At 64.3% G+C, this 107,957-nt stretch carries 122 protein-coding genes, 2 tRNA genes and 1 pseudogene (1 of these 125 running past the window's edge); 56 read left to right on the top strand and 69 right to left on the bottom strand.

Annotated elements, in window-relative coordinates:
• The 3 genes from fumC to AC0IXR_RS17940 form a co-directional block, all read left to right on the top strand.
• Window positions 1-180, top strand: the 3' portion of a protein-coding gene (gene fumC, locus AC0IXR_RS17950) for a class II fumarate hydratase (protein ID WP_461234149.1). It extends 1,245 nt beyond the left edge of the window; the window shows 180 of its 1,425 coding nt (coding positions 1,246-1,425); its start codon lies off the left edge, out of view; the stop codon is at window positions 178-180.
• 11 nt (window positions 181-191) lie between these two features.
• Window positions 192-383, top strand: coding sequence for a DUF4169 family protein (locus AC0IXR_RS17945; protein ID WP_207413679.1), 192 nt, complete (start codon window positions 192-194; stop codon window positions 381-383).
• Window positions 384-540: 157 nt separating this feature from the next.
• Window positions 541-759, top strand: a complete 219-nt coding sequence (locus AC0IXR_RS17940) for a ribbon-helix-helix domain-containing protein (RefSeq protein WP_056424607.1) — start codon at window positions 541-543, stop codon at window positions 757-759.
• A 12-nt stretch (window positions 760-771) separates the two neighbouring features.
• On the opposite strand, the gene AC0IXR_RS17935 is transcribed toward AC0IXR_RS17940, so the two are convergent.
• The gene (locus AC0IXR_RS17935) at window positions 772-1,539 is read right to left on the bottom strand and encodes a helix-turn-helix domain-containing protein (RefSeq protein WP_471761676.1); all 768 of its coding nucleotides are present in this window, start codon (window positions 1,537-1,539) and stop codon (window positions 772-774) included.
• Between the two features lie 86 nt (window positions 1,540-1,625).
• On the opposite strand from AC0IXR_RS17935, the gene AC0IXR_RS17930 reads away from it, so the two are divergent.
• Window positions 1,626-2,600, top strand: a complete 975-nt coding sequence (locus AC0IXR_RS17930) for an MBL fold metallo-hydrolase (RefSeq protein ID WP_471761675.1) — start codon at window positions 1,626-1,628, stop codon at window positions 2,598-2,600.
• A gap of 91 nt (window positions 2,601-2,691) precedes the next feature.
• Here AC0IXR_RS17930 and AC0IXR_RS17925 read toward each other — a convergent pair whose 3' ends face one another.
• From AC0IXR_RS17925 to AC0IXR_RS17910, 4 genes are all read right to left on the bottom strand, one after another.
• Window positions 2,692-4,077, bottom strand: coding sequence for a heterodisulfide reductase-related iron-sulfur binding cluster (locus AC0IXR_RS17925; protein ID WP_471761674.1), 1,386 nt, complete (start codon window positions 4,075-4,077; stop codon window positions 2,692-2,694).
• Window positions 4,078-4,350: 273 nt separating this feature from the next.
• Complete coding sequence (locus AC0IXR_RS17920) at window positions 4,351-5,538, bottom strand: FAD-binding protein (RefSeq protein ID WP_311274843.1); 1,188 nt, start codon at window positions 5,536-5,538, stop codon at window positions 4,351-4,353.
• Between the two features lie 88 nt (window positions 5,539-5,626).
• Window positions 5,627-7,075 (bottom strand): lipopolysaccharide biosynthesis protein, encoded by a 1,449-nt coding sequence (locus tag AC0IXR_RS17915; protein ID WP_471761673.1) that lies wholly within the window; start codon window positions 7,073-7,075, stop codon window positions 5,627-5,629.
• 176 nt (window positions 7,076-7,251) lie between these two features.
• Complete coding sequence (locus AC0IXR_RS17910; RefSeq protein ID WP_056424594.1) at window positions 7,252-8,253, bottom strand: magnesium transporter CorA family protein; 1,002 nt, start codon at window positions 8,251-8,253, stop codon at window positions 7,252-7,254.
• Between the two features lie 214 nt (window positions 8,254-8,467).
• On the opposite strand from AC0IXR_RS17910, the gene groES reads away from it, so the two are divergent.
• Both groES and groL read left to right on the top strand, forming a co-directional pair.
• Window positions 8,468-8,755, top strand: a complete 288-nt coding sequence (gene groES, locus AC0IXR_RS17905; RefSeq protein ID WP_018042554.1) for a co-chaperone GroES — start codon at window positions 8,468-8,470, stop codon at window positions 8,753-8,755.
• A gap of 93 nt (window positions 8,756-8,848) precedes the next feature.
• Entirely contained in the window at window positions 8,849-10,492 is a 1,644-nt protein-coding gene (gene groL / locus AC0IXR_RS17900) for a chaperonin GroEL (RefSeq protein WP_056424589.1), read from the top strand.
• A 234-nt stretch (window positions 10,493-10,726) separates the two neighbouring features.
• Here groL and AC0IXR_RS17895 read toward each other — a convergent pair whose 3' ends face one another.
• Window positions 10,727-11,458: a hypothetical protein gene (locus AC0IXR_RS17895; RefSeq protein ID WP_471761672.1), complete on the bottom strand. Its 732-nt coding sequence runs from the start codon at window positions 11,456-11,458 to the stop codon at window positions 10,727-10,729.
• Window positions 11,459-11,760: 302 nt separating this feature from the next.
• On the opposite strand from AC0IXR_RS17895, the gene AC0IXR_RS17890 reads away from it, so the two are divergent.
• Both AC0IXR_RS17890 and AC0IXR_RS17885 read left to right on the top strand, forming a co-directional pair.
• Entirely contained in the window at window positions 11,761-12,093 is a 333-nt protein-coding gene (locus tag AC0IXR_RS17890) for an HdeA family protein (RefSeq protein ID WP_246748126.1), read from the top strand.
• A 143-nt stretch (window positions 12,094-12,236) separates the two neighbouring features.
• Window positions 12,237-14,348 (top strand): ABC transporter ATP-binding protein/permease, encoded by a 2,112-nt coding sequence (locus AC0IXR_RS17885; protein ID WP_471761671.1) that lies wholly within the window; start codon window positions 12,237-12,239, stop codon window positions 14,346-14,348.
• Between the two features lie 11 nt (window positions 14,349-14,359).
• On the opposite strand, the gene AC0IXR_RS17880 is transcribed toward AC0IXR_RS17885, so the two are convergent.
• The 3 genes from AC0IXR_RS17880 to AC0IXR_RS17870 all read right to left on the bottom strand — a co-directional run bounded on the left by AC0IXR_RS17880 (window position 14,360) and on the right by AC0IXR_RS17870 (window position 16,004).
• Entirely contained in the window at window positions 14,360-15,076 is a 717-nt protein-coding gene (locus AC0IXR_RS17880; protein WP_471761670.1) for an LrgB family protein, read from the bottom strand.
• Window positions 15,073-15,468: a CidA/LrgA family protein gene (locus AC0IXR_RS17875; protein ID WP_471761669.1), complete on the bottom strand. Its 396-nt coding sequence runs from the start codon at window positions 15,466-15,468 to the stop codon at window positions 15,073-15,075. The genes AC0IXR_RS17880 and AC0IXR_RS17875 overlap by 4 nt, the downstream gene beginning before the upstream one ends.
• A gap of 68 nt (window positions 15,469-15,536) precedes the next feature.
• A complete protein-coding gene (locus AC0IXR_RS17870; protein ID WP_056424570.1) occupies window positions 15,537-16,004 on the bottom strand; it encodes a tellurite resistance TerB family protein in 468 nt (155 codons plus the stop codon).
• Window positions 16,005-16,206: 202 nt separating this feature from the next.
• Between AC0IXR_RS17870 and AC0IXR_RS17865 the strand changes: the two genes are divergently transcribed.
• The 4 genes from AC0IXR_RS17865 (at window position 16,207) to AC0IXR_RS17850 (ending at window position 17,298) form a co-directional block, all read left to right on the top strand.
• A tRNA-Thr gene (locus AC0IXR_RS17865) sits at window positions 16,207-16,282 on the top strand.
• 162 nt (window positions 16,283-16,444) lie between these two features.
• On the top strand, window positions 16,445-16,825 hold the full coding sequence (locus AC0IXR_RS17860; protein ID WP_471761668.1) for a hypothetical protein: 381 nt from the start codon (window positions 16,445-16,447) through the stop codon (window positions 16,823-16,825).
• A gap of 52 nt (window positions 16,826-16,877) precedes the next feature.
• Window positions 16,878-17,087, top strand: a complete 210-nt coding sequence (locus AC0IXR_RS17855; protein ID WP_471761667.1) for a hypothetical protein — start codon at window positions 16,878-16,880, stop codon at window positions 17,085-17,087.
• The gene (locus tag AC0IXR_RS17850; protein WP_471761666.1) at window positions 17,074-17,298 is read left to right on the top strand and encodes a hypothetical protein; all 225 of its coding nucleotides are present in this window, start codon (window positions 17,074-17,076) and stop codon (window positions 17,296-17,298) included. Before AC0IXR_RS17855 ends, AC0IXR_RS17850 begins: the two co-directional genes overlap by 14 nt.
• Here the strand turns inward: AC0IXR_RS17850 and AC0IXR_RS17845 are convergent.
• The 5 genes from AC0IXR_RS17845 to AC0IXR_RS17825 all read right to left on the bottom strand — a co-directional run bounded on the left by AC0IXR_RS17845 (window position 17,295) and on the right by AC0IXR_RS17825 (window position 19,898).
• Window positions 17,295-17,504, bottom strand: a complete 210-nt coding sequence (locus AC0IXR_RS17845; protein ID WP_471761665.1) for a hypothetical protein — start codon at window positions 17,502-17,504, stop codon at window positions 17,295-17,297. The genes AC0IXR_RS17850 and AC0IXR_RS17845 overlap by 4 nt on opposite strands.
• A 53-nt stretch (window positions 17,505-17,557) precedes the next feature.
• Entirely contained in the window at window positions 17,558-17,773 is a 216-nt protein-coding gene (locus AC0IXR_RS17840) for a hypothetical protein (RefSeq protein WP_471761664.1), read from the bottom strand.
• Window positions 17,774-18,465: 692 nt separating this feature from the next.
• Window positions 18,466-18,696, bottom strand: a complete 231-nt coding sequence (locus AC0IXR_RS17835) for a hypothetical protein (protein WP_471761663.1) — start codon at window positions 18,694-18,696, stop codon at window positions 18,466-18,468.
• A gap of 366 nt (window positions 18,697-19,062) precedes the next feature.
• The gene (locus AC0IXR_RS17830) at window positions 19,063-19,494 is read right to left on the bottom strand and encodes a hypothetical protein (protein WP_471761661.1); all 432 of its coding nucleotides are present in this window, start codon (window positions 19,492-19,494) and stop codon (window positions 19,063-19,065) included.
• Between the two features lie 59 nt (window positions 19,495-19,553).
• Window positions 19,554-19,898 (bottom strand): hypothetical protein, encoded by a 345-nt coding sequence (locus AC0IXR_RS17825; RefSeq protein WP_471761660.1) that lies wholly within the window; start codon window positions 19,896-19,898, stop codon window positions 19,554-19,556.
• A 101-nt stretch (window positions 19,899-19,999) separates the two neighbouring features.
• On the opposite strand from AC0IXR_RS17825, the gene AC0IXR_RS17820 reads away from it, so the two are divergent.
• The 3 genes from AC0IXR_RS17820 to AC0IXR_RS17810 all read left to right on the top strand — a co-directional run bounded on the left by AC0IXR_RS17820 (window position 20,000) and on the right by AC0IXR_RS17810 (window position 21,256).
• Window positions 20,000-20,359: a hypothetical protein gene (locus AC0IXR_RS17820; RefSeq protein ID WP_471761659.1), complete on the top strand. Its 360-nt coding sequence runs from the start codon at window positions 20,000-20,002 to the stop codon at window positions 20,357-20,359.
• A 184-nt stretch (window positions 20,360-20,543) separates the two neighbouring features.
• Window positions 20,544-20,807, top strand: a complete 264-nt coding sequence (locus AC0IXR_RS17815; RefSeq protein ID WP_471761657.1) for a hypothetical protein — start codon at window positions 20,544-20,546, stop codon at window positions 20,805-20,807.
• Window positions 20,808-20,950: 143 nt separating this feature from the next.
• On the top strand, window positions 20,951-21,256 hold the full coding sequence (locus AC0IXR_RS17810) for a hypothetical protein (RefSeq protein ID WP_471761656.1): 306 nt from the start codon (window positions 20,951-20,953) through the stop codon (window positions 21,254-21,256).
• A 121-nt stretch (window positions 21,257-21,377) separates the two neighbouring features.
• Here the strand turns inward: AC0IXR_RS17810 and AC0IXR_RS17805 are convergent, their stop codons facing one another.
• The 9 genes from AC0IXR_RS17805 to AC0IXR_RS17765 form a co-directional block, all read right to left on the bottom strand.
• Entirely contained in the window at window positions 21,378-21,824 is a 447-nt protein-coding gene (locus tag AC0IXR_RS17805) for a hypothetical protein (RefSeq protein ID WP_471761655.1), read from the bottom strand.
• Window positions 21,814-22,272, bottom strand: a complete 459-nt coding sequence (locus tag AC0IXR_RS17800; RefSeq protein ID WP_471761654.1) for a hypothetical protein — start codon at window positions 22,270-22,272, stop codon at window positions 21,814-21,816. The genes AC0IXR_RS17805 and AC0IXR_RS17800 overlap by 11 nt, the downstream gene beginning before the upstream one ends.
• Window positions 22,273-22,288: 16 nt before the next feature.
• On the bottom strand, window positions 22,289-22,828 hold the full coding sequence (locus tag AC0IXR_RS17795; protein WP_471761653.1) for a hypothetical protein: 540 nt from the start codon (window positions 22,826-22,828) through the stop codon (window positions 22,289-22,291).
• Between the two features lie 220 nt (window positions 22,829-23,048).
• The gene (locus AC0IXR_RS17790; RefSeq protein WP_471761652.1) at window positions 23,049-23,189 is read right to left on the bottom strand and encodes a hypothetical protein; all 141 of its coding nucleotides are present in this window, start codon (window positions 23,187-23,189) and stop codon (window positions 23,049-23,051) included.
• Window positions 23,189-23,887 carry an NlpC/P60 family protein gene (locus tag AC0IXR_RS17785; protein WP_471761651.1) on the bottom strand — a complete coding sequence of 233 codons (699 nt, stop codon included), beginning with the start codon at window positions 23,885-23,887 and terminating at the stop codon, window positions 23,189-23,191. The genes AC0IXR_RS17790 and AC0IXR_RS17785 overlap by 1 nt, the downstream gene beginning before the upstream one ends.
• A 1,243-nt stretch (window positions 23,888-25,130) precedes the next feature.
• Window positions 25,131-25,922 (bottom strand): hypothetical protein, encoded by a 792-nt coding sequence (locus tag AC0IXR_RS17780; RefSeq protein WP_471761650.1) that lies wholly within the window; start codon window positions 25,920-25,922, stop codon window positions 25,131-25,133.
• A gap of 51 nt (window positions 25,923-25,973) precedes the next feature.
• Complete coding sequence (locus tag AC0IXR_RS17775) at window positions 25,974-28,370, bottom strand: hypothetical protein (protein WP_471761649.1); 2,397 nt, start codon at window positions 28,368-28,370, stop codon at window positions 25,974-25,976.
• 3 nt (window positions 28,371-28,373) lie between these two features.
• Window positions 28,374-28,907, bottom strand: a complete 534-nt coding sequence (locus AC0IXR_RS17770) for an FAD-dependent oxidoreductase (RefSeq protein WP_471761648.1) — start codon at window positions 28,905-28,907, stop codon at window positions 28,374-28,376.
• Between the two features lie 620 nt (window positions 28,908-29,527).
• On the bottom strand, window positions 29,528-30,178 hold the full coding sequence (locus AC0IXR_RS17765) for a hypothetical protein (RefSeq protein ID WP_471761647.1): 651 nt from the start codon (window positions 30,176-30,178) through the stop codon (window positions 29,528-29,530).
• A gap of 388 nt (window positions 30,179-30,566) precedes the next feature.
• On the opposite strand from AC0IXR_RS17765, the gene AC0IXR_RS17760 reads away from it, so the two are divergent.
• Both AC0IXR_RS17760 and AC0IXR_RS17755 read left to right on the top strand, forming a co-directional pair.
• Window positions 30,567-31,106 carry a DUF3885 domain-containing protein gene (locus AC0IXR_RS17760; RefSeq protein ID WP_471761646.1) on the top strand — a complete coding sequence of 180 codons (540 nt, stop codon included), beginning with the start codon at window positions 30,567-30,569 and terminating at the stop codon, window positions 31,104-31,106.
• Window positions 31,107-31,368: 262 nt separating this feature from the next.
• A complete protein-coding gene (locus tag AC0IXR_RS17755; RefSeq protein WP_471761645.1) occupies window positions 31,369-31,575 on the top strand; it encodes a hypothetical protein in 207 nt (68 codons plus the stop codon).
• Window positions 31,576-31,686: 111 nt separating this feature from the next.
• Here the strand turns inward: AC0IXR_RS17755 and AC0IXR_RS17750 are convergent, their stop codons facing one another.
• Window positions 31,687-31,932: a hypothetical protein gene (locus AC0IXR_RS17750; protein WP_311274821.1), complete on the bottom strand. Its 246-nt coding sequence runs from the start codon at window positions 31,930-31,932 to the stop codon at window positions 31,687-31,689.
• 521 nt (window positions 31,933-32,453) lie between these two features.
• On the opposite strand from AC0IXR_RS17750, the gene AC0IXR_RS17745 reads away from it, so the two are divergent.
• Both AC0IXR_RS17745 and AC0IXR_RS17740 read left to right on the top strand, forming a co-directional pair.
• Window positions 32,454-33,209, top strand: coding sequence for a calcium-binding protein (locus AC0IXR_RS17745; protein ID WP_471761644.1), 756 nt, complete (start codon window positions 32,454-32,456; stop codon window positions 33,207-33,209).
• Between the two features lie 229 nt (window positions 33,210-33,438).
• Window positions 33,439-33,585 (top strand): hypothetical protein, encoded by a 147-nt coding sequence (locus AC0IXR_RS17740; protein ID WP_471761643.1) that lies wholly within the window; start codon window positions 33,439-33,441, stop codon window positions 33,583-33,585.
• Between the two features lie 242 nt (window positions 33,586-33,827).
• Here the strand turns inward: AC0IXR_RS17740 and AC0IXR_RS17735 are convergent, their stop codons facing one another.
• Both AC0IXR_RS17735 and AC0IXR_RS17730 read right to left on the bottom strand, forming a co-directional pair.
• Window positions 33,828-34,196: a KOW motif-containing protein gene (locus AC0IXR_RS17735; protein WP_471761642.1), complete on the bottom strand. Its 369-nt coding sequence runs from the start codon at window positions 34,194-34,196 to the stop codon at window positions 33,828-33,830.
• A complete protein-coding gene (locus AC0IXR_RS17730; RefSeq protein WP_471761641.1) occupies window positions 34,186-34,818 on the bottom strand; it encodes a hypothetical protein in 633 nt (210 codons plus the stop codon). The genes AC0IXR_RS17735 and AC0IXR_RS17730 overlap by 11 nt, the downstream gene beginning before the upstream one ends.
• Window positions 34,819-34,977: 159 nt before the next feature.
• Here AC0IXR_RS17730 and AC0IXR_RS17725 point away from each other — a divergent pair, with 159 nt between their 5' ends.
• The 3 genes from AC0IXR_RS17725 (at window position 34,978) to AC0IXR_RS17715 (ending at window position 37,680) form a co-directional block, all read left to right on the top strand.
• Window positions 34,978-35,598: a hypothetical protein gene (locus tag AC0IXR_RS17725; protein WP_471761640.1), complete on the top strand. Its 621-nt coding sequence runs from the start codon at window positions 34,978-34,980 to the stop codon at window positions 35,596-35,598.
• Entirely contained in the window at window positions 35,595-35,891 is a 297-nt protein-coding gene (locus tag AC0IXR_RS17720; protein ID WP_471761639.1) for a hypothetical protein, read from the top strand. Before AC0IXR_RS17725 ends, AC0IXR_RS17720 begins: the two co-directional genes overlap by 4 nt.
• Window positions 35,892-36,411: 520 nt before the next feature.
• A complete protein-coding gene (locus tag AC0IXR_RS17715; RefSeq protein ID WP_471761638.1) occupies window positions 36,412-37,680 on the top strand; it encodes a calcium-binding protein in 1,269 nt (422 codons plus the stop codon).
• A 58-nt stretch (window positions 37,681-37,738) separates the two neighbouring features.
• Here AC0IXR_RS17715 and AC0IXR_RS17710 read toward each other — a convergent pair whose 3' ends face one another.
• Complete coding sequence (locus AC0IXR_RS17710) at window positions 37,739-38,344, bottom strand: site-specific integrase (RefSeq protein WP_471761637.1); 606 nt, start codon at window positions 38,342-38,344, stop codon at window positions 37,739-37,741.
• Window positions 38,345-38,377: 33 nt separating this feature from the next.
• On the opposite strand from AC0IXR_RS17710, the gene AC0IXR_RS17705 reads away from it, so the two are divergent.
• The 5 genes from AC0IXR_RS17705 (at window position 38,378) to AC0IXR_RS17685 (ending at window position 41,601) form a co-directional block, all read left to right on the top strand.
• Window positions 38,378-39,526 carry a sialate O-acetylesterase gene (locus tag AC0IXR_RS17705; RefSeq protein WP_471761636.1) on the top strand — a complete coding sequence of 383 codons (1,149 nt, stop codon included), beginning with the start codon at window positions 38,378-38,380 and terminating at the stop codon, window positions 39,524-39,526.
• Window positions 39,527-39,600: 74 nt separating this feature from the next.
• Entirely contained in the window at window positions 39,601-40,368 is a 768-nt protein-coding gene (locus AC0IXR_RS17700) for a hypothetical protein (protein WP_471761635.1), read from the top strand.
• A gap of 101 nt (window positions 40,369-40,469) precedes the next feature.
• A complete protein-coding gene (locus AC0IXR_RS17695; RefSeq protein ID WP_471761634.1) occupies window positions 40,470-41,114 on the top strand; it encodes a lysozyme in 645 nt (214 codons plus the stop codon).
• Window positions 41,114-41,371, top strand: coding sequence for a hypothetical protein (locus tag AC0IXR_RS17690; protein ID WP_471761633.1), 258 nt, complete (start codon window positions 41,114-41,116; stop codon window positions 41,369-41,371). Before AC0IXR_RS17695 ends, AC0IXR_RS17690 begins: the two co-directional genes overlap by 1 nt.
• Window positions 41,371-41,601, top strand: coding sequence for a hypothetical protein (locus AC0IXR_RS17685; RefSeq protein ID WP_056428905.1), 231 nt, complete (start codon window positions 41,371-41,373; stop codon window positions 41,599-41,601). The genes AC0IXR_RS17690 and AC0IXR_RS17685 overlap by 1 nt, the downstream gene beginning before the upstream one ends.
• A 154-nt stretch (window positions 41,602-41,755) precedes the next feature.
• Here the strand turns inward: AC0IXR_RS17685 and AC0IXR_RS17680 are convergent, their stop codons facing one another.
• Window positions 41,756-43,519, bottom strand: a complete 1,764-nt coding sequence (locus AC0IXR_RS17680; protein WP_471761632.1) for a calcium-binding protein — start codon at window positions 43,517-43,519, stop codon at window positions 41,756-41,758.
• Window positions 43,520-44,693: 1,174 nt separating this feature from the next.
• Window positions 44,694-45,713 carry an IS481 family transposase gene (locus tag AC0IXR_RS17675; protein ID WP_056428894.1) on the bottom strand — a complete coding sequence of 340 codons (1,020 nt, stop codon included), beginning with the start codon at window positions 45,711-45,713 and terminating at the stop codon, window positions 44,694-44,696.
• Window positions 45,714-45,758: 45 nt separating this feature from the next.
• Between AC0IXR_RS17675 and AC0IXR_RS17670 the strand changes: the two are divergent.
• Window positions 45,759-46,487: pseudogene (locus AC0IXR_RS17670) on the top strand (DUF4113 domain-containing protein); the annotation flags it as partial.
• Window positions 46,488-46,966: 479 nt separating this feature from the next.
• On the opposite strand, the gene AC0IXR_RS17665 reads toward AC0IXR_RS17670, so the two are convergent.
• The 4 genes from AC0IXR_RS17665 to AC0IXR_RS17650 form a co-directional block, all read right to left on the bottom strand.
• A complete protein-coding gene (locus AC0IXR_RS17665) occupies window positions 46,967-47,800 on the bottom strand; it encodes a phosphotransferase family protein (protein WP_082470640.1) in 834 nt (277 codons plus the stop codon).
• A gap of 483 nt (window positions 47,801-48,283) precedes the next feature.
• Window positions 48,284-48,559 carry a hypothetical protein gene (locus AC0IXR_RS17660; RefSeq protein ID WP_471761630.1) on the bottom strand — a complete coding sequence of 92 codons (276 nt, stop codon included), beginning with the start codon at window positions 48,557-48,559 and terminating at the stop codon, window positions 48,284-48,286.
• Between the two features lie 134 nt (window positions 48,560-48,693).
• Window positions 48,694-49,044: a hypothetical protein gene (locus AC0IXR_RS17655; protein WP_471761629.1), complete on the bottom strand. Its 351-nt coding sequence runs from the start codon at window positions 49,042-49,044 to the stop codon at window positions 48,694-48,696.
• Between the two features lie 573 nt (window positions 49,045-49,617).
• A complete protein-coding gene (locus AC0IXR_RS17650) occupies window positions 49,618-49,791 on the bottom strand; it encodes a glycoside hydrolase family protein (RefSeq protein WP_471761809.1) in 174 nt (57 codons plus the stop codon).
• 277 nt (window positions 49,792-50,068) lie between these two features.
• On the opposite strand from AC0IXR_RS17650, the gene AC0IXR_RS17645 reads away from it, so the two are divergent.
• Window positions 50,069-50,230, top strand: coding sequence for a hypothetical protein (locus AC0IXR_RS17645; RefSeq protein ID WP_471761628.1), 162 nt, complete (start codon window positions 50,069-50,071; stop codon window positions 50,228-50,230).
• 494 nt (window positions 50,231-50,724) lie between these two features.
• Here the strand turns inward: AC0IXR_RS17645 and AC0IXR_RS17640 are convergent, their stop codons facing one another.
• From AC0IXR_RS17640 to AC0IXR_RS17615, 6 genes are all read right to left on the bottom strand, one after another.
• A complete protein-coding gene (locus tag AC0IXR_RS17640; protein ID WP_471761627.1) occupies window positions 50,725-50,988 on the bottom strand; it encodes a hypothetical protein in 264 nt (87 codons plus the stop codon).
• 12 nt (window positions 50,989-51,000) lie between these two features.
• Window positions 51,001-51,567, bottom strand: a complete 567-nt coding sequence (locus AC0IXR_RS17635) for an NUDIX domain-containing protein (protein ID WP_207412555.1) — start codon at window positions 51,565-51,567, stop codon at window positions 51,001-51,003.
• Between the two features lie 110 nt (window positions 51,568-51,677).
• Entirely contained in the window at window positions 51,678-51,914 is a 237-nt protein-coding gene (locus tag AC0IXR_RS17630; protein ID WP_056428876.1) for a sulfurtransferase TusA family protein, read from the bottom strand.
• 84 nt (window positions 51,915-51,998) lie between these two features.
• A complete protein-coding gene (locus tag AC0IXR_RS17625; RefSeq protein WP_056428874.1) occupies window positions 51,999-52,406 on the bottom strand; it encodes a hypothetical protein in 408 nt (135 codons plus the stop codon).
• Between the two features lie 152 nt (window positions 52,407-52,558).
• A complete protein-coding gene (locus AC0IXR_RS17620; protein ID WP_056428870.1) occupies window positions 52,559-53,926 on the bottom strand; it encodes a glutamate--cysteine ligase in 1,368 nt (455 codons plus the stop codon).
• 129 nt (window positions 53,927-54,055) lie between these two features.
• A complete protein-coding gene (locus AC0IXR_RS17615) occupies window positions 54,056-54,808 on the bottom strand; it encodes a 16S rRNA (uracil(1498)-N(3))-methyltransferase (RefSeq protein WP_056428867.1) in 753 nt (250 codons plus the stop codon).
• Between the two features lie 235 nt (window positions 54,809-55,043).
• Here AC0IXR_RS17615 and AC0IXR_RS17610 point away from each other — a divergent pair, with 235 nt between their 5' ends.
• Entirely contained in the window at window positions 55,044-55,517 is a 474-nt protein-coding gene (locus AC0IXR_RS17610; protein WP_056428862.1) for a hypothetical protein, read from the top strand.
• Window positions 55,518-55,555: 38 nt separating this feature from the next.
• Window positions 55,556-56,512, top strand: a complete 957-nt coding sequence (gene ubiA, locus AC0IXR_RS17605; protein WP_311276220.1) for a 4-hydroxybenzoate octaprenyltransferase — start codon at window positions 55,556-55,558, stop codon at window positions 56,510-56,512.
• Between the two features lie 13 nt (window positions 56,513-56,525).
• Here the strand turns inward: ubiA and AC0IXR_RS17600 are convergent, their stop codons facing one another.
• Complete coding sequence (locus tag AC0IXR_RS17600) at window positions 56,526-57,038, bottom strand: DUF6101 family protein (RefSeq protein WP_056428970.1); 513 nt, start codon at window positions 57,036-57,038, stop codon at window positions 56,526-56,528.
• Window positions 57,039-57,361: 323 nt separating this feature from the next.
• On the opposite strand from AC0IXR_RS17600, the gene AC0IXR_RS17595 reads away from it, so the two are divergent.
• The gene (locus AC0IXR_RS17595; RefSeq protein WP_311276218.1) at window positions 57,362-58,189 is read left to right on the top strand and encodes a 3'(2'),5'-bisphosphate nucleotidase CysQ; all 828 of its coding nucleotides are present in this window, start codon (window positions 57,362-57,364) and stop codon (window positions 58,187-58,189) included.
• A gap of 381 nt (window positions 58,190-58,570) precedes the next feature.
• Here the strand turns inward: AC0IXR_RS17595 and AC0IXR_RS17590 are convergent, their stop codons facing one another.
• Window positions 58,571-58,801, bottom strand: a complete 231-nt coding sequence (locus AC0IXR_RS17590) for a hypothetical protein (protein WP_056428857.1) — start codon at window positions 58,799-58,801, stop codon at window positions 58,571-58,573.
• 201 nt (window positions 58,802-59,002) lie between these two features.
• Complete coding sequence (locus AC0IXR_RS17585) at window positions 59,003-59,212, bottom strand: cold-shock protein (protein WP_026175704.1); 210 nt, start codon at window positions 59,210-59,212, stop codon at window positions 59,003-59,005.
• Window positions 59,213-59,525: 313 nt separating this feature from the next.
• On the opposite strand from AC0IXR_RS17585, the gene AC0IXR_RS17580 reads away from it, so the two are divergent.
• Window positions 59,526-59,915 carry a hypothetical protein gene (locus AC0IXR_RS17580; RefSeq protein ID WP_056428856.1) on the top strand — a complete coding sequence of 130 codons (390 nt, stop codon included), beginning with the start codon at window positions 59,526-59,528 and terminating at the stop codon, window positions 59,913-59,915.
• A gap of 9 nt (window positions 59,916-59,924) precedes the next feature.
• Here AC0IXR_RS17580 and AC0IXR_RS17575 read toward each other — a convergent pair whose 3' ends face one another.
• Window positions 59,925-60,146, bottom strand: coding sequence for a hypothetical protein (locus AC0IXR_RS17575; protein WP_056428854.1), 222 nt, complete (start codon window positions 60,144-60,146; stop codon window positions 59,925-59,927).
• A 231-nt stretch (window positions 60,147-60,377) separates the two neighbouring features.
• Between AC0IXR_RS17575 and AC0IXR_RS17570 the strand changes: the two genes are divergently transcribed.
• Window positions 60,378-60,956, top strand: coding sequence for a type 1 glutamine amidotransferase domain-containing protein (locus AC0IXR_RS17570; protein WP_056454930.1), 579 nt, complete (start codon window positions 60,378-60,380; stop codon window positions 60,954-60,956).
• Between the two features lie 47 nt (window positions 60,957-61,003).
• On the opposite strand, the gene AC0IXR_RS17565 is transcribed toward AC0IXR_RS17570, so the two are convergent.
• From AC0IXR_RS17565 to AC0IXR_RS17540, 6 genes are all read right to left on the bottom strand, one after another.
• Complete coding sequence (locus AC0IXR_RS17565; protein ID WP_471761625.1) at window positions 61,004-62,662, bottom strand: calcineurin-like phosphoesterase C-terminal domain-containing protein; 1,659 nt, start codon at window positions 62,660-62,662, stop codon at window positions 61,004-61,006.
• 83 nt (window positions 62,663-62,745) lie between these two features.
• Window positions 62,746-63,039 (bottom strand): hypothetical protein, encoded by a 294-nt coding sequence (locus tag AC0IXR_RS17560; protein WP_056428847.1) that lies wholly within the window; start codon window positions 63,037-63,039, stop codon window positions 62,746-62,748.
• A gap of 594 nt (window positions 63,040-63,633) precedes the next feature.
• Window positions 63,634-64,836, bottom strand: a complete 1,203-nt coding sequence (locus AC0IXR_RS17555) for a pyridoxal phosphate-dependent aminotransferase (protein ID WP_311276215.1) — start codon at window positions 64,834-64,836, stop codon at window positions 63,634-63,636.
• Between the two features lie 180 nt (window positions 64,837-65,016).
• Window positions 65,017-66,417 carry a sulfate adenylyltransferase subunit CysN gene (cysN, locus tag AC0IXR_RS17550; protein ID WP_056428843.1) on the bottom strand — a complete coding sequence of 467 codons (1,401 nt, stop codon included), beginning with the start codon at window positions 66,415-66,417 and terminating at the stop codon, window positions 65,017-65,019.
• A 1-nt stretch (window position 66,418) separates the two neighbouring features.
• Window positions 66,419-67,354: a sulfate adenylyltransferase subunit CysD gene (gene cysD / locus AC0IXR_RS17545; protein WP_471761623.1), complete on the bottom strand. Its 936-nt coding sequence runs from the start codon at window positions 67,352-67,354 to the stop codon at window positions 66,419-66,421.
• Window positions 67,351-68,148, bottom strand: a complete 798-nt coding sequence (locus AC0IXR_RS17540) for a phosphoadenylyl-sulfate reductase (protein ID WP_471761622.1) — start codon at window positions 68,146-68,148, stop codon at window positions 67,351-67,353. Before AC0IXR_RS17540 ends, cysD begins: the two co-directional genes overlap by 4 nt.
• Window positions 68,149-68,399: 251 nt before the next feature.
• Here AC0IXR_RS17540 and AC0IXR_RS17535 point away from each other — a divergent pair, with 251 nt between their 5' ends.
• From AC0IXR_RS17535 to AC0IXR_RS17515, 5 genes are all read left to right on the top strand, one after another.
• Window positions 68,400-68,906: an Lrp/AsnC family transcriptional regulator gene (locus AC0IXR_RS17535; protein WP_018042510.1), complete on the top strand. Its 507-nt coding sequence runs from the start codon at window positions 68,400-68,402 to the stop codon at window positions 68,904-68,906.
• 107 nt (window positions 68,907-69,013) lie between these two features.
• Window positions 69,014-70,783 carry a diflavin oxidoreductase gene (locus tag AC0IXR_RS17530; RefSeq protein ID WP_471761621.1) on the top strand — a complete coding sequence of 590 codons (1,770 nt, stop codon included), beginning with the start codon at window positions 69,014-69,016 and terminating at the stop codon, window positions 70,781-70,783.
• A 79-nt stretch (window positions 70,784-70,862) separates the two neighbouring features.
• Window positions 70,863-72,656: an NADPH-dependent assimilatory sulfite reductase hemoprotein subunit gene (locus AC0IXR_RS17525; protein ID WP_471761620.1), complete on the top strand. Its 1,794-nt coding sequence runs from the start codon at window positions 70,863-70,865 to the stop codon at window positions 72,654-72,656.
• A 153-nt stretch (window positions 72,657-72,809) separates the two neighbouring features.
• Window positions 72,810-73,007: a hypothetical protein gene (locus AC0IXR_RS17520; protein WP_056428824.1), complete on the top strand. Its 198-nt coding sequence runs from the start codon at window positions 72,810-72,812 to the stop codon at window positions 73,005-73,007.
• Between the two features lie 451 nt (window positions 73,008-73,458).
• On the top strand, window positions 73,459-74,127 hold the full coding sequence (locus tag AC0IXR_RS17515) for a TetR/AcrR family transcriptional regulator (protein WP_311276212.1): 669 nt from the start codon (window positions 73,459-73,461) through the stop codon (window positions 74,125-74,127).
• Window positions 74,128-74,140: 13 nt separating this feature from the next.
• Here AC0IXR_RS17515 and pyrF read toward each other — a convergent pair whose 3' ends face one another.
• Window positions 74,141-74,839, bottom strand: coding sequence for an orotidine-5'-phosphate decarboxylase (gene pyrF / locus AC0IXR_RS17510; RefSeq protein ID WP_471761619.1), 699 nt, complete (start codon window positions 74,837-74,839; stop codon window positions 74,141-74,143).
• Between the two features lie 67 nt (window positions 74,840-74,906).
• Window positions 74,907-75,527, bottom strand: coding sequence for a uracil-DNA glycosylase family protein (locus tag AC0IXR_RS17505; protein ID WP_056428812.1), 621 nt, complete (start codon window positions 75,525-75,527; stop codon window positions 74,907-74,909).
• A 148-nt stretch (window positions 75,528-75,675) separates the two neighbouring features.
• Here AC0IXR_RS17505 and AC0IXR_RS17500 point away from each other — a divergent pair, with 148 nt between their 5' ends.
• Window positions 75,676-76,497 (top strand): alpha/beta fold hydrolase, encoded by an 822-nt coding sequence (locus tag AC0IXR_RS17500; protein WP_471761618.1) that lies wholly within the window; start codon window positions 75,676-75,678, stop codon window positions 76,495-76,497.
• A 38-nt stretch (window positions 76,498-76,535) separates the two neighbouring features.
• Here AC0IXR_RS17500 and AC0IXR_RS17495 read toward each other — a convergent pair whose 3' ends face one another.
• Window positions 76,536-78,752 (bottom strand): xanthine dehydrogenase family protein molybdopterin-binding subunit, encoded by a 2,217-nt coding sequence (locus AC0IXR_RS17495; protein ID WP_471761808.1) that lies wholly within the window; start codon window positions 78,750-78,752, stop codon window positions 76,536-76,538.
• 79 nt (window positions 78,753-78,831) lie between these two features.
• Window positions 78,832-79,287, bottom strand: a complete 456-nt coding sequence (locus AC0IXR_RS17490; RefSeq protein ID WP_056428807.1) for a (2Fe-2S)-binding protein — start codon at window positions 79,285-79,287, stop codon at window positions 78,832-78,834.
• A gap of 259 nt (window positions 79,288-79,546) precedes the next feature.
• Here AC0IXR_RS17490 and AC0IXR_RS17485 point away from each other — a divergent pair, with 259 nt between their 5' ends.
• The gene (locus AC0IXR_RS17485; RefSeq protein ID WP_471761617.1) at window positions 79,547-81,094 is read left to right on the top strand and encodes a sensor histidine kinase; all 1,548 of its coding nucleotides are present in this window, start codon (window positions 79,547-79,549) and stop codon (window positions 81,092-81,094) included.
• A gap of 52 nt (window positions 81,095-81,146) precedes the next feature.
• Here the strand turns inward: AC0IXR_RS17485 and cobT are convergent, their stop codons facing one another.
• The gene (gene cobT, locus AC0IXR_RS17480) at window positions 81,147-82,196 is read right to left on the bottom strand and encodes a nicotinate-nucleotide--dimethylbenzimidazole phosphoribosyltransferase (RefSeq protein ID WP_471761616.1); all 1,050 of its coding nucleotides are present in this window, start codon (window positions 82,194-82,196) and stop codon (window positions 81,147-81,149) included.
• A gap of 99 nt (window positions 82,197-82,295) precedes the next feature.
• Here cobT and AC0IXR_RS17475 point away from each other — a divergent pair, with 99 nt between their 5' ends.
• The 3 genes from AC0IXR_RS17475 to AC0IXR_RS17465 are packed head-to-tail and all read left to right on the top strand — an operon-like array spanning window position 82,296 to window position 84,087.
• Entirely contained in the window at window positions 82,296-83,126 is an 831-nt protein-coding gene (locus AC0IXR_RS17475; protein WP_471761615.1) for an adenosylcobinamide-GDP ribazoletransferase, read from the top strand.
• A 53-nt stretch (window positions 83,127-83,179) separates the two neighbouring features.
• A complete protein-coding gene (locus AC0IXR_RS17470) occupies window positions 83,180-83,398 on the top strand; it encodes a DUF1289 domain-containing protein (protein ID WP_471761613.1) in 219 nt (72 codons plus the stop codon).
• Entirely contained in the window at window positions 83,395-84,087 is a 693-nt protein-coding gene (locus AC0IXR_RS17465) for a retropepsin-like aspartic protease family protein (RefSeq protein WP_471761612.1), read from the top strand. Before AC0IXR_RS17470 ends, AC0IXR_RS17465 begins: the two co-directional genes overlap by 4 nt.
• A 39-nt stretch (window positions 84,088-84,126) precedes the next feature.
• On the opposite strand, the gene AC0IXR_RS17460 is transcribed toward AC0IXR_RS17465, so the two are convergent.
• Genes AC0IXR_RS17460 through pdxY form a run of 3 tightly spaced genes read right to left on the bottom strand, consistent with a single transcriptional unit; the run spans window position 84,127 to window position 86,622 of the window.
• On the bottom strand, window positions 84,127-84,861 hold the full coding sequence (locus tag AC0IXR_RS17460; RefSeq protein WP_471761611.1) for an NUDIX hydrolase: 735 nt from the start codon (window positions 84,859-84,861) through the stop codon (window positions 84,127-84,129).
• The gene (locus tag AC0IXR_RS17455) at window positions 84,854-85,750 is read right to left on the bottom strand and encodes a PhzF family phenazine biosynthesis protein (protein ID WP_471761610.1); all 897 of its coding nucleotides are present in this window, start codon (window positions 85,748-85,750) and stop codon (window positions 84,854-84,856) included. The genes AC0IXR_RS17460 and AC0IXR_RS17455 overlap by 8 nt, the downstream gene beginning before the upstream one ends.
• A 23-nt stretch (window positions 85,751-85,773) precedes the next feature.
• Window positions 85,774-86,622: a pyridoxal kinase PdxY gene (gene pdxY, locus AC0IXR_RS17450; protein ID WP_056428789.1), complete on the bottom strand. Its 849-nt coding sequence runs from the start codon at window positions 86,620-86,622 to the stop codon at window positions 85,774-85,776.
• Between the two features lie 167 nt (window positions 86,623-86,789).
• Between pdxY and AC0IXR_RS17445 the strand changes: the two genes are divergently transcribed.
• The 3 genes from AC0IXR_RS17445 to AC0IXR_RS17435 are packed head-to-tail and all read left to right on the top strand — an operon-like array spanning window position 86,790 to window position 88,669.
• The gene (locus AC0IXR_RS17445; RefSeq protein WP_056257668.1) at window positions 86,790-87,311 is read left to right on the top strand and encodes a DedA family protein; all 522 of its coding nucleotides are present in this window, start codon (window positions 86,790-86,792) and stop codon (window positions 87,309-87,311) included.
• A 6-nt stretch (window positions 87,312-87,317) separates the two neighbouring features.
• On the top strand, window positions 87,318-88,133 hold the full coding sequence (locus tag AC0IXR_RS17440; RefSeq protein ID WP_471761609.1) for a cobalamin-binding protein: 816 nt from the start codon (window positions 87,318-87,320) through the stop codon (window positions 88,131-88,133).
• 50 nt (window positions 88,134-88,183) lie between these two features.
• Entirely contained in the window at window positions 88,184-88,669 is a 486-nt protein-coding gene (locus AC0IXR_RS17435) for an MmcB family DNA repair protein (protein WP_419952357.1), read from the top strand.
• Between the two features lie 51 nt (window positions 88,670-88,720).
• On the opposite strand, the gene AC0IXR_RS17430 is transcribed toward AC0IXR_RS17435, so the two are convergent.
• On the bottom strand, window positions 88,721-89,587 hold the full coding sequence (locus AC0IXR_RS17430) for an NAD(P)-dependent oxidoreductase (RefSeq protein WP_471761608.1): 867 nt from the start codon (window positions 89,585-89,587) through the stop codon (window positions 88,721-88,723).
• Window positions 89,588-89,614: 27 nt separating this feature from the next.
• Window positions 89,615-90,616 (bottom strand): alpha/beta fold hydrolase, encoded by a 1,002-nt coding sequence (locus tag AC0IXR_RS17425; RefSeq protein ID WP_471761607.1) that lies wholly within the window; start codon window positions 90,614-90,616, stop codon window positions 89,615-89,617.
• A gap of 187 nt (window positions 90,617-90,803) precedes the next feature.
• On the opposite strand from AC0IXR_RS17425, the gene AC0IXR_RS17420 reads away from it, so the two are divergent.
• Both AC0IXR_RS17420 and AC0IXR_RS17415 read left to right on the top strand, forming a co-directional pair.
• The gene (locus tag AC0IXR_RS17420) at window positions 90,804-92,132 is read left to right on the top strand and encodes an MFS transporter (RefSeq protein ID WP_471761606.1); all 1,329 of its coding nucleotides are present in this window, start codon (window positions 90,804-90,806) and stop codon (window positions 92,130-92,132) included.
• A 68-nt stretch (window positions 92,133-92,200) separates the two neighbouring features.
• Window positions 92,201-92,998 carry an SDR family NAD(P)-dependent oxidoreductase gene (locus AC0IXR_RS17415; protein WP_471761605.1) on the top strand — a complete coding sequence of 266 codons (798 nt, stop codon included), beginning with the start codon at window positions 92,201-92,203 and terminating at the stop codon, window positions 92,996-92,998.
• 86 nt (window positions 92,999-93,084) lie between these two features.
• Here AC0IXR_RS17415 and AC0IXR_RS17410 read toward each other — a convergent pair whose 3' ends face one another.
• Window positions 93,085-93,417 carry an SWIB/MDM2 domain-containing protein gene (locus tag AC0IXR_RS17410; RefSeq protein WP_056428766.1) on the bottom strand — a complete coding sequence of 111 codons (333 nt, stop codon included), beginning with the start codon at window positions 93,415-93,417 and terminating at the stop codon, window positions 93,085-93,087.
• Window positions 93,418-93,983: 566 nt separating this feature from the next.
• On the opposite strand from AC0IXR_RS17410, the gene AC0IXR_RS17405 reads away from it, so the two are divergent.
• Window positions 93,984-94,106, top strand: coding sequence for a hypothetical protein (locus AC0IXR_RS17405; RefSeq protein ID WP_471761604.1), 123 nt, complete (start codon window positions 93,984-93,986; stop codon window positions 94,104-94,106).
• 89 nt (window positions 94,107-94,195) lie between these two features.
• On the opposite strand, the gene AC0IXR_RS17400 is transcribed toward AC0IXR_RS17405, so the two are convergent.
• Window positions 94,196-94,573, bottom strand: a complete 378-nt coding sequence (locus AC0IXR_RS17400) for a hypothetical protein (protein ID WP_471761603.1) — start codon at window positions 94,571-94,573, stop codon at window positions 94,196-94,198.
• Window positions 94,574-94,958: 385 nt separating this feature from the next.
• Here AC0IXR_RS17400 and AC0IXR_RS17395 point away from each other — a divergent pair, with 385 nt between their 5' ends.
• The 3 genes from AC0IXR_RS17395 (at window position 94,959) to AC0IXR_RS17385 (ending at window position 99,041) form a co-directional block, all read left to right on the top strand.
• Window positions 94,959-95,750 carry a PRC-barrel domain-containing protein gene (locus AC0IXR_RS17395; RefSeq protein ID WP_471761602.1) on the top strand — a complete coding sequence of 264 codons (792 nt, stop codon included), beginning with the start codon at window positions 94,959-94,961 and terminating at the stop codon, window positions 95,748-95,750.
• Complete coding sequence (locus AC0IXR_RS17390; protein ID WP_471761601.1) at window positions 95,747-97,078, top strand: MFS transporter; 1,332 nt, start codon at window positions 95,747-95,749, stop codon at window positions 97,076-97,078. Before AC0IXR_RS17395 ends, AC0IXR_RS17390 begins: the two co-directional genes overlap by 4 nt.
• A gap of 199 nt (window positions 97,079-97,277) precedes the next feature.
• Window positions 97,278-99,041 (top strand): ABC transporter ATP-binding protein, encoded by a 1,764-nt coding sequence (locus AC0IXR_RS17385; RefSeq protein ID WP_056428957.1) that lies wholly within the window; start codon window positions 97,278-97,280, stop codon window positions 99,039-99,041.
• Window positions 99,042-99,045: 4 nt separating this feature from the next.
• Here AC0IXR_RS17385 and AC0IXR_RS17380 read toward each other — a convergent pair whose 3' ends face one another.
• From AC0IXR_RS17380 to AC0IXR_RS17370, 3 genes are all read right to left on the bottom strand, one after another.
• Entirely contained in the window at window positions 99,046-99,426 is a 381-nt protein-coding gene (locus AC0IXR_RS17380; protein WP_461228170.1) for a response regulator, read from the bottom strand.
• Window positions 99,427-99,614: 188 nt separating this feature from the next.
• On the bottom strand, window positions 99,615-101,042 hold the full coding sequence (locus AC0IXR_RS17375; RefSeq protein WP_311276191.1) for a M48 family metalloprotease: 1,428 nt from the start codon (window positions 101,040-101,042) through the stop codon (window positions 99,615-99,617).
• A 62-nt stretch (window positions 101,043-101,104) separates the two neighbouring features.
• Entirely contained in the window at window positions 101,105-101,908 is an 804-nt protein-coding gene (locus AC0IXR_RS17370; protein WP_471761600.1) for a DNA-binding protein, read from the bottom strand.
• Window positions 101,909-102,209: 301 nt separating this feature from the next.
• Between AC0IXR_RS17370 and AC0IXR_RS17365 the strand changes: the two genes are divergently transcribed.
• Window positions 102,210-103,235 carry a TerC family protein gene (locus AC0IXR_RS17365; protein ID WP_471761599.1) on the top strand — a complete coding sequence of 342 codons (1,026 nt, stop codon included), beginning with the start codon at window positions 102,210-102,212 and terminating at the stop codon, window positions 103,233-103,235.
• Window positions 103,236-103,360: 125 nt separating this feature from the next.
• Here the strand turns inward: AC0IXR_RS17365 and AC0IXR_RS17360 are convergent, their stop codons facing one another.
• The 3 genes from AC0IXR_RS17360 to AC0IXR_RS17350 all read right to left on the bottom strand — a co-directional run bounded on the left by AC0IXR_RS17360 (window position 103,361) and on the right by AC0IXR_RS17350 (window position 105,361).
• Complete coding sequence (locus AC0IXR_RS17360; RefSeq protein ID WP_471761598.1) at window positions 103,361-104,131, bottom strand: N-acetylmuramoyl-L-alanine amidase; 771 nt, start codon at window positions 104,129-104,131, stop codon at window positions 103,361-103,363.
• Window positions 104,132-104,153: 22 nt separating this feature from the next.
• Entirely contained in the window at window positions 104,154-104,879 is a 726-nt protein-coding gene (locus AC0IXR_RS17355) for a TerB family tellurite resistance protein (RefSeq protein WP_056428741.1), read from the bottom strand.
• A gap of 212 nt (window positions 104,880-105,091) precedes the next feature.
• A complete protein-coding gene (locus AC0IXR_RS17350) occupies window positions 105,092-105,361 on the bottom strand; it encodes a hypothetical protein (protein ID WP_018042474.1) in 270 nt (89 codons plus the stop codon).
• A 217-nt stretch (window positions 105,362-105,578) separates the two neighbouring features.
• On the opposite strand from AC0IXR_RS17350, the gene AC0IXR_RS17345 reads away from it, so the two are divergent.
• Entirely contained in the window at window positions 105,579-106,172 is a 594-nt protein-coding gene (locus AC0IXR_RS17345) for an urease accessory protein UreE (protein WP_471761597.1), read from the top strand.
• A gap of 61 nt (window positions 106,173-106,233) precedes the next feature.
• The gene (dusA, locus tag AC0IXR_RS17340; protein ID WP_471761807.1) at window positions 106,234-107,244 is read left to right on the top strand and encodes a tRNA dihydrouridine(20/20a) synthase DusA; all 1,011 of its coding nucleotides are present in this window, start codon (window positions 106,234-106,236) and stop codon (window positions 107,242-107,244) included.
• Between the two features lie 12 nt (window positions 107,245-107,256).
• Here dusA and AC0IXR_RS17335 read toward each other — a convergent pair whose 3' ends face one another.
• Window positions 107,257-107,574, bottom strand: a complete 318-nt coding sequence (locus AC0IXR_RS17335) for a lipocalin-like domain-containing protein (protein ID WP_471761596.1) — start codon at window positions 107,572-107,574, stop codon at window positions 107,257-107,259.
• A 191-nt stretch (window positions 107,575-107,765) separates the two neighbouring features.
• A tRNA-Met gene (locus AC0IXR_RS17330) sits at window positions 107,766-107,842 on the bottom strand.
• Between the last annotated feature and the right edge of the window lie 115 nt (window positions 107,843-107,957).

Here is a 107,957-nt window from a genome sequence, read left to right as displayed (position 1 = left end):
ATGCTGGTGACGGCGCTGGCCCCCTCCATCGGCTACGACAAGGCTGCCGAGATCGCCAAGACCGCGCACAAGCGCGGCACCACCCTGAAGGAAGAGGCCCTGCGCCTCGGCTACGTCACGGAGGAGGAGTTCGACCGCGTCGTGCGCCCCGAGACCATGCTGGCACCGAGCGTCGACTGACGGGGAAGCTCATGGCCGAGATCATCAACCTGCGCTCGGTCCGCAAGGGCAAGGCGCGGGCCGAGAAGGAGGCGAAGGCGGAGGACAACCGCATCGCCTTCGGCCGGCCGAAGAAGGCCAAGACCCTGGCCGAGGCCAAGAAGGCCATCGAGTTCTCGCGCCACGAGGGCCACAAGCTCGTGGGACCGGATTCGGACGGGTGACAAGCGCAACGGTTCCCCCTCCCCCCTCTGCGGGGGAGGGTGGCCCTCGCGTGAGCGAGGGTCGAGAGAGGGGAGCGCCATCTCCGGAGAGGTCGCCCCCTCTCCCGCCTGCTCCGCAGGCACCCTCCCCAGCAGAGGGGGGAGGGTTGCGCGCTCGATGACCACCGGCACCACCAAACGCTCGGTCATGATCGCCGGCCACCGGACCAGCGTGTCGTTGGAGACGCCGTTCTGGGAGGCTTTGCGCGAGATCGCCGCCGCCCGCGAGCAGTCGGTGCAGGTGCTGATCGGCGAGATCGACGAGGCGCGGGGCGCGCAGAACCTGTCCTCGGCGATCAGGGTGTTCGTGTTGGCTGAAGTGCGCCGGCCGAACTGAGGCCACTGGCGTCTATGGCCGCCGGATACCGACGAGGCTCGCCGAGGCGGGTGCGCCGAACGTCTGCCGGAAGGCGTTGGCGAAATGGGCCTGATCTGCGAAGGCCGCGTCGTGGGCTGCGACCGTGAAGGTTTCACCCCGAATGACGGCGTCGATCGCCCGCCGCATGCGCAGCCATGACCGGTAGCGCCGGAATGGAACTCCGACCTCGCGGGTGAACAGGTGCTGCATCCGCGAGGATGACAGCCCGACGGATGCCGCGAGGCGCGGCGCCGACATGCCCGCGTCCTGGCAGGTGCCGAGGCCGGCCATGATTCGGGTGATGCGCCCATCGAGCGTCGGTTCGTTCCGACGCATTGCGAAACCGGCGAGATCGGCGATGGCCTGCCCGGCCCAGACCGTGGCGCGCCGGCATTCGTAGAGCGCACGAAGCGGCTCGATCTCACCCCGCATGGCGACGCGTGCGCCGTCGATGTCCTCGCCGGCGGCGATCAGGCCCAGGAGAGCCCGCGCTCCGGCCTCCGGCTCAAGATAGAGGACGCCCAAGGGATCGCCGGCACAATCGAGTTCGTGCCGCATCCCGGCCGGGACGAAGGCCGTGCGGCAGGCGATCCACGGACCAGGCCTGAACCGGATGCGGAAAGATCCATACAGGCCGGCCAGATAGACCGGCGCACCATGCTGGTGGCTGGCGTTGTAGGCGAGCGGTCCGGCAAAGAAGGTGTGCCCGCCCTCGACGTGCCAAAGGGGGCCGAGCGCTGGGCCAGCACGTTCGTTCAAGCGGTGTCCCCTCCCCACGCGCTAGGCCGGTGATCCCCGCCTCGCGGCCCGCCGGCGCGGCGGGGTCAACCGGAGATCCTGCGACGATGATCACATTGAGCCGACGCCTTGTCACGGGCGCCCTCGCGGGCCTCGCTCTTTCCGGCGCGAGGCCGGCCCTGGCCGGGGCGGCTGCCCTTGCCGAGGCACCTGCATCGCGGCGCATCCGGCTCGGCGCCTTCACCATCACCACCTTGCTCGATGCGGACGAGACCATCGACGGGCCATGGCCGATCGTCGGCGAGGACCGGCCGAGAGAGGAGGTGCAAGCGCTGATGCGGGAGAACCGGCTCCCATCGAACCGCTTCACGCCGGGCTTCACCCCGACGCTGATCGAGACCGGCACACAACGCATTCTCTTCGATACCGGAAACGGCGAGGTCGGCTTCATCCCCAGGCCGGCGGGAGGGCGGTTGGGTCAGGCGCTACGGCGCGCCGGAATCGCGCCGGAAGCAATCGACCTCGTGGTGATCACGCATTGCCATACGGACCATATCGGCGGCCTCCTGGAGGGCGGTGTTCCGCAATTTCCCAACGCGGCCTATGTCGTGGGAGAGGCGGAATACCGCTTCTGGACGGCGGAGGAGCGCCTGTCGGCGCCGGCGGACAGCAACACCTACCGGTCGGCCGCAGTGGTGCGCAGCCACCTCGTCCCGCTGCGCGACCGCATCCGCCTCGTCGGACCCGGCGACACGGTCGCGCCCGGCATCGACGTGGTGGCCGCCTTCGGACACACACCGGGGCACCTTGCCTTCCATTGCGAAAGCGAGGGGCAACGGATGCTCGTATGGGGCGATTGCGCCCATCACGAGGTGGCATCGCTGAGCCACCCCGAATGGCACGCCCTGTTCGATCTCGACAAGGATCAGGGCATCGCGACCCGTCGGGCGATCTACGCGATGGCCGCCACCGAGAGGCTGCTGGTCGCGGGCTATCACACGGCGTTCCCGTCGCTCGGCCATGTCGAACCGCGAGGGACAGGCTATCGCTGGATTCCGGTGACCGGATCCGGAACTCCCTGACCCCTCTCTTCCCGTCCGCTGCCGATCCCAGCCATCGACAGGACATGCGCAGGTCTTGACGAAATGCGCAGGTCTTGGCGGCGGTTCGGGACTACTCCGCCGCCTCCAGCACCCGCATCCCGCCCAATCCCTCGAGCACCGCCGGCTTCGGCCCACCCGTCGCCCAGTCCAGCAGTTCCACCGTGTGCACGATGGGGATGCTGGTGCCGTTCCCGATCTGCGTGGCGCAGCCGATATTGCCGGTGGCGATGAGATCGGGGCGCATGCGCTCGATATTGGCTACCTTCCGGTCGCGGAGGCGCCCGGCAATCTCCGGCTGCAGAATATTGTAGGTGCCGGCCGAGCCGCAGCAGATATGGCCCTCGGGCACGTCCTTCACGGTGAAGCCGGCCTTTTTCAGCAGGTTCTTCGGCTCGGTGCGGATGCCCTGGCCATGCTGCATCGAGCAGGCGGAATGGTAGGCGACGACGAGATCGCTCTCGAACAGAGGCGGCATCAGGCCGAGGTTGGCGACGTATTCGGTGACGTCCTTGGCAACGGCCGAGACCCGCGCCGCCTTGTCCGCATAGGCTGGGTCGTCGCGGAACATGAAGCCGTAATCCTTGATCGTCGTGCCGCAGCCCGAGGCCGTGACGATGATCGCGTCGAGACCGTCGCCGTCCATCTCGGCGATCCAGGCATCGATGGTGCGCTTGGCCTGGGCGTGGGAGGTTTCGGACTTGCCCATATGGTGGGTGAGCGCGCCGCAGCACCCCTCCCCCTTCGCCTGCACCACCTCGACGCCGTGGCGGGTGAGAAGCCGGACCGCCGCCTCGTTGAAATCCGGCCGCAACACGCTCTGGGCACAGCCGCGCAGGAGGGCGACCCGGCCGGCGCGGGCGGGTGCGGCCTCGCCCTGGAGCAGGGCGCTCGCTTCCCGCGCTCGGTTGTCGGCCGGGAAGGTGCCGGGCCGGTCGTTGACGGTGCGGTTCGGCAGGAGCGCGGGGGCGAGGTCGAGCATCGCCGCGAGGCGGTTGCCGACACGGGGCAACTGCGCGACGAGGGGCCGGAACGGCGAGCCGATCTTGGCGGCCAGAAGCGCGAGGCGGAAGCGGTTCGGATAGGGCAGCACGAAGGCGAGCACGCTGCGCAGGAGCCTGTCGCTCAAGGGCCGGCGATAGGTCTCCTCGATATGCGTGCGGGCATGATCGACGAGGTGCATGTAATGCACACCGGACGGACAGGTCGTCATGCAGGACAGGCAGGACAGGCAGCGGTCGACATGCTTGACCACTTCGGGCGTCGCCGGTTTGCCGCCTTCCAGCATGTCCTTGATGAGGTAGATGCGGCCGCGCGGGGAATCGAGTTCGTCGCCGAGGAGGAGATAGGTCGGGCAGGTCGCAGTGCAGAATCCGCAATGCACGCAAGTACGCAGGATCTTTTCCGAAGCGGCCATCGCCGGGTCGGCAAGCTGCGTCAGGCTAAAATTGGTCTGCACGGCGTTTCCTCAGGGTCCCGATATCGTTTTCTTGCTGGGTGGTCTGTCGCCGCCCAGCGCTGTTTCAAGCAGCTTAGAGAAAATTTCGGCGGAAGCCGAGCCTTGGAACGGCTCTAAACCTCCGCCCACCCGGCGGGGATAGCGCGAAAGCCATTCAGGATCATGAGGCCGCTGCGGGTGAGATTGTCGCGGTCAACGTTTGGGCCGGATGCTGAAAGCTTGGTTCTGGCATCGGGCGAGAACCGGATTGCTGGGGCGGGAACCGTACGGGGGTCAGATGCCAGCATACATCCGGCCGGGATTGAATACCCCCTTCGGATCGTGCGCCGCCTTAATCCCAGCCGTCATACGAAGCAGCGGATCTGACAGAGGCTCGAAGACGGCGGTCGCCGCGCGTACCGCATCTGGTGCCCGAACCAGGGTGGCGTGCCCGCCGGTGGTGCGGAGGACGTCGCGGATGGTCTCGGCGCCGGCATCGCCCTCGGCCGAGGTGGCCAGCCAGACGAGGCCGCCGCCCCAATCGTAGAACCAACGCGCCTGGCGCTGCGCCGCGATGGCGGCCGTGACCGCAGGACCCTGCATCGGTGCGGTGGAAATTCGCCAGACGGCGGATGCGCGCGGTTCCGTCAGTGGGATGACATCGCGGATCGCAGCCCACAGAACGGCTCCGATCTCGCCCTCAATGATCTCCGGCTCTCCGAACCGCCTGAGGAGCTTGCGCAATTCGCCGAGGCGGTAATCGAGGGATTCCGAGAAACCTTCAAGGCGCATCAGAGTGCGCGGGCTCGGCCCGTCGAGGCCGCTCGGCAGGTGAGCCGCACCCGTGAGTTCGAACGGCGATCCGAGGGCGGCACTGAGAGCGGCCACCGCCGTCGCATCGTCGAGGCCGGAGAAGGCCAAGGTCGTCACCCGTTCCTGGACGGGAAGCACCTTGAATGTCACCTCGGTGAGCAGGCCGAGAGTGCCCCACGAGCCCGCCATGAGCTTGACGAGGTCGAGGCCGGTGACGTTCTTCATCACCCGCCCGCCCGATTTGATGGCCTCGCCGCGCCCGTTGACGAAGCGGACGCCGATGAGGCTGTCGCGGGCCGCTCCCGCATTGATCCGGCGTGGTCCCGCATTGTTGGTCGCTGCCACGGCACCGAAGGTCGGCTCCCCGGCCGAGCCCATCAGAATGCGATGGTCCATCGGCTCGAAGGGCAGCATCTGGCCGCGTTCCGCCAGCAAGGCCTGGACCTGCGCGAGGGGAGTTCCGGCCCGGGCGGCGACCACCATCTCGGCCGGCTCGTAGAGGGTGATCCCAGTCAGACGAAGGGAAGAGAGGGTGGCTTCGTCCTGGGCGGGGCGGCCGATCGCGGCCTTGGTTCCCCCACCGACGAGCCGCATCGGCTCGGACCGGCCGGCGGCGTCGGCGACGATGGCTTGTGCCTCGCCCTCGTCCTGAGGCTCGTATGACCGCATCGTTTCCTGCCCGCTGCGATGCTCGACGGCATCTTCAGACGACCATATGCGGGAAGGGACGCCCCGCTTTCAAGCGGTGCGTTCTGTCTCACGCCGCCGGGGTGACGGCGCGCTGCCGCAGATAGGTCGTCACGAGGCCGCGTAATCCGGCGATGTCAAACACCGCAACGAGCAGGGCATAGACCAGCACACCGAGAGGCAGGCAGATGGCGAGTGCCATGGTCGGATCCATGTGCCTGAACGGTGCCAGGCAGGCCATCATCGCCAGGGTGGCGGTACAGGCGGCAAAGATCTCCCACCAGTCGATCCGCAGGCGCTCCGGACCCGCGAGGGCCCGGACTGCGAGCCAGAGCGTCGAGGCGACGAGGCCGGCGCTCTGCGCCATGGCGATGCCGGGAGCGCCGAAATGCGCGGGGAGGACGACCAGGCAGATGGCATTCACGGCAAGGCCGACAAGGGCGGCAGCGATGACCGGCACCGTCTTGCGCCGGATCTGGAAGATCGGGTTGAGCCCGAAATTGAGCAATGTGCCGCAGAGCAGGCCGGGGATGAGGATCAGCGCATAGAGGGCGAAGGGGCCGCGATAAGCCTCCGGCACCACGAGCCCTTGGAGTGCCGGTAGCACAGCCCAGAGCCCGCCGGCGCAAGGCACCATGAGCGCCACCACGATGGCGGCATTTCGGCCGATCTGGGCCTCGGCCGCCACATGGCCCTCGTGCTCGTCCACCCGCACGGCGAGCTGGAACAGAATGAGGTCCAGGGCCGTGCCGATCATGCTGAGGCTGCGTGAGGCGACATCCGCCGCCAGGGTGAAATAGCCGGCCTCCGCCAGGCCGAATGACATGGCGATGGCGCTCCGGTTGAGGAACGGCGTGATCTGGTAGATCGCGTTAGCCACGATCAGCGGAAGCCCGTAGGCGCGAAACAGCCGCCAGGTCTCCCCCATCTGAACGCGGACGATCGGCAGGGGCGGATCGAGCAGCGGCTTGCGCAGCATCACGACGGGTAGAAACTGGCTGAGCCCGCAAGCGACCAGCACCCAGAGCGGCTGCGGAAACAGCCAGGCTGCGCCCGCCATGAGCAGGAATGACAGGCCGTTCTTGATGAGGGTGAGCTTGAGATAGAGGCCGCCGTCGAATCGCGCGCGAGTGAGGGCTGCGTGATAATCGAACAGGCCGATGCCGAAGGCGGCGAGCCCAGCCCCAGCCGCGATGGCGAAACGGCCCTCCGTGTTCATTTCCACAGTCGCGCCGACGACGGCGCAGAGAGCCGATGCGACCAGGAGGAGGACGGCCAGGATGGCGTAGGCCCGGTCCAACCCATGGCGGATCCAAGGTTCCTCGCGCCGGACGCGGTTGGAATAGAACCGTGTCGCCGACAGCCGTAGCCACTCGAAGACCAGGGTGTTGAGCACCACGGCACCCGTGGTGGCGAGGCCGAACAGGCCGAAATCCGCCGGCCCCATGAGCTTGGCCAGAAGGAGGCCGAGGCCGAAATTGAGCCCGGCATTCAGGATGAAGGCGACGATTACGGCCATGCGGTCGACTCTGGTCGCCGGATTGCCGGCGATGCTCCCAATCCTTGCGCGCTGGGCCGAAAAGATTTCCCTAAACCCCGAAAACGCTCGATCGAACGCGCGTTAGAACCAGCCGCCCTTGTGCGCCGGGCCGAAAAGATTTCCCTAAACCCCGAAAACGCTCGATCGAACGCGCGTCAGAACCAGCCGCGCAGCTTGAAGAAGACGATGGGGATGATCGCGCTGATGACGATCAGCGACAGACCATAGGGATAGCCATAGGCCCAGTCGAGTTCCGGCATGTGCTTGAAGTTCATGCCGTACATCGACGCAATCAGGGTCGGCGGCACGCCCACTACCGAGACGACGGTGAGCACGCGAAACGTGTTGTTCTGCTCGATGTTGATGAGGCCGAGAGTGGCGTCGAGCAGGAACTGGACGTTTTCCGACAAGCGGATCTCGAACTCGTCGAGGGAGGCGATGTCCCGGCGCAGGGTCTCGAAGCGCGGCATCTCCGTGGCGCCGAGGAGGTGCTCGCACTCGCCGGCGACGAACGGGAGGATGCGCTCGAGGCCAAGCAGGCTCGAGCGGATCTTGCCGAGCGCCTTGCCCCGCCGGCCGACGCTGCGGAGGATGCGGCGCAGCGCCAGGTCGCGTCGACGCGGGGTCTTGCCGGAATCGCCGGCGACGCCCCCTGCCCTCACGTCGAAGTCGAAGATCCGGGTCGAGAGCGCGTCGAGATCGGCGCCCATCTCCTCCAGGGCGTCGGCGAGGCTGTCCACCAGTTCCTCCACCAAAAGGAGGAAGATCTCGGTGCCGGTCTGGCAAGCGCCATCACCGTCGCCGATGCGCTTCTTGACCTCCTCGAAGGCGCGCAGTTCGTTGAACCTGACGGTGATGAGCCGGTCCCGGGTCAGGACGAAGCCGAGCGGGGTCAGCTGCGAATCCACCTTGTCGAAGGTGATCATCGGTGTGGAGAGCGAAAGACCGTTCTTGAGCCGGCGCAGGCGGCTCGAATTCTCGACCTCGCTCAGAGCCTTTCGCGATGGGACGCGCAGGCCGGTGGCGGCCTCGATATGCTCCGCTTCCTCGGCACTCGGATCGTTGAGGTCGATCCAGATCGCATGGCTCGGCACGCCGCCGCCATTGGCTGCGCCGGAATGCTCGACCGCGCCTTGCGGTCCCTGAAGGCTGATCATGGGGTGATTGTCATCCGTCTGTCAGCGACCGGAGAGCAGAACATGCTGCGCAAACGCGGCATGACGCGTCGTCCGCGTCTTGACTCGCAAGGAGCTTAAGCCTACCTCCGCCCTTGCTTTGGCACTCTTCGCTCGGGAGTGCTAACAGCCTGGGTTGGGCGAGCCCTTCGGCCGCATCAACGCCATCCATGAATTTGAAGCAAGAGGGCAGCTCATGAAGTTCCGTCCGCTGCACGACCGTGTCGTCGTCCGCCGTATCGAAGGCGAAGAGAAGACCAAGGGGGGCATCATCATCCCCGATACCGCCAAGGAGAAGCCGCAAGAGGGCGAGATCGTCGCTGTCGGCCCTGGCGCCCGTGACGAGGCCGGCCGCGTGAACCCGCTCGACGTCAAGGCCGGTGACCGCGTCCTGTTCGGCAAGTGGTCCGGCACCGAAGTCAAGATCGACGGTCAGGACCTCCTGATCATGAAGGAATCCGACATTATGGGCGTCGTCGCCTAAAGCGACCCGGCCCTCTTCCTTCTTCCATCCGAGCCTTTCGAGCGCGCCCTTCGGTGAGCGCCTCAAGGCTCTCAACCTAATGAGGATCTATACATGGCAGCGAAAGAAGTACGCTTCGGCTCAGATGCCCGCGAGAAGATGCTCCGCGGCGTCGACATCCTCGCCGATGCCGTCAAGGTGACCCTCGGCCCCAAAGGCCGTAACGTCGTCATCGAGAAGTCCTTCGGCGCTCCGCGCATCACCAAGGACGGCGTCACCGTCGCCAAGGAGATCGAGCTCGCCGACAAGTTCGAGAACATGGGCGCCCAGATGGTGCGCGAAGTGGCCTCGAAGACCAACGACATCGCTGGCGACGGCACCACCACCGCCACCGTCCTGGCCCAGGCCATCGTCCGTGAAGGCGCCAAGTACGTGGCCGCCGGCATGAACCCGATGGACCTGAAGCGCGGCATCGACCTCGCCACCACCGCCGCCGTGAAGGACATCACGAGCCGCGCCAAGAAGGTCGCCTCGTCCGAGGAAGTTGCCCAGGTCGGCACCATCTCGGCCAATGGCGACAAGGAAATCGGCGAGATGATCGCCCACGCCATGCAGAAGGTCGGCAACGAGGGTGTCATCACCGTCGAGGAAGCCAAGACCGCCGAGACCGAGCTCGACGTCGTCGAGGGCATGCAGTTCGACCGCGGCTACCTCTCCCCGTACTTCATCACGAACGCGGAGAAGATGGTCGCCGAGCTCGAGGACCCCTACATCCTCATCCACGAGAAGAAGCTCTCGTCGCTCCAGGCGATGCTGCCGGTTCTCGAGGCCGTGGTGCAGACCGGCAAGCCGCTCGTCATCATCGCCGAGGACATCGAAGGTGAGGCTCTCGCCACGCTCGTCGTGAACAAGCTGCGCGGTGGCCTCAAGGTCGCTGCCGTAAAGGCTCCGGGCTTCGGCGATCGCCGCAAGGCGATGCTCGAGGATATCGCGATCCTGACCCAGGGTCAGATGATCGCGGAGGACCTCGGCATCAAGCTCGAGAACGTCACCCTCCCGATGCTCGGCCGCGCCAAGCGCATCCGCATCGAGAAGGAGACCACCACGATCATCGACGGTCTCGGCGAGAAGGCGGACATCGAAGCCCGCGTCGGCCAGATCAAGGCGCAGATCGAGGAGACCACCTCGGATTACGACCGTGAGAAGCTCCAGGAGCGCTTGGCCAAGCTCGCCGGCGGCGTCGCGGTCATCCGCGTCGGCGGCGCGACCGAGGTCGAGGTCAAGGAGAAGAAGGACCGCGTCGACGACGCGCTCAACGCCACCCGCGCTGCGGTGGAAGAAGGCATCGTCCCCGGCGGCGGCACCGCCCTCCTCCGTGCCCGTGAGGCCGTCCGCGCTCTCCAGAGCGACAACCCGGACGTCCAGGCCGGCATCAAGATCGTGCTGAAGGCCCTTGAGGCCCCGATCCGCCAGATCGCCGCCAACTCGGGCGTCGAAGGCTCGATCGTGGTCGGCAAGATCACCGACAACACCTCTTCGATCACCTACGGCTTCAACGCCCAGACCGAAGAGTATGTCGACATGATCCAGGCCGGCATCGTCGACCCGGCCAAGGTCGTGCGCACCGCTCTGCAGGACGCCTCCTCGATCGCCGGCCTCCTCGTCACCACCGAGGCCATGATCGCCGATGCTCCCAAGAAGGACAGCGGCGCTCCCCAGATGCCGGGCGGCGGCGGCATGGGCGGCATGGACTTCTAAGTCGTCGCTATCGTCACGTGGAATGGATGCTCTCGCGGTTACCGCCGCGAGAGCGGAGAGGGTCGTCGCAAGACGACCCTCTTTTCGTTGCGGATGACCGGACAAGATCGGGCGCTGGGCGGTTAAATGTCGTGGCGCGGACGGATTTGGCCGACATGAATCCGTGAAACCTTCGCCCGATATTTCAGCCCGTCATGGCGAAGAGATCCGGCGAGACTTCAGTATCGGCGGTGTTTACCCTGCGCGGCGATTGCACCGGACGTAAGAGGCGTCGCCCTTGGCACTCGACCATGTCAGACGGTCGCCATCGACGATCAGCTTCACTTGGGATGTCCAGCGCCGGCCGCCATCGCTGCAGGATGCTGCCACGCTCCAACTCGCGCCCATGCGCCGTCCGTCGCGGAAGGTACAGACAGTGTTTCCCGCCCGCGCGCCATTCTCGGTGATCCGCGCCGGTATGTATCCACGGCGCCGCGCGCCGCGGCGGCATGCCACCTCGTTCGGCCCCCACACGCCGACATAAGCCGCCGCCTCGATCGGTGGAGAAGCGGCAGCGGGGGCATCGGCGCGTGGCGTCACTTCCGTATCCTGCTTGAGCGCGACCGGCCGGATGCCCGGCTGGGCAGGGGATGCAGCGAGCCTGTCCCGGGCAGGCGCTCCAGCGTGAGCAGAGCCAAGCCCCACATCCGACCAGGGCGCATTGGCACGGGGCAGGCGTGAGGATGCCGCCGTGTTCTCGAACGGACCCGGCTCGTTCAAGACAGCCTGTGCCGTGCCGGTCTCAGGGCGGACAGGTGTATCGTTCGTCAACAGAACTGTGCTGTAGCCGAGGAGAACGCCCCAGCCCATGGCGAGGGATACTGGGAGTATCAAGGCACGGCGCGACCCTCCCGACGGTCCGGTCACCGTCACTGACGGCGTGCCGTCCTCGTTTCTCATATCCTCGCTTTCGATGCCGGCGGCCATCGTCGTCTCCCGTCAAGCCCGACCCTGAGGCCGAGCCAATCCCGTGCGCGCCAATTTCTCGGCGGCACCCACGACCTCACTATTCCGCGACATTCGATCCCCCACCCCGTCCGACATGCAGGCCGTTATCATTCTCAAAGTCGGCTCTCGTCAGGACAGGTGTGTGATTATTCTGTCTCGGTGCGTTTGATAGCGGTGGATAGACTCCGGGAATAGGGCGAGCGAACGGCAAGGCCTTCCCGTCGCTTGCCAAAACTGCCATGCTCAAGCTTGTGAGAAACATACCAGCGCGCAGATCCATCGTGACGAGACGCCTCGCCATCGCCGTCTGCGTCGTCATCGCCACCTCGGCCGGCGCTCAGACGCCTCCCTCCACTCCGCGGATGTCCTGCGCGGACGCGATGGCGCTCGTGAAGCGCGACGGATCGGCGGTCCTGTCCTGGTCCGTGGGCAAGGCGGATAGGTCCGGCAGGGGGGAGCAGCCGGTAAAGACGGAACGCTTCGTCAGCGATCGCAGCCTTTGCGGCCTGACGGAAATCGCCGAGCTGCGTTTCGTCCCGACCCGCGATAATCTGGAATGCCCCGTGGGGTACCGCTGTCGCGAGCCCGATTACGGCGACTGGGATTGGCCCTGATCCGATCTGACGCATCCGGCGGGTGAAGCCCTCGCCACGATCTCGCCACGACCGGCCGTCACTGCCGCCGTCACGACCGGGTGCTAATCCGGCGGGCGAAGACCCATTCGCACATTTGAATTTACCGAGTTGAGGAGACGCGCGTGGCCGTACTCAGGACAGGCCTCGGCCTGCAGGCCGCCATAACGGCGCTCTTTGCCCTCGTTCTTCTGATCCTGCCGGGCACCTCGACACCGCTCTACGTCAGCCTCAGCGGCTTCGCGATGGTGGTGATCCTTTTTGCCTCCGCCAAGCTCTCAGATTATCTCAAGGTGTTCGTTTCCGTCTACGGTATCGGGTATTTGTTCCTAGCCGGTGCTAAGCAACTTGCGGCATCCGGTTTTCTGCCGGAGACGCTGGCGGCACTGCTGCCGCCTGCCTTCGCGGCCACGGGCGCGGTGGTCTTCGCAGGCATCGTGTTCGGAATTTCCCATCTCGAACCCATCCGCGCGATCACTCGTATCGCGGATCCGTTCTTCGCCGCACGCGAGGAGCCGAACCGGGAAATCCGACCGTTCCGTTTCTTCGGCGGTACCGAAGGCCGCGTCGCACGGCGCCTCGTTGCGCTTTCGATCTTCATCACCTTTGCGCAGGTTGCGCTACAACTGCGCCTGAACTTCTGGTACCGCGACCTCTTCAACGCGCTGCAAGAGTATAACGCCGACGCATTCTGGTATCAGCTCGTCTGGATCTTCGTGCCTCTTGCGACGATGTGGGTCATCATCGGCATGTTCGACACTTTCGTCGATGCTTCGCTGCACATCCGCTGGCGCACTTGGCTCGCACGCAGCCTCTACAGCCGCTGGCTCGATGGGGGCACGCATTACCGCATACCCTTCACCGACGAACCGGCCGACAACCCGGATCAGCGCATCCAGAGCGACGTCAACCTCTTCATCCAGCAGACGACGAGCCTGTCGATCCGGCTCCTGTCCCAGGCCGCTACCCTGGTTTCCTTCATGGTTATCCTTTGGGGGCTGTCGCGGGATTTCGTTCTTCCCTTCACCGACATGGTAGTGCCCGGCTTCCTGGTGTGGCTGGTCATCGTCTACGCGGTGGTCGGAACTTGGCTGACCCATCTCATCGGCCGTCCGCTCATCGGCCTCGACTTCCGGCAGGAGAAGGTGGAGGCCGATTTTCGCTTCTCACTCGCGCGGACCAGGATCTATTCCGAGCAGATTGCCCTGCTGCGCGGTGAGCGGTCGGAGACCTTGCGCCTGCGCGAGCTGTTCCGGGAGATCATCGAGAACTACCTCGCCATCATTTACCGGCGGATCAAGATCGGCAGCTTCACCCTGTCCTACAACCAGATCAGCGTGGTGTTTCCCTACATCCTCGCCGCTCCATCCTACTTCCTGAAGAAAATTACCCTCGGTCAGTTCCAGCAGACGGCGAACGCCTTCAGCAGCGTCCAGGGTTCCCTGTCCTTCTTCATCGATTCCTACACCACCATCGCGTCGTACCGCGCCAATACCAACCGCCTGACGTCATTCAAGCGGGCGATGACGAAGGCGGAGGCCCTGTCCGGCGCCGGATACGGCTTGGTGCAGGGCAGTGGACCGGGCCCGGCCGTGACGGCGTCCGGCATGACCCTGGCGCTGCCCGATGGTCGCGAGATTGTCTCCGCCAAGTCGTTTACCCTCACCAAGGGTGCCGCCACTCTCGTCACCGGACCGTCTGGATCGGGCAAGTCGACCCTGTTCCGTGCGATCGCCGGGATCTGGCCGTTCGGCAAGGGCCGGATCGACGTGCCCGAAGGTCAGTCAGCGCTGGTGCTGCCGCAGCGGCCGTATATTCCACTCGGAACCCTGCGTGGCGCGGTGGTCTATCCCAGCACCACCGACCAGTTCTCCGACGAGGCGATCCGCGAAGCCTTGATTGCCGCGCAACTGCCGCAGCTCGCCGACCGTCTCGACGAGATCGATGCCTGGGACCAGCGACTGTCCGGCGGTGAACAGCAGCGTTTGGCCATCGCCCGCGCCGTGCTGGCGAAGCCCGCCTGGCTTTTCCTCGACGAATCCACCGCCGCCCTCGACGAGCCGAGCGAAGCCGGCATCTACCGCATGCTGCGCGAGCGGTTGCCGGGGACGACCATCGTTTCCATCGGCCATCGCTCGACGCTGCACGCCCTTCACGACACGCGCATCGACATGAAACCGGGCCAGGACGGCCGCTTCATCCCGACAGAAATGCCTGAAGCTGCGCTCGCCAAATAGGGGGGGTGACGTCAGCGCAAAAACGTCACGGCGAGCGGTGCGAGGATCGCTGTGATGAAGGCGTTGAGACCGAGTGCGATTCCCGCGAAAGCACCCGCTACCTCGTTCACCTGAAACGCCCGTGCGGTGCCGACACCGTGCGCGGCGAGACCGGCGGCGAAGCCTCGTGCCCGCATGTCCTGAATGCGGAGCAGATTCATGAGCGGCGTCACCAGGATTCCACCAGTCATACCCGTCAACATCACCAGCACGGCTGCGAGGGTCGGATCGCCGCCGAGATTCTGAGCAATCCCCATCGCGACACCGGTCGTCACCGATTTCGGGACGAGGGCGACGATGACATCGTGCGGGATGCCGAAGGCCGTGCCCAAAGTCATGGCCGAGATGAGAGCCACGACGCAGCCTACGAGGAGAGCTGCCAGCATTGGCGCCAACGAGCGGAGCACCGTGGCGCGGTATTCGTAGAGCGGGATCGCCAGGGCCACGGTGGCGGGACCGAGCAGGAAGTGAACGAATTGGGCACCGTCGAAATAAGTCGCGTAGGGCGTTCCGGTCAGCTTAAGCACGCCAGCCATCAGGATGATGGCGACGACTACGGGATTCGCCAGGGGATGCCTGTTCGTTGCCGTGGCGATGCGGTCGGCCACCGCATAGACCATCAGAGTCACGGTCAGCCACAGCAGGGGCGTGCGCGAGAGATAGACCCAGAGCGCGAAATCGCCGGTCATGGCTTCCTCCCCGGGGCGACCCAACGCTTGACGGCGACGAAGGTGAGCGCCGTCGCCGTAAGGGTTGCCAATGTCGAGACGACAACGACGCAGGCCAGCGCCACGCCGTGAGCTTCGAGCACGTCGAGCCGTCCGACGATACCGGCGCCGGCCGGGATGAACATCAGCGACAGATGGGCGAGCAGCCCTTTCCCGGAGCGCTCCAGGGTGCCGTCCACGAGTGGCGCAGCGAGGACGCGTGAGGCAATGCCGGACCAGCGGTCGCGCAACACCATGAACAGGAGAAGCAGTGCCATCCCGATGACCGGACCCGGGACTGAGAGGGCCGTGGCACGTGCGAGCACCTCTCCGACGAGTTGGGCCAGGAGGATCAAGGTGAAGCTGACGATCATCGCGCCGCGATTCTTTCTTCCGGCCTGATCCGGCCCGGCGAAGCCGAGGATCGTCTGCCGAGCTGCCGCTAGGAGACCGCCCCCGATTCTGCGCCGGCCCTGGCGAGACGGATCGCCGTGTCATCGAACCGGAGCAGGCGACCGAGCCGCCAGACCAACGCCTCTTCGAACTCATGAACCGTGCCATCGGCGCCGGCCACCGACCATGCCATGGAGAGCAGCCGCGCGCGCTCCGTCTCGCCGAACTCGTGGCCCATCATTTCCACGAGCAGCGCCATGTCGCGGGTCTGGGCATCGACACCGGCCGCGCGAGCGATCAGCGCTTCGGCCTCCTCGCGGTTGCCGGCATAGCGTCCCTCGACCAAGCGGCAGAGCCGCTCCGACTCGGCTCCGTCGAGAACGCCATCCACCCGTGCCACATGGACGAGAAGGGCAATCGCCGCCAAGCGCTCATCTACAGCTTCCGAATCGTCCGGGCTCGCGGACAGGCCGAACGCGTCGGCAGCATAGGCACGCAAGCGGGCGATGAGGGACATGGCTTTTCCTGAAACGTGCCGCGAGCCTTCGAAGCCGCATCGCTCCGCGTCAAGGCAGCATGGCGCATCGCGGGACCGTGATGCACCGTCCGTGGCACAGTTGCATCACGAAGACGACGCGGGCCGCCTTGCCATCGGTCGAGCGTGCGGATATGAAGCCGCAACGATCCGAAGCGACACCAGCCGTCGCACTACGGATCTCGCCGCAATAGCTCAGCTGGTAGAGCACCTCATTCGTAATGAGGGGGTCGGGGGTTCGAATCCCTCTTGCGGCACCAACACTTAGCTCCCTTCGTGCTTACCGGGCAGAGCCTCCGGTAAGCACATGGTAAGCACCAAGCGAAAATCGATTTCGGTAAGCAGCGACCTCGGAAGTTCGGGGCGCCGCCTGTGGCATCCCAGACATAGCGACCGGGCGCGCCCTACCCTATCCCGTGGCGATGTCAGCTTCGCCCGCCTTCAAGATCGAACCCGGTAGCCCGCAGGCTTGGCGTGAAGCCTTCCTCAACCTGAAGCCAAGCGTAGTGCCCTGCTCTGGCCTGACGCCCAATACCTGGCCGGCCATTCATGCTGCCTCCCTGGATTTCCTCGACAAGCATGCCGACGAGGCTGGCCGGCTTGGCTGGACGACGCTGCAGCTTTTTGGCGTCCATCCTGACCTGGGCGTGATCCGCTCCGACTTCTGCGGGGCCATGGTTCTGAGCGGCGATCTCGTGACCGAGGTTCATCCCGACTTCATTCGCTTCGCGCGGACGCGCTACTTTCGGAACGTGCCCGGCCGGCCGACGGGCGCGGTGCCGATCTGGACGAAGAGGCGGTAGGCGGCCCAAAGTCCTGCCCTATCTCCTCGCGGGCACCGCCAGGAACCCGATCATGAGCACCGAACGCGCCGAGGGATACATCGAGGCTTTGTCCGGCATGAGAGCGACGATCCAGCGCCGGATCTACGAGCCCGACATCACGAACGACGGCAAGCTCGAACTCCTCGACCTGCTCTCGATGTTGGACGATATGCTGAAGGGCGGCTCGTCTCCCGAGGATCACGACAACGACGCGCCGGAGCCGCTGAGTGGCAGCTTCTAAGCACCCCACGATCCGCTTTCCCCTTCGCATCACCGAAGTAGGTGAGGCCATCGCCGTGCTGGACGCAGCTGGGACGAAACTATCCTATCTCTATTACGAGAACGAGCCGATCCGCCGGCAGAGCACGAAGCGCGTCACGCGGGCCGAAGCGGTGGAGATGGCGAAGATCATCGCTCGGGCGCTGACCGCGGAGTTTGGTGGGGAGCCCTAAACCGGCTCAGCCACAACCGGCAGGCCCAGCCATTCCAACGCCGCGTCGAACGATCTGAACAGACGCTGCCGGATCGTCCCGGCGTCCTCAAGCAGCGATACCCGCCAACTCGACTTGCCTTCCTCCCGCGCCAGATTGCCGACGACCTCGCCACCCTGGATCAGGTGATGCTCGTCAGGTCCGATGCGGTAGAGCGAAAGAGGCATGACGATGCAGCTTGAGAGATCACAACCCTCGCTCGGATATGGTTACTGCCGGGTTAATGGGAGCCATCAGCCCAGGTGACTGACGATCCCGGCGAGGCCCTCTCCATGGCGTTGAAGAGGTCCACGAGGTCGTCGGCATCGGCAAACGGTAGCTCTACCTGCCGGACGCCCTTCCATAGGGCTGGCTCTCCGGTTGCTATGTTGAAGACGGTCCAGCCGTTCCCATCAGGACGCATATCGTACTCAATGACAACGCCATCACTTTCCATGGCCTAGCCCTCCGAGTCGGGAGGGAAGCATAGACCTGTGTCGTCTTTTGCCTACTCCCCTGCTGCCCTGACGATGGCCGGGATTATAGAAACGTAGCCTGGCCTCACTCACAGCTGTCTAGGAGATTCTCCGATGGGATGATGGCCTAGGGCACTTGCGCGAACGATCACGGCTGAAGCATTCTCCCGTGCGAATGACGGCTACCGGATGAGTCATGTTCAGTCCAGATCAGCAATTTGTGCACGACATTGATGACTTGAAGGCCATTCAACAAAATCCTACTGCAAGAAATTTATTAGCCGCTATTGAAATTTGATGCCAATGAAGAGTTCCCGGGCGTGGTTGGTAAGCCAATTATGCATTACTCGAGTCCATCGGGCCTGTTAAACGAGAATAATTCCCATATGGTCGTTCTGGATCAATTTTTAGCCTATGCCATATTGGCATTTAAGGATAAATCTGCGTCCGTCAAAGATCTAATATTATACGCAGCACATAATGCAGGAGGGGTTCATTACGATCCCCCGGGCGTCGGTCATAAATATTCGTTCCTGTCGGAAAATGGAGAGCGATTTTTTATGTACGATCAGCCTATATCAATATCGCCGTTGCGTGATGTTATTGAGGTCGTTCTACTAGCCACTGAAAATCTATATCAATCCGTACGGGTCTGATTGAATAAAAATGCTTGTCAAAGTATTTTCTGAAGAATCAAATCCTCAGACGGGACCCATATAGCTTCTATTTCCCAATCCCTCGGTAGGGAAAAGGCGATTTGCCCGGCGTATGGACCTTCCTCAATCTGCCAAAGCGCGTGAAATTCTCCCTCTTTCCCGATGCACTCAACAGCACCCGGCTTTAAATTGCCGGATTGCCTCGGAGAAAATTTTGCCGTTACCCGTGGCATATCCGTAATGTCCATTAGGCATCTCCGTTGGGAGCATACTATGCCGACGCGAGCATGCATTCTGCCACCAAGCCAAGTCGCTTACGAGAAATTTTGCACGGCGGATATTAATGCCTTGCGGCACAGCAAAAAACCCCGCTCCAGCTTTCGCCGGGCGGGGTCAGGTGATCAAAGTTTCTCGGGACGCTGGACGATATCAGGCCATATCGGTCTGTCGCCTTCCTATGTTGGGGTGGGGGCGGTCGCTTCGTGATCTCGAATTCCACAGGCGCCTGAACCAGCACAATCGACCTGCTGACCGCGGTAAGGACTTTGTCACCGATCATGCGGGTGGCGTTGGGAGAAGATTCACCCAGCACCGATCGTGGGATTTTGGACCCCTTAGTAAACCTTCACGACTAGGCCACCCTCGACCTTGTTCGTGACGTCTACGAATCCCTTGCTGGTGGGGAATCTGACCGCGAGCTCCGGCAGCCTAATCGGGGGGATCTCCATAGGGTGATCTTCAGCGTGCTCGAAGATCCCGTCTATGGATAAGACTTGCTCCAGCGCGATCGGTTCAACCTGGATGGTGAAGCCGCTGGAGCCAAGCAGAGTCCTGCAAATTTCTCCGCGATTCTTAATATCCGGGATTATAGAAACTCCTACCCCAGCCCCAATGTACGTTAGTTCGCCTTGTCCAATCTCATACATTGGGGTGTACACAAATACACTCTTGTCGGCATAAGAGGCAAGGATCGCGTAACAGTTGAAGGATACTACGCCCTCGCCCTGTACCGGGATGTCTCCGCCGTATATTGAGAAATTTGACATAATTCGCTTCCTTTATTTTAATTCATGGAGAAGGTCGGCCTCGTCAAACGCCTGGACGATCAGAAACCGGTAGCGTGGGTGCGAACGCCGCTCGGCACCGAGACCGTCATCACCCCCGACTGATCCGCTCTGCGGAGTGGCGAACGCTGCCCCGTGCGGCGCTCGCGCTTTCCATTCGGAGCGAGGACTATGTTCGGCGCATTGAAAAACACATCACGCATTACGCTGTCGCTTAATTCCGGCGCAGCTCTATCGTAGCCTTTTGCAACCATATCTTCTCTGCAGGCTTCGATGGCTTCGTCTCTATATCTTTTGTCGCCTGGGGTGATTAAAATCGCGGGATCATTGATTGTGTTGCAGGCAATGTAGTGAGTAATATCTAATGCAAGATTGACGGGAAACATGGCTATTCTCCAAAGGTTAGACCGGTAAACTGGTGGTGCGAGGAAGAATAGTCAATGCCCCTTCCCCGCCCTGACGGCGGCCGGGCTTGAGGAGAAGACGGATGAGCGTAGTGACAGGTATGGTCCTGTGCATGGGATGCAGCGAGGAAGAGACGTATGAGGATGGCCCTCTCGTCTTGGAGGAGCGCATCAACGCGTGGCTCGCCGAACGGGAGGCTGGCTCCTTAGCCAGGGTCGAGAGAGATTTCGGCGGGCCGAAGCATCCACAGATGCTCGTCGCCGGGATCGGCTACCGAACCCTGCTTGAAGAGGACGAGGCCGCGCTTGTCTCCTTCATCCTTGGGCTGCCGTGGGTTCAGCCAGATCGCCTGATCCTTATCGTCAATCCCGAAGACGGTGATATGCATATACATCGCCCAACGGCAGCGGATCGCGTCATTGAGCACGGCACACCATCGTAGCCCCAAAAACGAAATCGGCCCAGCCCAGCCGAAGCTGAACGATACGTGAGGAGGTGAGGATGGACGACTTCCAAATCAGGCCGACCGAATGGTACCATCAATGCCACGGCTCGGAGATGGCGACAGCCCCTGCCCAGCGTCGCAAGCGCGACGACGCCCTCTAGTAAAGCAGGAAGGAGATGCAATGGAAAATTGGAAAGATGGTGTGGACCCTGCAGTCTTCCGCCTTAACAACGGCAAAGATGACATGGTGCTCCTGATTGAAGATATATCTGCAATGCTCCCAACTGGCGGTAGCACATTGCTGAAAAAGGGGTCGCAGTATCGTGCCGGCATGAGTGGCGGGTTTCTCTACTTTCACCTTGGAGGCAACAAATACAATGAAGCCGCCATATTGCCCACTGACTTAGCGAAAATTCAAATCTCACGAAATTTGACTGTGGTGTGAGACGAAAAACCCGCCGCGGCGTGAGCCGGGCGGGCGCAAGGCACATGGCCATTAGGCTGCGTTCATCAAGTTGGCGTATGGCTTCACCAAGGCGCCGGCTCAAGGCTTTTGAAACTGCCCTGCCGAAGGCCCCTTGGAGAAAAATGATGACGTTCAAAATGCTCTCAGCTGTCGCAGTGCTGGCAAGCGCCATTGGCTTCGGCACCGCCGCTCAGGCTGCACCGATCGCTGCCGCACCGATTGCGGGCCTCTCGGAGGATGGGTTTGTGACGAATGTCGCCGGCCATTGCGGCCTTGGATATTACCCGGATCGGTTCACCGGCCGCTGCCGTGGTAACGGCTCAATCAACCATGGAGCGGGACGCCGCTATGCTCCGGCCTATCGCCGTCCGTATGCTCGTCCGTATGGACGCCCCGCTTATGGTCGTCCCGCTTATCGCGGCTACTGATTAACAGACACCGCCGAGCCAAGGTGCAATAAGAAAACCCCGCTCCGGTTCTAACCGGGCGGGGTCAAGTCGTTCAGAGTCTTGGGTGGAAGTCGCAGCATACGCATTTGGTATGCCAGAGTTATGACGCGCATCGGATATCGCGGATCCTTCCCGCGAGCCCCTGGATCGCCTCGACCATCTCCCGATGCTCTCGATGACGGTCCTCTGCCAAGCGCTGCTCGTGCTGGCGGCGCTCCTCCAAGAGCCGACGCTCATGCTCTCGGTGCTCCTCGGCTTCCTTCTTTCGGAAGGTCATCTCGGTCTCGCGCATGAGGGTACATCGGTCATGCGAGGCCGACACACCGCGCAGTCCGTCAATGATGTCCTTCAGGTCGTTCTGGCCCATCAGCATGCCGCCGATTGAAGCCAGCCCGGCCGTGCCAATCGATGGTCTGTCGGCAATGTGCGGCTTCTCCACCTTGGCCCGCATGTAGCCGATGACCGCGAGGAGAATGCCACCACCGCCGCCCGCGGCCAGGAGCGCGTTCAGGATGTCGACCCACTGCTTGACGTCTTCAGGTGACATGGCGTGGCGCAGCTCCGGCGGAGAGGGAACCGTTCTTGAACATATCGTAGCCTGTCGCGAGGACACACCAGCCCTCGAAACAGAAGCAGACTGGATACCAGCCGAAGCCCGCCGGTAGCCGCGTGTTGAAGGCGTATGCGCCGACCAACATGAGAAAGCCGATGGCGAGCCAGCAGAGGCCACCCGTCAAAGCGCCGACAAAACGGATCACGGGGGTTCGCCGCCACCAGCCGTTGATGCCGAGCCCGACGGCGCGGAGGATTGCCACGACGACGGCAAGCATCCCCCAGCGGGTCTCCGTCATCACCTCGCCCATGATCCGATAGACCGGCATGTCGAAGTAGGCTTCGGGTCGCAGCATGCTCGCACCCCAGACCAGGAGCATGCAGGACAACATCCATTCCAGAGGGCGCGTCATGTGCATTGAGGTTGGGGTGTGCGAGTTCATGGCAAGCCTCCCCAGCTTACTGCTTCGGGAGTGATGCGAGCGCCGGGGCGACGACCTCGGACGCGGTTGCGCCCCTATCCAGCTTCAGCATGCGGAACAGCTTGTTGGCGACCTCTTCCGGCCCGCCAGCCTGATCCATCGTCCATCGGCTGACGGCGTTCACGTCGGCCCGGTTGACCGCGCGCTGGAGGGAGTTGGCGACGATCTCCGCGCCGACGGGGACCGTGACGGTGTTGTCCTTCACCGCGCCGGCCGTCGCGTTGACGCCGAAGTCGAACCACTTCCGCAGGGTGCGCTCGACCAGGGCCTCTGAGATGAGCATGCGGGCCATCGGATAGAACTTGGCGAGGAAACCCATGACGACGGCGACGAACAGCGGGACGAGGATGTCGCTGAGCAGTTGGGCCACCGCCACGACATACTCGCCGTAGGGGATGACCACGGCCGGGGTGACGCTCGGCGTGGTGGTGACCTGCGCAAAGGCAGCCACCGGAACGAGGATCGAAACGGCGAGGCAGGCGAACGCCAGCGCCGCGAGCAAAAGCTTGCGGGTCATGGTATGATCTTTCGCGGTTGAGATGCGCCGGTACCGCCGGGGCTCGGACTTCTGGAAGGGCCTGCGATGACCCCTGAGGGCGTTTGGTGGACGCGTCAGATCTTCGGCATGAAGCTCTACGTGTTGCTCGTACTAATCGCTGTCCTGCTGGTCCTGGGCTACTTCGGGCGAGGCTTAGCCATCTGACCGTCCGGCCCCAACCTGATTGAGGAGCCTTCCTTCAGCGTCGCGTCAGGCGGTCGAACAGCCAGCGCCCGAGCCGAGCCCACGGCGACGGGTTGTCGGGATAGCGAACCGGTGGAAGGGGCCGGCTGGCCTTGCGAGGCGCAGGCGGCCAGATCGGGCGGTGATCGTCGTTCATCAGGCTTCCGACACGCCGGAGCGCGCCCCTGCAATGGTGGTTGGGAGCTTCGATGCCGCCGGGACCGGCATGTCGGCGGGCCAACGGAAGGAGACGATCTCCGAGCGCTTGAAAGCCGCCACCGAGACCTGATCGGATTGGTTGCCGCCGAGCAGGAAGACCTGATCCTTGTTGGCGCCGACCACGAAACCGGTATGGCCCTGCCAGGACGAGCCCGCCCGCTTCTTCGTGGCGATGCAGCCCAGGGCCGGCTCTTTGAGGCCCACGCCCCAATTCTCGAACGACCGGGCTGCGAGGCTGCGCGAACCGCGATGGCCGGCCCGCTCAAGCATCGCGTTGACGTAGGCGGCACACCAGGCCGTGGCGTCGGTCTTGATGCCAGGGAAGCCCGCGTCGGCGAACAGCTTCACCACCTGGGCGTTGTTTGCCGCCCCTGGCCCTTCCTTCAGGCCCAGCATGGCAGACGCCAAGACGAGCCAGCCGGGTTCATCCGGCTCTGCCTTCTTCTCCATGACGTCAACGGAGCTAAGGGACTTCTGCGTCAGTGGGCCGGCGATGCCATCGGCGACGAGGCCCGCCGCACGCTGGTAGGCAGTCACGGCTGCAATGGTCTTCGGCCCGGCATCGCCATCGACGCCTGCGGGGCCGAGGTCATACCCACGCGCCAAGAGAGCGCGCTGAATTTCAGCAACGGTCATTGCATTTCTCCAGTTACCAAGAAATTAAGGACACAATCCGCGAGGGGCGGGCCGGTCAGGGAGCGGTGGAGCGGATGACGGAGGAAGCGTTGGCCGCGCTCGTTACAGGCCTGATGGCCGGACTACTGGCCGCAATGGCCGCGATGTACGGACCCGGCTTTGGGATCTGAACGCGGCGACCGGGCGGCTCGGGAGAACGAGAAACGCAGGGGGCCCGACGCAGGTGAAAGACGGCGCGAAGACATCAGGGATAGTTAGCGGCGTCGTTTCACCGGCATGACACCTTGTGAGGCGGCAGCGGGTCGGGGAGTTATCATCCAGGTCGGTCCCCGGCCCGCCTTTTATCCTACCGCTGGCGTTATGGCCGGACTGCGGGGCGCTTTATAGCGATCTGCTTGCTGTTGAGTCCGCCACAGCCTTAACCATGCCGTGTCGTGCCCTGGGAATAGCCCACTTGGGTGATAGTCGCCGCATTTGTTAATGCTTAATGATCTGACCGCAAATTCTCAGCGGACGGGTTTTCGAATGAGCTTCATGGTTTCGGCGACTTGGCGAGGGGTGGGTATTCATAACCGCATCGAAGCATATGACGATGCTCTTATGCTTGCTGCTTTGCGACGCGCCAAAGGAGCACGCGACGTCAAAGTTCTACGACTCCGGAGTCCTGCCGCTGTTGCTGCGGCTGGCCATGAGGTTGGGGGCACGGTCTATCGACGCTGTATCGGACGATGATAGGTGCGCAAAGGTCTCGTCAGTAACCCCCTATTCGCGGGGTGTAGTAGCTACGGTTGACGGCGACACGGCCCCTGCTATTCCGCCACGTCGCCTCGTGCGCTCCCTCAACAAGCAAGCGAGGTGACAGCGGGTCGGGTGTTCGTGCAGGACATCCGGCCCGTTTTTGTGGGCTACGACCCTGGCGCCGGCATCGAGTCCCGACTTAGGTGCGTGCCGGCTTAGGCTCCAGTCGCCCGCCGCCTTCATGATGGCGGACGCCCCCATTTCAATTCTCACGATGTCAGGGGTTGCGCGGCGCGTCCCTTGCCTGTCACCCGCGTGTTCCGAGTGGCATGGGGGCGCTGACGATGAGGCCAACGAAGGCCGAGGCGGCATTCGCCATTGGGTTGATGGCCGGACTACTCGTGACGATAGCCGTCAGGTGCGGTCCAGGCTTCGTGTTCTGAGCGGGGTTGCGCGGCGACCGGCCGGCTCGGGTGGCGAGCGCTAGGCGCGTCAGCCGGTTAGATCAGGCGATGCCGTGCCAAGCCTTCAGCGCGGAAGCGATCGTCGCGACCTGGGCGTCCGTGTGAACGCCGTCGTACGTCGTGTAGGGGCGAGCCATTCGGCCGAAGAAGCCCGTAGCCGTCCCCTGGCCCGCCAGCCCGCCGATGCCGACCTTGGTTGTAGGATCGAGCGTATCGAACGGCACGCTTGCCGTGCCCTCGACGACGAACACTCCGTTGAGGTAGATCCGGACCTTGCCCGTTCCGCGATGGTACGAGTATGCGATCGCGAATGGGATGTCGGCGCCCGGCACGCTGGCGGCTGGGATCGAGGCCGACTGCGCGCGGGACACGCTGTTGCCCCACAGAATGTCGCCGGTGCTCTGAAAGACGAGGTAGGCGACGCTCGATGTGCTCTTCGTGAAGGAGAGGATGCGCGCGTTGATCGGGTTGTTTTTCAACGAGGCGGCGATTGAGAGCACCGCGTACCCGGTGAAGGACGGCGGCGGCGGGATTTCCAGGCGAAGATCCGACGAAAAGGCGCCGTTCGCGCCCGTCCCAACGCCGAAGTTGAGGGTGGGCCGGTTGTTGAACAGCGGATCGGACGCGATCACGGTGCCGGCGGTACGGCTCTGGATGAGCGTCTTGTCGCTGATGCGATCCTTGCCGGTCAGGGTGTATGGGCCGGCAGGGGCAAGCTCGCTCGCACGGACATCGTGCTTGAGAAGCGGGACCCCTTGCGCGTCTTGAATACTGAGAAGGGCCTGGTCGAGCACATTGAGATCGACCTTCTTCAGCCCGGCGACGGCCGGCACCGGTCGGTCGGGATTGTACCTGTATTGGCCGATGGGCATCTGGTGATTTCCTTACGACAGAGGAGCGTAGAGGCGCTGATGGAAGGCCCAATTCGGCATTGGGCGGCCGAGCTTATCGAGGTCGGCCGCCTGATCCCGGAAGCAGCTCCGCGCGCCCGTGGTGGGTCCGGCGTAGGCTTCGTTGGCGCCGTCGCCGTAGAGCGCGATACCGATATGAGTGCCGCCCACGCCAGTGGTGAAGGCGCCGGGGTCGCCTGAGAGCGTGACGACGATGTCGTTGCCGCTGATGGCGACGGACAAGATCGTGCGAGGAGTGCCGCCGATCTGGGTCCAGGACACACCGTAATTGCCGGGATCGGTGACCGCCGTAGTGTCCAGGGTGAGGTTGCCGACCGGTACGTGCATCGGAAGGCGAAAGACCGTCGCGCTGTCTCTGGTGATGGTCGTGGCGTACAGCGGGAGCGCGTCGAGCCCCTTCAGAAATAGATCTTCCGTGCGCGCCTCGTAGCAGCCGAGAGTGACAGACGACGGTCCGTCCATATGAATACCGTCGACGGTGGTCAGATGATATTTTGCGCAGGCGCACGCGCCCTTTGTCGGGTTTTCGATTGCCCACGCGAGCTGATCGAGCGATGCCTCGGACGAGTTCATCCCGTAGCGAGTAAAGGCCGACATCTGCGAATAGATGACGGGCACGAAGAACCCGAGGTCAGCCGAAATGTCCGTCTGCGCCTGGGTGATATAGCTTTTGTACACACCTGCGGGCAGGGCTCGATCCGCCTCGCCGTGCGTCATCTTGAGGACGAACAGGTAGATCAAGGCATTCACGGCCGCCATGACGCGAGAACGCTTGATCGTGGTGATGAAGTTATCCCAGATGGTCGGAATACTTCCGCCCTTTTTGATCACCGACCACGGCTGGCCGCCCATGCAATGGTTGGTCACCAGGACTGCCGTGGTGTCCGGAAGGCGGCCGGGCTGCGTCAGGCCCCATGCCAAGCCCATGCTGGGGCCCTCGGCGTTCGACAGCTCATAGGCGTCGACCCACTTTTGCAGGTTCGCCTGAGGAAGGTTCTCGCCTGCGTCGAAGGGATAGGTGACCTTGTCGCCCGAGTTGTACATGACGGCCCGACCGGGCCGGAACGGGGTCAAGGTCTGCGGGGTGGCACCCGTGCCGTAGCCGAGAGACTGGCCGATGCGACCGTCATGGATGATCGTCGTTACGCCGGGCGACAGAGACGTAACGCAGAGGAGGTCCTCCTCGCGCGGCGTGACCGTCGTTCCGTTATCGACGAGGTACGTCGCCTTGCTGGCCGAGGCGGACGGACTGATGTTCACGGTGCCGGCAAAAGTCTTGTAGGTCAGCGGGACGCGGCGATTGTTCTTGAGGACGAAGACCTCGCCCAGGCTGGTCCACGCCGGGATCGGAACCGCTGGCGTGTTGCCCGGATAGGCGCTGGCGTCGTGGCGCTGACCCGACAGTGCGGTCGACTTGTCGCTGCCGAGGTCGGCAAAGAGGAGATCCGGATCGATCATCCATCCGACCTCGACGACCGGAACGACGGGCTGTGTCGTGGCGACGCTCGCGGGATAGGACGTGGCGTCGTGTCGAAGGCCTTCCAGGACAGTCGACTTGTCGCTGCCGAGGTAGACGGACGAAAACTCCGGGTCGATCATCCACCCCGTCTCGCCGACGGTCTTTGCGATGGCATCGATGCGCACGGCGCTGTTGTTGATCGCGGCGATGGTCTCGGACGTCACCTCGTCGCCCGGCGAGTAATCGGTTCGCACCGGATCCGGCACGACGGCCATCATGTCCGCCGCCGTGGTATCGAGCGACAGGGGCTCGATCAGCGCCGATTGCTGCGACCAGTAGCAGGTCGCCCTGACCGCGACCTGGAACGTGAACGGCAGCGGAGACGGGACGGAGGGTATCCACCACAGGTCCACATTCTGGCGCATCTGGCGGACGACCGCCACGCGCAGGATGCTGTAGCCGCCCCTCCAGGCCGCGTAGGATTGCGTCGACGCCACGACCGCCGTGCCGGGATAGGGCGTGCCGTCGGGCTGCGGCGGGGAGGTGTAGAACCCGCCCTTCATCGTCTGCAGGGCGGCGGTCGAACTGCCGACGCAGTTGAAGAATTGTAGCTCGAGGATGTCGCATTCCTCGACCTCCTCGATGATCTGGATCTGCTGCGCGCCGCCGGCTGCGTTGATTGTCGCGCGTGCCAGCACGACGTCCAGCGACACGGTGCCGAACTCGGGATCTCCGAGCACGCCATCCAGGTTCCGCCCGCGAAGCGGTCCACTCAGCTCCAGGCTTCGGGCGACCAGGGCCTCGTTATCGCCCGCCAACAGGCCCATTCCGCCCTGAACGCGGGGGAGTTTCGCCGACCCCGATTTGCCGGAGCCGCCGGGTGGCAAGACGTTGATACCGCCAACAGGCATGGTTCAGGCTCCCGGCACGGTGATGGGGGCATTGGCTGCAACAAGTGCAGGATACAGATCGGTCCTGTAAGACAGGTCGCCGGTATAGATGTTCTTACCCTCATTACGGGTCCGTCGCACGCATATAGCTGCCGCACGACCACAAACGTCACCGAATTTCATGTAACACATCTCCAAACGGCTCACGAGCCAGCCTTGCTTTGTGCCAGCGGTGGCGCGGGAAACCGTCAGGTTGGGGCATTGCCGGCGGGGAGGCTTGAGCGAGCCCCACTTCATGATCGGCGCGACGATCTCTTGGCCGCCTGCAAGCCCACTTCCGCCCTCAAAGGCGATGGTGCCGTCCGCCGCGGCGAAGCAATCCACCCAATGGGCGTCCGCATGCGGGTAGCCGTAGGCCGTGACCGGCTCGTCGACATTGCGCTCGGGCGCCGTGACGTCGTCGTACTGCTGGTCGGTCTGGCCGACGATGCGCCGGCCCTCGCGCACGTACATGTGCGGGGACATTCCGGGGACGTAGTAGCGCAGGAACCGCCACACGGCACCCTGTGTGCTGGTCCCGTCCAGGATTTCCGTACCCTTGCCCGTGGGGCCGCCCTGGGACGCGGTGCGACCGGTGCGGGCGTAGGGCCGTTAGCGCTGTTGATCGCGCAGATGAAGAGGTTGCGCACGCCCGGTGTGCCGAGCACCGACGCCTTTGCGACGTACTCGCCTTCGCCGAACAGGTCGTAGGTGTCAGCCGCGATGCGGTTACCCATCACCCAGCCGCCGGCCGGGGTCGCGATGCTGTCCTGGACGGCGTCGCCGGATTTGAAACCAGCGAGCGACGCGGTGGCATTGGGCTTGATGTAGTAGTTCGGGGAATTGCCGGCGATGCCGGTTGCCGTCTCCAGGGCCGTGCCGTCGACCTGGACGCCTATGAAGTGCCGGGCCTCACTGAGGCCCAGCCCGGTAGCTGCGTACACGCCATCAGCGTGATCTTGCTGACGCCGGGCTCCGTCGCCGCGAGCATCGGACCACGCGCCACCTCGACGCGCGAGGTGATGAACTTGCCGCCGTTCGACGATTCCTTACTGAGCTTGCGGAACTCCTCCGCCCACTCGACCACGTTGACCTGAGGGGCGGGCCTCGTGCCTGCCCGCCAGTTTCGGAGAAGGCTCTCAAGGTCGAGGTAAGGTTGCTTCCGGCTCTCCGAGTTCGTCGAGATGCTTCTGGACATATTTGGTCAGAACCATGGTGAGCTTGCGCGCATCTATCTTAAGCTCATCCGCCATCTCAACTGCGACACGCGCCGGCCATGACTGCCAGGCGTCGCGGATATCACGAGCAGTGTCGAAGAAGAGCTTCTCGGCGGCGCCGCGATCTACCAACCGGCCCTGCTCCTTCTCGTAGTCCTGCTTGCGCTGAAGCCCGAGGAAGTTCTCCTTGCGGCGAATGGCCTGCGGGGTCTTCAGATCCGGGTCGTCGGGGTCGTAATCCTCCTCCTCGTCGTCCCCGTCAGAGGGGCGGGTAATCGGAGGCGGTGATGCCGGGGGCGGCGGGGCGGCTTTCTGCCTGGGCGAAGCCGGCTTCTCGCGCGGGTCTGGCGCGTCCTTGACGGTAGCCCGGATCGGTCGGTGCGCAACGCCTCCGCGGTACACGGACGGGCGCTGGTCGAGTTCCCATTCCGATGCTTCGACGTCAACGAGACCGGCGTCGTTGAACTTGAGCAGGTCTTTCTGCTTCCAGTCGGTGACGGTCTTCTTCGACACGCCGCGGCGGCGGGAGAACTCTGCCTGCGTCATGAAAAGCGGCGTCGCGGGATCTGCCATGCGACCGTTACCCCGTTACCCGTTACCCAGCGTTACCGGGTTTTTGGACCCCAGCGCTAGAAACAACTGGGGCCCCGACCACCCGTATAGGGTTGGAGGCCACAGGGTCCCCGCCGCTCGGAGCGGCGCGGTTTGATTGGTCCTAGTGGTCAGCGCTATTGGGGGAGCGGCTGGCTACGGCATCTTCGCCTTGATCTTGCCCGCTGGCCTCACCGCCTACCTCGCGGCTATGGCCGCGCAATTCGCTAGGGCGCATCGAGTTAGCGCCTGAAGGAAGTCCGCATAGATGGCGAGCGGTGAGGCTCAATCATTCCGCATCTCGCTCATCCGATGTCTTGATGCGAGGCTTAATGGAAGGGAGGGAGCGATGCGATCTGATCCCGAAACGATGAACGAGCAGTTCCTGGCGGACTGGTCACGGTTCCATCCAAACCAAGAGCCAATAGGATGGCTTCTGAGGGCCAGACCAATTCCCTGGGTCCGATTTCATGCTCTTCCTGAATCCAAGCGCTATGCCGAGGATGCAGCCGAACGCGCGACGATACTCGCCCGAGCATATATTCTTGCGGCCGAGGTGCTTGGCGAGGGCGCATCTTGTTGGATGATCGCGTCTTATTATTGGTTCGGAGAGAAAGCTGCGGAGGGCGAGCCTACCTTGGAGTGGGTGTATGACGATGATGATGAGGATCTCGGCATATTTCGTAGCGAGGTCAGCTTGACCGAATGGCGTTCAGGTGCACACGACACGTCACTTATGGCGATTGCCGACGGGCAAACAGCTCATGAGGTTTGGATGGCCAGAGCCACGGGGGAGATCTTTGCGCCATACGATGGCGGCTTTGACCTTTTCCCCTCTGACTGGACGCGCGTGGCCGTCCTGAAGACAAAATGGGCCAGCTGGCTTTCCTCATATCCTGGAGGTTTATGAGGTTGATCTGCCGCCCGTCTTTCTCTGGCTTCGCCACACAGCAGGTACCGGAATCGCCGTGCGGGTGTCTAGGGTTCCTAGGCGAGGCTTGAGGGTGGTGAGGCGGGGCATCACTCGCGCCCGTTCAGCGCTTGGCCCGCATCACATCCGATGTTGATGCCGAACTCGATCTCTGCCGTGATCGGTACCTGCGGTGCGATGGGCCACTTCCGCCAATGCTGCATGGACTGATAAGTCAGGGATCAACGAGGAGAAGAGTTTTATGAAGAAGCTGATTCTGATGGCTGCTGCCATGGTCGTGATGGGCTCGGCCCCAGCGCTGGCGATGGATTGCTGCGGGGGAGCCAAGGGTAAGGCGCCGATGTGCGGCAAAGGCTCGATGGCGATGGGCCATAGCGGGATGAAGGCCAGGAAGGGCAGCTGCTGCTGCGAGGGCATGTCCGGTGGCATGAGTAGGAAGCGTGCCTAGTAGCGGAACCCCGGAGCTCAGTGCCCTTCCTGGATGACGTCAACGGGTGATCAAACGATGCCTGTTTCCGAAGGACGGATAGAGGAAGCGTAGGATCGCCTGCCGGCCAGATCAGCCCTTCTTCTTGTAGGCCTGGATCGCGTTCTGGCATCCCGGCGACAGCTTCGACATGTTCTTTTGGAAGCAGGCCTGCGTCTCCGGACCATCCTCGGGGGGCATGCCGGCGCAGAAGGTCGTGAAGTCGCCAGCGCATTGCATCTGTAAAGCGGCCTTGTCCTCAGCGGACATTGGTGCGGCCATCGCGGCACTGGCCGCAGCGGTCGCGAGTATGAGGCTCAACCCAAAACGTCCGATCATGTTCTGCTCCCTCGACCCCAGATGCTGAGGGTCGAAGCTAAGAACTCTGACTTGGGCTGAACCGTTGCACCTCCGATGGCCGCCAGCCCTTAGGGCACGGGAGACACTGTCAGACCTGCCTTCTCGGCTCCGATCGCATGCACTCCTCGAAGCGGGCGCGTCTAGCGCGATCCTCGGCTTCACACTTGCGTCGCTGCTCATCCTAGCGGCGGCGGTTGAACATGCCGAACATGCGGCCTTACGAAGATGTAGCGTTCACTTTTATACTTAAGTACCATGCGGTGATCGTGGCATTATTACTACGCGACGGTAAAACTTCAGCACCAGGAACGCGCTCGCCCTACGAATTTCCGGTGTTCACTCCTGACGACTGGATAGAGTACGGCGGATGCGTTCTAGGAACGTGCGGGAATTTGTGGCAATCCTCGAATGCTGTGACCAGGCGGTGATTCGCTACATACAGCAGGTAAACAGGCGCGAAAGACTGTAAGCCTCGCTGCTTTCAAAGGAAGGATAAAAACATGGCGACAGTGATTTCTTATATCGCGGCCGACGCCAGGACGTTTAATCTATACGAATTTATTGACGAGAATCCGATCTTCTCGGCTCAGAAATCAACAAGCTATAAAATTGCTTTCGGCGAGAGCCAGCAATCCGTCGTAACTGGCGTGGGCTTTGAGTTCGATCCCACCTTTGGCTATCCGACTGCAGGTACCACTACAGCCGCATCGACTTATGTGGGAGGCAAAATCGCGGCCAAACTTACCGGCTTAAGCATAACGACCGAGCAGGCGAACCAGTACATTGCCTCCAACAATCCTGCTGCCGTCAACAAGGATTTGTTTAAGGGCGCCGATACAATTGTTGGGTCAAAGTTCAACGACTATCTCGATGGCTTCGGTGCCAATGACTCCATCACGGGCGGCCTGGGGCGTGATTCTTTGAAGGGCGGAACCGGCGCCGATACGTTCATTTTCAAGACTCTGGCCGATAGCACCGTGTCGAGCACCGGACGCGATACCATCCTCGACTTTCGTCAAAGCCAAGGCGATAAGATAAGCGTCAAATCTATCGACGCGATGTCCAGCTCAACTATCAATGAGGCTTTTCACTTCATTGGCGACAATGGTTTCACGAAGCACGCTGGCGAGCTGCGAGCTGTGATCTCGGGTACCAATACAATCGTCAGCGGCGACGTCGACGGCAACGGCCAAGCTGATTTCTCAGTTCTGGTTAAGGGTATTGCAGAGCTTCACGCGACCGACTTCATCCTTTAAATAAAATCTTCTTCGCCTAAGATTAATGAGATGTCCATGCTGTCTACAGCATGGACATCCTCGCGAGCTAGGTGAACTACCCGAATGCTCCACTCCGCTTACCGCTCCGATCTCCCTCGGCCTTGGGACTGGGGAGACAGGGTGGAACAGACCTCGACATATTTAAGCAACGCTTACCGGCTATCGAAGACGCGAACCCACTCCTGATCGGATGCATGAGGTGCGAACGATGGCCCTACCCTTCCGATGGCTGCTGGCCCTTATCGCCTTGATGATGCCGCCAACGATGGCGGACAATCAAAATGCAGCCGATGATTCAGAAACAAGCGCTATCGAAGAGGCCGTGGGCGAGGTCGTTTTCCGCCATTACATCTGAGGCAGCCGGCGCTTCCGCATCGAACTCTGATGATTGCCAGAGCGGCGTTCCTGCGGGCGCAGTGCGTGCCGGCATGATGGTTGCTGCGCTCGAACCTTGTTCGAATTCGAGTAGTACCCCAATGGGGTCAGAGATTTTGAACCAGCCTCCAAAGTGGAGAAGCGGTCTTACCCGTCTCCGTCGCGGCCTAACGTCGATCCTCATCGGAGGAGAGTACGGCGGCGACCATCCAGTTGCTTGACTTACCCTAACGGCTGGATCTGCGCAATGTTCAATTCGATAGGGGTTGCCTTGCCGAACATAGTCATCGACACGATCACCCTGACGTTGCTGTCATCGGACAGGATGTGATCCACCGTCGCCGGAAACGATGCGTATGGGCCATCGATCACCATGACGCTTTGACCTACCTTCACCCCAACAGGCTCGACGATCTCGCCCTTCGCGATCCTATCCACGAACAGCTGTAGCCCTACGGCATCGAGGCGGGCAGGTTTGAGCACCATTCCGGCGATGTTGCCTTTCATCGTGTGGTCTTCGACCGGATAGCAGACGATCTCGGCGACGCCCGGCCGGTCCCTGGCGACCGCGAGATGAGGTTCATCCTTCACACCGATGAATACCGTCCGGATCAACACCAGATGGCCTTGCGGCGATCGTCCGTAACATCAGCGCCCCCAACTGGGATGGGCTGCCCACCATTTGGATTTCGCTTCTGCTCAGCGCAGCGAAGATCACCGGTACCGATCTCGGCATCCCAGCATTTGACGTGAAACGCTGGGTATCCGAGTTCGAAGCCGTTGGGGGCCGTATTGTGCCCCACAGTCGATACGGCGCTGGCGGAACTTCCTGGCCGGTCGACAGTGCGCACACGCCCGAAATGAAGCAGACATTCAAACGTTTGTCTGACGAGCGGGAAGCCAACAAAATTTGAATTCGCCTTTTCATTGAGCGCGGCGAGGTGGTGTCATGACCGCCTCTCCCGTCATTACCCAGGAGCTCCGAGCTCTCCTCGTATATGATGCTCTTCCGAACGGATGTATCGCCAAGCCGGTGAAAGATGGGGGCCTTGCCCCGCATCTGCACCCAGGCGAATTCGCGATCGTCGATACGACCGACTGTGATCCGGTCCACGGCGAATTGTACTTCGTCGCATGGATGGGACGACCGGCCGCCAATGGCAGCGAAGACGGCGATCTCGCTCAGGCTTACCGCCGCGATCCAGATCTTCAAGATGATTGCCGACGACCCTGCGTCGTCCGGTATCCTGCCCTGCCCAACCTGTGCCGGCCGTCTGGTCTGGGCGCGCGATAGTCTTAACGGTCATCTTCACGGCCGCTGCGAATCCACGGGGTGCCTCCGATGGATGCAGTAGCGGATCCAATCCTGGCGGTGATCTCGGATCACCGCGCCGCCGACGACGCCCTGACCCTCATTCTCGAAACCCTGGATGAGGACGACGAGGAGGCGATGCGGGCCCATAATCTGGCAGCGGACCGGTGCCTCGACGCCCGCCGGGCCATGAACACCTTGGTGCCAGTGACGATGGGCGGCCTACAGGCGCTCGTCGCACACTACGTCCGATACGAGGAATACACCGACGGCTTCGAGCGTATCGGGGCAGCCCTGGAGGGCTGTGATTCCACCTTGCGACTTTCGATGCTGCGGGTCGAAATTATCAAGTCTGATCAGGATGTTGAGGTCGCGAATCGTCCGACCGTCCCTGACGTGATTTTCGCTCACCGTGCCGCATGGGACGCCTTCCAAATAGCGCCTCACGAGGATGTCGATCTGGATGCCGCCTACGAAGCTCAGGGCGACATGCAAGCCGCCTTCGACCTGGTGCTCACCACACCATGCACGACCCGTATCGAGGCTCTCGCCCTGCGCGCTCACCTTCAATGGTGGCTGGAGGAGGAAGCCGACCTCGCAGCCGACTACCAGCCGCAATACGCCATCGCAGAAGCCCGTGCGGCGGAACTCGGCATGCTACTTAATGGAGGCGTTCCATGATGGTGCCGACCCTCGACGACGTCCGCGCCGCGTGGATGCGACTGCCGGCGAGCCAGCGCGACGAGATCGGCCTGCTCGCGGCCGACCTTGTCTTCCAGGGATACCTCTACGGCGATCTGGTGCCCGAGAAGGATCAGGTTCTACCGGACCAAGACGCCCGCGATGCCGCCGGCGACCGCGAGAACGATCGCCTCAACGAAATCCACCGCACAGTGACAGGCGCGCTGCCCGACCTGTTCGGGCCGGATGGCGATCACCCGGCATGGGCCACAAATTCACATGGAGCGCGCTGATGCAGTCCGCCGAGACCGCCCGTCACATCGTACCGTTCCAGGTCGCCGCGCGCGAGCTAAGTCTCAGCCCGACCACCCTCCGTCGTATGTGCAAGGAGGGGCAGGGTCCGACCCTCCTACAGATCAGCACCCGCCGGCTTGGCGTTCGCAGGGGTGACCTGGATGCTTGGGTCAAGACGCGCGAGGTGAGCGGCCAAAGGTAACGGATATCCGACGCTTGGTGCCCATGCCTAAACATCTGAGAGGGATGGTTTGGGACGGTCCGCCCCGAATGGTTGCGCAAAAACAACACGACAACCGATCTCCGCTCGTGCGGTGTCCTTTACGACTTTAGGCAGCGCGTTCTCCGCAATTGCGCCATATGATCCGTTAACGACTTGGCTGGCAGTTCATAACAAAAATTGGGGGGCGGAACGTGGTAGTTATTTCTAAGAGCAGTAATTATACGGTCTCTAGTAGCTTTGGTCGAGAGATTGTTGAAGGTACCAGCGCCGTTGGCACCAACGGTCAAGTCGTCTCAATGCAGATCGATCAGATTAATCCTGTGTACCGTTCGTTCTATTGGGAGATTGTGCCTCTTTCGGGTCAGAATAGCGACTTTTGGGTTGATTTCGGAAGTAATGTTATTGGTGGAGAGCCCGGATGGCTTGATCATATTAGCGGCTTCACCCATGATGGATATTTAGAATTTAAAATCAATCCGGACAAACTTGCCGAATTGGATGAAAAGTTCGCCATTAAATTCTATCTCTCGCCGTATGATGCCGGTATTGGCAGAGCTCCAGTTACCTCCGCGACATTCACAATCATTGACGACGACCCAATCCGCGTAGTGGGTAACAACTCGGCAAATATACTGAATGGGCAGAGTGGGTCCGATACGATCCTGGGCAAGTTCGGCGATGACACCCTCATCGGAGGGCGCGGGGACGACCTCCTTGATGGCGGCACGGGTGCTGACAAAATGACCGGCGGTCTCGGCAATGATACGTTCGTTGTCGATAACGTTCTGGATCAGGTCATCGAAGCGGCTAAGCAGGGAACTGATCTAGTCAAATCTTCTGTATCGTTCACGCTTGGAGCGAACGTCGAGAACTTGACGCTGACTGGCGCTAACGGTCTCAGTGGATACGGCAATGAACTCGCCAATGTTCTAATCGGGAATGCCGGTAAAAACATTCTCGATGGTAAGGGCGGCATCGATACCATGCGCGGTGGTGCTGGGAACGATGTATATTATGTCGACAATGCCAAGGATCAGGTCATCGAGGTAGCTTCGCAGGGTACCGATAAGGTCATCAGTGCTGTAAGTTACGCTCTAGCAACCGGGCAAGCGGTTGAGGCGCTCGAGGCGGTGGCCGGAAAGGTCGGCATCAGCCTCACTGGCAATGATAAAGCCAACACCCTCGTCGGCAATGCCGGCGCGAACCGGCTCGATGGTGGTACAGGCAAGGACGTGCTGACTGGCGGAGCCGGGGCAGATACGTTCGTGTTTTCGACCAAGTTGAGCAACGCAAACGTCGATCACATCAGCGACTACGCAGCTACTGGCGATACCTTTGAGCTTGCGCAAGGTGTGTTCAAGGCGCTGACACTGGGTGATCTTGCAGCCAGTGCATTCAAGGATATCGCATCGGGCGCGGTGGATACGTCAGACCGGGTTCTCTACAATCGGGGGACGGGCGAATTGTTCTACGATGCGGATGGGAATGGTGCGTCTAAGGCTATTCTTTTTGCCGTTGTCGATACAAAGGTCGCGTTAAATCACCACGACTTCTTCATCGCCTAGGGTGCGATTTCAGACATGACGTCCGTCTCGGGAAACCGGGGCGGACGTATCTGCTTAGTCAAGCATCCCTCTCGATTGCGGAAAGGTATGCCGCCCACATATCCAGCGCGATCCGCTTCTCTGTTGCGTAGATTGCGCGATTGTAGATCCCGGCCACACCCGCGCGGTGGCCGGAAATGTGGTTCAGCACGGCCTCGACCACATGAGGCAGAACGCCGATCTCGTTCATGCCGGTGGCGGCCGTGCGGCGCAGATCGTGGAGTCGCCAGCCGGTGACGCCTGATCGCTTGTCGTGCGCAGCCTTCGCCCGTGAGAACCCCTGGAATCCGCCCTCCCCCTGACCGAACACTAGCGTACGACCTTCGAGTCGTGGTGCCTCGGTCAGCAGGCCCAGGGCAGCACCGGACAGTGGCACGTCATGCGGCAGACCGTTCTTCACCCGCTCCGCCGGTAACTTCCAGACCGCTCCGACCAGATCGATCTCGGCCCAGGCCATGCCAGCGACCTCGTCGCGCCGCTGGCCCGTCAGCAGTAGCAGCCGGACAATCCGACCGAAGTCGTCGTCGCGGCACGCGCCGAGGACGGCCTTGATCTCGTCCTCTGTCAGAATTCGAGCCCGCCTCTCCTCTGGCGCAGGCTTCGGGACGCCCACGACCGGGTTCATGTCGGCAGCGCCGGTCCCGATCAGCCAAGCGAAATGAGCAGACAGCGCAGCACGCGCGCGATTCGCGGCATAGGGGCCAGCCCCATCACGCACGGAGAGATCATCGCTCCGGGGCGCGCGGTCATGTTCAACTCGGGGTACAAGCCCCACGGCGTGAGCGCTGCCGTGGCGATCCCCTACGCCAACATCATGTCGTTGGTCGATGCGCGCGAGAACGGCGACCAGCAGGGCCCGGCGGCGGGCATCTCGTTCGGCATGGTTCAGCCCGGGCGCCTGGGATCGACAGAGGCATCTGCTGTTTCGGTTCACGCCCGCGGCGGCCAGAAATACGCAGTTCTGAAAAAGAACGGCTCGGAAGGCGGAACCGAATACAACAACTTCATTCGCTCTTTGAGGCGAATGAAGGTCATCGCGCAGATCAACGGTATCCTCTACCTAAGTCCGGCGGTGCACTGGATTCAGGGAGAGGCGGACATCGATCAGACGTTGGTGATCTACTCCGCCAACATGATCGAGTTTCAGCATGACGTCTCGGCCGACGCGGGTCAGCCGGTCGTCGTCATCATGGATCAGACCAGCAGTTGCACGGCCTATAATCGCACCACGTCGGAGGTGCCGCTCGCTCAGCTTGCGGTGGCCCTTGCCAACCCCCTCACGCACGCCTGCGTCGGCCCCAAATACTTCCTGACGTATAGCGACGGCATTCACCTGGTGGCTGACAGCTACAATCGTCTGGGCTGCTATCACGCCCGTACCCGCGACCGCATGCGCAAGGGCCTCGACGCCCGGCCTATGCACGTCATTAGCGTGACGCGGATCAGCGCGACCATCTTCCGGCTGAAATTCTACGTTCCCGCCGGCGAACTCACCATCGACACGACGACCGTCAGCGATCCGGGAAACTACGGCGTCTCGTGGAATCAGACCGGCGGCACTGCGCGCACGATCACTTCGGTCGCCAAGGTCAGTGCCACCGAGGTCGACGTGACCCTCTCGGGCGATCCCGGCTCCTTTGCACCCACAAGCCACATCGGTATCGCGCTCTACGGCGTGGCCGGCAACGATGCCGGCCGGACGACTGGCGCCAGGTCCTGCTTCCGCGATCAGTCTACGGACCTTGATATCGACGGCAACCCAATGCCGAACTGGGCCTGCCATCAAAAGCTTCTCGTCACGGCATAAGCTCAAGGAACCCTGCAATGTCCTGCTTTAATAAAGTAGTCCGTGGTGTCGCGCCGCCAACAAACAGTGGAGGCTTGCCTAAGGTCTCCAACAACTCGCTGGACCGGCTCCTCGGGGGCGTTGCCAACGATCTGGGTGTCTCGCTGATTCGGCATGACGTCAACCCGGCCTTTCTCGCTCCGACAACCGACTATTCGATGTACGGCGTTGACCGCGCGAATGGTGTGCCCGTCCAATCGATCCGTTCCGCCGTCACGAAGGTCGCCGCCGACGCGGCATTCAACGGGCGCCCGCTTATCGAGTTCACGGCCGGGTCCGGTGCCACGGCTGGCCAAGCCTCCGATCTCCGCATGGAGGTCCAGCCGCCGGATAGCTTCACAGTGTTTGTGGTGGCTTCCATTGCGGCGTCGCTCAAGGCTGCGCCCACCACCTCGCGCCTGATCTTTGTCGGCGAGCCCGGAAAGACCATCTGCTCTCTGTCGTTCCTCTCCAACGGCACCATGTCGTTCGGTACTGCGTCCTCGGCTGCGGAAAGCGCAATTCCCGCTGCGAGCGTTCCTGCGGCGAACGTAGCAGGCGTTTACGCCTTCACGTATGACCAGGTGGCGAACGTCAACGGTATCTACCTCAACAGCGCCACCCTAATCGACAGCTCCACGCCGACCACTCCCTACGCCTTCAGCAGCGCGACCAGGATCGGGTTCGGCGGGCCTGCGGGGGTCAACGTAGCCGGCGGCTGGCTCGGCAAGATGGCACGTGCCGATCTCCTCACGGGCGTCCTCTCGCCGGCCAACCTCGCGACCGTCATGGCCGGGTACAAGGCCGAATACGGCATCGCGTAGGACGACCGGCTGAGACGCGGAACCCGCTCAGCGCATCCCATCGATATCGTTCCTTCCGCCGCCTCCTGGGCGGTTTTTTTATGCCTGGAGGCACCCTCATCATGGAAATGTCCCCCATCGGACGCGCGGCCCTCCTGGCGCGCGAAGGCGAGCGGCTGACCGCGTACAAGGATTCGGTCGGCGTCTGGACGATCAGCGTCGGCATCACCTCTGCCTCAGGGCTGATCAAGGTGACGCCGGGACTGACGATCACGAAGGCGCAGAGCGATGCGCTGTTCGCGAAAGGCGTCGCTCAGTATGCGGGTCCGGTCTCGGCCGCCGTGAAGGTGCCGCTCGCCGACCACCAGTTCGATGCCCTCGTGTCGCTCTGCTTCAACATCGGGGCGCCGTCGTTCGCGAAGTCGACCGTCGTGCGCCGCCTCAACGCCGCCGACTATGCCGGCGCGGCCGAAGCCATCCTGATGTGGAACAAGCCGGCGGTGATCATCCCGCGCCGGCAGGCGGAGTACGACCAGTTCCGCACGCCCTACTCGGTGAAGCGGCCGAGCCAAGTCCGCGGCGGAGCGCCGGTTCTCGGCGTTGTGTCAGGTGGAATGGCCTCCGGGGCAACGAAACAGCCCGTTGTGTCAACCAAACCGCCAGTTTCCGCAACGAAACCGGCCAATCCCGCAACCGCAGCGCCTGCTCCCGCTTCGCTCGGGTTCTGGGCCCGGCTGCACGCCGCTCTCTCGCGAAAGGCAGCCTGATGCCTCGTCGCCGATTCCGCACGCGTGTGCGCGCTTGGCTGTCCAAGCTGAAGGGCTGGCGGGTCTACCTGGCCGCCCTCGTCCTGGCGCTGCCCGAGAGCCTCGACGGTCTCGGCTTCGTTGACTTCGCCGCCTACCTGCCGCCGGCGGTCGCCGCGCGCGTCGGGGTCGGGCTGGCGGTCGGCCGCCTGGTGCTCGCGCCCTACCTGCGCACCCTCGCCGCCGCGAAGGCGCCGCCTGCCGGAGATCCGCGCTGATGTGGAGCTTCCTCGCCAAACTGCTGCTCGGTCTGCCGGGCCTCGCCGACGGCCTGTTCGGCTACCTCAACAAGCGGTCGGACAGTGCGGTCCTGGTCAATGGCCAGAACGTCGCCGCCGACGTCTCGGTCGGACAGGCGCAGCTCGCCGCCTATGTCGAGGAGCGCAAGGTGATCGCGGCCGAGCGCGCTGCGCAGCACCTCTCGCCCTGGACGGCCTGGATGGCCTAGCCCTCCGAGTCGGGTGGGCAGCATAGACCCGTGCCGTCTGTTGCCTACTCACCCGCACCGGTCTTCGGCTTGCGCTTGCCGTCCCAGCAAAAAGCCCGGCGCGCCATGACGGCGGTCGGGCCTGAGGAGACTGAGTTCGGCGTCCGGCTGAAGGCTAGACCGCCCAGTTGTGATGAACCAGCGCCGTAGGCTGCGTCCCAAAATCGAAGTCGCTCGCCTGCACGCTCGACACGCCCCGCAGAACGATCTTGATCGCCGTATCCACCCCATCGAACGTGACCAGGGTATCCTTCCCGCCATTCAGCACACGGGTATTCACGTCGAGGATGCTATCGACGAGGGCGGACACGTCGAGGTGATCACTTCCAGACTGGAAATTGTAGACGTTGTCCTGCCCGATATCGCCTCCAAACACGAACGTGTCCGAAGCTGCGCCGCCATAGAGGCGATCGCCGCTTACGCCGCCGTCCATCCTCGCACCATTTGCGCCGGCCCTGATGGTGTCGATGCCGTCATCGCCGAACAGAAGCGCGTATCCGCTTCCGCCTTTGATGGTGTCGTTGCCCGCACCACCATGGATCAGGTCACTGCCCTTGCCTGCAGCGACGCCATCGGCGCCTTGGGTGCCCGTGATGGTCACGGAGGTGCCAATCGCGCTTTGTGAAGTGATGTTCACACCCGAGGTAATAAGCGTCAGATCGAGCGTCGCTCCCTTGGCGACGTAGACTGCCTCGATGCCATCGAACGTCGTCTCGATGAACGTGAAGGTGTCCGCGCCCTGCAACAGAAGCTTGTCGGTGCCCCCGCCGCCATAAACGCTCGATCCACCGCCAGTGGCGATCAACTGATCGTTGCCGTCTCCGCCATTAAGGGTATCCGCTCCGCCCATGCCACGCAGAGTGTCGCTGCCGGCTAAGCCAGTCAGGATATTAACGCCGCTATCGCCGATCAGAGCGTCTTCGTATCGACTACCGCGAAGGTTCTCAATATCGGTCAGAGTATCGCCCTGCGCGTCGCCACCGGTGTTGATGCCCAACTTCAGATTGACAGTGACGCCAAGGAGGGAATGCTCGTAGCTAGCCGTATCGCTGCCACCCGCGCCGAATAGCCGGTCGGCTTCCTCACCGCCCTCAAGGACGTTGGCCTTCGCATCGCCCGTCAGGATATCGTCCTGTCGACTGCCACGAAGGTTCTCAATCCTTTCAAGAATATCCCCCCATGCGTCCCCACCGTTATTGATATTGGTCGTCAGATTCACGTCGACAGAGAAGGGTGACGTTTCGTAGCTCGACGTGTCGATACCGGGTCCACCTCGGATGACGTCGGCGCCATTGAGACCTTCGAGAATATTATCACCTGCGTCACCGACCAACAAATCAATAAAACGAGTGCCGACGACATTCTGAATGTCGACGAGCGTAACATAAAATACGAAGCCCTCCTTATTGTAGGCCTCGCGTTCATCGAGAAACACCTCCACTCTCAAAGTGTCCGGGGAGCTTGGTCCATCATAACCCACATAACTGGCAGTATTGCTTCCGGATCCGCCTTGGATGATGTTGATGCCGAGATTGCCCATCAAGGTGTCGTCGCCCTCGCCACCTCTCAATATATCGTTGCCCGAGTCACCGTATATGAAGTCACCAAGGTTTCCGCCTTCGAGAATGGAGTCACCTATCCTATCGTCATAGAAGATCAATAACGGGCCATCATTACTGGCAACGTTTATCTGGCTGCCACCACTTTGGTAGGTGTATTTTACCGAAGGGGCTCCCCCCAATGAAAGACTCAGGAACCCATTGACGAAGCCAACCTTCAGAGGCGCGTCTTTGTTCGAGTCTGGATCGGCGCTATTACTCAAAGGAATTATTTCAACGAGACGACCATCGTCGAAAACTGGCAATCCGGCGAGGCTCATAGCGTGAATTCCTACTTCGGCGCAATTCTACGCACGAATTCAGTCGAATTAAAGAAACTATCATGGAGGAATTCGCACGAAACGCCATTCGTCACGTTCGTTTGAAAGTAGGCTCCGGGGTGCAGCGCAACCATTAGGGCTTGGTCTAGAGGTTGGTACAAATGCCTATGATGACGCCCCAGTTGCAATGGGCGTGAGACGCCACGAATAAGGAAAAATCGTAAATCGAATCTCAGGAACTCAGCCAACTCCCGCCGCGGCGCCTCGACTTCCGCATTGAGTTCGCCGGCATCCACGGCCAGCTCGACACACTGCCCCTGCGCTTCGGCTAGCTGGCTGCGGATCTCGCCATTCTCGGTTGCTGGGGCGAGGAGGATGGGATTATCGAGAACAGCTGGGCGCGCATATACCAATCAAGTTGTCGCAATCGCGATTGCCCCTCGAAGGCCCAGGGATATGAAAAAACCCGCCACGGCGCGAGCCGGGTGGGTCAAAAACCGATCATGCAATGGATCATCTGCACGCCCCGATAGGGCCGGGAAGAGCTAAGTCCCCTCTGAGTTAGACTCACTCTGAGCCTACTCGTCCGCGCGCTTCGCTTTACGCAAGGCTGCGCGAATTCTGACTCGTCCTTCCTTAATTGCCTGAACTCGCGCGCTTCGCTTCGCTTCGGCATCAGGTGAACGGACCGGTGGGGTTTGCTCAGTCATCGGCCTCATGCACCACGAAAGCGGTCACGGCGATTGTCAAATGCCAAGGCCCCGACAGAGGTGGATCTTGTGAATTGACGGCGCTTTTCTATCAAGAAGACCGTCCGCCGGATAGGCATGGACTGGCTCGCAGGAGAAGACCCCGCCCAGCCGAGGCTGAACGAGGCCCTATCGTGCTCACTTGCCAACGAAGTCGGTTAGGAGCGCTCTTGGATGTTAAGATGCTTCGCCACATCGTCTGCATCTTCAAGGAGCAAATCCCTCTGGCGAACGCCTCCGACAACAGCGGGGTCGCCAGTTGCTATGTTAATCACGGCCCAGCCGCTTGCTTCGAAGCGAACAGCGTATCGGGAGATGGCATCGATATTGGTCATGGCTTGCCCTCTGAGATAGACAGGCAACGTAGATCACCGCTGTTGGTTGCCCACTCCTTTGCGTCTGGTTCCAGCTTTCGCCGGGCGGGGTCAAGTTGCCATAGGTTCTCGGGACGCTGACGTGTTTGGTCCCGGCATTTGGTGGAGCGGGTTTGACCGGAAGCGGCCGGGCTCGGCGGACCATGCCTTGCAGATGGCCTCGTAGGGCGTGAGACCACGCAGGGTCTTCAGGCGGCGAGCGAATTTGTAGGCGCTGACGAAGTCGGCCAGATGGTCGCGAAGCTGCGCGTGGCTTTCGTAATGATAGCGTTTGACCGTCGCGTCCTTGATCGTGCGGTTCATTCGCTCGACCTGTCCGTTCGTCCAGGGGTGTCGCGGCTTGGTCAGGCGATGGTCGATATCGTTGCGGGCACAAGCAAGCTCGAAGCTGTGAGCTCGGAAGGTCTCGCCGGCCGCAATCGCCTCCTGGATGATGGAGGCGGCCGAGGCGACGTTGCCGGGTGTGGTGAAGTGGGTGCCGTTGTCGGTGAGCACCGTGTGCACCCGGTAGGGCACGGCCTCGATGAGATGCCGGAGGAAATCGCCCGCGACCCGCCGCGTCGCTCGTCCATGGAGCTCGACGAAGGCGAACTTGGTCGTGCGGTCGATGGCGACGAGCAGGTAGAGCCGCCCTTCCGCCGTGTGAACCTCGGCCAGATCGATGTGGAAGTAGCCGAGCGGGTAAGCCTTGAAGCGCGACCGCTTGGGTTTGTCACCGTCGACCTCCGGCAGTCGGCTGATGCCGTGGCGTTGCAGGCAGCGGTGCAGCGACGAGCGGGTCAGGTGCGGGATCGTGGCCTGCAGCGCGTAAAGGCAGTCGTCGAGCGGCAGGAGCGTGTGGCGACGAAAGGCGACCACGACCGCCTCATCTTCAGGTGAAAGCACCGTCGAACGCGGATCCTTCGGACCCGTGCGCTGGTCGGCGACCGAGGTCCGCTGCCTCCACTTGGCGACGGTCTTCTGGTTGATCCCGTAGCGTCTCGAGAGAGCCCTCAGGCTCGCTTGACTATGCTGGATCGCTCGACGAACCGCCTCAGTCGTCGTGGCGCTGCCGTGAAGAACCTGGCCCATAGCGCGTCCTTCCACTCCAACGTGAAGATTGCACCATCAAACCCTGGGATCAAACAGCTAGCGAAGCTAGAAGGCATGGGCGTCGATTCGATCGCCGACTTGCGCGACCTCGAGCCGCGTCCCGTCCGCAAGGCGATGACGGTGGTCGGAGGCCTCATCATCCATGAGCTGCGCGGTGTGTGCTGCCTTCCGCTCGAACTGTTACCGGCTCAACGGAAGGGTTGTGTCCTTACGCGGCCGTTCTCCAGCCGGATCGAGGACGGCGCAACGATGGAGCAGGTGGTGTCAGCTGACGCGACCCGATTGGATGAGCAGTTGCGCCGAGGTGGGCTCGGCACGACCCACGTCTCGGTTTTCTACCACACGTCTGAACATGACTGCGGGGACCCGACGCGCTCCGTCTCGACGACGGTTACGTTACCTGAGGCGACGAACGGCACACTGGCGGCTGATCAAGGCGGCGCGTGAGGGCGTCGCTTGTATCTGGTGTGAGGCGCCAGGCGACCGGCCATGGCGCTACAGCAAGGCCGGCGTCATCACGACCGACCTCCAGCTGCTCGATGAGACCCAACGACCCTGATCGGACCGCTCGACCGCAAGCGCAACGCTCCATTGATGGCCGCGATGGACGAGTGCAATCGGCGCTTCGGACGCGGCGCTGTTGTTCGCGCGCGGGCCGGCCTGGAGGAGTAGCGGACTTGGTCGACTAAGTTCGAGATGCGGAGCGCACGCTACACGACACAGGTATCGGAACTGCCGACGGCCCATGCGTGAGAAGAGGCGATCATACCTTTGACGCACACCCCTTTTATCCCATGTCCTTCCGGCGGCAGAGCGCCAAGCGCGTCACACGGGCCGAGGCGGTGGAGATGGCGAAGGTGACCGTAAGGGCGCTGACGGCTGAGTTTGGGGAGCGTGGACCTCACTGAGGCTCTCCGTCGAAGTGGCAGATAATCCCGACTTCTCGGCTTCCATGGTATTCAAAGCCTCAGCGACGTTGTCGGCGTCCTCTCTGGACAGGCCCACCTGACGAACGCCCTGTACCAGCGTCGCATCTTTCGTTTCCCGGTGGATAACTGACCAGCCACCGGGCTCATATTGCACTTCGTGGAAATAATCTGAATTATCTTTTATGACAGCCTCCTTAACGAGGCGCTAGGTAGGTAGGGAAACCTGCCTGTCAATACCTACGAGTCTGGCCTCCGCTTGCGCTCGCTGCGCTTGAGTTCAGCTAAGGGCGATGTGACCATTCTTCATACGAGATGCGCGAACTGAGTTCCGAGCTCTGAAGCTTCTGCCTGAATTTCATGCTCATTTGCAGCGACCTGACCGGAAAGGCGAGCAACAAGCATCGGCAAACGCCAAGCCATGACATCCTGCCTGCTGATCATGCTCAACTGGCAATACTGCCGAATATAAAATTCTGCCAAAGCTTTACGAATAATTCTGTCTATCGCTTTTCTTAGCGTGCGAGTCTCGCCGACGCGTCCGCATCGGATGATGAGGTCGGTACGGGCGACATCTGCCGCCGGATGACCAGATGTTGACTTCTCCCAGTCTATGACGACCAAGCCCTCGGATGTGTAGAGAACGTTCTCCGGATGGAGATCCCCATGACAAAGCCTGTTACCATCCGGTAAGCGGTCGAGAACCGCGAGCGTTGTCTGTTTCAACCAGGACGGCACCCGAGCTCTGGATACCTGAATACGGATCGCGTCTTGTTGGTCCGGAAGCGGCGGGTTTTCAATTTTATGAATGCTATACTGAATGACGGCAAGTTTTCGTAACGCGCCTAACATTCCGAGCGGGTTACTTTTAAAATGTTCTAGGACTGTTTTGCCGTAAATATGTTCAAATATAACACCACTTCGTCCATCTTGCTCAATTATGCCCAAAGGAGCCGGGACACGCAGGCCATGGGAACGGGCAAAAGATGTCGCAACGAACTCTTTTTTCGCCAGCTGCTTGCCCCATTTTGCTTTGTAGAGTTTGAGTACTCGTCCGGACCTGTCTGCAAAAACTTCTGCACTGCGCCCCTCGCCCACGTGATGAGCTTGCTCAAAAGCGATTTCTGGCGTCGCCGACATGTCGATCCATCTCTATGCCCCGCTCAGTGCCAAGCTAGGAGTTAGGATCAACGATAGTGAGTTGGCAATCCATTCGCGATTACGAAGATTTCCGACATAAGCTTGATGTGCTTAGGCGCACACAACTCACCGAATACCTGCGGGGGCGGGAACCGCGCGGGTAGGGTCTGTTCGGGGCGAAATACACGCTCATGCCTGTTAGACGGCAGCGGAATTGCCCCGACAGTGCTCCTAAAACGCGGGAAAGCCTTCATGGCCGTGACGGCAGTCGGGCTTGAGGAGAAGGATAGAGCCACCAAGGGGAGTCGCACCCCTGGTTCAGGTTTCTTAGGCTTGTGATCTAACCGTTAAACTACGCCAGTAGCCGGATGAAACGGTGACCGGATGTCTCGTGGCAAGGCTGCAAACGAAAAACCCGCCGCGGCGTCAGCCGGGTGGGTTAATGTCTGCGAGGCTTATGAGCCGGCTTTCTCAGAGTGGAGATCAGAGCCCGCCGTTGCCCCCACCGCCGCCGCCAGCGCTACCGTTTGGCACGGCACGCGAAGGCTGATTGGCATTGCCGCCCGCGGCCGAGTCGCTCGTAGCCGTTTCGGCACCAGTCGCCCCACGCGAAACTGTCACGTCGCGGTCATTGCCGGTCGTGTTCGGCTGGTTTTCGATGACCGTTCCTGACCCGCTTGGCTGCCTTGGGGCAACACCCTGAGCGAGAGCAGGACCAGCGAGCAGAATCGTAGCGGTAACAAGGATCAATTTATTCATGGATGTATCCAAATTGAGGCAGCAGTGTTTCGCTTGAGCTAAATAAGTGCTGAGATCCCAATAAGGTTTCAGCTTGGCTGGTGCCGTTGCAACCGATCCGTTACAAAAAACCGCTCTGGTTCTCACTGGGCGGGTCATATCGTGCTCTGAGGACGACAAACAGGCGCGGTAGCGCGTCGGACTAATTGGGACGGAGGAGCGCGCTTAGCATGCGCGTCGCGTCCGTGCGTCCGGTTCTCGGTGGCCTGCTCTCGTTCGATTGCAGTCAGCAAGCTTGTGTACTGCTTCGCCTCATCCCGCATGGTCCGCACGCACTCGGCGATGCTGTTGATGTCCACGGTCTGCCGCCGGGCGAAGTCGCGCATCTCCTCCATCACGCCGGTGACCTCGCGCTGCACTTGTTGGAACGGCGCCGGCACATCGGCCGGCGTTGCGGGCACCGGCGGCGGAAGGTGCTCCTTGTCGCCCCGCACGCGGGTCACCATCCAACCGATTGGCGGGCGATGGTGGTATCCAGAAAATCCAGTCATCCCATTACCCGTCGACCCTTTCCAGCTTGTCGAGAACCGCACCAAGCCGGCTCTTGCGTGAAACGCCGACCAGGACGGCAATGTAGACCGACAGGGCCTCGAACCCTGCAAGCGTGCCGAAGACGGGAATGGTGAGGCGGGAGAATGGGCGACGGTGAAAACGTCATAGGTCAGCGCGAACGTGAATTGCACCACGATGAAGCAGCCCACCGCCGCGCCGAAGGCTCGGAAGCAGGCCCCCTTCGGACCCACCATCTGGTTGTTGATGAAGCCGTTGAGGAACATGACCAGCATGCTCGGCTAAGAGACTACTGTGGGCTCGTCAGTGGCTTCGCTGCCGGCGAAGGCACCGGAATAGCCGGCGGGATCATTAAGGAAGCGGCCGGCGCCGGCACGACGGGTGGAACGTCCAGCGGCACCGATGCCGTGAGCGGCGCGCTGACCGGCTTCGCGTCGGTGCTACGGGCCTTCGGCGCCGCCTTGGTGCAGGGCGTCAGGAACTGGTCCCGCTCGGCAGTCGGGGGGCAGCTACTTGTTCTTAATCCACAGCATGATCGCCTCGGCGCAGCCCTTCCGTTCGCCGGCGCTCAAGCGGTGGGGGAACGTCGAGCCGGTAGAGCCGCCCACACCGATGATGAAGGCGATGGAGATCAGGACTTCCCGCTCGTGTTCGGCCACCAAGACCTTGATGGCGGACAGGATCGGCAGCGCGTGCGAGGCGAGGTCACCGAGGAAAAACGCGTCGGCATGGGCCTGGTGGTGACCTGTCCGAGCTTGACGCCCTTGGTGTGGCCGTAGCCGGTCGTCGACACACCGACTCCGTCGAGCTAGGCTTCCAGCTGCACGCCTTCCCGCGATTTAAGCGCGGCAATGCCCAGCTGGGTCATGATGGCGGACGCGCCCATGCGTCGTCTCCCGAATAGTGAATACAAAATTATCTTCCTACGATCGGCTTTCCGGACCGGGGGCGGATTTTGGAATGCAGCACTTCGACAACGAGCACTTGCCGGAGCCGGAAGAACATTTTGCTGAAGGATTTGCGCCGGACGCGATCCTGACTTGTCTCGTTGCCGTGGAAGCAGTCGGGCTTGTTCTTATGGCCCTTGGCGCCATGCATCCCGGCCGCTGGCTGCTGGCTTGAGCATGTGCGGCGACCGGCCGGTTTTGCGGTGATAAGCTGCCCGGATGGATCAGCTTCTACGACTGACGATCATCTTAAGCCGGTGGACGCGACGGCGTTGGACGAAGACCGAGGCGATTGTTGCGCTGTCCGTGATCGCTATTGCCTTGGCGATCGCGCTCATCGAATGGGCCGGCTACTGGCCAGAAGCTTTAACCGCTACGAAGGCGCGGCGAGCGCCTATGCGACTATAAATATTACGCTGAAACAAGGCACGAGCGTCCCCAAAACTTCAGGTATTGCCTGCAGTCCGGCGCCCTTTGCACAGAAATGCATAGATGGCGGATGCTGATCGGCGGCAACGGGTGAAGACGACGGTGTCCTCTCTGATTCGCGGCTCATGTAATTCGAGATTCCGCTGCCAACGGGCGGCACAGTCATCGCCTCTGTGTGGCCCGCTCGGGGGGGGGGGCGCGATTTACTGCGGTGAGTTTGTCAAAGGAAGAGTGCTGGGGCTAGGCCGCCGGAGCGAAGGAGCACGCCCAAAGGTCCATGCTCTTGGTCGTGCCGCCGAGATACGCAAGAGCCTTCGCGTCGTCGCCAAAGCAGAGGCGGGACACGAGGGCGGTGGTGGCGCAGGTTGCGGTGATGGTGATGAGGTAGAAGTCCGCCGAAACCTTCTCGATGGAGCCGGCGAGGTTAGTAAAGACGCCGCCCGTGTTCGTGGACAGGGTGACGGTGCCGGCAATCAGATCGAATAGGACGCGCGCCGTACCCACCGGATTGGTGCTTCAGGCGAACAAATCCGGCCGACGAAGCCGCAGTGCGAAGAGAAGCACCAGGGTTTTCATGTCGGTGATCTCGCCCCGATCGCTCATGGCGGCGAGGGTGGCCAGGGGCATCTCGTGAACAGTGATGCTTTCATGTTCCTCGGCCAACCCACCGCCGGGGCCGGAGCGGTCGGCGGCGCTATAGGCACCTAGAAACAGGTCCATCTGTTCGGTAGAAATCCCGGGCATTGACCACCCAGTTGTCAGGCGTTCGAGGGTGCCGAGGCGGACGCCGGTCTCCTCGAAGGCCTCGCGGCGCGCGCCGTCCTCGGGCTCAGATTCGTCGAGGAGTCCAGCCGGGATCTCAAGAAGCGACAGGGTACCAGCCGCAAAGAAGGTGGGTGGCCGGAACTGCTCCACCAGAAGCGCCACGCGGCGCTCGGGATCATAGGGCAGAACCCCCACCGCGCGGCCGTGATCCTCGATCTCGCGGGTCAGGCGCGTGCCGTCCGGCATCGTGACTTCTGCCACGAGAAAGCGGCTCCAGCCATCGTGCAGGATGCGGGTGCCACGGATCACCGGCGCCATATAGTCGTTCCCGTCTTCCGGCCACGGGCGGTCACGCGGCCTTCTTCGGGATCACCTAACCGCGAGTTGCCGCATCATTGAGGCGAAGACAGTGCGGAATGAACGCGTTTTCAGGTGCCGCCCTTCTCAATGGTGAAGCTGAAGACGCCGTCGTCGCGGCCCTGACCGACGAGACGATCGCCCTCTTCGGTGACGAGATGGGGGATGTCGATCACCGAGACCGGATCGGTGCAGAGGATGGTCAGCTGCGCCCCCGGTTCCAGGCCGCGCATGGCCCTGCGGGTGCGCAACACCGGCAGGGGGCATTTCAGGCCGCTGAGATCGAGGACGAGTGGCGCGTCGGTCATATCTGCCCAACGATACGACAAGCCCCGCCCGAGGCTGGTGCCTCGGGCGGGGCTTGAGCCGAAGACGAGGCTTCGTGGATGATGTCAGTAGCCGTAGGCAGGATAGCCGTAGGCCGGGGCGTAGCCATAGGCGGGCGCGTAGCCATAGGCCGGGGCATACCCATAGGCTGGTGCGTAGCCGCGGTCGTAATAGCCGTAGCGGGGAGCCTGGCTCGCCGCGATGGCGCCGCCGATGATGCCCAGAGCGGCACCCGCCGCGAGGGCTCCACCGATGCCGGGGCCACGGCGATAGCCGCCACCATAATAGCCGCGACGGTAGCCGTAGCCGCCGCCGTAGTAGCGGCCATAGCGAACGGTCTCCACGGCAGAGCCGCCAGCGACCTGTGCCGACGTCAGAGCGGGCATCGGGGCGGCTTGTGCGCCGGAGAGAGGAGCTGCCGCCAGACCGACGGCGGTCGAACCGGCAAGGACAAGGGACATGATGCGCGACATGCGGGCGATCTCCTAATTCGAGTGTACCTGCACCGTTAAAACACCATCTTTGATGAACCGTTCCGGAACAGACGAGGCACTATCGGCCGAACGTGTGCACCGGCACAATTGTCGTTTCAAGAAGACATGGGTTTATAGTCAATAGCCTCTCTTCAGAAGACGCATTCCGTGAACGCCGGATCGACGGAGCGCCGCCATGGACCCTCGTAATCCGCCAACCTATCCTCAGCCCGCGAATGACCACTGGCGACGATGGCTTCGAGGGGCTGGAGGAAGTGAGTTTCATCGCGTCCCTGGGCATCACGGCGCCCGCGCGCTTCAAGACCCTTGCGGGCGATGGCCAGGGCTTCCGCTGCCACAGTGCCCAGACTGCGTCCGGCGATCGGTGTTGCGAGGCCGAGACGTGGCACGATGGCGCGGAGGCATTCGCGCTCTGCGGTACTCCAAGCCTTGGCAATGTCCCAGGCCGCCGCGAGCCCGGCATCGTCGTAGAGTAGCCCGACCCAGAACGCCGCCTGCGCGACGATCATGTCCGCGCCGCCCACATCTGAGCCGCGCATCTCGATGTAGCGCTTGAGCCTGACCTCGGGGAAAGCCGTGGAGGCATGGTTCGCCCAGTCCGACATCGTAGCCCTCTCGCCGGGAAGCGCCGCGAGCCGCCCATCCATGAGATCGCGGAACGAGGCGCCGCTGACGTCGTGATAGGTCTCTCCGCGCTTGACGAAATACATCGGCATGTCGAGCAGCCAGTCGGTATACGCTTCATACCCGAAGCCAGCCTCGAAGGCGCGGGGCAGCATGCCAGTCCTGTCGCCATCGGTATCGCGCCAGATCTCGGAGCGGCGCGAGAGGAAGCCGTTGGGGCGCCCGTCGGTGAAGGGGGAGTTCGCGAAGAGCGCCGTCGCCACCGGTTGCAGCGCCAGGGCGACCCGCATCTTGGCCGCCATGTCCGCTTCTGAGGAGAAGTCGAGATTCACCTGCACCGTGGCGGTACGCAGCATCATGTCGAGGCCGAGGGAGCCGACCTTGGGCATGTAGCCAGCCATAATCTTGTACCGGCTCTTGGGCATGACCGGCGTTCCCTCGCGGGTCCATTTCGGACTCATGCCGAGATCGAGGAAACCGATTCCGAGTGGGTCTGCCGCACGCGCGGTCGCCTCCAGATGGCTGCGCAATTCACGCTCGGTGGCATGGACATCAGCTAACGGCGCGCCGGACAATTCGAACTGCCCGCCAGGTTCGAGCGAAATCGCTCCCCCGTCATTTCCGGCGAGGCCGATCAGGTTGCCGGCATCCTCGATCGCCTCCCAGCCGGTTTCGCGCGCAACGCCTTCGAGGAGCGCGCGGATTCCAGTCTCGCCCGCGTAGGGAACGGGTGCGTTGCCGTTCCGGTAGAACGGAACCTTCTCGTGCTCCGTGCCGACGGCGAAGCGCTCGGGCGGTTTTTCGCCCTCGGCGAACCACGCGATCAGTTCGTCCCGCTTCGTCAGCGGTGTCGTGTCGGACGTATCGCGCGCCATGCGCTGCCTCGTGATGAAGGTCGTGTGTGGTGAGAGGCAGGCCGGACCGCAGCGGAGGAGCCCCTTTGAAGATGGCGACTCCTTAGTCCAGCCGCGAGCCATGAACAACGCGGCGTGGTGGGGGGCTCATCAGCGTGTGTCTCCCAGCACAGACTGCACCAAGGTGAGAGCCACCACGGCCGCCGTATCCGCCCGTAGGATCCGAGGTCCGAGGGATAGCGCGACTGTGTTGGGTCGCGCAGCGATCATTTCCCTCTCCTCTGCCGAGAACCCACCCTCAGGCCCGATCAGAACCGCCAGGGTCGGCGGCGCCGCCGGGTCGGCGGCGCCGCGCAGGGCCGCGACAGGATCGGCCACCGCGGCGTCCTCGTCGCAGAAGACGAGGAGGCGTTCGGGCGCGAGTTCCGCGAGCGCTACGGGGAGCCGGACCGCGTCGGGAAGATCGGGAATCGCCAGGATGCCGCATTGCTCGGCCGCTTCGATGGCGTTGGCGCGCAGGCGATCGAGATTGATCCGCTCGCCTTGCGTGTAACGGGTGAAGACCGGCCGGATGGTGCCGGCTCCCATCTCCACGGCCTTCTGCGCCAGATAGTCGAGCCGGGCGGTCTTCAGTGGCGCGAAGAGGTAATGCAGGTCGGCACGTTCGGGTTGAGGGCGTACCTGCTCGACAACGATCAGTTCTGCGCTCTTGCGCCCACTCTGAGCGATGCGGGTGCGCCATTCGCCGTCGCGGCCGTTGAAGACGAGGACGGGATCGTCCGGGCCACGACGCAGGACGTTCAGCAGGTAGTTCGCCTGGGCGCGTTCCAGGGGAAGGACAGTGCCTTCACCAAGGTCGCATTCGACGAAAAGGCGGGGGGCGGTAAAGTCGTATGCTGCCATGGCTCAGCGTGGTCGCCCGCGTTCGCAGGCCTGTCAACGCCGGCGTCCGATTGCGAGTGATGCGCCGGGGCAACAGCGCTGGATTTTGTCGAGTTTCCCCAAACGCAAACCTTACCGGCCATTTACGTCTCGAAAGACGCCACATTCGTATGGCGAGACGTCAACGAGGTTCGGCAATCGCTCCGGCAGCCACGGCAAGGCACTGGTGTAGATTGGGGGAGAGGGAAATCCAACTATGTCATCGAAGATCATCGCGGCCGTCGCCGGAGCTGCATTCGGCTCCGTTCTCATCGCTGGTCCCGCCTTCGCGCAGAACGCGGAATGCGGTGAGATCCAGAAGACGCTCCAGTCGCGCAAGGATCTCGTGGCCAAGGCGAATGCCGCGTCGAACTCCAAGAAGAAGATGACCCCCGCCGAAGCCTGCGCGCTGTTCGGCAAGCTGCAGACCAACGGCAACGAAGGCGTGAAGTGGATCGCCGCCAACAAGGAATGGTGCTCCATTCCCGATTCCTTCGCCGAAGGCTTCAAGGCCGACCATCTGAAGGTCGCCGGCATCCGCACCAAGATCTGCGGCGTCGCCGCCCAGGCCGCGAAGATGGAAGCCCAGGCGCGGGCGCAGGCCCAGAACGGCGGCGGCGGTAGCGGTGGTGGCATGCTCGGCGGGCCAGGCCTGACGGGCAGCTTGAAGATGCCGCAGGGCGCGCTCTAGGCCTTGGCTGCCATTTCGGTCCACGATTGCGCCCGCCCATGGCGGGCGTGACCTCGCCAGACGGCGCAGACGGGAAGGTCGCGGATGCTGTCGTCGGCCACTGGGTCGATCGTCTCGCCCCGCGCGGCCTCCGTCCCTATCTCCGCCTCGCCCGCATCGACCGGCCGATCGGCTGGTGGCTACTGCTCCTGCCGTGCTGGTGGTCGGCCGCCCTGGCGGCGCTCGCCGGTCACAAGCCGTTTCCGGACCCGGCGCATCTGCTCCTGTTCCTGATCGGCGCCATCGCCATGCGAGGGGCGGGCTCGACCTACAACGATATCGCCGACCGTGATCTCGACGCGCAGGTGGAGCGCACGCGCTCTCGCCCCCTCCCCTCCGGGCAGGTGAAGACGCGGTCCGCCGCCATCTTCCTCGTGATGCAGGCGCTGGTCGGTCTGGCCGTGCTACTACAATTCAACGCTACCGCCATCTGGGTCGGCATGGCGTCGCTCCTGCCAGTGGCGATCTATCCGTTCATGAAACGGGTGATGTCGATGCCCCAGGCGGTGCTCGGCCTCGCCTTCTCGTGGGGAGCGCTGATGGGCTGGGTCGCCGCCTTCGGCAGTCTCGGTGCGCCGGCCTTGGCTCTCTATGTCGGCGCGTTTGCGTGGATCGTCGGCTACGATACGATCTATGCGGTTCAAGACATCGAGGATGACGAGATCGCCGGCATCCGCTCGTCGGCCCGTCTGTTCGGCCGTGGTCTGAAGCCCGCCATCGGCCTGTGCTACGCGGTCTCGGCCGCCGCCATTGCCACAGCTGCGGCACTGGCTGGTGCGGGCCCTGTCGGGTTTCTCGGCGTTGCCTTGTTTGCCGCCCATCTCGGATGGCAGGTTTTCCGTCTGAAACCCGGTGACGGGCGCGGGGCATTGCTGCTCTTCCGCTCTAACCGCGATGCCGGGTTGATACTTTTCGCTGGCCTATCGGCCGATGCCCTGTGGCAGGCCCTCTTCTGAGGCCGGTCCGGCCTCAGGACAGCGCGCCTCCGACGATCTCGCTCTCACCGCGATAGATCAGGGGACGCACCGGCAGCACGCCGGTCTTACGACGGACGAGGAAGCGCGGGCGGCGGCCATTGAGCAGGCCGTGACGACGGCGGGTGCGGGTCGTTCCGAGAGCGACACGGCCGAGCTGGCGCGACACGGTTGCTAGGGTGCCGTCTTCCCGCACGATCATCCGCGGCAGGCCGGTCCGGGCCGAGCAATCACGCCAGATCGCGACCACATCGTCATCGCCATAAGGTCCGAGACGACCCAGCGTGGCGCCGGTCTCGTCCACGAGCAGAAGGGCGAAGCGATCCTCGTCGCAGGCATCGGAATCCTCGGATGCGAAGGCCAGGGCGACACCGACGGCCACGGTACCACCGGCGACGCGGCCGGTGATCGGCAGAACCGAAGTAGTGAACGCCACGGAGCTCAGCGCGACGCCATCCTGCAGGCAGTGATCGGTGGCGATGCCGACGTTTGTCTCGGTTGGATTCATGTTTGAGAAAGTGTTCATTGGTCCGACGCCCTGTTGGTGTGATCGGCCTCTATCGGGCCGTCTCTTATGACAAGCAGATTTGCGTCTAACCTCCTCAAACCGCCTTAATAGCCACAGTTAAGCGATCGTGGACGGCGGGGAAGCGATTGGGATGCTCAACACTTCCTTGCTTCATTCCTCAGGATCGCGGTGCATCTCCGGATCCTCGATCCTTGTGGGCATGGGATGCCCGCCCTACAACGGTATCAGTCTCTTCCCGCCGCAGGGCGCGGAAAGGCCCGATTCGCATCCCTTCTCGAGAAAACCCGAAGATTCGGAGACGCATGTCCGACACGATGTCGATCGAAGCCGCCAAGGCCCTCGTCCCTGATCTGCGGGCGGCGATCCGCGAAGCTGCCTCCCTCGCCCTTCCCTACTTCCGGGCGGACGGACAGACGACGGCCCGGACATGGTCGAAGGCCGGTGGCTCTCCGGTGACGGAAGCCGATGTGGCGGTGGATACGTTCCTGAAGATCAGGCTGAGTGCTTTGCTGCCGAAGGCCGCCTGGCTTTCGGAGGAAACGAGCGACGATCCAATTCGCCTGGGCTCCGACCTCGTCTGGATCGTCGATCCCATCGACGGCACCCGTGCCTTCCTCACAGGCCATCCCGATTGGTCGATTTCGGTGGCGTTGCTCTCGCAGGGGCAGCCGGTTCTCGGCTTCGTCCATGCTCCCGTCAGCGACAAGTTCTACGAGGCGGTGGCGGGTGCTGGCGCGACGTGCAACGGCGTTTCGCTGTCGGTCTCGCGACAGGCCGGGCTCGCTGGTGCGCGGGTGACAGGACCGAAACCGATGGCCGATAAGCTTGCACGGGGCGGCTCCGTTGATGGAAAAGCGGTCGATTTCAAGATCATCCCGCGTGTGCCGTCCCTTGCTTTGCGGGTGGCCAGGGTCGCGGAGGGATCGATCGATATCGGCCTCGTTTCGTCCGACGCGCGCGACTGGGACCTCGCCGGGGCCGACCTGCTCCTGCGCGAGGCGGGAGGATCGGTGAGCGACCTGCGGGGAAATCGCACGACCTACAATAGACCAGATCCCGTCCACGGGGCCCTGATCGCGATGTCGGACACCCTGCGCGACGATGTCGTTGCAGCTCTGACGCGGGTCTGAAGCGTTCGTCATCGCGACGACGCGTCATTCCCTTCGCAGCCTGGCGAAGCGTCGGTTGCGTGTGGATGCGGCGGTGAAATCGACCGGAATCGAGCCGGGTTTCGACCGCCATCGGCGAGGCTTTCGAGGCCTCCGGGCCGATCGACGAATCCGGCCGCGTTGCGGTGCTCCGTGGCGCCATGGACCTGAGCGTTCAACCCGGTAAGCGCAGGCATCCGGCGAGGTGCGGGACACCCGATGGTCGAGACGACCGAAGTGATTCTCCCCCGCCCCCGTGCCGGCGCGATTGGCCCGGACACGCAAACGCCGAGCCCTGTGAGGAACTCGGCGCGAAACGTCCATCAGCGCGGGGACGATGCCCTCGACGCAGGATAAGCCCGATCAGGCGTGTTCGCGAACCGCGACCACTTCGGGAGCCACTCCGAGCCGCTCGGCGAGGTGCCAGCGCAGTTCACGGGGCGAATGGTAGTTGTATGAGGTATCGATGAGGTGGCTGAGATCGATGTCCTGCGCATCACGCGACGTCGTCTGCTTCAGCTTTCCTACCTTGAATGTCGCTGCATCGGTGATGGGCGAACGGACGCCGCGGCGCCGGGTGTATTCGAACAACATGTTTTCTTGTGATCTTTCAGATTTTCTTGGTGTGCAGAACAACGAGCTTAGCTCCGTGTTCCGTAAGTCAGAGGTTTGAAGGGTGGGAGGGATGCCATCCTCAGCGAACTCGTCTCCCCAGAGGAGATCGTCGGGATGGCGGCGGACACGGCGCTCGATCGCCGATGGTGACGCCAGCCCCGAGGGCTGGCGCCGGGGGCGTCAAGCCGCCTGGAGGTTACCAGCCGAGTCCTTGCCGCTGCGCTTGTCGGTCTGGATCTCGTAGGAGACCTTCTGACCTTCAATGAGATTGCGCATTCCCGCGCGCTCGACGGCGGAGATGTGAACGAACACGTCCTTGCCGCCGTCATCGGGCTGAATGAAGCCGTAGCCTTTGGTTTCGTTGAACCACTTAACAGTGCCGGTATTCACGAATAGAACCTCGTATCGTTCGTTGACCAAAGACGTGCATCTGCTCGAGATACCCGGCGCCGGTCCTCTTTTACATTTGACGGGATCAGCAGGTCGTGAGACGTGCGATGCACGTTGCGTTCGGCTCACTGATGCCCGCTGTCCTCCATGTAGGCTGATTGTGCGGCGGCAACAAGGCACCCGGCTCGATCTTGCCTGCCGCACCGGCACGCTGCACTCTCATGGGACTCCGATCGGACCCCGTGTTTTTCGGTCCGCGACATGCATATATGGGACCTGTTCCAGGCAGTTAGGCGACGCAATTAGGCGGTTCATGGCGGGCATCTCGGTTTCCCTCGAAGGCGCGAACATCCAGCTCTCATTCCAGAAGGACGATCAGGCCACGGCCGTCGTCATGGATGCGCGGGCGGCCCGTGCGCTCGTGCGTGCGGTGGGACAGCTGCTGACCGCGATCGACGAGCCGGACGATGTCGACCTGCCGGACGATCTGAGCGACGAGGATATCGCCATGCTCGAAGTCACCTCGTCCGCCATTGAGGTCGGCACCGACGAGCAGGGACAGGCCGTGGTCGCCTTGCAGGCCGGGGCGCTTCCCCCCTTCCAGCTGCGCCTGACGGACGAAGAGGCCCGCCACGTGGTGACGAGCCTCTCTGAAATCCTCAGTGCGCCCCGGGACGTGCGCGCGTCACACGGGGATCACTAGACCCCTCGATCACATCCTGACGCCGGGGTCGGTCGGTCCGCCCGGCAGATAATCGGGCTCGGAGCCCGGTCCCTTCGGCTCGTCGACGCCGGGATCGTCGACAGGATACGGGGTCCGTGGTCCGGTCGGGCCGATATCCGGCCCTTCATCTGGCGGCAGCGGCGGCGGTGGCAGATCACCGGGGATTCCGCCCGGCAGCGGCTCGGGGATCGGTAGGCCTGGATTGGCCATTCAGCGTCTCCTTCGCTTCTAGGTGGATCGCGCTTCTAGGTGGATCGCGTTCCGACGTTAAGTCGGTCGTCTGTCGGACCAACCCGCCCCGATCGTCGCCAGTTCCAGCAAAGCATGAATTCGAGCCTTGTGCTGCCGCCGTGGCTGCATTGCGCCTCGGCCCGTCCAGGAACCTGCCCCAGCCGCTACCGGTTCTTCCGCTACCTCTTTGAACACATGCGGAGATCTGCCATGGCCGACATCAAGCAGTCGAAGGTTCTCATCGTCGCGACAGACGGTTTCGAGGAAACCGAGCTCACCGTTCCGCTGCAGAATCTCAGGGGGGCCGGAGCCAGCGTCGTCGTCGCATCGCCGAAGTCACGCGAATCGCGGGAATCCATTCGCGGCTGGGACAAGACCGATTGGGGCAAGAACGTTGCGGTCGACAAGGATCTCGAGGATATCGACCCGGCCGATTTCGAAGCGCTCGTCCTCCCCGGCGGTCAGATCAACCCGGACAAGCTGAGGCTCGAGCCGAAGGCCCTGGAAGTCATCAAGGCCTTTCTGACGTCCGGCAAGGTCGTGGCCGCCATCTGCCACGCGCCCTGGCTGTTGATCGAGGCCGGTGCCGTGAAGGGCCTGAACCTGACCTCGTTCTCATCGATCAAGACGGACGTCATCAATGCCGGCGGCCAGTGGCACGACGAGGCGGTGGTGACCGACAAGGGGATCGTCACCAGCCGCAATCCGGGCGACCTCGACGCGTTCTGCGCCAAGATCGTCGAGGAGATCCAAGAGGGTAACCACGGCGCTCGCCAATTGGCCGCCTGACGGCAAGCTTGCGCTCCGCCCGCCCCGAAACGGGCGGGCTGTCCGACTCAGCCGCGCGATGACCCGACTTCGCCGGTGACTTCCAGCACCAGGCCGGAGGAGAGCGGACGACCATACTCGTCCTCGACATCCACGGTGATGCGGTGACTGCCGGCCGGGATGTCCCCGTCGAGACGTGCCACCCAGATATGGCTCGAGGGCTCCGCCTTCACCCAGGGTTTCTTCGCCTCGGGATAGCGGAGGTAGACCTCGTTCACGAACGGATCGGGGCGTCGCGTCCGCACCATCGCGACGGCCGGGCCGCTGCCGATCCGATAGGAGACCCGCGTGCGCGGGCCGCCGTCGAAGACGTTCACCACCAGATTGGTGGCGGAGAGGCTCTCTCGCGGCACCGGCGACCGCAGGGTCTGCATCGGCCGGTAATCGCGCAGGACCTCGCCCGCGCCGCCGCGATACTGGCTCTCCAGAACGATCCGCATCCCCTCGTCCGGCTCGCCCTGGGCCGGGCGGTAGCGGGTCGTGTAGCCGGCGCCGTCCACCGACAGGACATGGAAGCCATTCGGTGTTCCGTCGCGGCTGTCGGCCGAGGGGATGCCGGTGCGGGAAGAGGGGCCGCTCCACCACGAGCCCGAGACGGCGGTGAGGACGTGGTGATGGTGGCTCCCCGCGCCGCCCGCACGGGGATAATGATGCTCCGTCGTGTGGGTATGGCCGGCGAGGCTCAATACCGGGCGGTCGCCCAGAAGGTCCAGCAGGCGCTCGCGGTCCATCACGTTCTGGCGCGGATCGTCCGGGTTGAGGTCGGTGTAGAGCGGGATATGCATCGCGATGACCACGAGGCGATCCTTGGGCGTCTGCGCCAGCATGTTGGCCACGAAGGCGAGCTGGCGTTCGCCGATGCGCCCTTCGTAGCGCCCTACCCCATCGCCCACCCCCGATGCGGCGCCGAGATAATGGACGGTGTCCAGCATCAGGAACAGCGCCTTGCCGCGGTGGAAGGCGTAGTACGGCGCTCCGTAGACCCGCTTGAAGGTCTCGCGGCTGTAGCGTGCGTCGGGCGCCTCGAAATTGAGATCGTGATTGCCGCCGATATGGAACCAGGGAATGCCGATGCGCCCCATGATGCGGTTCGAGCGGCCGTAGAACGAGAGATCGTCGAACAGGATGTCGCCCGTGGTCATGCCGAAGGCGGCTTTCGTCCCGAGGACGCGCGTCACCGCCGTATCGCGGACATGGCCGAGTTCCACCGGGCTCTCGGGCTGCGGATCGGTGAACAGGATCACCTCGAAGGCATCCGGTTCCGCCTGGCGCGACAACGCGAAATCGATGGAGGCGGGAAGCGGTCCCGTCGGGTCGATGCCCCGATAGCGCAGCCGCAATTCGGGCGGCGTCCCTTGCGGTTGGTGGAGGTAGCTGAAGCGCGGGATGTTGTTCTCGTCGCGCGGCAGGGCAAAGCCCGACGGCTTGACCACAAAGACGGTGTCGCCATCCGACACATCGAGGCCGTAGCGGCCCTGACGATCGGTGAGGACCACGTCCCGGCCGTTGGAGACGGCGACATCCGGGATGCCGATCCGTTCGCCGGAGACACTCTCGTAGACCATGCCCGTCGCACGCTCCGACGCCCGGGCGGAACTGGCCGACAGCGCCAGTGCGGCGGCGCCTGCCATGGTCTGGCGGCGGGTCAGAGCGGATCGGTCCATCATGCGAAAGCCTGTTGCAACGGGTCGGCCACACCGAACCACGTGCCTTTGACCATCGCGTGACGCTTCCGGCGAGCGTCGCCCGTTCAATGCGTGGCGACGGTCTTCTCGACTTTGGGCTTGGTCACGGCGGCCCCGGAGATCAACTCGCCGAGACGCTTCTGGTCGAGCCCGCGTGTCACGTCCACGAGGCGATCACCGGCGGGGGATTCGACGGCTCTCACGGGGATCGACCCCGTCGCCACCGGGTCCTTCATCGCTGCCACCGGCACGGCGGACAGCGCGGGCTCGCGTTGGAGGCGCATGGCCCAATGGGCGGCGGTGGAAAGCGCGGCAATGGCGACGATCGCCTTGGTGCCGTTGGTAAGAAGGCGGCGCATGAGGAGGAGCCCGAGACTACGCGGAGGAACCTGGCCGGTTCCCCGGCCCGTCTCACTTGTGCGTGAAGTCGGTAAACCAATCCGCTCAAGCACTCGTCCGGCACTTGTCCTGAAATGGCTCGACAAGCTGAGCGCGCAATGAGCGTGGGCCATCAGCCACGGCGACGGTTCCTGTTCCCCGCACTCGTGACACACCTGACGCGACCCGGCCCACCAGGCCTCACAGGATCGACGCAGAGAACTGGTCCGCATCGCCCCGTCACGGCAAGCCCTGCAGCCACGCAAGTCCGAGAGGGTTCGCGAAACCGTCGAACGCATTAGCCGCGGGGACCGCCGATGTAGACATCCTACACCGAGCCGGCAACCGATCCGGCCGCATAGGGCCCTTCCGCCGCAGGCTCGTCCGCTGGCGGAACACGGGACTGGATGGGATCGGCCTCGGCGAGGCTCGTCCATGTCGGCATTCCCGGCTCACGCCGGGGACAGCATCACTGCAGCGAAGAACGGTGAGGATATTCCCACCGCTCCGATCGAAGCGGGTTTCGACCGCGCTGCCTCATGGCACCGGGTTGGTGTTGGTCGGCGCTCGACGTCTCAGCTCAGCGAGCCGCAGAAGCGCTGGATGCGGGTGCAGGCCTCTTCCAGCGCCGTGTTCGACGTGGCGTAGGAGATGCGCAGGTTCGGTCCGAGGCCGAAAGCCGAGCCGTGAACGGCGGCGACACCCTCGGCCTGGAGCAGTTCCAGCACGAAATCCTCGTCCGATTCGATGACCTTGCCCGACGGCGCCTTGCGCCCGATCGTCTCCGCGCAGGACGGGTAGACGTAGAAGGCGCCTTCCGGCGTCGGGCATTTGAGGCCCTTGGTCTGGTTCAGCATGGAAACCACGAGGTCGCGGCGCTCATGGAAAGCGGCGCGGAAACGGGCGAGATGCTCCTGCGTGCCGTCGAGGGCCGCCACCGCCGCCCATTGCGAGATCGAGGAGGCGCCGGAGGTCTGCTGGCCCTGGACGAAATCCATCGCCTTGATGAGGTGCTCGGGACCGGCGGCGTAGCCGATGCGCCAGCCCGTCATCGCATAGGCTTTCGAGACGCCGTTCATGGTCAGCGTCCGGTCGTAGAGGCCGGGCTCGACCTGGGCCGGCGTGACGAACTCGAAATCGCCGTAGCAGAGGTGCTCGTACATATCGTCCGTGAGCACCCAGACATGGGGATGCCGCATGAGGACGTCGGTGATCTTCTTCAGCTCGTCGCGGGCATAGGCCGCGCCGGAGGGGTTCGACGGCGAGTTGAGGATGATCCACTTGGTCTTCGGCGTGATCACCCGCTCGAGTTCTTCCGGCTGGAGCTTGAAATCATGCTCCATGTCCGTCTCGGCGAAGACCGGCGTGCCGCCGCACAGCACCACCATCTCCGGATACGAGACCCAGTAGGGACGCGGGATCACCACCTCGTCGCCGGGGTTCAGCGTGGCCAGGAGTGCGTTGTAGATAACGTGCTTGCCGCCGGTGCCGACGATGGTCTGCGACGCTTTATAATCGAGGCCGTTCTCGCGCTTGAACTTCCGCACGATCGCTTCGCGCAGGGGCACGATCCCGGAAACCGGCGTGTACTTGGTCTCGCCGCGACGGATCGCGTCGATCGCCGCTTCCTTGATGTGGTCTGGCGTATCGAAATCGGGCTCACCCACCGACAGGCTGATCACGTCCATCCCGCCGGCTTTCAGCTCACGGGCCTTCTGCGTCATCGCGATGGTGGCGGACGGCTTCACCTTGGACAGGGCGTCGGCGAGAAAGCCCATGATGGTCTACTCCGATCACGTCAGATGGGCGCCGATACGCGCCTCTTCAAAAAGCGCGCGGACCCTAATCCCGGAGCTGTGAGCCGGCAAGGCTGGCGGACACATCAAAGCGGCCACCCCTGGCGCGATGACGCTTCGGGATGGCCGCTTCGTACTGATGAGGACAGATGTGCCCTGAGGTCAGATGCCCCCGAAGACCCAACGGAGCTTCGACAGGAACCCTCCGCCGGATTTCGCAGCGCGGGTCGCCTCTGGCTCGTCCTTCTCCGTTGCGGAGGCCTTGTCCGCATGGATCAGCCCGAGGGCCGCCGTATCGGTGGTCTCGCGATCGATGAGGATGAACCCGCCGGTATCGCGGTTGGCGGCGTAGGCATCGATGGCCACGGCGCGGTCCAGGCTCAGGGTCACGTCCGCGATGTCGTTGGCCACGAGACGGGCGGCCGGAACGGGATTGCCGCTCTCGGGATCGATCCGCGTATGGATGGTCGTGACGGTGGCGTTCACCGTCACGGTGCCGATCTTGGCGAGCAGGGTGGCGCCGGGCAGGAGTTCGGTCTCGGCCGCCCAGAAGAGACGGGCGTCGAAACGGTCGCTCACCCGCATCGGCGCATCGGCCGTGACGATTACCGAACCGCGCGAGGCGTCGATCTCGTCGGCGAGGACGAGGGTGACGGACTGGCCCTCCACGGCATGCGGCAGGTCGCCATCGGCGGTGTAGATGCGGGCGATGGTGGAGGTCCGGCCCGAAGGCTCGACGATGATCGCGTCGCCAGGGGCGACGCGGCCGCTGGCGATCAGGCCCGAGAAGCCGCGGAAGTCGGAGTTCGGACGGTTCACCCACTGGACCGGAAGACGGAACGGAGCGGCCTGCTCCTCGACCCGAACCGGCACCTCTTCCAGGTACTGGAGGAGCGGCGTTCCCGTGTACCAGGGCACGGCGGCGCCGGGCAGGACGACGTTGTCGCCGTTCTTGGCGGAAAGCGGGATGGGCCGAATCTCGGTGAAGCCGAGGGGCGCGGCGAACGCGTCGAACGCCGCCGTGATCTCCTCGAACTTGCCCTGCGACCAGCCGACTAGATCCATCTTGTTCACCGCGAGGGCGACGCGCTTGATCCCGAGCAGCGAGACCAGCAGCGCGTGCCGCCTTGTCTGACGGGTGAGACCCTGCCGAGCATCCACCAGGATCACGGCGACATCGGCCGTGGAGGCACCGGTCGCCATGTTGCGGGTGTACTGCTCGTGGCCGGGCGTGTCGGCGACGATGAACGAGCGCTTGTCGGTGGAGAAGAAACGATAGGCGACATCGATGGTGATGCCCTGCTCGCGCTCGGCCTGGAGACCGTCCACGAGAAGGGCGAGGTCGATCTCGGCGCCCTGGGTGCCGTGCTTGCGCGAATCGCGCTGCAGCGCCGTCACCTGATCGTCGAAGATCTGCTTGGTGTCGTGCAGGAGGCGGCCGATCAGGGTCGACTTGCCGTCATCGACGGAGCCGCAGGTGATGAAGCGCAGCACTTCCTTGCTCTGGTGAGCGGCGAGGAAGCTGTCGTAGCCGAAAGCTTCGGGTGACTGATGGATCGTCATCTTAGAAATACCCCTCCTGCTTCTTGCGCTCCATGGCGCCCGACCCGTCCTTGTCGATCACGCGGCCCTGACGCTCGGAGGTCCGAGCGGCCAGGGTCTCGCCGATGATCTCGGGCAGGGTCGCGGCATGGCTCTCCACGGCGCCGGTGAGCGGGTAGTCGCCAAGCGTCCGGAAACGCACGGACAGGTTCTGCGGGGTCTCGCCGGGGTTCAGGGGCAGGCGGCCGTCGTCGACCAGGATCAGCTGGCCGTCGCGCTCCACGACGGGGCGGGGCTTGGCGAAGTAGAGCGGCACGATCGGGATCTGCTCCTGCTCGATATAGAGCCAGACATCGAGCTCGGTCCAATTCGAGATCGGGAAGACGCGCAGGGATTCGCCGCGCTTCTTCTTGAGATTGTAGAGGTGCCAGGGCTCGGCGCGCTGGCGCTTCGGGTCCCAGCGGTGCTGGGCCGTGCGCAGGGAGAAGATGCGTTCCTTGGCGCGGGACGCCTCCTCGTCGCGGCGCGCGCCACCGAAGGCCGCGTCGAACTTGTGCTTGTCCAGCGCCTGACGCAGGCCTTGCGTCTTCATCACGTCGGTATGGACTTCGGAACCATGGCTGATCGGGCCGATGCCCCGGGCCAGGCCGTCCTGGTTGGTGTGGACGATGAGATCGAGACCGAGCTCCTTGGCGCGCTGATCGCGGAACGCGATCATCTCCTTGAACTTCCACGTCGTATCGATGTGCATCAGCGGGAACGGCAGACGGCCCGGCGCGAAGGCCTTCAACGCCAGATGCAGGAGCACCGACGAATCTTTGCCGATCGAATAGAGCATCACCGGGTTCTCGGTCTCGGCGACCGTCTCCCGCATGATGTGAATGCTCTCGGCTTCGAGACGCTGCAGGTGAGTCAGACGCTCGGGCAGCGTGGCGGCCAGGGCGGTGGCGGCGCTCATCGGGCCATCTCCAGATTGCTGTTGCGGGGTACGGATTCGAACGCGGCGGCTTCCTGGCCCGGCTGAACGTTCGCCTCGGGCTGGTGCACGTGAAGGCCGCATTCCTTCTTGGATTCCTGCTCCCACCACCAGCGGCCGGCGCGTTCGGATTCGCCGACCTTGATGGCACGCGTGCACGGGGCGCAGCCGATCGAGGGGAAGCCGCGATCGTGCAGGACGTTGTAGGGGATGTAATTGTCGATCACGAAGCGGTCGACATCGGCTCTGGTCCAATCCGCGAGCGGATTGATCTTGATGAGACCACGCGCCTCGTCCGCCTCCGCCAGGGGCGTATCCGCGCGATTGGCGGATTGGCCAGCCCGCAGGCCCGTCAGCCAACCGGCGGCGCCGTCGAGGGCCCGGCCCAGCGGCTCGACCTTGCGGAAGCCGCAGCAGGCCTGCCGGGCGGCGACCGAATGGCGAAAGCCGTTGATTCCCTCGTCGCGGACGAACGCCTCTTCGGCGAGCCGCTCAGGTGCATAGGCCTGGATGCGGATGCCGTAGGCCGATTCGGTCTCCGCCCATACATCGTAGGTCTCGGGAAAGAGCCGTCCGGTATCGAGCGTGACGATCTCCGTCCGCCCTTTGGCCATGGCGAGGGCGTGGGTCAGAGCCTGATCCTCGATGCCGAGGCTGGTCGTGAAGACCAGTCGGCCGGGGATCGCGGCTTCGATCGCGCGGATCCGGCCCCGCAGATCGAGGCCGGCCATCGTGGACGCGAGGTCCCGCGCCGTTCGTTCCAGGGAATTGCTCATCTGCGGTGCTCGATACGACTGCCTGAAAGATGCCTGCTTGTCTGCCGCCTGAAATGTTCGCTATAACGAACGCTGTCAAGGCATAGCGGCCATCGCGGCGCGGCATTCCCACGCGGACGCCGCTATGGTTTGCAAAGGCGCAGCGACCGGATTGGTTGCCTGTCGAAGGAATATCCTTCTCAATTCGCCGGTCGACGTCGTGCCTCCGCGCACCTCGGCGCCACCGATCGGAACTGCTTAGCGAGGTCAACGTGGACGCGATCGATCTGAAGATCCTGGCACTGCTGCAGAACGACGCCACTCTGTCGATCGCGACGATCGGAGAGAAGGTCGGCCTGTCTCAGACGCCCTGCTGGAAGCGTATCCAGCGCCTCGAAGCCGATGGCGTGATCGACCGCAGGGTCGCGGTTCTCGATCCCGTCAAACTGGGTCTCGGCCTCACCGTCTTCGTGTCCATCGAAACGTCGGACCATTCCCGCGATTGGCTCGAGCGCTTCGCCTCGACCGTCGCCGCCATGCCCGAAGTGCTGGAGTTCTACCGCATGGCGGGGGATGTGGATTACATGTTGCGGGTCGTTGTCGCTGATATGCAGGCTTACGACACATTCTATAAGCAGCTCATCGCCACCTTGCCGCTCAAGAACGTGACGTCGCGCTTCGCCATGGAAAAAGTGAAGTCGACAACGGCACTTCCGCTTCCGGCCGCTCCCTCGAACGGTCGTTTCACGCCAACCCTCTCGGTCGTGGCGGGAGAATAAAATTCTCTATTGCGCTGCAAGGATAGGCAGCTCCTTCTACCCCGACGTCGTTCTGTAAAACGGACATCCCGTTGACAGCCGGCCTCTCAGGACGACATGGCTTACCGATGGCACGACAAGCGATCCTTCCCCAAACCGCCCCGTTCAACGACAGCGAACGCGCGAGCCTCGACTCGGTCCTCGGCGGAGCGACGCCGATCCAACGCGCCTGGCTCGCGGGCTTCCTCGCGGGGTTGGATGCGGCCGGCGGCCAGAATGCCGTGGCACCCGCCGCGCCGCCGAAGGCATCCGAGCCGTTGACGATCATCTACGCAAGTGAATCCGGCAATTGCGAAGCACTGGCCGGCACCGTGGCCAAGCTGGCCAAGAAAAGCGGCTTCAAGCCAAAAGTGGTGGATTTCGCCGACCTCGACATCGCGACGCTGCCCGGCGCGAAGAACGTGATCGCCATCGCCGCCACCTGGGGCGAGGGTGAGCCTCCGGCCCGCGCCACCCGCGCCTATAACGAATTGATGGGCGACGGCGCCCCTCGCCTCGACGGCGTGAATTTCGGCGTGCTGGCGCTCGGCGACACTTCCTATGTGGAGTTCTGCGCCATCGGGAAGGCGCTCGATGCGCGGTTCGAGGCGCTGGGCGGAAAGCGTAGTGTGGACCGCGCCGATCTCGATCTCGATTTCGACAAGCCCGCCGCCGATTGGATCAAGAACACCCTGAAGGCTCTGGCGCCCGCGCCGAGCGCCGACAACGTCGTGGCGGTCGATTTCGCCGGCCGCGCCGCCGTCGAGGACGACGATGCCGAGCCGAGCCGCGAACCGGTCGTGGTCGAGGTGGTGGATCACATCAACCTCAACTCGTCGCTTTCGGACAAGGAGACGATCCACCTCGCGCTCGAATTCCCGGACGGTGCCCCCGCCTACGAGCCCGGCGATTCGCTGGAGATCTACCCGGAGAACGATCCGGCCCTCGTGGAGGAGATCCTCAAGGCGACGAATCTCTCCGGGGACGAGAGCCTGCGCAAGGCTCTCTTGGCGGAGCGCGACATCACCACGTTGTCGGCCACCACGGTGGAGCGATTCGTGAAGGCGACGGGCCATTCCGAAGCGCAGAAGCTCATCGACAGCGGTGAGGTGAAAGCCTGGATCGAAGGTCGCCACCTCATCGATCTCATCGAGACCTTTCCCGCGACGTTCTCGGCCGAGCATCTCAACACCATCACGCGGCCCCTGCCGCCGCGGGCCTATTCCATCGCTTCCTCGCGCAAGGAAGTGGGCGACGAGGTCCATCTCCTCATCGTCGCCGTTCGGTACGACAGCCATGGCCGCTCCCGGTCGGGCGTCGCCTCGGTCCATGTGGCCGACCGGATCAAGAACGGCGCCAAGCTGCGGGTGAAATTGAAGCCGAACCGGCATTTCCGCCTGCCGCAGGACCCGGCCACCGACATCATCATGGTGGGCCCCGGCACCGGCGTCGCCCCGTTCCGCGCCTTCGTGCAGGAGCGCCGCGCCATCGAGGCCACCGGCCGCTCGTGGCTCTTCTTCGGTGACCGCCACTTCACCCACGACTTCCTCTACCAGCTCGAATGGCAGGACGCCCTGGAAGACCGCTCGTTGACGAAGATCGACGTCGCCTTCTCCCGCGACCAGCCAGAGAAGATCTACGTGCAGGACCGCATCCGCCAGCACGCCAAGGAAGTGGTGGAATGGCTCGATGGCGGCGCCAGCCTCTATGTCTGCGGCGATGCGAACCGGATGGCCAAGGACGTGCGCAACGCCGTCGTCCAGGCCTATGCCGAGGTCAAATCGCTGAGCGACACCGATGCGGAAGCCGCAGTGGCGGCGCTGGAGCGAGCCCATCGCTACCAGCAGGACGTCTACTAGGGCGCGTTGTTCCTCCCCCGCTCAAATGGGGATGCGCATGCGGCGCCAAAATATGAATTGAAAAGACCGGATCATCGCCATGGACGACCTGACTCCTCCCCGCACCTACGAGACCCCGCCGACGACCCGTCCGATCGACGAGGCCGACGCGGCCCGCGAGGCGGGCCTCGCGCATAACGAGCACATCAAGATCGCGAGCGGCTTCCTGCGCGGCACCCTGGCGGATGGCCTGCTCAAGCATGCCACCGGGGCGATCTCCGAGGATGACGGCCAGCTCGTGAAGTTCCACGGGATGTACCTGCAGGACGATCGCGACCTGCGCCCCGAGCGTACCAAGAAAAAGCTCGACAAGGCCTACAGCTTCATGATCCGCCTGCGCATTGCCGGCGGCGTCGTGACGCCCAAGCAATGGCTCGTCCTCGACAACATCGCCACCACCTACGCCAACGGCACGTTGCGGGCGACGACCCGCCAGACCTTCCAGTATCACGGCGTCATCAAGTCGAACCTCAAGCGGACCATGGCCGCCATCGACGCGGCCCTGCTCGATACCATCGCGGCGTGCGGCGACGTGAACCGCAACGTCATGGCATCGACGAATCCGGCCCAATCGGGTGCCCACAAGGCGGCATACGATCTCGGCAAGGCGATCTCCGACACGCTCCTGCCGAAGACCAATGCCTGGCGCGAGATCTGGCTCGATGGCGAGAAGGTGATCGGCGGCGAACCGGAATTCGAGCCCGTCTACGGCAAGACCTACCTGCCGCGTAAGTTCAAGATCGTCATCGCGGTGCCGCCGTCGAACGAAGTCGACGTCTTCGCCCATGATCTCGGCTTCATCGCGATCCTCGACAAGAAGAACAAAGTCACCGGCTGGAACGTCACGGTCGGCGGCGGCATGGGCATGACCCATGGCGAGCCGGACACGTTCCCGCGCACCGCCGATGTGATGCTGTTCTGCAAGCCGGACGAAGCGGTGCGGGTCGCCGAGGCGGTGATGACGGTCCAGCGCGACTGGGGCAACCGCAAGAACCGCAAGAACGCCCGTCTGAAATACACGATCGAGCGCTATGGCCTCGCGGCCTTCCGCGCCGAGGTGGAGAAGCGCTTCGGCAAGCCCCTCTCCGACCCGAAGCCCTTCACCTTCACGGGCAACGGCGACCGCTTCGGCTGGACCGAGGGTGACTATGGCCGCCACCACCTGACCCTCTACGTCCCATCGGGCCGCATCAAGGACGATCTCGGCGACGGGCCGAAGCTCCTGGCGGGCCTGCGCCGGATCGCGGAGATCCACGAGGGCGACTTCCGCCTCACCGGCAACCAGAATGTCATCATCGCCAACGTGCCGTCCGAGAAGCGTGCGGAGATCGAGGCGCTGGTGGACGAGTACGGGATGCAGAAGGGCGCCAGTGCCCTGCGTCGCAATTCCATCGCCTGCGTCGCCCTGCCGACCTGCGGATTGGCGCTCGCCGAGAGCGAACGCTACCTGCCGGACCTGATGACGGACCTGGAGGAAAGCCTCGCCTCACACGGGCTGCAGGACGACGAGATCACGATCCGCATGACCGGCTGCCCCAATGGCTGCGCCCGGCCGTTCATCGCGGAGATCGGATTCGTCGGTCGCGGCCCGGAGCGCTACCACCTCTATCTCGGTGCCGCCTTCGATGGTTCGCGCCTCGGCAAGCTCTACGCCGAGGATGTGAGCAGCTCCGAGATCAGGACCATCCTCGATCCGCTCTTCGCGGCCTATGCGCAGGGCAAGACGGCGGGCGAGCGCTTCGGCGACTTCCTCATCCGCGCCGGCTATGTCGAGAAAACCTTCAACGGACCGGATTTCCATACGAAGACCGGCGCCCTGAAGGCTATTGCCTGAACCAACCTTCCTCCGTGCATTGCTTCGGCAGTGTTGCAGTGCACGGGGGTTTGTCTTTACGGCCAAGCTCAGGTGGGGACCGAATATAAGTTCGAGACGCCTGAACTCTGACGCGGCTTAGCGGTTGATCTGGAGATTCGACCGGAGGCTGCGATGGCCAAGCACGAGATCCTGAATTTCTTCGAACATCGCCGCGACGGCGCCTGGATCTGCGTGAAGCCCTTCACGCTGACGACGAAGCAGACGAGCGTCGATATCCGACAGGGCATGCGGTTCGATTACGGCAAGCGTGTCGGCGGCGTGGACCTGGCCGAGTATCTGGAACAGCTCGGATCGCAGTTCGGCTCGTAAACACTCGCCCGCGTGCCGGCCGCGCTCTGAGAGTCCGCTTCGGCCACGGCCCATGTGTATCGTGAGCCCGACGTTCGTTATTGCAGTCCTCTTCGACCCATCTCTTCGCGGGAACGCCGACGGTCCCGGCCTCCTGTCCGGAATGTCGTATCACTGACGGCGCGTAGGCCGCCCCGCAATCGTGGATCGTCGCCGTCAGCGATCCCTGGGCGGTAAAGACACGAGTGGCTCCGGACATCCCACGCGGTGTCCCGACGTGCGCCGGCCACCACCTCAAATCCATCGTTCATGATGGTCCGATGAGACCTTCCGCCGACCTCACCGTTTCTTGGATGAGCCGCTTCGATTTAGCGCTGGGATCATTCCTGCGCCGTTCATCTGTTCCGTGCAATGATCCACTGTTCAACGCCGTGTTTTTGACGGCTGGAGGCAGGAGATTTAGGGTCCGTTTATGACAATCACCGTCGACCCGTTGCAGGCGAGCCTGGAAGACGCGGCCCCCACGACACGATGCAGGATTCTGGCGACGGCAGAGCGTTTCTTTCGCGAGATCGGCTACCAGAAGACCACCGTCTCCGACATCGCCAAGACGCTCCGGATGAGCCCGGCCAATGTCTATCGGTTCTTCGAATCGAAGAAAGCCATCAACGAGGCGGTGGTCGAACGCGTCACCCGTGAGGTCGAGGCACTGATCGCGGGCATCGCCGTGGCTCCCGGCCTCAGCGCGGACCAGCGGGTCGCGGAAATCATCCGGGAGCTTCACCGCGACTGTATCGAGCGCTGCAAGGACAACCCGCGCATCCATGAGATGGTGGAAGCCGCCATGACGGAGAGTTGGGGGGTGTGCCGGCACCATATCGACCGGATCGGCGCGGCATTGGAACGGGTGGTGACGGACGGCGTCCGCAGCGGCGAGTTCCAGGTCGAGGATCCCGCGACCACTGCTGCGTGCCTGCACGTGGCGATCACGCGCTACTGCCATCCCGTTCTGGTCAGTCAGTACCCCAATGCGCCGGCGCCACCCATCGATGCGATGATCGCCTTCCTGTTGCGGGCGCTCCACGAACCCGCCGGGACCACCACCCCGGTCAAAGCCAGGGAACCGGCCGAGCCGCTGTAGCGCGCCGAGATCATCAGCCCATCTCGGCGAGGATCGCCTGCGCCGCGGCGCGAGGATCGGCGCTCTGGGTGATCGGCCGGCCGACGACGATGTGATCGATCCCCACCGCCATGGCGGCCGCCGGCGTCAGAACGCGCTTCTGGTCGCCGAGATCGTCACCTGCCGGGCGGATGCCGGGCGTCACGATCAGCCGCGACGGGCCGATGGCGGACCGTACGGAGGCTGCTTCGACGGCACTGCAGACGATGCCGCCGATCCCGGCCTCGGCCGCCTGCCTTGCGCGCAAAGCCACCAGATCCGCGATGGGCATGGCGTAGCCCGCCTCGTCCGCGTCGGCCTGATCGTAGGAGGTGAGGACGGTGACGGCGAGGATCGTCGGCCCGCTCCGGCCGGCACCCCGAACGGCGGCGCGCATGGTCTGCGGATAGGCATGGACGGTGAGGAAGGTCGCGCCGAGGTCGGACAGCGCCCGGACGCCGTCTTCCACGGTATTGCCGATATCGTGCAGCTTCAGGTCGATGAAGACCTTCAGGCCCGCTCGCGAAAGCCGCTGCACCAGGGGAAGGCCACCGGAATAGGCCAGCCGGTACCCGATCTTGTAGAAGGTCGCGGCATCGCCGATGCGGTCCACCAGCGCCTCGGCCTCGGCCACGCTCGGCAGGTCGAGGGCGACGATGAGGCGGTCTCGCGGATCGTTGGCGGCGTGGGACATGGAAGGCTCCGGGGGATCGGGTGACGGATCGCCGCCACGGCGCTCCATGTCAACGCGGGCGGCCCTGTCACCCACGCGTCATCACCCGGGAAACCTCCTCCTTCAGCACCGGCAGCAATTCGGCCTCGAACCACGGATTGGTCCGGAGCCAGCCGTTGTTCCGCCAGGACGGGTGCGGCAAGGGAAGCACGCGCGGCCGGCGCGGCTCATCGAGAATGGTTCGCCAGTTGCGCACCATGGCGGTGAGCCCGCCCTCGACCCGGCCGAGATGCCAGGCTTGCGCGTATTGGCCGATGACCAGGATGAGCTCCATCTCGGGCAGGCCCTCGAACAGCGTATCCCGCCAGCGTTCGGCGCATTCACGGCGCGGCGGCTTATCGCCCCCCTTCGCGTCGAGGCCAGGGAAACACGCCCCCATGGGCACGATGGCCAGCCGGCTGGCGTCGTAGAAATCCGGCTCGGACAGGCCGAGCCACGACCTCAGGCGGATGCCGGACGGATCCATGAACGGGACACCGCTCTTGTGCGCCCGGTTCCCCGGAGCCTGGCTGGCGATGCAGAGACGCGCCGAACTCGAGCCCTGGACGATGGGTTTGGGCTCCTGCGGCAGGCGCGCCCCATAGAGCGGCGCATCGCGGCACAGGCGGCAGGCACGGAGGGACGCGGCGGTCGATTCGAACGAGGTCATGCGTCGTGACAGGTAGTGTGAACACGAGATCCTGGGAGTACGGGACGTGGGAACGAGAGGCCGCACCCCGCGCTTGAATCGTCTGAGGAGCCTACGACGACGGCCTCCCCCACGAGCATGCCCTACCGAGAAACACAGGGAGTACCCCATGGCCTTCATCACCGCGCAGGATGGCACCGGCCTCTACTACAAGGATTGGGGTCACGGGCGGCCCGTCGTGTTCCTCCACGGTTGGCCCCTCGACGCGGATATGTGGGAATATCAGATGGTACCCGTGGCCGAGGCGGGCTTCCGGACCATCGCGTATGACCGCCGTGGGTTCGGACGCTCGGAGCAGCCGTGGCAGGGCTACGATTACGATACGTTCGCCGACGACCTGAAGGCGATGCTGGACGCGCTCGACCTCACCGACGTGACCCTGGTCGGCTTTTCCATGGGGGGCGGAGAGGTAGTGCGCTACCTGTCGCGGCACGGCAGCGACCGGATCTCCCAGGCGGTCCTGATCTCGGCGGTGACGCCGATGATGCTGAAGACCCCGGACCATCCCGACGGCGTGGATGCCGGCGTGTTTGAGGAGATCATCGACGGGCTGAGGATGGACCGGCCGTCCTTCCTCGCCAATTTCAACAAGGGATTCTTCGGTGCCGGCATGTTCACCTCGCCGGCATCGCCCGAGATGATCGCCTGGGCCGGCCAGGTCGCCATGCTGGCCTCGCCCAAGGCCACCATCGCCTGCGTGAAGGCCTTCTCCGAGACCGATTTCCGTCCCGACATGGCGAAGGTGACGGTGCCCTGCCTGATCATCCATGGCGATGCCGACCAGACGGTGCCGATCGACGTCACCGGAAAGGTCGCGGCCTCAGCCGTGCCGAGCGCCGAATTCGAAATCTACGAGGGGGCTCCGCACGCGATCCCGCTCACCCATCACGAGCGTTTGACGACGGACCTCATCGATTTCCTGAGGCGCTGACGCCGCCGCGACTGGCGGAGGCGCGCTCGCGGTCGGGCTCAGACCCCCTTCAACCCGCTCAGGTCGAGGGGCAGCGAGCGCAGCCTCTGGCCCGTCGCGGCAAAGATCGCGTTCGAGATCGCCGGGGCGATGACGGGCACGCCGGGCTCGCCGATGCCGGTCGGGGCAACGTCGGAGGCCACGATATGGACCTCCACCACCGGCATCTCGCTCATGCGCGTCGGCTCGTAGGCGTCGAAGTTCTTCTCCTGCACCACCCCGTCCGTCAGCGTGATCCTGTTGCGCAGCACGGAGGAGAGCGCGAAGCCCACAGACCCCTCCACCTGGGCGCGGATCACGTCGGGGTTGACGGCGATGCCCACATCCACCGCCGCGACGATGCGATTGACCTTCACATGGCTCCCATCCGCCGTGATGTCGGCCACCATCGCCACGTAGGAGCCGAAGGATTCGTGCGCCGAGATGCCGAGGCCCTGCCCCTTGCCGCTACTGCGCTTGGCCCAATCCGCCTTCTCGGCGGCGAGCTTCAGGACGGCGGAGAGGCGCGGCGCGCCGCCGAGCATCCCGAGGCGGTAAGCCAGCGGGTCGGCCCCTGCGGCATGGGCCAGCTCGTCGATGAACACCTCCATCGCCTGCGCCGTATGGGTGTGGCCCACCGAGCGCCACCACAGGACGGGGACGCCCTCACGGGCGTTATGGACCTCGAACCGGTAGGCCGGGATGGCGTAGGGCGTGTCCGATGCGCCCTCGACGGTGGTGGAATCGACGCCGTTCTTCACCAGCATCGCCTCGAAGGGCGATCCGATCATGATCGATTTGCCCACCATCCGGTGCTGCCAGCCGGTGACGGCGCCCTTGGCGTCGATCCCGGCCTTGAGGGTGTGGAGCACCATGGGGCGGTAATAGCCGCCCGCCATGTCGTCCTCGCGGGTCCAGACCAGATGGACCGGTGCCTTGCCGCCGGTGGCCTTCATGATGGAGGCCGCCTCGGCGATGTAATCGGCCGTCGGCGTCGCCCGTCGCCCGAACGATCCGCCGGCCCATTGGGTGTGCAGCCTGACCTTGTCGGCCGTCACGCCGAGGGTCGCGGCGGCGACCGCCTGTTCGATCGTCTGGAATTGCAGGCCGGCATAGATGTCGTAGCTGCCGTCGGACGCGCGCTCGATCGTGGCGTTCAGCGGCTCCATGGCCGCGTGGGCGAGGTAGGGGAAGGTGAATTCCGCCTCGATGACCTTGGCCGAACCGGCGAGAGCGGCGGCGGGATCGCCCTTCTCCGACGCGACGATTCCGGGGCGCTTGGCCGTCTCGCGATACTCGGCGAGGATCGTGTCCGAGGAGCGCTTCTCCGCAGCGCTCTCATCCCAGGTGACCGAGAGAGCGTCGCGGCCCTTCATGGCCGACCACGTATCCTTGGCGAGAACGGCGACGCCCGTGGGGATCGTCACCACATCGATGACGCCCGGCACCGCACGCGCGGCCTTGTCGTCGACCTTCGACACAATGCCGCCGAAACGCGGGGCATGTGCCACCACCGCCGTCACCTGGCCCGGCCGGCGGATGTCCATGGAATAGATCGCGGTGCCGTCGGTCTTGGCAGCGGAGTCGAGGCGCGGACGCTTCTTGCCGATATGAACCCATTGGCTCGGGTCCTTCAGCTTCGGCTGCTGTGGCACGGGCACCGCCGCGGCGGCTTCCGCCAGGGCGCCGAACCGCTCCTCGCGCTTCGAGGCGAGGTGACTGACCGTGCCGTTCGAGACCGTGATCTCGGAGGCCGGGACGGACCATTTCTCGGCCGCCGCGGTGACGAGCATCGCGCGGGCGGCGGCACCGGCCTTGCGAAGCTGGAACCAGGAATTGGCCACCGCGGTCGAACCGCCGGTCCCCTGGATCGGCCCCATCAGAAGGTTGTTGTAGAGCTTCGCATCGGCGGGAGCGAAGGCCACGCGCACGCGCGACCAGTCGGCATCGAGTTCGTCGGCCAGGATGGTGGCGAGACCCGTCGTATTGCCCTGCCCCATATCCAGATGCTTGATCAGTACGGTGACGGTGTCGTCGGCGGCGATCCGCACGAAGGCGTTGGGTTGAGCAGGGGCGGAGGAGAGATCGGGCCCCGCCGCCGCGCGCACCGGCTTGGCGGGGTCGAGGGTGAAGCCGATCACCAGGGCGCCGGCCGCGACGCCGGCTCCGCCGAGGAAGGCGCGGCGCGACGGACGGGGGGCGGCCGCCTCGGATTTGGTCTGACGGACCTTCAGCATGGCTTCCTCCAGGGCGACGACGGCGGGCATTGCATGGGTTCAGGAGAGTGCCGGCCCTTGGGCCGGCCTTCGGTGCGGATCAGGCGAGGGAGCGCGCGGCTTCGTGGATCGCGGCGCGGACACGCTGATAGGTGCCGCAGCGGCAGATGTTGCCGTCCATGGCACTGTCGATCTCGGCGTCGCTCGGCTTCGGCGTGGTCGAAAGCAGACCGATGGCCGACATGATCTGACCCGATTGGCAATAACCGCACTGGACCACATCGAGGCCGCGCCACGCGGTCTGGACCGCCTCCGCCACCCGCCCAGACACACCCTGGATCGTCGTGATCTTCGCCTCGCCCACATCGCCGATGCGGGTCTGGCAGGAGCGAACGGGCTGGCCGTCGAGATGCACCGTGCAGGCGCCGCACTGAGCGATGCCGCACCCATATTTCGTACCGGTCTTGCCCAGATGATCGCGCAACGCCCAGAGGAGCGGCATGTCGGGATCGGCATCGACTTCATGCGACGCACCGTCGACATTCAGCTTCAGCATGACATCTCTCCGACTTTAAGTTCGACTACTTCTAAATACTGAATCGATCCGGGAAATGTGCGCTTTCGCACACCAGGCGGGCAGCCGGATGGGGGCCTGCATAGGTGCCAGCGGAGTGAAGCCACGCGATTTAGAGACAAGTGTTCGGATCGCGGCAGGCCGTTCTTAACGTATCTGGCGCACCTTGGCCTTGTCGCTGCACCGACAGGCCGAGGTCCTTTCGACCTCCGTTTTCCCTCGCAAGATCCCCAAGACGGTGATGTCGGACCTGACAGCGGAGATGGTTCAGCGTGGACGCGGTCCTTCGGCACCGGAATCCGTTCGCCGCCGCAAAGTGGCCCGCGACATCCGTTCGGCACGCGAGCGGCTGACCTCGACGAACGGGCTCGAACGCGCCTTCGATTACGAGCTGCTCCGGATCTATGCCGAGTACCGCTCGGGGGCCGGGCTGACCCATGCCGTCCTGGGCCTCGTCATCGCCGGGGCGTCCTCCCTGTGGGTGCCGATTCCCATCGCCCTGTCCTGGGCCGTCTGCCTGATCTGCGGCGTCGGCCTCTCGATGGGATTGACCAAACATTTCCTCCGGCAAGCCGCGGACACGGTCTCGGTGAGACGCTGGCGCAGCGCCTTCATGCTGAGCGAGATCGTCCAGAGTTCGGCATGGGCCTTGATGATCCTCGTGGCCGCGCCTAGCGCCCGCATTTTCGTACTGTTCGGCCTCGTCATCGCCGCCGCGGTGGCCGCGATGCTGGCGGCGACACTGCCCGCCGCCGCCGCCGCCGCGCTGCTTCCGCTGATCCTGGCGGCGCTCTCCCTGCTGGCGTTCTCGCAGGACATGGACACGATCCTGCTCGTCACCATGGTGGTCGGATCGCAGATCTTCTTCCTCGGGCTCGCCCGCCGCGTCTACGCGTCGGCCGTGGGGGCGCTGAAATCGCAGGCGGAAAAGGACGCGATCTTCATCGAACTGGAACAGGCGAAGGGCAATTCCGACGAGGCGCGGCGGCGCGCGGAGGAGGCCAATCTCGCCAAGTCGCGCTTTCTCGCGACCATGAGCCACGAGTTGCGGACGCCGCTGAACGCCATCCTGGGGTTCTCGGAGGTGATGAAGAACGAGGTTTTCGGCGCCCACGTGGCTCCGTCGTACAAGGAATATGCCGGCGACATCCACGATAGCGGGATGCACCTGCTCAACCTCATCAACGAAATCCTCGACCTGTCGCGCATCGAGGCAGGGCGCTACGAGCTCAACGAGGAGGCGATCCAGCTTGCCCATGCGGTGGACGAGTGCCGCCACATGGTCGCCTTGCGGGCGCGTGGAAAGGGTCAGGCCTTCCACGAATTCATCGATCCCGCCCTCCCCCGCATCTGGGCGGATGAGAGGGCCTTGCGCCAGATCGTGCTCAACCTCCTGTCCAACGCGGTGAAATTCACGCCGCCGGGCGGCGACATCACGATCAAGGTCGGGTGGACCGCGTCGGGCGGGCAATATGTCAGCGTGAAGGATAGCGGGCCGGGCATTCCCGAGGACGAACTCGGCACGGTCATGTCGTCGTTCGGTCGCGGCTCCCTGGCGATCAAGACGGCCGAACAGGGGTCGGGTCTCGGCCTGCCCATCGTGAAGGGGCTGGTCGACCTGCATGGCGGCAACTTCCACCTCAAATCCAAGCCGCGCGAGGGGACGGAGGTCGTGGTGATCTTCCCGGCGAGCCGCGTGATGGACACGCTGCCCGCCCTCAACCTCCCCGAGGAAACGGATTCGGGGACGACCCTGCGCGGCCGCCGAAGCGCGGCCCGCGCAGCCTGAACCGGGCTGGAGCCGCGCGAAGTCGAGATCCGCGCGGCGGGTCGCGCCGGTTTCAGCCCTCGCTGCGCCCCGATACCCCCGCCTGGGCGAAGGTCGCCATGTCGCGATGGCAGGCGAGCGCGCCTTTCAGGAGACCGATGGCGAGGGCGGCGCCCGACGCTTCGCCAAGCCGCATGCCGAGAGCCAGCAGCGGCACCAGTCCGAGGCGTTCCAGAACCTCCGCATGGGCCCCCTCCGCCGAGACATGGCCGGCGAGGCAATGGTCCAGCATCGTGGGATCGATGGCGTGGAGGATCGCAGCGGCCGACGTCGCCACATAGCCGTCGATGACCACGGGGATGCGTTGCATCCGCGCCGCCAGGATGGCGCCGGCCATGGCGGCGATCTCGCGGCCGCCGAGGCGCGATAGCACCTGAAGCGGGTCGTCGAGATGGCCGGCATGGAAGGCCAACGCGGCCTCCACGGCCGCGACCTTGCGCTCGATCCCGGCCGCATCGACGCCGGTGCCACGCCCGACCCAATGCGCCGCCTCGCCACCGTAAAGCGCCGCGTAGATGGCCGCCGCGATGGTGGTGTTGCCGATTCCCATCTCGCCGAGGCCGAGGCAATCCGTGCCCGCGGCGATGGCCTCCATCCCGAAGGCCATGGTGGCCACGCATTCCTTCTCGGTGAAGGCCGGCCCTTCGCAGATGTCGCCGGTGGGAAGGTCGATGGCGAGATCGAAGACCTTGAAGCCGAGGCCGTAGGCGGCACAGAGCTGATTGATCGCGCCGCCGCCCGCCGCGAAATTGTCGAGCATCTGGCGGTTCACCTCCGCCGGGAAGGCGGAGACACCGCGCTTGGTGACCCCGTGGCTGGCGGCGAAAACGCAGACGAGGGGGCGGTCGAGGTTGGGCTGGCCCTTGCCCTGCCAGGCCGCGAGCCATTCGACGAGGTTCTCGAGGCGACCCAGCGCGCCGGCCGGCTTCGTCAGCAGCGCATCCCGCTCGCGCACCATCGCGACGGCATCCCGGTCCGCGCCCGGCACGGAGGCGATCAGGCGGCGGATGTCCGAGAACGGCGTCTGGTCGGAATGATCGTGGGTCGGGGGTGTCTGGGTCATCGCGCGAAACTTGCCTTGGGTCTCGGCGCGTCCGGTATGGCGGCCTGCCTGTGGGGCGAGCTATAACCAACGGGGCGCGAACGGTGAAGGCAGGCCTCCATGACACAAGGCCGGGATCTGGAACCGGAAGATACGTTTCCCGGCGCTTCGTTGGCCTACGATCTCGCTATGTGCCTGCGGTTCTATTCGAGGCTACCGGTGCCGTGCCTTCCCGGCGAGGGCGACCCGCATCGCTTGCCCGACTTCCGCACCCTGCCGCGGCTGCTGCCAGTGGCGGGTCTCATCCTCGCCCTGCCCTCCGCGCTGATCCTGCTCGTCGCCTGGGGGCTGGATCTCGGGCCGTTCCTGGCGGCGACCCTGGCCGTGGCGGCGGGGACGCTGGTGACGGGGGCGCTGCACGAGGACGGTCTCGCGGACGTGGCGGACGGGTTCGGCGGCGGCACGACGCGCGAGCGCCGCATCGAGATCATGCGCGACAGCCGGATCGGTGCCTATGGCGGCGTCGCCCTCGTCCTGACCCTCGCCCTGAGGATCGGCGCATTCGCGACCCTTCTCGATCGCACCGGGGCCATGGCGGCGATGGCCCTGCTGCTGGCCGCGTCCCTTTCGCGCAGCGCCGCGCTCGCGCCGATGGTGCTGCTCGGCCCCGCCCGTCCCGGCGGGGCGGGCGCGTCGGTGGGCGTGCCCGATCGCCGGACCATCGCAATCGTCGCGTCCCTCACCCTCGTCTTCGTCGCGATTGGCTGGATCGCCGGCTTGCCCGTCCTCGGCATGGTGCTGATGCCCGCCCTGGCGCTGGGAGCATCCGTCGGCCTCACCGCCCTGGCCCGCGCAAAGATCGGCGGCCAGACCGGCGACGTCATCGGAGCCTGCCAGCAGGTGGCGGAGATCGCGGCGCTTCTCGGCCTCGTGGCGACGGTCCCGCGCTGACCATGGCACTTTGGCGCTTGATCGCGACCCACGCCTGAGGGCATGGAACGGCCATGAACCAGCCTGTCGCCCCGAGGGCTTCGAGCCCCTGCACGAAGCTCTGCATTCTCGACGCGGCGACCGGGCTCTGCGAAGGCTGCGGACGCACGCGCGAAGAAATCGGGATGTGGGGCTCGCTGTCGGAGACGAAGCGGCAAGCCATCATGGCGACCCTCGGACATCGCCTCCGCTCCGCTTATCCCCTGCGTGGGAAAGCCGTGGCCGGGCCATGATCTACGCCGCCCTCGCGATCCTTCTCGGCATCGTCGCCTTTCTCGTCCTCTCGGATGGTGAGAGCACGGTGGCCGGGCTGGACAAGGACCAGCTCGCACGCCTCGCCTTCAGCGGAACCCTGCTGACGATCTTCCTCGCCGGGTTCTGGCATCGGTTCAGCCAACAGATCGGCACCAACCTGAAGGCGCTGCTGTTCTGGGCCGCCCTCACCGTCGCCCTGGTCGCGGGCTACGCCTACAAGGAGGAGGCCGGGGATGTCGGCAATCGCCTTGTCGGGACGCTGCGGCCGGGAAGCGCCGTGACGTCCGGCGATGGAAGCGTCACGATCAACCGCCGGGCGGACGGGGCCTTCTCCGTGCGGGCAGAGGTGAACGGCCGTGCCCAGGTCTTCCAGTTCGATACGGGCGCGAGTTCCGTCGTGCTCACGGCGGAGAACGCGGCCGCCATCGGGATCGCGCCGCCGGAATCCGACTTCTCGATCCGGGTCTCGACCGCCAACGGCACCGCGATGGCCGCGCCCGTCTATCTCGACAGCCTCACCGTGGGCACGATCACCGAACGGCGCGTCTCGGCCCTGGTGAGCCGGCGCGGCGCATTGTCGGGCAACCTCCTCGGGATGAGCTTTCTCGACAGGCTCGGCTCCTACGAGGTGCGGGGCGACCGGCTGGTATTGCGCCCGGTACGATAGGGCGGCCCACGCGATATCGACTCCAGCCCTGGCTTTGCGTCAGCCGTTCGAGGATGCGGACGCGCTCGACGATGGGAATGCGTAGCGAAGGTAAGCCTGGACGAAGTCGGGCATCGACCCGGGGTCGATCTCGTCGCTGGACGCGACCGTGATGAAACCAGCCAGTTCCGGCTCGATCTCGGTGAGGCGATGGCGCTCCATGTCCTGCCGCAGCTCGTTCGCCTGATTGGGGAACGTCACGGGCCGCAGAAATGCCGCCTGGCTCTTTCCGCGAAGCAGAAGCCATCGGTTCTGCGCACCGGCCGGAAGTGCCATGCCGGTCTCCTCGACGAACTCGCGCTCCGCGCTGCCGGCCAGATCGACCGTATCGCCGTCACGCACGTCGTCGAGATCCGGCGTGCCGCAGGGGAAATAAGCCTGCCCGGCATTGGCCGTATGAGCGCCCATGACACCGAGAAGCACGGCGCCATCCGACCCGTGAGGGGCAATGGCCGCGAAGGCGTTCAGCACGGTCGGGTCGGGCGAGCCGAGATCCTTGTGGGTGATGAAGCTCGCGTAGGACGTCTCGAACAGCTCGACGGAACAGAATGCCCCCTCGAGCCGGCACGATTTCGCGAGGAGGACGCGTCCGTCGAACAGCCCGGACCGCGCGGCGCAGCGCCGACGCCAGTTCTCGGAGATGAGAGCCGCGTTGTCCCGCGCCCATTCCCATGCGAACGGCACCAAACGCGCCGTCACCCCCTCGATCCGCGTGAGGGTGAAGCCGTCAGACAAGCAAGGTCCCCTCGCTCATCACCACGGCCGAACCACCGATCTCGACAGATTGGAGGGCTCCGGATTCGATGACCAGCTGGAGCGCGATCTCGCTCGGTCGGCCCATGACGACCCCCTGGCGGATCAGGACATCGTGCTCGCCGTCACCGAGAGGCTCGAACTCCATCATCACGCCGGCGAAGGCCGCGGCGGCGGACCCCGTCGCTGGGTCCTCGATCACGCCCAGATGCGGCGCGAACATCCGGGTCTGGAAGCGGAGGCCGAGGCCTTCCGGGTCCACGGCGTAGAGGTAGAGCGCCGTCTGAGGATCCAGCGTGGAGAAGGCGGCGAGGTTCACACGTGCCGCGTCGAGTTTCGCCCGCGTATTGACCGGCACGAACAGGAAACCGGGCCCTGCCGTGTGTCGGCTCGGCACGTGACGCCCGAAGCCGATATCCTGCGTCTCCAACCCGATCATCTGCGCGAGGAGCGTCGCGTCCGGTCCCTCGCCATCGTATTGCGGCAGGATCGGGAGCTTGAAGCGCCCACGGCCACGCCCCTCGCCCGCTTCGACGACGCAGGCCACGGTACCGATCGTCTCTTCGAGACCGAAGGCGGTGGCGTCGGTGAGGCCGGATTTCGCATCGTGCAACGCCAGCAGGATCGCCGCCCCGAGCGTCGGGTGCCCGGCGAACGGAAGCTCGCGCGCGGGCGTGAAAATGCGGAGGCGAGCCTTGTGGCGCGCTTCCGTCGGCGGCAGCACGAACACCGTCTCGGACAGGTTGAACTCGCCCGCGATCCGCTGCATCGCCGCGTCGTCGAGCCCTTCCGAATCTAGCACCACGGCCAGCGGATTCCCAGCAAAGGGCGTGTCGGTGAAGACGTCGAGGGTGACGAAGCGGCGGCTCATCGGCTGTTCCTTTTCGTTGACCATCAGATCGGCTCTACGGGAAACGTCTCGCTGGGTGCCACGAACTCGTCCTGCGCGTCGACTGTGAGGATCTCGCGCGAACCCGCCTCGGCCGTGCGGCGCAGGAGCCCGTAGACCGAAGCACCGGCCATGCCCAAAGCCAAAGCCGCCGAGCCCGTGCGGGCGTAATGAACGAGGAACAGGGCCGCGATGGCGTCGCCGGCTCCGTTCACGTCGAGGGCGAGGCGCGGGGTGCGCAGGCGCCAGAACAGGCCGCCCTCCCCCGCCATCAGGTCGATGGACTCGGACGGGGTGTCCTCGGTGACCAGGGACGTCACCAGCACGACGCGCGGCCCCAAAGCCTGGATCGCCGCCACCGCGGCCTTGGCCTCGCCGAGGGTGCCGGTAGGCAGGCCCGACAGGAAGTTCAGCTCGAACTGGTTCGGGGTGACGATGTCGGCGGCGGGCAGAGCCTGATCCCGCAGGAATTCAGGTATGCCGGGGCGGACATAGATGCCTCGCCCGGTATCGCCCATCACCGGATCGCAGCAATACAGCGCCTTCGGGTTGGCACTCCGCACCGCCGCCACGGCCCGCACGATGGCGGTGCCGATATCGGCCGAGCCCATATAGCCGGACAGGACGCCGTCGCATTGCCCGAGCATGCCGCGCTCCGCGATACCGAGCACGAGGTCCTCGATCATCGGCCCGTCGAACACACGGCCGCGCCAGGCGCCGTAGCCGGTATGGTTGGAGAACTGCACGGTATGGATCGGCCAGACCTCGACGCCGAGCCGCTGCATCGGGAACACCGCCGAGGCATTGCCCACATGGCCGAAGGCGACGTGCGACTGGATCGATAGAATTCTCATCGGCGTATCAGGCTTTGCTTCGACGGGTGCGAGCGCGACGATCAGCGTCGTAGCCGGTTTCGCCCTGCGGTGCATTCACAACCGACGCGAGGCTCGTCCGTGACGAGATCGACCCTTGCCGGAATCGCGGCCTTCCCGCACATCGTGCGCGACGAGCAGGGGCATCCATGGATTTCGAAGCGCTGAAGACCACGATCCTGACCTTCGTGGAGACGCACAAGGAATGGGCACCCCTCATCATCGCGGTGCTCGCCTTCTGCGAATCGCTGGCTTTCCTGTCGATCCTGGTCCCCGCCACGGTGCTGCTGGTGGCCATCGGCGCGCTTATCGGTGCGAGCGGCATCCCGTTCTGGCCGATGGTGATCGCGGGCGGTATCGGCGCCGGGCTCGGGGATTGGGTGTCCTACGAGATCGGCCGCTACTTCCAGCACGGCGCCAAGTCGATCTGGCCGATGAGCCGCTATCCGCAGATGGTCGCCAAGGGCGAGGATTTCTGCCGGCGCTACGGCGCCTGGGGCATCGTCATCGGCCGGTTCATCGGCCCGGCCCGCGCGGTGGTGCCACTCATCGCCGGGATGTTCGAGGTGCCGCGCCTGCCGTTCCAGCTGGCCAATTGGAGTTCGGCCTTCGTCTGGGCCTTCGTCTGGCTCGCGCCGGGCGCGGGCGTCATCAGCTTCTTCAACTCCTGACGCCGCATGCGCCGGTTCCCGCCCGAACGCATCGTCTGCCTCACCGAGGAAACCGTCGAGACCCTCTATCTGCTGGGTGAGGAGGACAGGATCGTCGGCGTGTCCGGCTATGCCGTGCGGCCTGCCCGCGTCCGCAAGGAGAAGCCGCGCGTCTCGGCCTTCACCAGCGCCGACCTGCCGAAGATCCTCGCCCTTCAGCCGGATCTCGTCCTCGCCTTTTCCGACATGCAGGCCGAGATCGTCGCCGACCTCGCCCGCGCCGGAATCTCGGTCCATCTTTTCAACCAGCGCGACGTCGCCGGCTGCCTCGCGATGATCCGTACCGTGGGCGCTTTGGTCGGCGCCGGCGAGAAGGCCGACGCGCTGGCCCAGGGTTACGCCCACCGCCTCGGCGCCGCCGCCCTCGACAATGCCGGCCCGCCCCGCCTGAAGGTCTATTTCGAGGAATGGGACGAGCCGATGATCTCTGGCATCGGCTGGGTCTCCGAATTCATCGGCTATGCCGGCGGCGACGACGTCTTTCCCGACCTCGCCCGCCAGCCGGCGGGCAAGGACAGGATCGTCACCTCCGAACAGGTGATCGCCGCGCAGCCGGACGTCATCCTCGCCTCGTGGTGCGGCAAGCGGGTGAACGTGGCGCGGATCCGCGAGCGCCCGGGCTGGGATGCGATCCCCGCCGTGGCGGCGGGACGTATCCACGAGATCAAGTCGCCTCTGATACTGCAGCCCGGGCCGGCGGCGCTGACCGATGGGTTCGACGCGATCCGCGCCGCACTGGCGGGCGGGCAGGCTGCCGCAGGTGACAAGGGCGGGCCGACCTGATTCCCTGGCGGGACAGTCGATTCGCCACCGCACTCTCCCCAAGCGAAGCCATGTCAGCAGCCCTCGCCCATCTCGTTCTGCCGCCGGACCGCCGGCAATCGGCGACCGCGCTCCAGGTCCAGCGCGGGGTCCGCCGGCTATTCGCCGACCTCGGCCATGTGACGATCCCGGAATTCTCCCTCGCCAATGGCAGGCGGGCGGACATCATCGCCCTGTGCCCGGCCGGCCGGCTGACCATCGTGGAGATCAAATCCAGCGTCGCCGACTTCCGCGCCGACAAGAAGTGGCCGGATTACCGGGACTATTGCGACCGCTTCTATTTCGCCGTTCCCGATTCCCTCCCCGAAGGGCTGACGCCCGAGGAAGCCGGGCTGATCATCGCCGACGGCTACAGCGCCGCGATCCTGCGCGACCCGGTCGACCATGTGCTGAGCGGCGCCCGCCGCAAGGCGGTGACCCTGCGCTTCGCCCATTCCGCCGCGCGGCTGCTTCACTCGCTCGCCGATCCGGGGGCGGTGCGGGAGGGGGCGCTTTAACCAAGCAGGAAGCTGCCCCAGTCTTGTAACCCGGCCGCCCCCGGGATCGGCCTACCGCCCGCTTCGCCGCGCCGAGACCAGCGCCAGGGCGGCGAGATCCTTGTCGCCGTCGCCGTGGCTGACGGCGTCGATGAGGTTGTCGCGCAGCACGCTGGCGAAAGGCATCGGTACGCCGGCCTGACCCGATGCCGCGAGAGCGAGGCCGATATCCTTGAGCCCGAGCCTCAGACCGAAGCCCGGTGGCTCGTAACGCCCGGCGGCGATGGATGCGCCGTAGCCCTTGTAGACCGGCGAGGCGAACAGCGTGTTGGTGAGAAGGTCGAGGAGATCGGCACCGGCGACGCCATGCCCTTCGGCGAAGGCGGCGGCTTCGCCCATGGCCTCGATGGCCGCGATCAGCATGAAGTTGCCCGCGAGCTTCACCGCATTGGCCCGGTACGGCTCGGTTCCGAAGGGCCAAGTCTTCGTACCGAGGGCGTCGAGCAGCGGTTGCGCCAGCGCGATGACATCCGGGTCTCCGGCGACGACGATGTTCAGGGCACCGTTCTGCGCCACGTCCGGCCTGCCGAAGACGGGGGCGGCGATATAGGGCACGCCGGCCCGCTCGTGGATCGCGGTGAGCTCCTGCGCGAGCGCCACCGAGATCGTGCTCATGCTGAGATGCAGGCCGGGCCGCGTGCCGGAATCGAGCAGTCCGCCCTCCACGATCACCGAACGCAGGGCCGCGTCGTCGGCGAGCATGGTGATCGCCGCGTCCCCGGTGAAAGCGTCCGCTGCGCTATGCGCGACTGTCACCCCGTCTAGACCGTCGGCGGCGGATGCCGTCCGGTTCCAGACTCTCACCCGGTGACCGCCCCGGACGAGGCTCTGCACCATGCCCCGGCCCATCCGGCCCAACCCGATCACGCCGACATCCATCCGAGGGCTCCCTTTGTTCGTCCCGGTTCAATGGCCGTTGAGAAATTCGATCATCGTGGCGTTGAAGCGATCGGTCGCTTCCATATGGACGAGGTGGCCGACACCCTCGAAGACGACCGCGCGCCCATCCGGCATCCGGGCCGCCAGGCTCTTGGCATGTCCGGCATTGTCGCCCATGGCGGCGCGCAGGTTTTCGGGGGCGAAGGGCTTGCCCGGTGCGTTGCGATCGTTTGCGCCCATGATGAACAGGGTCGGCGCGGCGATCAGCGGGATCTCATGCACCACCGGCTGGCCCCAGATGATCTGGTAGGAATTGACGAAGGATTGGAGCCAGCGCGGATATTCGCCCGAACCCTTCACGCGCTCGCGGATCGCCACGAAGGGCTCGATCGCCGTGGAGGGTAGCGACAGCGCGTAATTCGTCATCAGCTGGCGCCGGTAGACGTCCGCGGTGACACCGCCTTCGATGCGGAGAAGCGTGTCGTTGGAAACGGGCGGGACGGTGAAGCGATAATCCTCGAGACCGATCGGCGCTTCGAGGACGAGGCTGTTCACCCGGCTCGGCGCGTTTCGGGCAAGTCGGGCGGCCAGCATACCGCCCATGGAATGCGCGACGACATCGACGCGCGGGAGATTGAGGGCATCGAGAAGCGATACGGTTTCCGCCGCCATCACGTCGAAGCTGAACGGTCCCACCGGCTTCGACGATTTACCGAAGCCGAGCTGGTCGGGGACGACCACGCGGTAGCCCGCCCCCGCCAGGGCACCGATCACCGGCTCCCAGTAATTCGACGGGAAATTACGGCCGTGCAGCAGCAGAACGGTGCGTCCGTTCGGCGTCCCTGTCGGCGTGACATCCATGTAGGCGAGGCGCTGCCGCTCGTTGTCGCGCGTCAGGTCGAGAAACCAGACGGGGTGGGGATAGGCAAAGCCCTCCAGGCCAATTCCCAGGGGCCCGGCATCGTCGGCTCTCGTGAGAGAGGGCGTGACCGCGAGAAGGAAGCCGAGCAGGAAGGTCGCCAGACGCATGTGATCCCCGATGGAACGCCTCGATGATGTCTTTGCGATCGATGGGTGACATAGGGCACTTGCCGAAGCGAGCAGGGATCGTTCACGGCTCTGTGCGATGACGCACGAGGCAGACCCTCTCAATAACGGTGGAGCCGGATCGCGGCCCGGCGCGAAACCCATGGATGGTCTGCCGGTGCGAGAGCGCATGCTTGCGCTTCTCGCCATCGGACTCGCCATGACCATGGCGGTACTGGACGGGGCCATCGTCAACGTGGCGCTGCCGGCCATGGCGAAGGATCTCGGGGTCAGCCCCGCTTCCGCGATCTTCGTGGTCAACGCCTTCCAGATCGCCGTGACCGCGTCGCTGCTGCCACTGGCCTCCCTCGGCGACATCCTGGGCTACCGGAAGGTCTATCTCGCCGGCCTCGTCGTGTTCGTCGCGGCCTCCCTGGCCTGTGCGCTGTCGACCTCCCTGCCCGGACTCATCGTCGCCCGGATCGCCCAGGGGCTCGGTGCGGCCGGCATCATGAGCGTGAACATCGCCCTGGTGCGCTTCATCTATCCGCATCGCATGATCGGCCGGGGGGTCGGCAACGTGGCGCTCATCGTCGCCATGGCCTCGGCGACCGGCCCGACCGTCGCCGCCGCGATCCTCTCGGTGGCGACCTGGCCGTGGCTGTTCCTGGTCAACCTGCCCGTCGGCCTCGTAGCCCTGGCGGTGGCCGCGCGGACTCTGCCGGTGACGCCGGTGAGCGGGGCCCGGTTCGACATACCGAGCGCGCTCCTCAACGCCCTCACCTTCGGCCTTCTCATCATCGGACTCGATGGAATCGGCGAAGCGAATGGGCGCTGGCTAGCCCTTGCCGAGATCGCCGCCGGGCTCGCGGTCGGCACCGTCTTCGTCCTGTATCAGGCCCGGCTCGCGACACCGTTACTGCCGGTGGACCTGCTGCGCATTCCCGCCTTCGCCCTGTCGATGGTGACCTCCATCGCCTCGTTCGGGGCGCAGATGATGGCCTATGTCGCCCTGCCCTTCTATTTCCAGGACGCGTTGCACCTCTCCGCCACCGAGACCGGTTTCCTGATGACGCCCTGGCCCATCGCCATCGCGATCACGGCGCCGATCTCCGGCCGCCTCGCCGACCGGTACGCGCCGGGTGTTCTCGGCGGAATCGGCTTGGCGCTCATGGCCGGCGGCATCGCGGCGCTGGCTTTGCTCCCCGCCGCCCCAACGCTCGTGGATATCGCTTGGCGGCTGACCGTCTGCGGCATCGGCTTCGGATTGTTCCAGGCACCGAACAACAAGGTGATCGTCACGAGCGCTCCGCGTTCGCGCAGCGGTGGAGCCAGCGGCATGCAATCGACGGCGCGGCTGACGGGGCAATCGCTCGGCGCGGCCCTCGTCGCCGTCATCTTCGGGCTGACCCATGCCAGCGGAACGGCCGTCTCCATCGGGGCAGCGCTCTGGTGCGCCTGCGCCCTGTCAGCGGCCGGTGCCGTCTCCAGCATCATGCGGCGCCAGCCGACGGGCTGATCCCCCGAACGCAGCCACCCATCGCCTGAGGCGTTGATCGACGAGGCTGCCAACGGAGGAGGACATTCATGGACATGAATCTGAAGGGGCGACGTGCCCTGGTGACCGGCTCGACCGGCGGCATCGGCTACGGCATCGCCAAGGCCCTCGCCGGAATGGGCGCCACCGTCGCCGTCAACGGGCGCACACCGGACCGGGTCCGGGCGGCGATCGGGCGCTTGACGGAGGAGACCGGCACGTCGGCGTTCATCGCGGCCCCCGGCGATATCGCCACGGCGAGCGGCGCGGAGGCCGTGGTGAAGGGTTTGCCGGAGGTCGATATCCTGGTGAACAACACCGGCATTTTCGAACCGAAGCCGTTCTTCGAGATACAAGACGACGATTGGCTTCGCTTCTTCGAGACCAACGTGATGAGCGGCATACGCCTCTCGCGGGCCTACACGCCGGGTATGGTCGAGGCCGGATGGGGGCGGGTCGTCTTCATTTCCAGCGAGTCGGGCCTGAACATCCCGGTCGAGATGGTCCATTACGGCATGACGAAGACGGCGCAACTCGCCGTGTCACGGGGCCTCGCCGAGACGGTGGCCGGAAGCGGAGTGACCGTGAACAGCGTGCTGCCCGGGCCGACCCTGTCGGAGGGCGTCGCCGACTTCATGGCGAAAATGGCGAAGGATACCGGCGAGGTCGATCTCGACAAGCTGGGACGGGACTTCGTCGCCGAGCACCGCTCGACCTCGCTCATTCGTCGCTTGGCGACGGTCGAGGAGGTCGCCAGCATGGTCGCCTACATCTGCAGTCCGGCCGCCAGCGCCACCAGCGGTGCGGCCCTACGCGTCGATGGGGGAGTGATCCGTCACATCGCCTGAGCGTAACGCTCTCGGGTCGCTAGCGGACGCGCCGAAACTGACAGAGAGCCTGCCCGGCGCCACTCGAGCGCCGGGCCGCACCGGCATCAGGCCGACTTGAGATGGGCAGCGAGGTGCTTGTTCATCTCGAACATCGTGCACTTGTCCTTGCCGAAGACCTTCTTAAGCTTGTCGTCGGCCAGGATCTCGCGCTTGTTCTCGGGATTCTGGAGATTGTGCTTCTTGATGTATTCCCAAACCTTGCTGACGACCTCGCCGCGCGGAAGCGCTGCGGAGCCGACGACGGCCGCGAGTTCCTCGGAGGGCTTCAGCGGCTGCTGCAGCGCGTTGGGCTTAGCGGCGCCTTCAGCCTTCGGAGCAGCGGTCTTCTTGGCAGCGGCCGGCTTGTCGGCTGCCTTGGTGGTGGTCTTGGTTGCCATGAGTTCCTCCGGTTTTTGGCTTTGAGCGCCGTCACGCCCACGGCCAAGGGCCTCGGAGCGCATAGCTGCAACAACTAAGCGGTGCTGAGAGCGTTCCAAGAGGGAATCACGTAGACCCACCGCCCATCCACAGAAGGGACGGGGATAGCGGGGATTTTGCAAGCCCACGAAGGCGGGAGCACGGACTTCCGTCCCGACGCGATCAGATCCGCATGACGGCGGCTCCCTCTATGATCGTCATCAGGGACAACAGAGCGGCCCGGCGGCATCGAAACGGGCATCGTCCGAAAAACCTGTCGTCCGACAATGCGTTAGGAAGACAACCGAGTCGTTCCGAGGCCTTCGCTGTGCGGTTCGCGAGAGAAGCGCCGCATGATCCAGTGGTAAGGAGAGGATCGGGTCTGCGCCGGGTGGCAGGACGGTACGTCGCCGGACGACGCCGCATCGCGGGAGCGTGCAATCTTTTTTCGTTCCTCCCCCGGAATCGCCGCATCTGCGCGATCTCGGAACACCGCCCAGACGCGACAGAGAACGATCCCTTAAGCGCGACGAGGAACACTGAGGGTATGTTCATCGCAGCCATTGCCCTCGCCCTCGTCGCTTCCGGCGCGCTCCTCGCTGGCCTGACGGGACTCGTTGCCGCCGAAGGTCGGGTCGATACCGACACGCGTAGTGCCGATCTCGTCTGACTGGCATCGTTGCCAGCACACACGACAACGCCGCCGATGGGGGCTCCATCGGCGGCGCTTTTAGAATCCGTCAGTCGCGTCGCGCGGTTCTAGAACTTCCCGCCGAGGCCGACACTGCCGCCCGACCCCATCTGCGGGGCGAGCCCGCCGGAGCTCGAACGGCTGGTCGTTTCGCCCTCGATGTCCTCACGGCGAATCCGGCGCTCCGCCTCCGCCTGGGAGCGGGTCGGGCCGCCGGCCGATTTCGGCAGGTCCAGGCGCCGCGTCGGAGCCGTCTGGAGCGGCGCCCCATCGGGATCGACCTCGGCCGCCCGTGCGCGCTGAGCGCCGGGCACAGCACCGCGCATGGAGGGCGGAGGACCGACTTCGCTCTCAGGCATGACGCCACCGCCGCCGGACAATGCCTGGCAACCGCCCAAAGACGCTGCAAGAAGCGCCAGAGCGCAGGCTTTCGACGGGATACGCATCGACGAGTTCCTCAAAAGTATTCCACCTCAGTTCGCGCGGGTGGTTCGGCACGCTTGCGCGCATCTCTACGATGCACAAAAGGCGAAAACCAGACGATCACAGGGCTTTCGTCATACCTCACGCGGCGGACAGGGAAAAATTCCGTGTCGGCGGTAGCCGGTTCGCCTGGACAGCTTCCGCGCTGCACGCCACCATGACCGCCACGGTCCGGTTCTTGCCAATCCGTGATCGGGACGAGCCGCTCCTCTGCCAATCGGTTCGCCGTCATCCACAACTTCGCCTTGGTCCGCTCTCATACGCCTTCCCACTCCATGCCAGGCGAGAACGTCTCGGGATGGCCGAGGTCGAGCGGGAGCCGGCGACATGCTTCTTCGGGGAACGCACGTGTTCAGAACTGTCCGGCTGGTTGCCGCCGCGTCGATCACCCTTTGGGCCGCAGGAGCCGCAGCAGAGGGAACCGCTCCGGCTACCGGTGCGGCGAGCGACGCGTCTCCGGCCGCGCCCGCGGCACCCGCAACCCCTGTCTCGCCGCCGGTGCCGCCACCGCAGATCACCGCGCCGGCACAGCCGGCGGCCGCCCCGCCCGTACCGGCCACAGGGACACCCGCGACGGTTCTGGATACCCAGGATTACGAGGGTGTGCTCGGCAAAGCCGTGCGCAGTTCCACCGGCGAGGATATGGGTCGGATCATCGACATCATCCTCGACAAGGATGGTCGGCCACGCGCCGCCATCATCGATTTCGGCGGCTTTCTCGGCGTAGGCTCGCGCAAGATCGCGGTAGACTGGCGCGCCATGCGTTTCTCGCCGGATGGTAAGCCGAGCCGCCTCGTCCTTCAACTGAGCCGGAACCAGGTGCGCGTCTCGCCGGAATACAAGCCGGGCGATCCCATCGTGGTCCTCGGCCCGGCGAGCCCGAGCGTTCCGCCCGACGGCGACGCGGCGGCCGGCCAAGCCGCTCCGCCCGCTCAGGTGGCCCCTGCACAAGTCGCTCCCGCGCAAGTTCCGGCAGCGCAAGGCCCGGCAGCGCCAGTCCCGGCAGCGCAGCTCCCTGCGGTTCAGCCCCCCGCCGCACCGACTCCGGCGGCTCCGGTCCAGGCTCCCGTCACGCCGCCGTCGACCCCTGCGGCCACTCCCATGCCAGACAAGCCGGCTGAGAAATCGCCGGACAAATGACGGCATCCCGCTCGCAGAATCGACGCGTCATCAAACCCCGCGAAGTGCCCCGGTCGGAATTCCGACCGCGAGGGGTTCCCCGGCGTGACGCCTATGCCGAGATGCCCGGAGAGGCTTCGACCGACATGCAGGCCGTTTCGGTGAGAAGCAGCCGCGGGCTCGACGCCTTCGCGTTCTTCGTCGCGAACCTCCAGACCGGGTTCGGTCCGTTCCTCGCCGTGTACTTCACGCAGGCGCAATGGACGCAATCCGACATCGGTTTCGCCCTCACGGTGGGCAGCCTCGTCAGCCTGCTCGGTCAGGTGCCGGGCGGTGCTTTCGTCGATGCGGTTCGTTCGCGACGCTTCGCGGCGGGGCTCTCGGTCGTGGCGATCTCGCTCAGCGCCTTCGCCCTCGCCATGTGGCCGAGCTTCCTCATCGTTCTGCTCGCCATGGCGGCCCATTCGGCCGCGAGCTGCATCCTGACGCCGGCCATCGCGGCCATCAGCATCGGGTTGGTGGGTCATAAACGTGCCGGTGAGCGGCTGGGGCGCAACGCGAGCTTCTCGGCGCTCGGCAACGCGGTCGCGGCGGCGTTGATGGGAGCCTGCGGCTACTACCTGTCGAACGACGCGGTGTTCTACCTCACCGCCTTCCTCATGATCCCGACCCTGATCGCGCTCTCGCTCATCCGTCCGGGCGCGGCACCGCTGCAGGCCCGCCAAGCCGAGGCGGTGGAGTCGGGGCCGAAGGAAAGCGCGCTGAAGGCCATCGTCACCAATCGCCCCCTCCTGTGCTTTGCCGCCTGCATGACCCTATTCTTCCTGGCCAACGCCGCCATGCTGCCTCTCGTGGGCAGCATGTTGACCCTGCGGGCCAGCGAAACCGCCACGGCGCTCATCGCAGCCTGCATCGTGGTGCCCCAGGTCGTCCTAGCGATTTCCGGCCCGGCGGTCGGGCGGGCCGCCGAGAAATGGGGCCGCCGCCCGCTCCTTCTCATCGGCTTTGCCGCCCTCCCGATCCGCGGCCTGCTCTTCGCCTATACCGACAGCCCCGAACTCCTCGTGGCGATCCAGGTCTTCGACGGCGTGTCGGCGGCCGTGTTCGGGGTCATGGTTCCCCTCGTGGTCTCTGACGTCACGCGCGGCACCGGCCGGTTCAACCTCGCCCTCGGTGCGGTCGGAACCGCCATGGGGATCGGCGCCGCCCTGTCGACGTCGCTGGCCGGAATCATGGCCGACCATCTCGGCAGCCACAGCGCCTTCCTCGGCCTCGCCATCGTGGGTCTGGCGGGCTTCGCCCTCCTCGCCCTGATCATGCCGGAGACCCGTCAGGTGGAGCCGACCTGATGGGGTTACGGCATCGAATTCGCTTGCCGCTCAAGGCCCGTTCAGGTTTCCTCGGTATAAGAGCGCAAGCTTGACGGCAGCCTGCAACGCTTGGACGAGATTTGCGTTGCGACCTATAGGTTCACGGTTCCGTGCTGCCTGCTTGCAGGGTCACGTCAGAATCCGACAGTTAAGAATGAGCACCGGGATGGTCACCCATATGGAAGACCTCTGCGTCTATGCCGACAGGCCCTTCGCCTTCGTCTCCCGTTACCTGAAGCGGCGGGCCCTTCCCCATCTGGTCATCCTCTGCGCTGTCCTCGGAGCCGTCGCTTTCTCCGTGAGCACGGATTACGCGCTGAAGGGCGTCGTCGATGCCCTGAGTAAGGGGCCGGATGCAGGCCTGATCTGGGGCGCACTGGCCGTCCTCATCGCCTTCATCGCTGCCGACAACATGCTCTGGCGCGTGGCGAGCCTTGTCGGATCCTTCACTTTCGTCGGTGTCACGGGTGATATCCGCCGCGACCTGTTCCGCCACATGACCGGCCATTCGCCGTCCTTCTTCGCCGACCGGCAGCCCGGAACTCTTGCCTCGCGCATCACCGCCACCTCGAACGCGATCTTCACGGTCGAGAACATGTTCGTGTTCAACGTGATGCCACCTTGCGTCGCGGCGTTCCTGTCGATCGTCTATATCGGCACCGTCAACCTCACCATGGCAGGCGTCCTGGCCGGCATCTTCGCCGCCGTCGTCATCCTGATGTTCAAGATGGCGGCTGCGGGAAAGCCGCTCCACCACGACTTCGCGGCCAAAGCCGCGAGCGTGGATGGCGAGATGGTGGATCTCGTCGGCAACATGCCGCTGGTCCGCGCCTTCTCGGCGTTCAAGCGGGAATACAAGCGCTTCGACGGCACCATCGGCGTCGAGATGCGGTCGCGCCGCTCCTCGCTGCTCTACCTCGAGAAGCTTCGGATCGTTCACGCGATCCTCACAGTCTTCGCCGTGCTCGGCCTGCTCTACTGGGCCATCACCATGTGGGAAGCGGGCCAGGCCACGAACGGACAGGTGGTCCTCGTCTGCACCCTCGGCATCCGTATCCTCGCCGCCACGCGCGACCTCGCCGTCGCCTTGGTGGATGCGACCCAGCATACGGCCCGGCTGTCGGAGGCCCTGCATACCCTGCTTCAGCCTCACGACCTGATCGACCATCCCGAAGCGATGCCGCTTTCGGGCACCGGCGCCGAGATCGAGTTCGATCACGTCGCCTTCTCGTATCCCGACGGTCGCGCGGTCTTCACGGATTTCAACGTGAAGATCGAGGCCGGGCAGCGCATCGGTCTCGTGGGTAAGTCGGGTGGCGGTAAATCGACCCTCTTCTCGCTGCTCCAGCGCTTTTACGAGGTCCAGAGCGGGAAGATCCTGCTCAATGGTCAGGACATTAACCGGGTGACGCAGGATTCCCTGCGCGAAGCCATCACGGTGGTGCCCCAGGACGTGTCGATGTTCCACCGGACGCTGCGCGAGAACATCCGCTACGGCCGGCCGGACGCGTCGGACGAGGATGTCTGGAAGGCCGCTGCGGCGGCGCATTGCACCGACTTCATCGAGGCATTGCCGGAGGGCTTCGACACGATCGTGGGCGACCGGGGTGTGAAGCTGTCCGGCGGTCAGCGCCAGCGCATCGCCATCGCCCGCGCCATCCTGAAGGATTCGCCGATCCTGCTGCTCGACGAGGCGACCTCGGCGCTCGACGCCGATTCAGAGGAGGCGATCCGGCACGCCCTGGCCAATCTGATGAAGGGGCGGACCGTCATCGCTATCGCGCACCGTCTCTCGACGCTGAAGGATTTCGACCGGATCGTGGTGCTCGAAGGCGGGCGCGTCATCCAGGACGGTTCGCCGGACAAGCTTACCCACCTCGACGGGTTCTACCGCGAGTTGATGAAGAAGGAATCGATGTCGATGGCGCTCGCCGCCGCTTGACCGATCAGGCGGGTGGCGACACACCGAACCCTTTGATCGCGCGGATGACCGCCGCCGCGCGATAGGGCTTCTGGAAGAACACCGCGCCGCCTACCATCCGGGGCGGGGTGTGAGAGAAGCCGGTGGCGTAGATCACCGGCAGGGCCGGACGGATGTCCCGCGCGGCTTCGGCGAGTTGCCATCCATCCATCGCCCCCGGCAGACGGATGTCCGTGAACAGGATGTCCACCGGGTCGCCACGCTGCAGGATATCGAGGGCGATTTCTGCGGTGACAGCCGGGATCACGTCATATCCGACCTCTTCGAGATGGGCGGTGATAACGTCGAGAAGCATCACCTCGTCCTCCACGATGAGAATACGGACAGCGGACGCTGGATGGTGCATCGACGGCTCCGTTCGGATGAGACTCGGTTAGGATGCCCATGACGGCCACGTTCGCCGCCACCGGTCGAACCGTTGGCGCTCCCCGAGCGTCGCGGCGGGCCTGACGACCAGCATGAACGACCCGGGTGGAATCGGGAATCACCACAGCGTGGTCCGGCATCGAAGTGCCAGACCGCAACCGTGTTTCGCTACTCGACGACGAGCTTGTAGCTTTGGCCCGCCCGGATGACGGCACCCCGCTCCAGCTCGTTGAGGACGAGGAAGCGGTCGAGGGGACGATCGGGCACCACCATCCTGCGCGCCATCTCGTCGGCCGTATCGGCCGGCCCGGCGACGACGACCTGGATGCGCAGCGGGCGCAGGGACTTCACTTCGTCGGGGCCGACGCCGGACAGGCTCTCCGTCCAGCGACGGAACGCGCCATCGGGATCCGTGCTGCCCTTGGCGGCCATGATCATGCGGAAGGTTGTCTCCCCGACCCGGACAGCGGCGAGGCGGAAGGTCCAGTCCTTGCCGCGCGACATCGCCGTGACTGCGGAGTTGCCGGCGATCATCCGGTTCTCCACCGAACTCGCCTCGATGCTGTCGCTCCAGGTTGCGCGCAGCACCTCCTCCAGGCTCTGGCCGACATGGCTTTCGACCTGATCAAACAGAAGGCGACGGCTCCCCTCCCCGGTGGCGCCGAGGACGGCGTTCCGCGTGTTCTCGATCGTGAATCCCTCCGGTACCTCGAAGGCGATGCCGAGGCTCGGATGGAGGAAGCGGCGGCCCTTGACGATCCCGTCGCCCGGATTGTCGCCATAGGCGATGCCGTCGATGGCCGCGAGGTAGCGGGCACGCTCATCGACGCCGAGGCCGGGCGCGCCGATCAGGCGGGCGGCACGGGTGACGAGGTTGATCCGCTCGCTGGTACCGGGATGGGTAGCGAGCATGTCGGGCTCGCCGGCCATGCCCGTCCCGGTCTTCATGTTGGTGGTGCGATTGAGCGAGTTGAGGAACCGGCCCGCACCGAACGGATCGTAGCCGGCCCGCGCCAGGGTTCGGACACCGATCCCGTCCGCCTCGAGCTCCTGATCGCGGGAGAACCGGGCCAGGGCGAATTTCGACTGGTTCTGCAATTGGGCGCCGGTGGCCGGATCGTTGAGCACGTCGGCGACGACCCGGCTTACCAACTGCGAGCGCAGGGCCAGTTCGGTGCGCGCCGTGGCATGGCGCAGGGTGACGTGGGCGATCTCATGCGCCAGCACGGCGGCGATCTCGGACGTATCGCTGGCCAGCGCCAGCAACCCCCTCGTCACGTAGAGCCGGCCATTGGGCAGGGCGAAAGCATTGATGACCGGCGAGTCGAGAAGCGTGACCGCGTAGGTCTCCTCCGGACGGTCGGTGGCCTTCACCAGACGGTCGGTCACCTCCGTCAGCAGGCGCAGAGCCGCCGGCGAACGGTATTCCCCCCCGAAGGAAGCCACGAGCTTGGCATGGTCGGCATCCGAGGCAGTCCGCTCCCGGCCCGTGGTGCGGGGTGCCTCCACCGGGACCTTGATCGCGGCCGGCTGCAACAGGGCGCCGGTCTGGTCGGCGCCGCAGCCCACCAACAGCGGCAGGATGAGCGTCGACATGAGCAGGCCGCTTCGGCCAGCCCAGATTCCGCGATGTCGAGTGTGCCCCCCGCTCATTCCGTTCAGCGCCGAAGCGCCCGCTCCTCATCCAAAACTTCGATCATGTCTGCGCTTGCGATGTCGAGGGTGGGTCCGCGCCAAGACTCGACGACACCGCGAACGCGGACGAGGCGCCCGCGTAGCGTCGCCGCACTCAGACCACGTTCACGCAACTGGCGCCAAGTGCGCTTCGACACGGTGACCGTCAAGCCATCTTCACCCCGCTTGGCGAAATCCACGTAGGTCCGGGCCGACCGCTCGCCGACATTCACGACCCTCCCTTGCGCCACGATGAAACGACCGGTCGCTTCGCGCAACGCGCCACCCTCTCGGCCCTCACGCACGCCCGTGCGCCAAAGCCCCCTCGCCGCTCCGCGAGCCTCGGTTTCGAGGCTCAGCAGCGCCGGTCTGCACAGCGTGTCGCGTTCGCCGGCATCCACATAGGCAAGTCCCTCCGCGATCAGCCCACCGGCAAGGTCCACCGCCTCGTCGAGAACGGCCGCATCGACCTGCGCGCGTCCCCAACGGTCGGCCTCGCCGCGCGGCACGAGCTCCAGCGGACGGTCTCGATGCCGGAGAAGCCAGGCACGGGCCGCGCCATCATCTTCCACCGGCCAGCGAATGCCGCCCAGAATCGCGCGACTGCCCGATGCCAGGATCAACTCGCCGCGCTCGCCGACTCCCGTGAGCGCATCCTGTCGCGTCGAACCGGCCCGGCATTCAGGGACGACGAAGCGCGTCGCCTCGGCCTGCGCCGAACCGGCCAGGACCAGCGCGAAGTTCGCCCATCCAAGGATGCGTCCGATCCTCACGTGCTGAACCCTCACACCGCCCGGCTCCGAACCGCCCGCCATTGTGGGGCGTCGCGGTGCAGCAAAACAAGGAAGCGATCGATGGCGACGAGCGGTTTGCCCCGTTCTGCGGCCGGTTGGCCACACCGGTAGAGCTCTCGGAACCCGCGCTCGGCGTGAACGCGACAGCGCCGCCATGCCGTCTCTTGATTACCGTCCCGGCGGTTCCCAGCTTACGTAAATCGGCTGCGGGCCCCTCTGGCGGATGCGCGTTGACGCCTTCCGTGATGTCGGAGCCGATGCTTTCCTGCGTCTCGCAAAGCATCGACGGTCCCACATGGTCGACTTTCTCTTCATCGAATGGCTCGGCAAGCCTGTCTGGATGTGGCTCGGGTTCCACGCCCTGGTCGCCGGGCTGCTTGCCTTCGACCTCGGTCTGCTACATCGGGACAAGGACCACGAGATCGGGGTGAAGGAGAGCCTCCTTCTCACCGCGTTCTATTTCAGCCTCGGCCTCGCCTTCGGCGGTTGGATCTGGTGGTATTTCGGGGCACAGCCCGCTCAGGAATACGTGGCCGGCCTCGTGGTCGAGAAGTCGCTGTCCATGGACAACGTCTTCGTCATTGCGGTCATTCTCACCTCCCTGGGTATTCCCCGCGCGGCGCAGCACCGCGTTCTCGTCTGGGGCATTCTCGCCGCGGTGGTCCTGCGCGGGCTGATGATCGGGCTCGGCGCCGCGCTCGTGCACCAAGCCGCCTGGGTCCTGTCGTTCTTTGCTGCCTTCCTGATTTTCGCCGGGCTGAAGATGCTGTTCGGCAAGGAGGAAGAGGCCGGCGACATTCAGGACAACGCCATGGTTCGGGTGCTGCGCAAGGTGATGCGCATCACACCGGAGATGCACGGCCAACGCTTCGTCGTTCGGAAGCCGGATCCGCAGAGCGGCAAGTCCGTCCTCTGGTTCACCCCCCTTGCGCTCGGCCTGATCCTCGTGAACGGCGCGGACGTGATCTTTGCCGTCGATAGTGTCCCGGCGATTTTCGCGATCACCACCGATACGTTCGTCGTCTACACCTCCAACATCTTCGCGATTCTCGGCCTGCGCGCGCTCTACTTCGCTCTGGCCGCCATGGTCGATCGCTTCGCCTATCTGAAGACCGCGCTGGCGTTCATCCTCATCTTTATTGGGACGAAGATCGTAGTGGCCGACACGTTCGACCTCGTTCATGTGCCGCCATGGGTGTCGCTTGTCGTGACGCTGGTGTTGCTGGCGGGCGGCGTCGCTTACAGCCTGTGGCGCACGCGGGACGCAGCCAAGGATGCAGCGAAGGACGAGAACAGGGACGCCGTGTCGCAACGCGCCTGAGAGTGGTCCTGAATTCCGTCACCGGCGCCTGTGCCGGTGACGTCATCGATGATTGCGAAGTCGACCCGCCGTTAGACTATGGGGCCGAACCGCTCACGTGCGGCGACGGATGCGGCGTCGAGCAATCACCGTGACGGTAATGCGGCCAGCAAGTCGCGCAAGGTCGTGATCGTCGAGGCATCGGCGACTCCATCCACGCGTGCCTGGCGAAATCGGCGCTGGAATGCCGTGACGACCGCCTGGGTTCGACGATCGAAAACTCCGGTCACGGGTATGTCGTAGCCGTAGAGGGCGAACATGGCCTGGAGCGCTTCGATCGGCTGTCCGGTATCACCCTCCGCAAAGAAGCGCCCGTCGCGGATGGGTGATGCCGGCACGTGATGTCCGATTCCCGCCGCGGCCAGTCGGTGCCAGGGAAAATGCTCGCCTGGATCTTCCTTGCGTTCCGGCGCCACGTCCGAATGGCCGAGGACGTGCCACGGTGCGATGTTCCAACGGGTAACGAGATCCTGGGACAATGCGATCACCGCGTCGATCTGCTCGGGCGGATAGGGCGGTAATCCGCCGACATGCCCGCCATTGACGATCTCGATGCCAATGGAGCGCGAGTTGATGTCTCGCTCGATTCCCGTTGTGGCGCGGCCCCATGTACCGGCCCCAGCATGCCAGGCGCGGCGTGATTCCGGCACCATCTGGATCACCCGGCCATCTTCCAGCACCACGTAATGCGCCGAGACCTCGGAGATCGGGTTAGCGAGGCGCTGCAATGCGGCGGCTGCACTCTCCATTCCGGTATAGTGCAGGATCAGCATGGTCGGCGGCCCGTCGCGGCGCTCCCCATGGTTGGGCGATGGCATGACACTGGTCGCCACCGGGCTTTCCAGTTTGGGCTTCATGCGGCAGTTCCTCCGTTCCGCCTCAACGCAAACGTCGTTCGGCGGCGATCCGGTCATAGGCGGCATTGATCGCCGCGAGCCTTTCGGTCGCGATCGTCACGGCTTCGGGGGGGACGCCTCGAGCGATGGCGCGATCGGGATGGTTCTCCATCACCAGGGCGCGATGCCGGGCCTTCACCTCGGCGTCGCTCGCCTCATGGTCTAGATCGAGGACCAGATACGGATCGTCGGCGAGTCGTACATGCCGTGCCGCAATGCGTCGGAAGGCGACATCGTCGAAGCCGAAGGTCTCGGCCACGGCACGCAGGTAGCGCTCCTCTGCTTCATGGATCGCACCATCGGCCTTCGCGATGTGGAACAGGCCGTCGAGGACATCCTCCAGCAAAGCCGGTTCATCGCGAAACGCCGTCGCCATCTGTCGCGCATAGGCCTCGAACCCGGCCGAGGTGCCCTTGGCGAGGTCGAACAGCCGTTGGACGCCGGGCCGCTCCCGCTCGCTGACCTGGATGACCTTGGCGAAGGCCTCGACTTCGGAAGGCGTCACTACGCCGTCCGATTTCGCCATCTTGGCGGCCAGTGCCACGAGGCCGGTGGTGAAGACGACATCCCTCGGCGTCGCGCCGAAGATCGCACCCTCCCGATCCACCAGGAAGTGACCGGCGACCCCGCCGACCAGACCGCCGATCGGTCCACCGATGGCCAGTCCGATTCCGGCGCCGCCGAGCTTGCCCCAGATCCCGACGGTCATGCGGAACCGCCTTGATGGGCGTGGAGAGCAAATCCGAGGGGCGAAACGAGAAAAGCGTGAGACAGCATCGGCATCGCAGAGGATCGTCGGCCGGTCATTCGCCGGCGCAGACCCGCATACGGCAAATGCCCCCGGCCCGTCTTGTCTCCACGTCATGAAAAAGGGCCGAGGCATGCGCCTCGACCCCGATGTCCTTCCCGTATGGAAAGATCTCAGCGGCAGTACACGTCGCCGTAGGCGTCGCGATAGGTGCCGTAGGGGCAGCGCGGGGCCGTGCCGGCGCCGATGATCGCGCCACTGGCGCCACCGATGGCCGCACCGGCAAGAGCGCCGCCGGCCCGACCGGTGGCTGCACCGCCGATGGCAGCACCGGCCAAAGCGCCGAGGCCGGCGCCGCCGAGCGCACGATCCTGCGGCGTATTGCAGGCGCCGAGGGAGAGGGCGAGAGCCCCGGCGAGGGTAGCGGCAATGAGCTTCTTCATGGTCCCGAGACTCCCTTGTGCGTTTTCTGGCCCGGCTTATCGCCGTGGTGACCTTGCGCAACGTAGCTTAGCCATTCCTTTCGTGGAATGCACGTGATGGGGGAACGGTTCCGGCCAAGCTTTCCGTTCCGGCGAAAAACCCGTTAGTGATGCAAGCCAGACACCTTGGGCCGCCCTCGCCGGATGCCCAGATGAGTTTAAACCGTTCGAGGAAGCCATGCTGCGAGCCACCGCCATCGTCCGCAAAGCCGCCATCCGCCCCGATTCCGTTGCCGATAGCGTCACGCTCGATCACGATGGTCGCCAGGGGACGGCTGCGATCCTCAACGGCGCGGGAGGCTTGAGCTTCACCCTGGCCTTGTCGAAGCCGGCGCCCGTCGAGGACGGCGATGCCTTTCGTCTCGAAGATGGACGCTTGGTGACGGTTCGCGCCGCGGCCGAACCTTTGCTCGAAGTACGCGCCGAGAATCCGGCACGCTTGATGCGGCTTTCCTGGCAGCTCGGCGGCAGTCACGTCCCGGCGGAGATCGGCGCCGACGTCCTCTATATTCCCGCGACTCCGGCGAATGCGGAACTCGTCCGTGGCCAGGGCTGCGCCGCGAACCCGGTCTCACGGGCTTTCAAGCCCGAGCGCGAGGCCCACGACCATAGCCAGTGCGGGCACGATCACCATCACGATCATTCTCATGCGCACGACCATTCGCATGCGCACGATCATGGTCATGACCATGCAGATCACGGGCACGCGCACGATCATGGGAATGACGGCCACGCTCATGTGCATGGGCCGGATTGCAAGCACGATCATTGATTGGAACAGCCGAGGCAGACGTCACTCCGGCAAAGCCGGAGCCAGTCTCTTTGATGCGGACATGATGAAACCTGACGATATCCGTTTCTCGGTCGCACCGATGATGGATTGGACCGACCGATACTGCCGGTCGTTCCACCGCGTCCTGTCGCGCCGTGCACGTCTCTATACCGAAATGGTAACGAGCAACGCCGTTTTGCACGGCGACCGGGAGCGTCTGCTCGGATTCTCGGATGCGGAACATCCTGTAGCGGTCCAGCTTGGCGGTTCGGTGCCTGCGGATCTCGCTGCGGCGGCCCGTATCGCGGAAAGCTTCGGCTACGATGAGATCAACCTGAATGTCGGCTGCCCGTCGGATCGGGTCCAGGATGGGCGCTTCGGCGCTTGCCTGATGCGGGATCCGACTCTCGTGGGGGAATGCGTGGCCACAATGAAGGCCGCGGTTTCGGTGCCGGTCACGGTGAAATGCCGGATTGGGGTGGACGACCAGGATACCGAGGTCGCGCTCGATTCCCTGGTCGATGCCGTGGAACGCGCGGGTGTCGATGGGCTCATCGTTCACGCCCGCAAAGCGTGGCTGCAAGGTTTGTCGCCAAAGGAGAACCGTGATGTCCCCCCCCTCGATTACGAGCGTGTGGCACGGCTGAAACGGAACCGTCCTTTCCTGCCGATCGCCATCAATGGCGGCATCGCCACGATCGAGGAAACGCTGAACCAACTGAATGCGGTCGACGGCGTGATGATAGGCCGCGCGGCTTATCACGAACCCGCACTTCTGTTGGATGTGGATCGCCTGGTCTTCGGCGAGGAGGCTCCAGTCGCGGATGCCTTCGAGGCGGTGGAGGCGTTCTTGCCGATCGTCGCCGGGGCTTTGGCGCAAGGTATCCGCCTGCACTCGCTGACCCGCCATATGCTCGGATTGTTCACTGGGCGTCCGGGAGCCCGCGCCTACCGCAGACACCTGTCGACCTTCGGCACCCGGGCGGATGCCGATCTTTCGACCCTGCGCGAAGCGGTGGCTCACGTCTCCAGAGAGATTCCCGAAGGAGCAGCGGCCGCCCAGGCGGCCTGAGCCATAGGGCTCTTAACTGTCAGACGCGCGCTCGAAGGTGACGATGCTACGGGTCTCACCTTCCTCGGTCCAGTTCGGCATGACACGCCAAGGGGTCAGGACACGAAGGCGCGTGTCGACGATCTCGAAAGATCGCGTCTGTTCGGTTCCGACCCACGACGGGTTCCAAGCGGCATCGAGCTTGGCGGTCCACTGGTTTCCCGCGACAGTGAAACGCCCGGTGTAGGAGACCATCGTATCGAGAAGAGCCGCGCGCTCTTTATCGCTGAAACAAGATGAAGGCCCCCTCCCCTCGGACGCGAAAGAAGGGATCCCTATGGCCGGAAGCATCTTTCCTGAGGATGCCGGACCGGCGGTCGAGTTTCTTCAGGTCGGCATGAGGTCGTAAGCGATCGGGTTTTCGCTTTGGGTTGTGATGCGGTCTCGGTGATTGGTGCTGGGGCGTTGGAGGTTGGGATGTGGACATGACGAAGCCCGCGGCGTTTATGGCGCTGCGGGCTGAGTGGTGTGGTGTTGGGATTTGGTTGCGGGGACAGGATTTGAACCTGTGACCTTCAGGTTATGAGCCTGACGAGCTACCGGGCTGCTCCACCCCGCGCCAGGGTGTCTGCGGGCATGTGTAATGCCGGCAAGGTGGTGATCGTTGAGGGGGGATGGTTATCCTGTTCTGTGCAGGTCTGGCGGCGACCGACTCTCCCGTGTCTTGAGACACA

This window comes from Methylobacterium sp. AC832 (assembly GCF_979256025.1).
Note: the sequence above shows the minus strand (reverse complement) of the source record. Positions and strands in the feature narration are given on the sequence as shown.

Coding starts and splice junctions, on each gene's coding strand:
- AC0IXR_RS17945 (WP_207413679.1), top strand. CDS start 192: ATGGCCGAGATCATCAACCTGCGCTCGGTCCGCAAGGGCAAGGCGCGG.
- AC0IXR_RS17940 (WP_056424607.1), top strand. CDS start 541: ATGACCACCGGCACCACCAAACGCTCGGTCATGATCGCCGGCCACCGG.
- AC0IXR_RS17930 (WP_471761675.1), top strand. CDS start 1,626: ATGATCACATTGAGCCGACGCCTTGTCACGGGCGCCCTCGCGGGCCTC.
- AC0IXR_RS17920 (WP_311274843.1), bottom strand. CDS start 5,538: ATGCGGTCATACGAGCCTCAGGACGAGGGCGAGGCACAAGCCATCGTC.
- AC0IXR_RS17915 (WP_471761673.1), bottom strand. CDS start 7,075: ATGGCCGTAATCGTCGCCTTCATCCTGAATGCCGGGCTCAATTTCGGC.
- AC0IXR_RS17910 (WP_056424594.1), bottom strand. CDS start 8,253: ATGATCAGCCTTCAGGGACCGCAAGGCGCGGTCGAGCATTCCGGCGCA.
- groES (WP_018042554.1), top strand. CDS start 8,468: ATGAAGTTCCGTCCGCTGCACGACCGTGTCGTCGTCCGCCGTATCGAA.
- groL (WP_056424589.1), top strand. CDS start 8,849: ATGGCAGCGAAAGAAGTACGCTTCGGCTCAGATGCCCGCGAGAAGATG.
- AC0IXR_RS17895 (WP_471761672.1), bottom strand. CDS start 11,458: ATGGCCGCCGGCATCGAAAGCGAGGATATGAGAAACGAGGACGGCACG.
- AC0IXR_RS17880 (WP_471761670.1), bottom strand. CDS start 15,076: ATGACCGGCGATTTCGCGCTCTGGGTCTATCTCTCGCGCACGCCCCTG.
- AC0IXR_RS17875 (WP_471761669.1), bottom strand. CDS start 15,468: ATGATCGTCAGCTTCACCTTGATCCTCCTGGCCCAACTCGTCGGAGAG.
- AC0IXR_RS17870 (WP_056424570.1), bottom strand. CDS start 16,004: ATGTCCCTCATCGCCCGCTTGCGTGCCTATGCTGCCGACGCGTTCGGC.
- AC0IXR_RS17860 (WP_471761668.1), top strand. CDS start 16,445: ATGTCAGCTTCGCCCGCCTTCAAGATCGAACCCGGTAGCCCGCAGGCT.
- AC0IXR_RS17855 (WP_471761667.1), top strand. CDS start 16,878: ATGAGCACCGAACGCGCCGAGGGATACATCGAGGCTTTGTCCGGCATG.
- AC0IXR_RS17845 (WP_471761665.1), bottom strand. CDS start 17,504: ATGCCTCTTTCGCTCTACCGCATCGGACCTGACGAGCATCACCTGATC.
- AC0IXR_RS17840 (WP_471761664.1), bottom strand. CDS start 17,773: ATGGAAAGTGATGGCGTTGTCATTGAGTACGATATGCGTCCTGATGGG.
- AC0IXR_RS17835 (WP_471761663.1), bottom strand. CDS start 18,696: ATGGACATTACGGATATGCCACGGGTAACGGCAAAATTTTCTCCGAGG.
- AC0IXR_RS17830 (WP_471761661.1), bottom strand. CDS start 19,494: ATGTCAAATTTCTCAATATACGGCGGAGACATCCCGGTACAGGGCGAG.
- AC0IXR_RS17825 (WP_471761660.1), bottom strand. CDS start 19,898: ATGTTTCCCGTCAATCTTGCATTAGATATTACTCACTACATTGCCTGC.
- AC0IXR_RS17820 (WP_471761659.1), top strand. CDS start 20,000: ATGAGCGTAGTGACAGGTATGGTCCTGTGCATGGGATGCAGCGAGGAA.
- AC0IXR_RS17815 (WP_471761657.1), top strand. CDS start 20,544: ATGGAAAATTGGAAAGATGGTGTGGACCCTGCAGTCTTCCGCCTTAAC.
- AC0IXR_RS17810 (WP_471761656.1), top strand. CDS start 20,951: ATGATGACGTTCAAAATGCTCTCAGCTGTCGCAGTGCTGGCAAGCGCC.
- AC0IXR_RS17805 (WP_471761655.1), bottom strand. CDS start 21,824: ATGTCACCTGAAGACGTCAAGCAGTGGGTCGACATCCTGAACGCGCTC.
- AC0IXR_RS17800 (WP_471761654.1), bottom strand. CDS start 22,272: ATGAACTCGCACACCCCAACCTCAATGCACATGACGCGCCCTCTGGAA.
- AC0IXR_RS17795 (WP_471761653.1), bottom strand. CDS start 22,828: ATGACCCGCAAGCTTTTGCTCGCGGCGCTGGCGTTCGCCTGCCTCGCC.
- AC0IXR_RS17790 (WP_471761652.1), bottom strand. CDS start 23,189: ATGAACGACGATCACCGCCCGATCTGGCCGCCTGCGCCTCGCAAGGCC.
- AC0IXR_RS17785 (WP_471761651.1), bottom strand. CDS start 23,887: ATGACCGTTGCTGAAATTCAGCGCGCTCTCTTGGCGCGTGGGTATGAC.
- AC0IXR_RS17775 (WP_471761649.1), bottom strand. CDS start 28,370: ATGCCTGTTGGCGGTATCAACGTCTTGCCACCCGGCGGCTCCGGCAAA.
- AC0IXR_RS17765 (WP_471761647.1), bottom strand. CDS start 30,178: ATGGCAGATCCCGCGACGCCGCTTTTCATGACGCAGGCAGAGTTCTCC.
- AC0IXR_RS17760 (WP_471761646.1), top strand. CDS start 30,567: ATGAACGAGCAGTTCCTGGCGGACTGGTCACGGTTCCATCCAAACCAA.
- AC0IXR_RS17755 (WP_471761645.1), top strand. CDS start 31,369: ATGAAGAAGCTGATTCTGATGGCTGCTGCCATGGTCGTGATGGGCTCG.
- AC0IXR_RS17750 (WP_311274821.1), bottom strand. CDS start 31,932: ATGATCGGACGTTTTGGGTTGAGCCTCATACTCGCGACCGCTGCGGCC.
- AC0IXR_RS17745 (WP_471761644.1), top strand. CDS start 32,454: ATGGCGACAGTGATTTCTTATATCGCGGCCGACGCCAGGACGTTTAAT.
- AC0IXR_RS17740 (WP_471761643.1), top strand. CDS start 33,439: ATGGCCCTACCCTTCCGATGGCTGCTGGCCCTTATCGCCTTGATGATG.
- AC0IXR_RS17720 (WP_471761639.1), top strand. CDS start 35,595: ATGATGGTGCCGACCCTCGACGACGTCCGCGCCGCGTGGATGCGACTG.
- AC0IXR_RS17715 (WP_471761638.1), top strand. CDS start 36,412: ATGCAGATCGATCAGATTAATCCTGTGTACCGTTCGTTCTATTGGGAG.
- AC0IXR_RS17710 (WP_471761637.1), bottom strand. CDS start 38,344: ATGAACCCGGTCGTGGGCGTCCCGAAGCCTGCGCCAGAGGAGAGGCGG.
- AC0IXR_RS17705 (WP_471761636.1), top strand. CDS start 38,378: ATGAGCAGACAGCGCAGCACGCGCGCGATTCGCGGCATAGGGGCCAGC.
- AC0IXR_RS17695 (WP_471761634.1), top strand. CDS start 40,470: ATGGAAATGTCCCCCATCGGACGCGCGGCCCTCCTGGCGCGCGAAGGC.
- AC0IXR_RS17690 (WP_471761633.1), top strand. CDS start 41,114: ATGCCTCGTCGCCGATTCCGCACGCGTGTGCGCGCTTGGCTGTCCAAG.
- AC0IXR_RS17685 (WP_056428905.1), top strand. CDS start 41,371: ATGTGGAGCTTCCTCGCCAAACTGCTGCTCGGTCTGCCGGGCCTCGCC.
- AC0IXR_RS17680 (WP_471761632.1), bottom strand. CDS start 43,519: ATGAGCCTCGCCGGATTGCCAGTTTTCGACGATGGTCGTCTCGTTGAA.
- AC0IXR_RS17675 (WP_056428894.1), bottom strand. CDS start 45,713: ATGGGCCAGGTTCTTCACGGCAGCGCCACGACGACTGAGGCGGTTCGT.
- AC0IXR_RS17665 (WP_082470640.1), bottom strand. CDS start 47,800: ATGTCGGCGACGCCAGAAATCGCTTTTGAGCAAGCTCATCACGTGGGC.
- AC0IXR_RS17660 (WP_471761630.1), bottom strand. CDS start 48,559: ATGAATAAATTGATCCTTGTTACCGCTACGATTCTGCTCGCTGGTCCT.
- AC0IXR_RS17655 (WP_471761629.1), bottom strand. CDS start 49,044: ATGGTGACCCGCGTGCGGGGCGACAAGGAGCACCTTCCGCCGCCGGTG.
- AC0IXR_RS17645 (WP_471761628.1), top strand. CDS start 50,069: ATGCAGCACTTCGACAACGAGCACTTGCCGGAGCCGGAAGAACATTTT.
- AC0IXR_RS17635 (WP_207412555.1), bottom strand. CDS start 51,567: ATGGCGCCGGTGATCCGTGGCACCCGCATCCTGCACGATGGCTGGAGC.
- AC0IXR_RS17630 (WP_056428876.1), bottom strand. CDS start 51,914: ATGACCGACGCGCCACTCGTCCTCGATCTCAGCGGCCTGAAATGCCCC.
- AC0IXR_RS17625 (WP_056428874.1), bottom strand. CDS start 52,406: ATGTCGCGCATCATGTCCCTTGTCCTTGCCGGTTCGACCGCCGTCGGT.
- AC0IXR_RS17620 (WP_056428870.1), bottom strand. CDS start 53,926: ATGGCGCGCGATACGTCCGACACGACACCGCTGACGAAGCGGGACGAA.
- AC0IXR_RS17615 (WP_056428867.1), bottom strand. CDS start 54,808: ATGGCAGCATACGACTTTACCGCCCCCCGCCTTTTCGTCGAATGCGAC.
- AC0IXR_RS17610 (WP_056428862.1), top strand. CDS start 55,044: ATGTCATCGAAGATCATCGCGGCCGTCGCCGGAGCTGCATTCGGCTCC.
- ubiA (WP_311276220.1), top strand. CDS start 55,556: ATGGCGGGCGTGACCTCGCCAGACGGCGCAGACGGGAAGGTCGCGGAT.
- AC0IXR_RS17600 (WP_056428970.1), bottom strand. CDS start 57,038: ATGAATCCAACCGAGACAAACGTCGGCATCGCCACCGATCACTGCCTG.
- AC0IXR_RS17595 (WP_311276218.1), top strand. CDS start 57,362: ATGTCCGACACGATGTCGATCGAAGCCGCCAAGGCCCTCGTCCCTGAT.
- AC0IXR_RS17590 (WP_056428857.1), bottom strand. CDS start 58,801: ATGTTGTTCGAATACACCCGGCGCCGCGGCGTCCGTTCGCCCATCACC.
- AC0IXR_RS17580 (WP_056428856.1), top strand. CDS start 59,526: ATGGCGGGCATCTCGGTTTCCCTCGAAGGCGCGAACATCCAGCTCTCA.
- AC0IXR_RS17575 (WP_056428854.1), bottom strand. CDS start 60,146: ATGGCCAATCCAGGCCTACCGATCCCCGAGCCGCTGCCGGGCGGAATC.
- AC0IXR_RS17570 (WP_056454930.1), top strand. CDS start 60,378: ATGGCCGACATCAAGCAGTCGAAGGTTCTCATCGTCGCGACAGACGGT.
- AC0IXR_RS17565 (WP_471761625.1), bottom strand. CDS start 62,662: ATGATGGACCGATCCGCTCTGACCCGCCGCCAGACCATGGCAGGCGCC.
- AC0IXR_RS17560 (WP_056428847.1), bottom strand. CDS start 63,039: ATGCGCCGCCTTCTTACCAACGGCACCAAGGCGATCGTCGCCATTGCC.
- AC0IXR_RS17555 (WP_311276215.1), bottom strand. CDS start 64,836: ATGGGCTTTCTCGCCGACGCCCTGTCCAAGGTGAAGCCGTCCGCCACC.
- cysN (WP_056428843.1), bottom strand. CDS start 66,417: ATGACGATCCATCAGTCACCCGAAGCTTTCGGCTACGACAGCTTCCTC.
- cysD (WP_471761623.1), bottom strand. CDS start 67,354: ATGAGCGCCGCCACCGCCCTGGCCGCCACGCTGCCCGAGCGTCTGACT.
- AC0IXR_RS17540 (WP_471761622.1), bottom strand. CDS start 68,148: ATGAGCAATTCCCTGGAACGAACGGCGCGGGACCTCGCGTCCACGATG.
- AC0IXR_RS17530 (WP_471761621.1), top strand. CDS start 69,014: ATGGCACGACAAGCGATCCTTCCCCAAACCGCCCCGTTCAACGACAGC.
- AC0IXR_RS17525 (WP_471761620.1), top strand. CDS start 70,863: ATGGACGACCTGACTCCTCCCCGCACCTACGAGACCCCGCCGACGACC.
- AC0IXR_RS17520 (WP_056428824.1), top strand. CDS start 72,810: ATGGCCAAGCACGAGATCCTGAATTTCTTCGAACATCGCCGCGACGGC.
- AC0IXR_RS17515 (WP_311276212.1), top strand. CDS start 73,459: ATGACAATCACCGTCGACCCGTTGCAGGCGAGCCTGGAAGACGCGGCC.
- pyrF (WP_471761619.1), bottom strand. CDS start 74,839: ATGTCCCACGCCGCCAACGATCCGCGAGACCGCCTCATCGTCGCCCTC.
- AC0IXR_RS17505 (WP_056428812.1), bottom strand. CDS start 75,527: ATGACCTCGTTCGAATCGACCGCCGCGTCCCTCCGTGCCTGCCGCCTG.
- AC0IXR_RS17500 (WP_471761618.1), top strand. CDS start 75,676: ATGGCCTTCATCACCGCGCAGGATGGCACCGGCCTCTACTACAAGGAT.
- AC0IXR_RS17495 (WP_471761808.1), bottom strand. CDS start 78,752: ATGCTGAAGGTCCGTCAGACCAAATCCGAGGCGGCCGCCCCCCGTCCG.
- AC0IXR_RS17490 (WP_056428807.1), bottom strand. CDS start 79,287: ATGCTGAAGCTGAATGTCGACGGTGCGTCGCATGAAGTCGATGCCGAT.
- AC0IXR_RS17485 (WP_471761617.1), top strand. CDS start 79,547: ATGTCGGACCTGACAGCGGAGATGGTTCAGCGTGGACGCGGTCCTTCG.
- cobT (WP_471761616.1), bottom strand. CDS start 82,196: ATGACCCAGACACCCCCGACCCACGATCATTCCGACCAGACGCCGTTC.
- AC0IXR_RS17475 (WP_471761615.1), top strand. CDS start 82,296: ATGACACAAGGCCGGGATCTGGAACCGGAAGATACGTTTCCCGGCGCT.
- AC0IXR_RS17470 (WP_471761613.1), top strand. CDS start 83,180: ATGAACCAGCCTGTCGCCCCGAGGGCTTCGAGCCCCTGCACGAAGCTC.
- AC0IXR_RS17465 (WP_471761612.1), top strand. CDS start 83,395: ATGATCTACGCCGCCCTCGCGATCCTTCTCGGCATCGTCGCCTTTCTC.
- AC0IXR_RS17455 (WP_471761610.1), bottom strand. CDS start 85,750: ATGAGCCGCCGCTTCGTCACCCTCGACGTCTTCACCGACACGCCCTTT.
- pdxY (WP_056428789.1), bottom strand. CDS start 86,622: ATGAGAATTCTATCGATCCAGTCGCACGTCGCCTTCGGCCATGTGGGC.
- AC0IXR_RS17445 (WP_056257668.1), top strand. CDS start 86,790: ATGGATTTCGAAGCGCTGAAGACCACGATCCTGACCTTCGTGGAGACG.
- AC0IXR_RS17440 (WP_471761609.1), top strand. CDS start 87,318: ATGCGCCGGTTCCCGCCCGAACGCATCGTCTGCCTCACCGAGGAAACC.
- AC0IXR_RS17435 (WP_419952357.1), top strand. CDS start 88,184: ATGTCAGCAGCCCTCGCCCATCTCGTTCTGCCGCCGGACCGCCGGCAA.
- AC0IXR_RS17430 (WP_471761608.1), bottom strand. CDS start 89,587: ATGGATGTCGGCGTGATCGGGTTGGGCCGGATGGGCCGGGGCATGGTG.
- AC0IXR_RS17425 (WP_471761607.1), bottom strand. CDS start 90,616: ATGCGTCTGGCGACCTTCCTGCTCGGCTTCCTTCTCGCGGTCACGCCC.
- AC0IXR_RS17420 (WP_471761606.1), top strand. CDS start 90,804: ATGCTTGCGCTTCTCGCCATCGGACTCGCCATGACCATGGCGGTACTG.
- AC0IXR_RS17415 (WP_471761605.1), top strand. CDS start 92,201: ATGGACATGAATCTGAAGGGGCGACGTGCCCTGGTGACCGGCTCGACC.
- AC0IXR_RS17410 (WP_056428766.1), bottom strand. CDS start 93,417: ATGGCAACCAAGACCACCACCAAGGCAGCCGACAAGCCGGCCGCTGCC.
- AC0IXR_RS17405 (WP_471761604.1), top strand. CDS start 93,984: ATGTTCATCGCAGCCATTGCCCTCGCCCTCGTCGCTTCCGGCGCGCTC.
- AC0IXR_RS17400 (WP_471761603.1), bottom strand. CDS start 94,573: ATGCGTATCCCGTCGAAAGCCTGCGCTCTGGCGCTTCTTGCAGCGTCT.
- AC0IXR_RS17390 (WP_471761601.1), top strand. CDS start 95,747: ATGACGGCATCCCGCTCGCAGAATCGACGCGTCATCAAACCCCGCGAA.
- AC0IXR_RS17385 (WP_056428957.1), top strand. CDS start 97,278: ATGGAAGACCTCTGCGTCTATGCCGACAGGCCCTTCGCCTTCGTCTCC.
- AC0IXR_RS17380 (WP_461228170.1), bottom strand. CDS start 99,426: ATGCACCATCCAGCGTCCGCTGTCCGTATTCTCATCGTGGAGGACGAG.
- AC0IXR_RS17375 (WP_311276191.1), bottom strand. CDS start 101,042: ATGTCGACGCTCATCCTGCCGCTGTTGGTGGGCTGCGGCGCCGACCAG.
- AC0IXR_RS17365 (WP_471761599.1), top strand. CDS start 102,210: ATGGTCGACTTTCTCTTCATCGAATGGCTCGGCAAGCCTGTCTGGATG.
- AC0IXR_RS17360 (WP_471761598.1), bottom strand. CDS start 104,131: ATGAAGCCCAAACTGGAAAGCCCGGTGGCGACCAGTGTCATGCCATCG.
- AC0IXR_RS17355 (WP_056428741.1), bottom strand. CDS start 104,879: ATGACCGTCGGGATCTGGGGCAAGCTCGGCGGCGCCGGAATCGGACTG.
- AC0IXR_RS17350 (WP_018042474.1), bottom strand. CDS start 105,361: ATGAAGAAGCTCATTGCCGCTACCCTCGCCGGGGCTCTCGCCCTCTCC.
- AC0IXR_RS17345 (WP_471761597.1), top strand. CDS start 105,579: ATGCTGCGAGCCACCGCCATCGTCCGCAAAGCCGCCATCCGCCCCGAT.
- dusA (WP_471761807.1), top strand. CDS start 106,234: ATGATGAAACCTGACGATATCCGTTTCTCGGTCGCACCGATGATGGAT.
- AC0IXR_RS17335 (WP_471761596.1), bottom strand. CDS start 107,574: ATGCTTCCGGCCATAGGGATCCCTTCTTTCGCGTCCGAGGGGAGGGGG.